General features: G+C 39.5%; 120 protein-coding genes and 6 pseudogenes (2 of these 126 cut by a window edge). 87 read left to right on the plus strand and 39 right to left on the minus strand.

Annotation, left to right across the window (positions count from 1 at the left end):
- Positions 1-1,695: the 5' portion of a site-specific DNA-methyltransferase gene (locus QAP06_RS00805; protein WP_286465861.1), read on the minus strand. The gene continues 558 nt to the left of window position 1, outside the view; only the first 1,695 of its 2,253 coding nucleotides appear in the window; its start codon is at positions 1,693-1,695; the stop codon falls past the left edge of the window.
- 241 nt (positions 1,696-1,936) lie between these two features.
- Here QAP06_RS00805 and QAP06_RS00810 point away from each other — a divergent pair, with 241 nt between their 5' ends.
- The 30 genes and pseudogenes from QAP06_RS00810 to QAP06_RS00960 all read left to right on the plus strand — a co-directional run bounded on the left by QAP06_RS00810 (position 1,937) and on the right by QAP06_RS00960 (position 31,393).
- Positions 1,937-2,800, plus strand: coding sequence for a DNA-methyltransferase (locus tag QAP06_RS00810; RefSeq protein ID WP_286465863.1), 864 nt, complete (start codon positions 1,937-1,939; stop codon positions 2,798-2,800).
- The gene (locus QAP06_RS00815) at positions 2,787-3,569 is read left to right on the plus strand and encodes a DNA methyltransferase (RefSeq protein WP_286465864.1); all 783 of its coding nucleotides are present in this window, start codon (positions 2,787-2,789) and stop codon (positions 3,567-3,569) included. The genes QAP06_RS00810 and QAP06_RS00815 overlap by 14 nt, the downstream gene beginning before the upstream one ends.
- 15 nt (positions 3,570-3,584) lie before the next feature.
- Positions 3,585-4,859 (plus strand): restriction endonuclease subunit R, encoded by a 1,275-nt coding sequence (locus tag QAP06_RS00820; protein ID WP_286465869.1) that lies wholly within the window; start codon positions 3,585-3,587, stop codon positions 4,857-4,859.
- Between the two features lie 87 nt (positions 4,860-4,946).
- Positions 4,947-5,588: a copper response regulator transcription factor CrdR gene (crdR, locus tag QAP06_RS00825; protein ID WP_286465872.1), complete on the plus strand. Its 642-nt coding sequence runs from the start codon at positions 4,947-4,949 to the stop codon at positions 5,586-5,588.
- A complete protein-coding gene (crdS, locus tag QAP06_RS00830) occupies positions 5,554-6,756 on the plus strand; it encodes a copper-sensing histidine kinase CrdS (RefSeq protein ID WP_286467325.1) in 1,203 nt (400 codons plus the stop codon). Before crdR ends, crdS begins: the two co-directional genes overlap by 35 nt.
- A 2-nt stretch (positions 6,757-6,758) precedes the next feature.
- Positions 6,759-8,159: an NAD(P)H-hydrate dehydratase gene (locus QAP06_RS00835; RefSeq protein WP_286465873.1), complete on the plus strand. Its 1,401-nt coding sequence runs from the start codon at positions 6,759-6,761 to the stop codon at positions 8,157-8,159.
- Between the two features lie 10 nt (positions 8,160-8,169).
- On the plus strand, positions 8,170-9,630 hold the full coding sequence (locus QAP06_RS00840; protein ID WP_078249153.1) for a replicative DNA helicase: 1,461 nt from the start codon (positions 8,170-8,172) through the stop codon (positions 9,628-9,630).
- A complete protein-coding gene (locus QAP06_RS00845) occupies positions 9,627-10,940 on the plus strand; it encodes a ComEC/Rec2 family competence protein (RefSeq protein WP_286465876.1) in 1,314 nt (437 codons plus the stop codon). The genes QAP06_RS00840 and QAP06_RS00845 overlap by 4 nt, the downstream gene beginning before the upstream one ends.
- 70 nt (positions 10,941-11,010) lie before the next feature.
- Positions 11,011-11,853 (plus strand): menaquinone biosynthesis prenyltransferase MqnP, encoded by an 843-nt coding sequence (gene mqnP, locus QAP06_RS00850; RefSeq protein ID WP_286465878.1) that lies wholly within the window; start codon positions 11,011-11,013, stop codon positions 11,851-11,853.
- Positions 11,846-12,340 (plus strand): hypothetical protein, encoded by a 495-nt coding sequence (locus tag QAP06_RS00855; protein ID WP_162970133.1) that lies wholly within the window; start codon positions 11,846-11,848, stop codon positions 12,338-12,340. Before mqnP ends, QAP06_RS00855 begins: the two co-directional genes overlap by 8 nt.
- Before the next feature lie 12 nt (positions 12,341-12,352).
- Entirely contained in the window at positions 12,353-12,856 is a 504-nt protein-coding gene (locus tag QAP06_RS00860; RefSeq protein ID WP_000953117.1) for a DUF6115 domain-containing protein, read from the plus strand.
- Positions 12,853-13,656 (plus strand): phosphatidylserine decarboxylase, encoded by an 804-nt coding sequence (locus QAP06_RS00865; protein ID WP_140484663.1) that lies wholly within the window; start codon positions 12,853-12,855, stop codon positions 13,654-13,656. Before QAP06_RS00860 ends, QAP06_RS00865 begins: the two co-directional genes overlap by 4 nt.
- Entirely contained in the window at positions 13,646-14,656 is a 1,011-nt protein-coding gene (nadA, locus tag QAP06_RS00870; protein WP_286465883.1) for a quinolinate synthase NadA, read from the plus strand. The genes QAP06_RS00865 and nadA overlap by 11 nt, the downstream gene beginning before the upstream one ends.
- Positions 14,656-15,477 carry a carboxylating nicotinate-nucleotide diphosphorylase gene (nadC, locus tag QAP06_RS00875; protein ID WP_021304172.1) on the plus strand — a complete coding sequence of 274 codons (822 nt, stop codon included), beginning with the start codon at positions 14,656-14,658 and terminating at the stop codon, positions 15,475-15,477. The genes nadA and nadC overlap by 1 nt, the downstream gene beginning before the upstream one ends.
- A 24-nt stretch (positions 15,478-15,501) precedes the next feature.
- Positions 15,502-18,596: pseudogene (locus QAP06_RS00880) on the plus strand (type ISP restriction/modification enzyme).
- 70 nt (positions 18,597-18,666) lie between these two features.
- Positions 18,667-19,320 (plus strand): annotated as a pseudogene (locus tag QAP06_RS00890) (IS607 family transposase).
- A pseudogene (locus QAP06_RS00895) lies at positions 19,295-20,571 on the plus strand (RNA-guided endonuclease InsQ/TnpB family protein). The pseudogenes QAP06_RS00890 and QAP06_RS00895 overlap by 26 nt, the downstream one beginning before the upstream one ends.
- Positions 20,572-20,604: 33 nt before the next feature.
- Positions 20,605-20,994: pseudogene (locus tag QAP06_RS00900) on the plus strand (type ISP restriction/modification enzyme); the annotation flags it as partial.
- Positions 20,987-21,124: a DNA methyltransferase gene (locus tag QAP06_RS00905; RefSeq protein ID WP_286465891.1), complete on the plus strand. Its 138-nt coding sequence runs from the start codon at positions 20,987-20,989 to the stop codon at positions 21,122-21,124. The pseudogene QAP06_RS00900 and the gene QAP06_RS00905, both read left to right, overlap by 8 nt.
- Before the next feature lie 119 nt (positions 21,125-21,243).
- Entirely contained in the window at positions 21,244-22,323 is a 1,080-nt protein-coding gene (locus QAP06_RS00910) for a DNA-methyltransferase (RefSeq protein WP_286465893.1), read from the plus strand.
- Positions 22,323-23,194: pseudogene (locus tag QAP06_RS00915) on the plus strand (HpyAIV family type II restriction enzyme). The gene QAP06_RS00910 and the pseudogene QAP06_RS00915 overlap by 1 nt, the downstream one beginning before the upstream one ends.
- A pseudogene (locus tag QAP06_RS00920) lies at positions 23,184-23,309 on the plus strand (DNA methyltransferase); the annotation flags it as partial. The pseudogenes QAP06_RS00915 and QAP06_RS00920, both read left to right, overlap by 11 nt.
- A 110-nt stretch (positions 23,310-23,419) precedes the next feature.
- Positions 23,420-24,784, plus strand: coding sequence for a S41 family peptidase (locus QAP06_RS00925; RefSeq protein WP_286465896.1), 1,365 nt, complete (start codon positions 23,420-23,422; stop codon positions 24,782-24,784).
- Between the two features lie 62 nt (positions 24,785-24,846).
- Positions 24,847-25,962 (plus strand): SH3 domain-containing protein, encoded by a 1,116-nt coding sequence (locus QAP06_RS00930; protein WP_286465898.1) that lies wholly within the window; start codon positions 24,847-24,849, stop codon positions 25,960-25,962.
- On the plus strand, positions 25,949-26,671 hold the full coding sequence (locus QAP06_RS00935; protein ID WP_286465900.1) for a 1-acyl-sn-glycerol-3-phosphate acyltransferase: 723 nt from the start codon (positions 25,949-25,951) through the stop codon (positions 26,669-26,671). Before QAP06_RS00930 ends, QAP06_RS00935 begins: the two co-directional genes overlap by 14 nt.
- Positions 26,668-27,369, plus strand: coding sequence for a uracil-DNA glycosylase (gene ung, locus QAP06_RS00940; protein ID WP_286465902.1), 702 nt, complete (start codon positions 26,668-26,670; stop codon positions 27,367-27,369). The genes QAP06_RS00935 and ung overlap by 4 nt, the downstream gene beginning before the upstream one ends.
- An 88-nt stretch (positions 27,370-27,457) precedes the next feature.
- Complete coding sequence (gene gap / locus QAP06_RS00945; RefSeq protein WP_286465905.1) at positions 27,458-28,450, plus strand: type I glyceraldehyde-3-phosphate dehydrogenase; 993 nt, start codon at positions 27,458-27,460, stop codon at positions 28,448-28,450.
- A 15-nt stretch (positions 28,451-28,465) separates the two neighbouring features.
- A complete protein-coding gene (locus QAP06_RS00950) occupies positions 28,466-29,674 on the plus strand; it encodes a phosphoglycerate kinase (protein ID WP_286465907.1) in 1,209 nt (402 codons plus the stop codon).
- A gap of 15 nt (positions 29,675-29,689) precedes the next feature.
- On the plus strand, positions 29,690-30,646 hold the full coding sequence (gene corA, locus QAP06_RS00955) for a magnesium/cobalt transporter CorA (RefSeq protein ID WP_286465909.1): 957 nt from the start codon (positions 29,690-29,692) through the stop codon (positions 30,644-30,646).
- Between the two features lie 6 nt (positions 30,647-30,652).
- Positions 30,653-31,393, plus strand: a complete 741-nt coding sequence (locus QAP06_RS00960) for a TerC family protein (protein ID WP_286465911.1) — start codon at positions 30,653-30,655, stop codon at positions 31,391-31,393.
- A 28-nt stretch (positions 31,394-31,421) separates the two neighbouring features.
- Here the strand turns inward: QAP06_RS00960 and QAP06_RS00965 are convergent, their stop codons facing one another.
- From QAP06_RS00965 to exbB, 4 genes are all read right to left on the minus strand, one after another.
- Positions 31,422-33,323, minus strand: coding sequence for an outer membrane protein (locus QAP06_RS00965; RefSeq protein ID WP_286465913.1), 1,902 nt, complete (start codon positions 33,321-33,323; stop codon positions 31,422-31,424).
- A gap of 191 nt (positions 33,324-33,514) precedes the next feature.
- On the minus strand, positions 33,515-34,372 hold the full coding sequence (locus QAP06_RS00970) for an energy transducer TonB family protein (protein ID WP_286465916.1): 858 nt from the start codon (positions 34,370-34,372) through the stop codon (positions 33,515-33,517).
- Complete coding sequence (gene exbD / locus QAP06_RS00975; protein WP_286465918.1) at positions 34,338-34,727, minus strand: TonB system transport protein ExbD; 390 nt, start codon at positions 34,725-34,727, stop codon at positions 34,338-34,340. Before exbD ends, QAP06_RS00970 begins: the two co-directional genes overlap by 35 nt.
- On the minus strand, positions 34,724-35,161 hold the full coding sequence (gene exbB, locus QAP06_RS00980; RefSeq protein ID WP_194149346.1) for a TonB-system energizer ExbB: 438 nt from the start codon (positions 35,159-35,161) through the stop codon (positions 34,724-34,726). Before exbB ends, exbD begins: the two co-directional genes overlap by 4 nt.
- A gap of 335 nt (positions 35,162-35,496) precedes the next feature.
- On the opposite strand from exbB, the gene nikR reads away from it, so the two are divergent.
- Positions 35,497-35,943, plus strand: a complete 447-nt coding sequence (gene nikR / locus QAP06_RS00985; protein WP_126443529.1) for a nickel-responsive transcriptional regulator NikR — start codon at positions 35,497-35,499, stop codon at positions 35,941-35,943.
- Complete coding sequence (nadD, locus tag QAP06_RS00990; RefSeq protein WP_286467334.1) at positions 35,936-36,451, plus strand: nicotinate (nicotinamide) nucleotide adenylyltransferase; 516 nt, start codon at positions 35,936-35,938, stop codon at positions 36,449-36,451. The genes nikR and nadD overlap by 8 nt, the downstream gene beginning before the upstream one ends.
- On the opposite strand, the gene QAP06_RS00995 is transcribed toward nadD, so the two are convergent.
- Entirely contained in the window at positions 36,448-37,209 is a 762-nt protein-coding gene (locus QAP06_RS00995) for a J domain-containing protein (protein WP_286465924.1), read from the minus strand. The two genes, nadD and QAP06_RS00995, sit on opposite strands and share 4 nt — an antisense overlap.
- Positions 37,196-37,327, minus strand: coding sequence for a hypothetical protein (locus tag QAP06_RS01000; protein ID WP_000124451.1), 132 nt, complete (start codon positions 37,325-37,327; stop codon positions 37,196-37,198). The genes QAP06_RS00995 and QAP06_RS01000 overlap by 14 nt, the downstream gene beginning before the upstream one ends.
- 24 nt (positions 37,328-37,351) lie before the next feature.
- Here QAP06_RS01000 and mnmA point away from each other — a divergent pair, with 24 nt between their 5' ends.
- Positions 37,352-38,380 carry a tRNA 2-thiouridine(34) synthase MnmA gene (gene mnmA, locus QAP06_RS01005; RefSeq protein WP_286465926.1) on the plus strand — a complete coding sequence of 343 codons (1,029 nt, stop codon included), beginning with the start codon at positions 37,352-37,354 and terminating at the stop codon, positions 38,378-38,380.
- A 43-nt stretch (positions 38,381-38,423) separates the two neighbouring features.
- Here the strand turns inward: mnmA and QAP06_RS01010 are convergent, their stop codons facing one another.
- On the minus strand, positions 38,424-39,500 hold the full coding sequence (locus QAP06_RS01010) for a hypothetical protein (RefSeq protein ID WP_286465927.1): 1,077 nt from the start codon (positions 39,498-39,500) through the stop codon (positions 38,424-38,426).
- Between the two features lie 178 nt (positions 39,501-39,678).
- Here QAP06_RS01010 and dnaJ point away from each other — a divergent pair, with 178 nt between their 5' ends.
- The 3 genes from dnaJ to QAP06_RS01025 are packed head-to-tail and all read left to right on the plus strand — an operon-like array spanning position 39,679 to position 41,835.
- Positions 39,679-40,788 (plus strand): molecular chaperone DnaJ, encoded by a 1,110-nt coding sequence (gene dnaJ, locus QAP06_RS01015; protein ID WP_286465929.1) that lies wholly within the window; start codon positions 39,679-39,681, stop codon positions 40,786-40,788.
- Positions 40,789-40,798: 10 nt separating this feature from the next.
- On the plus strand, positions 40,799-41,485 hold the full coding sequence (azlC, locus tag QAP06_RS01020; protein ID WP_286465930.1) for an azaleucine resistance protein AzlC: 687 nt from the start codon (positions 40,799-40,801) through the stop codon (positions 41,483-41,485).
- Positions 41,479-41,835: a branched-chain amino acid transporter permease gene (locus tag QAP06_RS01025; RefSeq protein WP_286465931.1), complete on the plus strand. Its 357-nt coding sequence runs from the start codon at positions 41,479-41,481 to the stop codon at positions 41,833-41,835. The genes azlC and QAP06_RS01025 overlap by 7 nt, the downstream gene beginning before the upstream one ends.
- On the opposite strand, the gene QAP06_RS01030 is transcribed toward QAP06_RS01025, so the two are convergent.
- From QAP06_RS01030 to crdA, 4 genes are read right to left on the minus strand one after another with little or no spacing between them, the layout of a single operon-like run.
- Positions 41,816-44,923 (minus strand): efflux RND transporter permease subunit, encoded by a 3,108-nt coding sequence (locus QAP06_RS01030; RefSeq protein WP_286465933.1) that lies wholly within the window; start codon positions 44,921-44,923, stop codon positions 41,816-41,818. The two genes, QAP06_RS01025 and QAP06_RS01030, sit on opposite strands and share 20 nt — an antisense overlap.
- Positions 44,924-45,931 (minus strand): efflux RND transporter periplasmic adaptor subunit, encoded by a 1,008-nt coding sequence (locus tag QAP06_RS01035; protein WP_286465934.1) that lies wholly within the window; start codon positions 45,929-45,931, stop codon positions 44,924-44,926.
- On the minus strand, positions 45,928-47,166 hold the full coding sequence (gene crdB / locus QAP06_RS01040; protein ID WP_286465936.1) for a copper resistance outer membrane protein CrdB: 1,239 nt from the start codon (positions 47,164-47,166) through the stop codon (positions 45,928-45,930). Before crdB ends, QAP06_RS01035 begins: the two co-directional genes overlap by 4 nt.
- Positions 47,167-47,170: 4 nt before the next feature.
- On the minus strand, positions 47,171-47,548 hold the full coding sequence (gene crdA, locus QAP06_RS01045; RefSeq protein WP_286465938.1) for a copper resistance determinant CrdA: 378 nt from the start codon (positions 47,546-47,548) through the stop codon (positions 47,171-47,173).
- A 175-nt stretch (positions 47,549-47,723) separates the two neighbouring features.
- On the opposite strand from crdA, the gene fumC reads away from it, so the two are divergent.
- Together fumC and QAP06_RS01055 are read left to right on the plus strand one after the other, a co-directional pair.
- Positions 47,724-49,115: a class II fumarate hydratase gene (fumC, locus tag QAP06_RS01050; RefSeq protein ID WP_286465940.1), complete on the plus strand. Its 1,392-nt coding sequence runs from the start codon at positions 47,724-47,726 to the stop codon at positions 49,113-49,115.
- A gap of 60 nt (positions 49,116-49,175) precedes the next feature.
- On the plus strand, positions 49,176-49,778 hold the full coding sequence (locus QAP06_RS01055) for a ribonuclease HII (protein WP_286465942.1): 603 nt from the start codon (positions 49,176-49,178) through the stop codon (positions 49,776-49,778).
- On the opposite strand, the gene QAP06_RS01060 is transcribed toward QAP06_RS01055, so the two are convergent.
- Together QAP06_RS01060 and QAP06_RS01065 are read right to left on the minus strand one after the other, a co-directional pair.
- On the minus strand, positions 49,764-50,342 hold the full coding sequence (locus tag QAP06_RS01060) for a hypothetical protein (protein WP_286465944.1): 579 nt from the start codon (positions 50,340-50,342) through the stop codon (positions 49,764-49,766). The two genes, QAP06_RS01055 and QAP06_RS01060, sit on opposite strands and share 15 nt — an antisense overlap.
- A gap of 294 nt (positions 50,343-50,636) precedes the next feature.
- Positions 50,637-51,725: an ATP-binding protein gene (locus QAP06_RS01065; protein ID WP_286465945.1), complete on the minus strand. Its 1,089-nt coding sequence runs from the start codon at positions 51,723-51,725 to the stop codon at positions 50,637-50,639.
- A 210-nt stretch (positions 51,726-51,935) separates the two neighbouring features.
- Here QAP06_RS01065 and rpsJ point away from each other — a divergent pair, with 210 nt between their 5' ends.
- The 29 genes from rpsJ to rplQ all read left to right on the plus strand — a co-directional run bounded on the left by rpsJ (position 51,936) and on the right by rplQ (position 65,774).
- Complete coding sequence (rpsJ, locus tag QAP06_RS01070; protein WP_000411561.1) at positions 51,936-52,250, plus strand: 30S ribosomal protein S10; 315 nt, start codon at positions 51,936-51,938, stop codon at positions 52,248-52,250.
- A gap of 36 nt (positions 52,251-52,286) precedes the next feature.
- A complete protein-coding gene (rplC, locus tag QAP06_RS01075) occupies positions 52,287-52,862 on the plus strand; it encodes a 50S ribosomal protein L3 (RefSeq protein WP_000395313.1) in 576 nt (191 codons plus the stop codon).
- Between the two features lie 34 nt (positions 52,863-52,896).
- On the plus strand, positions 52,897-53,544 hold the full coding sequence (gene rplD, locus QAP06_RS01080) for a 50S ribosomal protein L4 (RefSeq protein ID WP_286465947.1): 648 nt from the start codon (positions 52,897-52,899) through the stop codon (positions 53,542-53,544).
- A 3-nt stretch (positions 53,545-53,547) separates the two neighbouring features.
- Positions 53,548-53,829, plus strand: a complete 282-nt coding sequence (locus tag QAP06_RS01085; protein WP_000763613.1) for a 50S ribosomal protein L23 — start codon at positions 53,548-53,550, stop codon at positions 53,827-53,829.
- Positions 53,830-53,844: 15 nt separating this feature from the next.
- Complete coding sequence (gene rplB, locus QAP06_RS01090; protein ID WP_020972912.1) at positions 53,845-54,675, plus strand: 50S ribosomal protein L2; 831 nt, start codon at positions 53,845-53,847, stop codon at positions 54,673-54,675.
- Between the two features lie 11 nt (positions 54,676-54,686).
- The gene (gene rpsS, locus QAP06_RS01095) at positions 54,687-54,968 is read left to right on the plus strand and encodes a 30S ribosomal protein S19 (protein WP_000091385.1); all 282 of its coding nucleotides are present in this window, start codon (positions 54,687-54,689) and stop codon (positions 54,966-54,968) included.
- A 9-nt stretch (positions 54,969-54,977) separates the two neighbouring features.
- A complete protein-coding gene (gene rplV / locus QAP06_RS01100; RefSeq protein ID WP_286465950.1) occupies positions 54,978-55,346 on the plus strand; it encodes a 50S ribosomal protein L22 in 369 nt (122 codons plus the stop codon).
- 3 nt (positions 55,347-55,349) lie between these two features.
- The gene (gene rpsC / locus QAP06_RS01105) at positions 55,350-56,054 is read left to right on the plus strand and encodes a 30S ribosomal protein S3 (RefSeq protein ID WP_000529972.1); all 705 of its coding nucleotides are present in this window, start codon (positions 55,350-55,352) and stop codon (positions 56,052-56,054) included.
- Between the two features lie 2 nt (positions 56,055-56,056).
- Entirely contained in the window at positions 56,057-56,482 is a 426-nt protein-coding gene (gene rplP, locus QAP06_RS01110; protein ID WP_286465951.1) for a 50S ribosomal protein L16, read from the plus strand.
- Positions 56,469-56,669, plus strand: coding sequence for a 50S ribosomal protein L29 (gene rpmC / locus QAP06_RS01115; protein WP_000877884.1), 201 nt, complete (start codon positions 56,469-56,471; stop codon positions 56,667-56,669). The genes rplP and rpmC overlap by 14 nt, the downstream gene beginning before the upstream one ends.
- A 13-nt stretch (positions 56,670-56,682) precedes the next feature.
- A complete protein-coding gene (gene rpsQ / locus QAP06_RS01120) occupies positions 56,683-56,943 on the plus strand; it encodes a 30S ribosomal protein S17 (protein WP_001092746.1) in 261 nt (86 codons plus the stop codon).
- 2 nt (positions 56,944-56,945) lie between these two features.
- Positions 56,946-57,314: a 50S ribosomal protein L14 gene (gene rplN / locus QAP06_RS01125; protein ID WP_000616110.1), complete on the plus strand. Its 369-nt coding sequence runs from the start codon at positions 56,946-56,948 to the stop codon at positions 57,312-57,314.
- Entirely contained in the window at positions 57,314-57,535 is a 222-nt protein-coding gene (gene rplX, locus QAP06_RS01130) for a 50S ribosomal protein L24 (protein ID WP_000834238.1), read from the plus strand. Before rplN ends, rplX begins: the two co-directional genes overlap by 1 nt.
- Positions 57,536-57,547: 12 nt before the next feature.
- Positions 57,548-58,093: a 50S ribosomal protein L5 gene (gene rplE / locus QAP06_RS01135; protein WP_000467365.1), complete on the plus strand. Its 546-nt coding sequence runs from the start codon at positions 57,548-57,550 to the stop codon at positions 58,091-58,093.
- Between the two features lie 9 nt (positions 58,094-58,102).
- Entirely contained in the window at positions 58,103-58,288 is a 186-nt protein-coding gene (locus QAP06_RS01140; protein ID WP_001085694.1) for a type Z 30S ribosomal protein S14, read from the plus strand.
- Between the two features lie 9 nt (positions 58,289-58,297).
- Entirely contained in the window at positions 58,298-58,693 is a 396-nt protein-coding gene (gene rpsH, locus QAP06_RS01145) for a 30S ribosomal protein S8 (RefSeq protein WP_000245805.1), read from the plus strand.
- Positions 58,694-58,703: 10 nt separating this feature from the next.
- Complete coding sequence (gene rplF, locus QAP06_RS01150; protein ID WP_000086601.1) at positions 58,704-59,240, plus strand: 50S ribosomal protein L6; 537 nt, start codon at positions 58,704-58,706, stop codon at positions 59,238-59,240.
- A 13-nt stretch (positions 59,241-59,253) separates the two neighbouring features.
- Positions 59,254-59,610 (plus strand): 50S ribosomal protein L18, encoded by a 357-nt coding sequence (gene rplR, locus QAP06_RS01155; RefSeq protein WP_096521311.1) that lies wholly within the window; start codon positions 59,254-59,256, stop codon positions 59,608-59,610.
- Positions 59,611-59,624: 14 nt separating this feature from the next.
- The gene (rpsE, locus tag QAP06_RS01160) at positions 59,625-60,068 is read left to right on the plus strand and encodes a 30S ribosomal protein S5 (RefSeq protein WP_001860543.1); all 444 of its coding nucleotides are present in this window, start codon (positions 59,625-59,627) and stop codon (positions 60,066-60,068) included.
- 17 nt (positions 60,069-60,085) lie between these two features.
- Positions 60,086-60,487, plus strand: a complete 402-nt coding sequence (rplO, locus tag QAP06_RS01165; protein WP_001869179.1) for a 50S ribosomal protein L15 — start codon at positions 60,086-60,088, stop codon at positions 60,485-60,487.
- Positions 60,488-60,524: 37 nt separating this feature from the next.
- Positions 60,525-61,787 (plus strand): preprotein translocase subunit SecY, encoded by a 1,263-nt coding sequence (gene secY / locus QAP06_RS01170; protein ID WP_001030184.1) that lies wholly within the window; start codon positions 60,525-60,527, stop codon positions 61,785-61,787.
- A complete protein-coding gene (map, locus tag QAP06_RS01175; protein WP_033587082.1) occupies positions 61,787-62,548 on the plus strand; it encodes a type I methionyl aminopeptidase in 762 nt (253 codons plus the stop codon). The genes secY and map overlap by 1 nt, the downstream gene beginning before the upstream one ends.
- A complete protein-coding gene (gene infA / locus QAP06_RS01180; protein WP_000090248.1) occupies positions 62,548-62,766 on the plus strand; it encodes a translation initiation factor IF-1 in 219 nt (72 codons plus the stop codon). Before map ends, infA begins: the two co-directional genes overlap by 1 nt.
- A 78-nt stretch (positions 62,767-62,844) precedes the next feature.
- On the plus strand, positions 62,845-62,958 hold the full coding sequence (gene rpmJ, locus QAP06_RS01185) for a 50S ribosomal protein L36 (protein ID WP_000868340.1): 114 nt from the start codon (positions 62,845-62,847) through the stop codon (positions 62,956-62,958).
- Positions 62,959-62,961: 3 nt separating this feature from the next.
- On the plus strand, positions 62,962-63,324 hold the full coding sequence (gene rpsM / locus QAP06_RS01190; protein ID WP_000090809.1) for a 30S ribosomal protein S13: 363 nt from the start codon (positions 62,962-62,964) through the stop codon (positions 63,322-63,324).
- A gap of 22 nt (positions 63,325-63,346) precedes the next feature.
- Positions 63,347-63,742 carry a 30S ribosomal protein S11 gene (gene rpsK / locus QAP06_RS01195; protein WP_001129277.1) on the plus strand — a complete coding sequence of 132 codons (396 nt, stop codon included), beginning with the start codon at positions 63,347-63,349 and terminating at the stop codon, positions 63,740-63,742.
- Positions 63,743-63,751: 9 nt separating this feature from the next.
- Positions 63,752-64,378, plus strand: a complete 627-nt coding sequence (rpsD, locus tag QAP06_RS01200) for a 30S ribosomal protein S4 (RefSeq protein ID WP_000135243.1) — start codon at positions 63,752-63,754, stop codon at positions 64,376-64,378.
- Positions 64,379-64,389: 11 nt separating this feature from the next.
- Positions 64,390-65,424 carry a DNA-directed RNA polymerase subunit alpha gene (locus tag QAP06_RS01205; RefSeq protein ID WP_000864533.1) on the plus strand — a complete coding sequence of 345 codons (1,035 nt, stop codon included), beginning with the start codon at positions 64,390-64,392 and terminating at the stop codon, positions 65,422-65,424.
- Entirely contained in the window at positions 65,424-65,774 is a 351-nt protein-coding gene (rplQ, locus tag QAP06_RS01210) for a 50S ribosomal protein L17 (RefSeq protein ID WP_001216124.1), read from the plus strand. Before QAP06_RS01205 ends, rplQ begins: the two co-directional genes overlap by 1 nt.
- A 506-nt stretch (positions 65,775-66,280) precedes the next feature.
- Here rplQ and QAP06_RS01215 read toward each other — a convergent pair.
- The 4 genes from QAP06_RS01215 to QAP06_RS01230 form a co-directional block, all read right to left on the minus strand.
- Complete coding sequence (locus tag QAP06_RS01215; protein WP_286465953.1) at positions 66,281-66,895, minus strand: thiamine diphosphokinase; 615 nt, start codon at positions 66,893-66,895, stop codon at positions 66,281-66,283.
- Positions 66,883-67,545, minus strand: a complete 663-nt coding sequence (gene pnuC, locus QAP06_RS01220; protein WP_286465955.1) for a nicotinamide riboside transporter PnuC — start codon at positions 67,543-67,545, stop codon at positions 66,883-66,885. The genes QAP06_RS01215 and pnuC overlap by 13 nt, the downstream gene beginning before the upstream one ends.
- A gap of 121 nt (positions 67,546-67,666) precedes the next feature.
- Positions 67,667-68,323, minus strand: a complete 657-nt coding sequence (gene tenA / locus QAP06_RS01225; RefSeq protein ID WP_286465957.1) for a thiaminase II — start codon at positions 68,321-68,323, stop codon at positions 67,667-67,669.
- A 589-nt stretch (positions 68,324-68,912) separates the two neighbouring features.
- On the minus strand, positions 68,913-69,461 hold the full coding sequence (locus QAP06_RS01230) for a YceI family protein (protein WP_286465958.1): 549 nt from the start codon (positions 69,459-69,461) through the stop codon (positions 68,913-68,915).
- A gap of 125 nt (positions 69,462-69,586) precedes the next feature.
- Here QAP06_RS01230 and QAP06_RS01235 point away from each other — a divergent pair, with 125 nt between their 5' ends.
- The 8 genes from QAP06_RS01235 (at position 69,587) to trpA (ending at position 78,084) form a co-directional block, all read left to right on the plus strand.
- A complete protein-coding gene (locus QAP06_RS01235) occupies positions 69,587-70,324 on the plus strand; it encodes a 5'-nucleotidase, lipoprotein e(P4) family (RefSeq protein ID WP_286465960.1) in 738 nt (245 codons plus the stop codon).
- A 67-nt stretch (positions 70,325-70,391) separates the two neighbouring features.
- Entirely contained in the window at positions 70,392-71,450 is a 1,059-nt protein-coding gene (locus tag QAP06_RS01240; protein WP_286465961.1) for a glycosyltransferase family 9 protein, read from the plus strand.
- Between the two features lie 227 nt (positions 71,451-71,677).
- Positions 71,678-73,180: an anthranilate synthase component I gene (gene trpE / locus QAP06_RS01245; RefSeq protein ID WP_286467342.1), complete on the plus strand. Its 1,503-nt coding sequence runs from the start codon at positions 71,678-71,680 to the stop codon at positions 73,178-73,180.
- Positions 73,177-73,761, plus strand: coding sequence for an aminodeoxychorismate/anthranilate synthase component II (locus QAP06_RS01250; protein ID WP_286465963.1), 585 nt, complete (start codon positions 73,177-73,179; stop codon positions 73,759-73,761). Before trpE ends, QAP06_RS01250 begins: the two co-directional genes overlap by 4 nt.
- On the plus strand, positions 73,758-74,765 hold the full coding sequence (gene trpD, locus QAP06_RS01255; protein WP_286465965.1) for an anthranilate phosphoribosyltransferase: 1,008 nt from the start codon (positions 73,758-73,760) through the stop codon (positions 74,763-74,765). Before QAP06_RS01250 ends, trpD begins: the two co-directional genes overlap by 4 nt.
- Positions 74,758-76,116 carry a bifunctional indole-3-glycerol-phosphate synthase TrpC/phosphoribosylanthranilate isomerase TrpF gene (gene trpCF, locus QAP06_RS01260; protein WP_286465967.1) on the plus strand — a complete coding sequence of 453 codons (1,359 nt, stop codon included), beginning with the start codon at positions 74,758-74,760 and terminating at the stop codon, positions 76,114-76,116. The genes trpD and trpCF overlap by 8 nt, the downstream gene beginning before the upstream one ends.
- 1 nt (position 76,117) lies before the next feature.
- The gene (gene trpB, locus QAP06_RS01265; protein ID WP_286465968.1) at positions 76,118-77,299 is read left to right on the plus strand and encodes a tryptophan synthase subunit beta; all 1,182 of its coding nucleotides are present in this window, start codon (positions 76,118-76,120) and stop codon (positions 77,297-77,299) included.
- Entirely contained in the window at positions 77,296-78,084 is a 789-nt protein-coding gene (gene trpA / locus QAP06_RS01270) for a tryptophan synthase subunit alpha (RefSeq protein WP_286465970.1), read from the plus strand. The genes trpB and trpA overlap by 4 nt, the downstream gene beginning before the upstream one ends.
- A gap of 157 nt (positions 78,085-78,241) precedes the next feature.
- On the opposite strand, the gene QAP06_RS01275 is transcribed toward trpA, so the two are convergent.
- From QAP06_RS01275 to secG, 21 genes are all read right to left on the minus strand, one after another.
- Positions 78,242-79,618 (minus strand): phosphomannomutase/phosphoglucomutase, encoded by a 1,377-nt coding sequence (locus tag QAP06_RS01275; RefSeq protein WP_286465972.1) that lies wholly within the window; start codon positions 79,616-79,618, stop codon positions 78,242-78,244.
- A 1-nt stretch (position 79,619) separates the two neighbouring features.
- Positions 79,620-82,031, minus strand: coding sequence for a DUF7494 domain-containing protein (locus QAP06_RS01280; protein WP_286465973.1), 2,412 nt, complete (start codon positions 82,029-82,031; stop codon positions 79,620-79,622).
- A complete protein-coding gene (gene nuoN / locus QAP06_RS01285) occupies positions 82,021-83,493 on the minus strand; it encodes an NADH-quinone oxidoreductase subunit NuoN (RefSeq protein ID WP_286465975.1) in 1,473 nt (490 codons plus the stop codon). Before nuoN ends, QAP06_RS01280 begins: the two co-directional genes overlap by 11 nt.
- Positions 83,480-85,018, minus strand: coding sequence for an NADH-quinone oxidoreductase subunit M (locus tag QAP06_RS01290; RefSeq protein WP_286465977.1), 1,539 nt, complete (start codon positions 85,016-85,018; stop codon positions 83,480-83,482). Before QAP06_RS01290 ends, nuoN begins: the two co-directional genes overlap by 14 nt.
- Before the next feature lie 3 nt (positions 85,019-85,021).
- A complete protein-coding gene (gene nuoL / locus QAP06_RS01295; protein ID WP_286465979.1) occupies positions 85,022-86,860 on the minus strand; it encodes an NADH-quinone oxidoreductase subunit L in 1,839 nt (612 codons plus the stop codon).
- A gap of 2 nt (positions 86,861-86,862) precedes the next feature.
- Positions 86,863-87,165: an NADH-quinone oxidoreductase subunit NuoK gene (nuoK, locus tag QAP06_RS01300; RefSeq protein WP_286465980.1), complete on the minus strand. Its 303-nt coding sequence runs from the start codon at positions 87,163-87,165 to the stop codon at positions 86,863-86,865.
- Entirely contained in the window at positions 87,162-87,710 is a 549-nt protein-coding gene (locus QAP06_RS01305; RefSeq protein WP_108583320.1) for an NADH-quinone oxidoreductase subunit J, read from the minus strand. Before QAP06_RS01305 ends, nuoK begins: the two co-directional genes overlap by 4 nt.
- On the minus strand, positions 87,703-88,365 hold the full coding sequence (nuoI, locus tag QAP06_RS01310; RefSeq protein ID WP_286465983.1) for an NADH-quinone oxidoreductase subunit NuoI: 663 nt from the start codon (positions 88,363-88,365) through the stop codon (positions 87,703-87,705). The genes QAP06_RS01305 and nuoI overlap by 8 nt, the downstream gene beginning before the upstream one ends.
- A gap of 10 nt (positions 88,366-88,375) precedes the next feature.
- Positions 88,376-89,365 carry an NADH-quinone oxidoreductase subunit NuoH gene (gene nuoH / locus QAP06_RS01315; protein ID WP_001277289.1) on the minus strand — a complete coding sequence of 330 codons (990 nt, stop codon included), beginning with the start codon at positions 89,363-89,365 and terminating at the stop codon, positions 88,376-88,378.
- Positions 89,362-91,851 (minus strand): NADH-quinone oxidoreductase subunit G, encoded by a 2,490-nt coding sequence (locus tag QAP06_RS01320; RefSeq protein WP_286465986.1) that lies wholly within the window; start codon positions 91,849-91,851, stop codon positions 89,362-89,364. Before QAP06_RS01320 ends, nuoH begins: the two co-directional genes overlap by 4 nt.
- A complete protein-coding gene (locus tag QAP06_RS01325) occupies positions 91,848-92,834 on the minus strand; it encodes a hypothetical protein (RefSeq protein ID WP_286467351.1) in 987 nt (328 codons plus the stop codon). The genes QAP06_RS01320 and QAP06_RS01325 overlap by 4 nt, the downstream gene beginning before the upstream one ends.
- Positions 92,835-92,836: 2 nt before the next feature.
- Positions 92,837-93,067, minus strand: coding sequence for an NADH-ubiquinone oxidoreductase subunit E family protein (locus tag QAP06_RS01330; protein ID WP_202169295.1), 231 nt, complete (start codon positions 93,065-93,067; stop codon positions 92,837-92,839).
- Positions 93,064-94,293 carry an NADH dehydrogenase (quinone) subunit D gene (nuoD, locus tag QAP06_RS01335; RefSeq protein WP_286465989.1) on the minus strand — a complete coding sequence of 410 codons (1,230 nt, stop codon included), beginning with the start codon at positions 94,291-94,293 and terminating at the stop codon, positions 93,064-93,066. Before nuoD ends, QAP06_RS01330 begins: the two co-directional genes overlap by 4 nt.
- 1 nt (position 94,294) lies before the next feature.
- Positions 94,295-95,092 carry an NADH-quinone oxidoreductase subunit C gene (locus QAP06_RS01340; protein WP_286465990.1) on the minus strand — a complete coding sequence of 266 codons (798 nt, stop codon included), beginning with the start codon at positions 95,090-95,092 and terminating at the stop codon, positions 94,295-94,297.
- Positions 95,092-95,571, minus strand: a complete 480-nt coding sequence (locus QAP06_RS01345) for a NuoB/complex I 20 kDa subunit family protein (RefSeq protein ID WP_001183508.1) — start codon at positions 95,569-95,571, stop codon at positions 95,092-95,094. The genes QAP06_RS01340 and QAP06_RS01345 overlap by 1 nt, the downstream gene beginning before the upstream one ends.
- Complete coding sequence (locus QAP06_RS01350) at positions 95,571-95,972, minus strand: NAD(P)H-quinone oxidoreductase subunit 3 (protein WP_001183537.1); 402 nt, start codon at positions 95,970-95,972, stop codon at positions 95,571-95,573. The genes QAP06_RS01345 and QAP06_RS01350 overlap by 1 nt, the downstream gene beginning before the upstream one ends.
- A gap of 107 nt (positions 95,973-96,079) precedes the next feature.
- Positions 96,080-96,769 carry an SIR2 family NAD-dependent protein deacylase gene (locus QAP06_RS01355; RefSeq protein ID WP_286465991.1) on the minus strand — a complete coding sequence of 230 codons (690 nt, stop codon included), beginning with the start codon at positions 96,767-96,769 and terminating at the stop codon, positions 96,080-96,082.
- The gene (locus QAP06_RS01360; protein ID WP_286465992.1) at positions 96,766-97,230 is read right to left on the minus strand and encodes an RDD family protein; all 465 of its coding nucleotides are present in this window, start codon (positions 97,228-97,230) and stop codon (positions 96,766-96,768) included. The genes QAP06_RS01355 and QAP06_RS01360 overlap by 4 nt, the downstream gene beginning before the upstream one ends.
- Positions 97,220-97,825: an orotate phosphoribosyltransferase gene (pyrE, locus tag QAP06_RS01365; protein ID WP_286465994.1), complete on the minus strand. Its 606-nt coding sequence runs from the start codon at positions 97,823-97,825 to the stop codon at positions 97,220-97,222. The genes QAP06_RS01360 and pyrE overlap by 11 nt, the downstream gene beginning before the upstream one ends.
- A 3-nt stretch (positions 97,826-97,828) precedes the next feature.
- The gene (gene frr, locus QAP06_RS01370; RefSeq protein ID WP_000938374.1) at positions 97,829-98,386 is read right to left on the minus strand and encodes a ribosome recycling factor; all 558 of its coding nucleotides are present in this window, start codon (positions 98,384-98,386) and stop codon (positions 97,829-97,831) included.
- Positions 98,386-98,988, minus strand: coding sequence for a preprotein translocase subunit SecG (gene secG, locus QAP06_RS01375; RefSeq protein WP_286465995.1), 603 nt, complete (start codon positions 98,986-98,988; stop codon positions 98,386-98,388). Before secG ends, frr begins: the two co-directional genes overlap by 1 nt.
- A gap of 123 nt (positions 98,989-99,111) precedes the next feature.
- Here secG and QAP06_RS01380 point away from each other — a divergent pair, with 123 nt between their 5' ends.
- The 12 genes from QAP06_RS01380 to babA form a co-directional block, all read left to right on the plus strand.
- A complete protein-coding gene (locus QAP06_RS01380) occupies positions 99,112-99,834 on the plus strand; it encodes a methyltransferase domain-containing protein (protein ID WP_286465997.1) in 723 nt (240 codons plus the stop codon).
- A gap of 71 nt (positions 99,835-99,905) precedes the next feature.
- Positions 99,906-100,886 carry a tryptophan--tRNA ligase gene (trpS, locus tag QAP06_RS01385; RefSeq protein ID WP_286465999.1) on the plus strand — a complete coding sequence of 327 codons (981 nt, stop codon included), beginning with the start codon at positions 99,906-99,908 and terminating at the stop codon, positions 100,884-100,886.
- Complete coding sequence (locus QAP06_RS01390; protein ID WP_286466000.1) at positions 100,887-102,668, plus strand: extracellular solute-binding protein; 1,782 nt, start codon at positions 100,887-100,889, stop codon at positions 102,666-102,668.
- A complete protein-coding gene (locus QAP06_RS01395) occupies positions 102,665-103,711 on the plus strand; it encodes a microcin C ABC transporter permease YejB (RefSeq protein WP_120881461.1) in 1,047 nt (348 codons plus the stop codon). The genes QAP06_RS01390 and QAP06_RS01395 overlap by 4 nt, the downstream gene beginning before the upstream one ends.
- A gap of 8 nt (positions 103,712-103,719) precedes the next feature.
- Positions 103,720-104,310, plus strand: coding sequence for an SH3 domain-containing protein (locus QAP06_RS01400; protein ID WP_286466003.1), 591 nt, complete (start codon positions 103,720-103,722; stop codon positions 104,308-104,310).
- 7 nt (positions 104,311-104,317) lie between these two features.
- Positions 104,318-105,109, plus strand: coding sequence for a shikimate dehydrogenase (locus QAP06_RS01405; RefSeq protein WP_286466004.1), 792 nt, complete (start codon positions 104,318-104,320; stop codon positions 105,107-105,109).
- Positions 105,109-107,043: an RNB domain-containing ribonuclease gene (locus tag QAP06_RS01410; protein ID WP_286466006.1), complete on the plus strand. Its 1,935-nt coding sequence runs from the start codon at positions 105,109-105,111 to the stop codon at positions 107,041-107,043. Before QAP06_RS01405 ends, QAP06_RS01410 begins: the two co-directional genes overlap by 1 nt.
- On the plus strand, positions 107,033-108,055 hold the full coding sequence (gene holA, locus QAP06_RS01415; RefSeq protein ID WP_286466008.1) for a DNA polymerase III subunit delta: 1,023 nt from the start codon (positions 107,033-107,035) through the stop codon (positions 108,053-108,055). Before QAP06_RS01410 ends, holA begins: the two co-directional genes overlap by 11 nt.
- A gap of 151 nt (positions 108,056-108,206) precedes the next feature.
- A complete protein-coding gene (gene rpsF / locus QAP06_RS01420) occupies positions 108,207-108,647 on the plus strand; it encodes a 30S ribosomal protein S6 (protein ID WP_286466010.1) in 441 nt (146 codons plus the stop codon).
- A 9-nt stretch (positions 108,648-108,656) separates the two neighbouring features.
- Positions 108,657-109,202, plus strand: a complete 546-nt coding sequence (locus QAP06_RS01425; RefSeq protein WP_180467378.1) for a single-stranded DNA-binding protein — start codon at positions 108,657-108,659, stop codon at positions 109,200-109,202.
- Positions 109,203-109,224: 22 nt separating this feature from the next.
- Positions 109,225-109,482: a 30S ribosomal protein S18 gene (rpsR, locus tag QAP06_RS01430; protein ID WP_000440196.1), complete on the plus strand. Its 258-nt coding sequence runs from the start codon at positions 109,225-109,227 to the stop codon at positions 109,480-109,482.
- 553 nt (positions 109,483-110,035) lie between these two features.
- A protein-coding gene (babA, locus tag QAP06_RS01435; protein ID WP_286464922.1) for a Hop family adhesin BabA crosses the window boundary here: on the plus strand, positions 110,036-111,960 show its 5' portion. Its footprint extends 310 nt past the window's final position; only the first 1,925 of its 2,235 coding nucleotides appear in the window; its start codon is at positions 110,036-110,038; its stop codon lies off the right edge, out of view.

A 111,960-nucleotide genomic window follows, 5' to 3' on the forward strand; every position in this document is an offset into this window, starting at 1 on the left:
TTCTGTTGAAGTAGAGCCAATGATAGGTATATTCCATAAAGTATCCACATAGCGTTCATGAGATAATTCATAAATAACCTTACCATTTTCATCTCTTGCTCTCATATTTTTACCATCTCGCCCTTCTCGCTTGCTTAAAAGAACTGGCTCACTTCTTGGCTCTTTTTGTCTGTAAAATATATATTCTTCATTTTTAGAATAATTTAAAATTGTTTCGGTGTTTTTAGCAAAACTATTGCCACTATTTGCCATTTTATTAGAGTAATACCAAATTATCTCATTTCTAAAATTTTCTTTATCAAAAATATCGTTGAGTAACATACGCCCCAAATAATTAGCATTGTTATCCAAATGCAGATAAAAGCTCCCTTGAGGGCTTAAAAAATCATAAGCGAGTTCCAAACGATTGTGCATAAGGCTTAGCCATGTGCTGTCTTGAAATTTATCTATGTAAGCAAAATCACTGCCGGTATTGAAAGGCGGATCAATGTAAATACAATCTATTGCTTCTTTATAGCGGTTTTTGAGGGAGTTTAGGGCCTGGTAGTTTTCGCTTTTAATGAGCGTGCCGTTGATTTCATTCTCACTGAATTGGCTTTTAATCTCTTCTTCTAAATCTTTAAAATAAATCGTGTCTAGGGGCAAAAACTCGTTTTCTAAAAGATTGTCCGTGGTTTTTAAATTCAAGTCTTGCCATTCTTTAACTTGTTTAGGGTAGTTTTTGTGGTTTGTGATTTTATCCAAATCGTAGTTTTTGGCTTTTAATTTGTCTAGGCTCACAATGAAATGCGAGTTTAACACAAAGCGCGGTTTGTTCCAAATCTTACAAAGTTCGTTTTCAAATTCGCTCACTAATAAAATGACTTTTAAAGCCACTTCCTTAATGGTGTTGATTTCATTGAGGCGTTTAGCGTCAAATTCAGTCATTTCTTTAAAAAGGTATTCAAACAAATACAAATCCAATTGCTCTTTTAAAAACCCTAGCGCGTTTTTATGGATAAAATAATCCATACTGCCTTGCTTTTTGAATTTTGCGAACGCTTTTTTTAATATTTCTTCATCAAGTTTGATGCCTTGATTGAAACAATCTTTTAGGATTTCACTCATTTTTGTTTGAGTTCCCTTGCTGCTGAGCGTAACGCTAAAATTTAGGGTGTTGGTTTTTGTGTCTGTATCTTTTAAATTAAAGACTAAATCTATTTTTTCATTATTCTTTTTACTTTCTAAGGAAGAAGTGTCAAAATTAAAAATAATGTTTTCTAATTCAAAGCAAAAATCCTTATAAATCGTTTCGCTTTTCACGTAATAAAGATCTTTGGTTTTATAAAATAAGGCGGTGTCTTTTTTAAGGGAGCATTTTTCATAACCGCTTTTAGTATAAAGGCTGTCGTAAAGGGGCGTGTCGTTGAAATAAATCCCTCCATTAGCGCTCAAATAACGCTTGAAAAAGCTATAGAGTTTGTCAAACAATTCTTCTTTGAGATCGTTGTTGTTTTGGCATTTCAAAGCAATGAGTTTTTTTAATTCTTGTTTTTTATTTTGGTAATATTGGCTTTTAGCCTTCATGAGGTTGATCATGCCACTTTTCACCGCTCTAGGGCTAGGATCTAAAAGGCTTTCTTGCTCATCTTCAATCTTAACGCCTATAAAAAGGTTTTCTAAAACTTCATAAAATTGCGCTTCGTTCGTTTTCATTATAACGCTCCTTTAAAAAGAAGTATTATAACAAACCCCACTCATTAAGCGCTACAATACCCCCATGCAAAAAAGATTTTTTTACTAGAAGACGATTACCTTTTAAGCGAGAGCGTTAAGGAGTTTGACTGATTGAAAATGTAGATTACCCTGACTAACTCATTTTTTTAAAATACCCCTATTTCATTGTAAAATTATCTCTGCAAAACCCGTTGAAGTTTAATAAAAGGTAAAAATAAGATTGAATATCAATAAAGTGTTTTATCATAGTAGCACCAACATGAATGAAGTGCCAGATAATAGCGTGGATTTGATCATCACAAGCCCGCCTTATTTCAACATTAAAGATTACACGAAAAATGGCACACAAGATTTACAGCATTCAACCCAACATGTTGAAGATTTAGGGGCGTTAGAAAAATATGAAGATTATCTTTTAGGTCTTTTAAAAGTTTGGCTTGAGTGCTATAGAGTGCTAAAACCCAATGGTAAGCTATGCATTAATGTGCCTTTAATGCCCATGCTTAAAAAGGTTTTAAACACGCATTATAACCGCCATATCTTTGATTTGCATGCTGATATCCAACACTCCATTTTGCATGATTTAAATAATACGCTAGAAAACAGGCCTAAAATGTTCTTACTAGATGTCTATATTTGGAAACGCGCAAATCCTACTAAAAGATTGATGTTTGGGAGTTACCCTTATCCTAGAAATTTTTATGCACAAAATACTATAGAATTTATCGGCGTGTTTGTCAAAGATGGCAAGCCCAAACAACCCACAGAAGAGCAAAAAGAACAAAGCCAATTGACTCAAGAGGAATGGGTGGAATTTACTAAACAAATTTGGGAAATCCCAATCCCTAATAAAAACGATATTGCTTTTGGCAAGCATGCGGCTTTGATGCCGGCTGAATTAGCAAGGCGTTTGATTAGATTGTATAGTTGCGTGGGTGATGTGGTGCTAGATCCATTTAGCGGGAGCGGGACAACCTTAAGAGAAGCAAAACTTTTAAAAAGAAATTTTATAGGTTATGAACTCTATGAAAATTATAAGCCCTTGATTGAGCAAAAATTAGGAAACTTGTTTGATTTTGAATAAGATTTATATAGAAGATGTTTTCATGTTTTTAGACAAATTAGAAGATAAAAGCGTTGATTTAGCCATTATTGATCCCCCTTACAATCTTAAAATTGCTTCATGGGATAGTTTTAAAAATGATGAAGAGTTTTTAACATTTTCTTACGCTTGGATTGATAAAATGCTGCCCAAACTTAAAGACACAGGGAGTTTTTATATTTTTAATACCCCTTTTAATTGCGCTTTATTTTTAGCGTATTTGTGCCATAAAAAAGTGCATTTTTTAAATTTCATCACCTGGGTTAAAAAAGATGGGTTTGCCAACGCCAAAAAGCGTTATAACCACGCGCAAGAAAGCATTTTATTTTATAGCATGCACAAGAAAAACTACACCTTTAATGCCGATGAGGTTCGCACCGCTTATGAATCCACCGAACGCATCAAACATGCTCAAAGTAAGGGGATTTTAAAAAATAACAAACGCTGGTTCCCTAACCCTAAGGGCAAATTATGCCTTGATGTGTGGGAAATCGCTTCACAAAGGCATGTTGAAAAAGAGAAGGGTAAAATCCTTAAGCCAAAACACCCTAGCATTAAACCTAAAGCGCTCATTGAACGCATGATAAAGGCTAGCTCTCACAAAAACGATTTGATTTTAGATTTATTTAGTGGCAGTGGCATGACTAGCTTAGTAGCTAAAAATTTGGAGCGTAATTTTATAGGGTGTGAGAGCCATGCTGAATATGTGCATGAGAGTTTGGAAATGTTTAAGTATGATGAATGCAAATAAAAAAGGATATTTAACATGCCAAAATTAGAAAAAATTTTTCTAGAAATCACACAGCTTGACCCTAGCAAAGAGTGTTTGAAATTCTTAGCTAATCGCATAAAAGGCTCTGATTATAGGGGCTTACACTTATCCCAACACAATCGTTACGATCAAAATAAAATTAAAACCATTATTCAAGCTATTTTTAATGAAGTGGGAGGAGATTTTTTACAAATTCGCACCACCGATATGAGCAAACGCCCTAGCAATATCATAGGCGAAGAGGTTTATGCAAAAGTGGTTGATAATATCTGCAAGTCTGAAATGCCTCAAGATAATTCAGGAAAAAAGAATCAAGTAACCCAAGACAGCTTGAGAAAAAATCTTTTTGTAGATATGCACAGAATGGGGTTGATTGACCGCTACAATAAAAATAAAAAACCTACAAACCCCTACATTCAAAGCAATATTAAATATATCAGTTTAACTCCCTTAGCTATAGAATTTTTAAACGCGCAAAAAGATTTGTTAAGAAAAAATTTTTGTTACACGCAAAGCTTAGAAAATCTTTTGCAAGGTTTTGGAGCAGAATGCAGAGAGGTAATGATAGAGCTTGACAATCATTATTTAGACATTGAAGAAATGATGTTTTTTGTCACCTTTTTAAATATTGAAAATTTTACTAGAAGCGAAATTATAGAATATGTTAGAGGATATAGGAGTTTGAGCCGTATCCAAAAAGAAAAGTTAAAAGAGTTAGCGCAAGATTATTGCAACCCTAATCATTTTAATGGGAATAAGCTGGAAAAGAGAGATTATCATAATTGGAAAAATCAAGCCCAACAAATTTTTAGCTTGCTAGAACAAAGCGTGTTTTTTGAAACCAATAAAGAGAGGCTTATTTTAAAAACGCTCAATGAAGAAAACAAACAAAACGATAAAAAACTCAAACGCTCTATTAAAGAGAAAGCCCTTTATTTTGAAAAACATGGCGTTAAAAAAGAAAAGGGCTTTGAATTGCACCACATTGTGCCTTTATGCTTGGCTCGCTCTATAGAAGAATTTGATCTTTTGGATAAATGGGAAAATTTAATCTATATTGATGCTTTTAACCATGCGAAAATATCTCAAACGCAAAATAAACATATTTGTTTGTATTTTAAAAATTGCGATGTGGTTTTATCTAAAGGCTTAAAAGAAGAACAAGAAAGCCTTTATTTTACTTACATTAAAAACGTGTTATATAAACTTGATTTACAAAATGTCATGCTGAGATACAATAAAGATTTATTGCATTCTAAAAACGGCTGATAAAATAAAGCGGTGTCTTTTTTAAGAGAGCGTTTTTCATAACCGCTTTTAGTATAAAGGCTATAGAATTAGCGCTACAATACCCCCATGCAAAAAAAGATTTTTTTACTAGAAGACGATTACCTTTTAAGCGAGAGCGTTAAGGCGTTTTTGGAGCATTTGGGCTATGAAGTGTTTTGCGCTTTTAACGGGAAAGAAGCTTATGAAAGGCTCTCTGTTGAGCGCTTCAACCTCTTGCTTTTAGACGTGCAAGTGCCTGAAATGAATAGCTTGGAATTGTTCAAGCGCATCAAAAACGATTTTTTAATCTCTACGCCTGTGATTTTTATCACCGCCTTACAGGATAGCGCTACCTTAAAAAACGCTTTTAATTTAGGAGCGAGCGATTATTTGAAAAAGCCTTTTGATTTAGACGAATTAGAAGCACGCATTAAAAGGTTTTTCAATGATGATCCCATAGAAATCATGCCTAACATTTTTTATTACCAACACTCTTTGAATATTAAAGGGAAAAAGGAAATCCTAGCACCCAAAACCGCTCAGCTTTTAGAATACTTTTTAGAGCATAAAGGGCAAATCATTAGCTCCCAAGTGTTAGAAAATAATTTGTGGGAGCAAGCTATTGATGATTCCACCTTGCGCACTTACATTAAAGTGTTGCGCAAGCTTTTGGGTAAAAATTGCATAGAAACGCATAAGGGGGTGGGCTATCGCTTTAACCCACTATGAAAAAAAATCCCTCAAACTCTTTTTAGGGACTTATTTAGGCTCTTCGTTTGTGTTAATGCTAGTGATTAGCGTTTTAGCGTTTAACTATGAAAAAAACGAAAAAATCAAAATGATACGCATGGACATGGACAAAATGGCTTCTAAGATCGCTAGTGAAGTGGTTGCCTTGCACATGCAAACGCATGGGGATTACCACAACGCTTTAAACGCCCTCATTTCACGCTATAAAGACGCTTCCATAGCGCTTTTTGATAGCAAGAAGCGTGTTTTGTATTCTAATATCCCTGAAAGTGCGGATTTGATTAAAACTCATAAAGAAGCGGGCTTTTTTAGTTTTAGGGGAGAGTATTACCTGTTTAGCGATGAAACTTTCGCTCACTTAGGCGTGGCTAAAATGCTTTTTAAAAATTCTAAACCCCTTCATTTTTCTTCTTTGTATCGTAACATTGTTTTAGTGTTTGTCATAGCGTTTTTATGCGTGATAGGGGTTTCTGTGTTTTTAGGGCGTTTGTTTTTAAAGCCCATTAGGAATGAAATCACCCGTATCGATCATTTTTTAAAAAACACCACGCATGAATTAAACACCCCCATGAGCGCTTTAGTCTTGTCTTTAAAAACCCTAGAAGACAGCCAACAACACCGCCGCATTAAAATCGCTATCCAGCGCATGAGTTTTTTATACCGCTCGCTCTCGTATTTAGTGATGCAAGATATTGAGCGCGAAACCCCCATGCTTTTAGATTTAAAAGCCCTGATTACCAAAGAAAACATGCTTTTTAGCGAGATGATAGACTACCACAAGCTGGAATTTAAAAGCGATTTAGCGGGAGTGGAATTTAAGGCTAAAGAGCAGGATTTCATTTCGCTTTATAGCAATTTGCTCATGAACGCAATCAAATACAGCGTCATGCATGGGTATATCCACATAGAGCTAACGCATGCGTTTTTGAAAGTGAAAAATTTAGGGTATGAAATCCCTAAAGATAAGATCGCAGAATTAAGCATTCGTTATGCGCGTTTCAATTCTAGCGTGTTGGGTTATGGTATAGGGTTAGATTTAGTGAAAAAAGTGTGCGAAAAGTATAAAATGCGTCTAGAAATTCATAGCGAACCCTCTTCAAAAGGATCGTTTTATGAAAATTCGTTTTGCGTTCAATTTCAAGGATAAAGATGCTTTCAGTGTATGAAAAAGTGAATGCTCTAGACAAAAGGGCGATTGAAGAATTGTTTTTAAGCGAAGACATTTTAATGGAAAACGCCGCTATGGCTTTAGAAAGAGCGGTTTTACAAAACGCTTCTTTAGGCTCTAAAGTCATTATCCTTTGTGGGAGCGGGGATAATGGGGGCGATGGCTATGCGTTAGCTAGGCGTTTAGTGGGGCGTTTTAGAGTGCTAGTTTTTGAAATGAAACCAGCCAAAAGCCCCATGTGCCAATTGCAAAAAGAAAGGGCTAAAAAAGCAGGGGTAGTCATCAAAACATACGAAGAAAACGCCCTTAATCAAAATTTGGAATGCGATGCGTTAATAGATTGCGTGATAGGGAGTGATTTTAAAGGCGGATTAGAGCCGTTTTTAAACTTTGAAAGCCTTTCTCAAAAAGCACGCTTTAAAATCGCTTGCGATATTCCTAGCGGGATCGATTCTAAAGGCAGGGTGGATAAGAGAGCGTTTAAAGCGGATATGACTATCAGCATGGGCGCTATCAAATCATGCTTATTGAGCGATAGGGCTAAAGACTATGTAGGGGAATTGAAAGTGGGGCATTTGGGGGTTTTCAATCCAATTTATGAGATCCCAACAGAGACTTTTTTACTAGAAAAAAGCGATCTCAAACTGCCCTTAAGGGATAAAAAAAACGCTCATAAGGGCGATTACGGGCATGCGCACATTCTTTTAGGCAAGCATAGTGGGGCGGGGTTATTGAGCGCTTTAAGCGCGTTAAGTTTTGGATCTGGGGTGGTGAGCGTTCAAGCGTTAGAAGGCGAGATAACTTCCAATAACAAGCCTTTAGAATTGGTTTTTTGTGAAAATTTCCCTAAAAAGCTCAGTGCGTTCGCTCTTGGCATGGGGTTAGAAAATATTCCAAAGGATTTTAACAAGTGGCTTGAATTAGCCCCATGCGTTTTAGATGCGGGCGTTTTTTATCACAAAGAGGTGTTACAAGCCTTAGAAAAAGAAGTGATCTTAACCCCTCACCCTAAAGAGTTTTTATCGTTGTTAAAATCAGTGGGGATCAATATAAGCATGCTAGAATTATTAGACAATAAACTAGAAATCGCAAGGGATTTTTCTCAAAAATACCCCAAGGTGGTTTTGCTTTTAAAAGGGGCTAATACCCTAATCGCTCATCAAGGGCGGGTTTTTATCAACATTTTAGGGAGCGTGGCTTTAGCCAAAGCTGGGAGTGGCGATGTGTTAGCGGGGCTTATTTTAAGCTTGCTTTCTCAAAATTACACGCCTTTAGACGCTGCCATTAACGCAAGTTTAGCGCACGCTCTAGCGGGTTTAGAATTTAAGAATAATTACGCTTTAACGCCCTTAGATTTGATAGAAAAGATCAAACGATTATAAAAGGATAAAAATGGATCATTTAAAGCATTTGCAGCAATTGCAAAACATTGAAAGGATCGTGCTTTCAGGCATTGTATTGGCCAATCATAAGATTGAAGAGGTCCATAGCGTTTTAGAGCCTAGCGACTTTTACTACCCGCCTAACGGCTTGTTTTTTGAAATCGCTTTAAAACTGCATGAAGAAGATTGCCCCATTGATGAGAATTTTATCCGCCAAAAAATGCCTAAAGACAAGCAGATCAAAGAAGAAGATCTGGTCGCTATTTTTGCGGCAAGCCCCATAGATAATATTGAAGCCTATGTGGAAGAGATTAAAAACGCTTCCATTAAACGAAAACTTTTTGGCTTGGCTAACACCATTAGAGAGCAAGCCCTAGAAAGCGCGCAAAAATCCAGCGATATTTTAGGTGCTGTGGAGCGAGAAGTCTATGCGTTATTGAATGGTAGCACGATTGAGGGCTTTAGAAGCATTAAAGAAGTGCTTGAAAGCACGATGGATCTTATTACAGAAAACCAAAGAAAAGGGAGTTTGGAAGTTACTGGCATACCGACTGGCTTTGTCCAGTTGGATAATTATACGAGCGGTTTTAATAAGGGGAGTTTAGTCATTATAGGGGCAAGGCCGTCTATGGGTAAAACCAGTTTGATGATGAACATGGTCTTAGCTGCGCTCAATGACGATAGGGGGGTAGCGGTTTTTAGTTTGGAAATGTCTGCGGAGCAACTCGCTTTAAGGGCGTTATCGGATCTCACTTCTATCAACATGCATGATTTAGAGAGCGGGAGGCTTGATGATGATCAATGGGAAAATTTAGCCAAATGCTACGATCACCTTTCTTGCAAAAAACTCTTTTTCTACGATAAAAGTTATGTGAGGATAGAGCAAATCCGCTTGCAACTACGAAAGCTTAAATCCCAACACAAGGAGTTGGGTATCGCTTTTATTGACTATTTGCAGCTCATGTCAGGGAGTAAAGCCACTAAAGAGCGCCATGAGCAAATCGCTGAAATTTCAAGGGAGCTTAAAACTTTAGCCAGAGAGTTAGAAATCCCTATCATAGCGCTAGTGCAACTCAACCGCAGCCTGGAAAATCGAGACGATAAACGGCCCATTCTTTCGGACATTAAAGACAGCGGAGGGATTGAACAGGACGCTGATATTGTTTTATTTTTATATAGAGGCTATATCTATCAAATGAGGGCTGAAGACAACAAAATAGACAAACTCAAAAAAGAAGGCAAGATTGAAGAGGCGCAAGAGTTGCACCTAAAAGTTAATGAAGAAAGGCGTATCCACAAGCAAAATGGCAGTATTGAAGAAGCTGAAATCATCGTGGCTAAAAATAGGAATGGGGCTACAGGAACGGTTTATACGCGCTTTAATGCTCCTTTCACGCGCTATGAAGACATGCCTATAGATTCCCATTTAGAAGAGGGACAAGAAACTAAATTTGAAATACCCACAACTTGAAAGATAAAACTTTTCAGGGGGCGTTTGAACTTCTTTCAACCCCCAAAGAATACTTGTTGTGTGGGGTTATTTTAAGCCTTTTGTTATCACTCAATCTTTATTTAGAATACTTGAATTACCAAAAGCTTGATTTTTCAAAACCGACAAGCTTGAACGCTCAAATCTTGTTGCAATACCCTAAAACTAAAGATCAAAAAACCTATTTTGTTTTAAAGCTCCAATCAAAGGGCATGATCTTTTACACCACCATTAAAGAGCCTTTAAAAAACCTCCAATACCGCCACGCGCAATTTTTTGGCAGGATCAAACCTTGCTTTTTTTTAGAGTCTCTAAAATCATGCTTTTTTCAAACTTATTCTTTTTCTTTAACACGAAAACAAGATTTTAAATCGCATTGGCGCCATTTCATTGACAGCGCTCATTCAAACGCTTTAGCGGGTAATTTGTATCGAGCGTTATTTATAGGGGATAGCTTGAATAAAGATTTAAGAGACAGGGCTAACGCGCTAGGGATCAACCACTTATTAGCCATTAGCGGGTTCCATTTAGGGATTTTGAGCGTTAGCGTTTATTTTCTTTTCTCTCTTTTTTATATCCCCTTACAAAAACGCTATTTCCCTTATAGGAACGCTTTTTATGATATAGGGGTTCTGGTGTGGGTTTTTTTGCTAGGGTATTTATTGCTATTGGATTTTTTACCCTCTTTTTTCAGGGCGTTTCTAATGGGTTTATTAGGGTTTTTGGCATGCTTTTTTGGGGTAAGGCTTTTGAGTTTTAAGCTTTTGATTTTAGCGTGCTGTATCGCCATAGCGTTACTCCCTAAATTGCTTTTTAGCGTGGGGTTTTTGCTTTCTGTGTGTGGGGTGTGGTATATCTTTTTATTCTTAAAACACACTCAAGCCTTTTTTAAAACCTCTTCTTTTTTGGTGCGATCTTTTCAAGTCATAAGCTTAAGCGTGTTAGTGTTTTTGAACATGCTCATCATTGCGCATGCCTTTTTCCCTATGTTTTCGCCCTACCAACTCTTTAGCATTCCTTTAGGCTTGATTTTTGTCGTGTTTTTCCCTTTGAGTTTGTTTTTGCATGCTGTGGGTTTGGGGTCTTTGCTGGATGGTATTTTAAACATGCCTTTAACAATCCCTACGATTTCGGTTTTTTCGCCTTTATGGCTTTTGGGGGCGCATTTGTTTTTAACGATTCTAAGCGTGCGTTCTTTTAAAGTTTATTTAAGCATGAATGTTTTAAGCGCGGGCTTTTTCTTGTATTGTTGCTATCAATATATTATAATGCCTAGTTTAATTGTAGGTTAGAAAAGTCATTTTATTAGGGATCAAATAATTGCTTAAAAAAATCACGCATAAAATCAAAGCTTTAAGCGAATTGGTCGCTTTGGAGCATACGATATTTTCTAGCATGTTTTTACTCATGGCTATGGTCATAAGCTCCTATCAAAAAAATCAAACGCTCTTTGTTGGGTTAGAAACCTTAATCCTTTGTTTTTTAGCCTTATTAGGAGCAAGAAACTTCGCTATGGGGTTTAACCGCTTGGTGGATAGAGATATTGATAAGGATAACCCAAGGACGAAAAACCGCCCGAGCGTGGATGGTAGAATCAGCGTTAAAGGCATGGTGGTTTTTAGCGCTTTAAACGCTCTTTTATTCGTGGTGGTGAGCTATTTCATTAACCCTTTAGCTTTCAGGCTTTCGTTCCCTTTTTTAATCATTTTAGGGGGGTATTCGTTCTTCAAGCGCTTTTCTTCTTTGGCGCATTTTATCGTGGGTTTGGCTTTGGGTTTAGCCCCCATTGCTGGGAGTGTGGCGGTTTTAGGGGATATTCCTTTATGGAATGTCTTTTTGGCTTTAGGGGTGATGCTATGGGTGGCTGGGTTTGATTTACTCTATTCTTTACAGGATATGGAGTTTGATAAAGAAAGGGGCTTGTTTTCCATTCCTAGCCAATTAGGGGAAAAATGGTGCTTGAATCTTTCAAGGCTCTCACACCTTGTGGCGCTTGTGTGCTGGCTTTGTTTTGTGAAATGCTATCATGGGGGGTTCTTTGCGTATTTAGGATTAGGGGTTTCAGCCTTGATCTTACTCTATGAGCAGATCTTAGTGGCTAGAGATTATAAAAACATTCCTAAAGCCTTTTTTGTGAGTAATGGCTATTTGGGGGTGGTGTTTTTTATTTTTATTGTCCTTGATGTGGGGTTTAAGCATGCATGAGTTGGTTTTAAGATCCCAAGCTTTAGGGTTTGAAACGCGCTTAGTCCAATGCGATTTATCGTTCTCTTATGAAAGGTTCATCCCTAAAACCACACGCTCTTTAGCGGTATTAGAAGAATTTGATTGGTTGGGTTCTGGCTTTGATTTTTCACGCTTGAATGTTGAAAATGACACTCTGGAATTGCTCAAAGCGCTGTATTTTAAATTAGAAAAATTAGAGAGCCTGCTTTTAAAAGAAAATCTACTTGAATTAGAGCAAAAGGATCGCATCACCGCTTTAGGGCATGGGTTAATTTGTATCAAAAAATCAAGCCTAATAGTGCCTCAAACTTATTACGGGCGTTGTGTGTTAGAGGGGAAAATCCTAGCCTTTTTTGGCGTGGCAAGGGATAAAAATTTTTTAGAAATCACTCGCATGCACGCCTTAGACATTAAGCGTTATGATTCTTTCATTGTCCATAGCGAAAGAAAAGGCTTGAAATTATGAACGGGAGCAATCATGTTATCTTCTAATGATTTGTTTATGGTCGTTTTAGGGGCGATTTTATTGGTGTTGGTGTGCTTGGTGGGGTATTTGTATCTTAAAGAAAAAGAGTTTTACCATAAAATGAGGCGTTTAGAAAAAACATTAGATGAATCCTATCAAGAAAATTATATCTATTCTAAGCGCTTGAAAGAATTAGAGGGGCGTTTGGAAGGCCTTTCTTTAGAAAAAAGCGTTAAAGAGGATAGCTCATTGAGAACGACTCTTTCACACCTTTATAACCAGTTGCAAGAAATCCAAAAATCCATGGATAAAGAACGCGATTATTTAGAAGAAAAAATCATTATTTTAGAAAACAAATTCAAAGACATGGGGCATTATGCCGCTAACGATGAAATCAACGAAAAACAGGTTTTGAAAATGTATCAAGAAGGCTATAGCGTGGATTCTATTTCTAAAGAGTTTAAAGTGAGTAAGGGCGAGGTGGAATTTGTATTGAACATGGCAGGGTTAAAATGATAGCTTTAAGCAACGCTTTTTCAAGACTTTTTGGCTCTGTCGCTGGTTATGAATTCCCTTCTTTTATCCAAAAAGGCATCAACGCCCTTTATGTTAAGATCTTTAAAATTGATTTGAGCGAGTTTGAGCCTTTAGAAAATTATAAGAGTTTGAACGCTCTTTTCACGCGCTCTTTAAAAAAAGAACGCCCCTTTGACAAAGCCCCTAACGCATGCATTGCGCCTTGCGATGCTTTGATCACTGAATGCGCTTTTTTAGACAACGATAGCGCTTTACAAATTAAAGGCATGCCCTATAAAGCGCATGAATTAGTGGGCGAAATCAACCCCTTAAGCCCTTCTTTTTTCTATGTGAATTTTTACCTTTCGCCCAAAGATTACCACCACTACCACGCCCCTTGCGATTTAGAAATTTTAGAGGCTCGTTGCTTTGCGGGGAAACTACTGCCAGTCAATAAGCCCTCATTACACAAAAACAAAAATCTGTTTGTGGGCAATGAAAGAGTGGCGCTTGTTGCAAAAGACATTCAAGGCAATAGGCTGTATTTTGTGGCGGTGGGAGCGTTAAATGTGGGTAAAATACGTTTTAATTTTGATAAGAATATCCAAACTAACGCTAAAGCCCATTTGACGCAAACCTACTCTTACAACCCTCCAATTAAGGTTAAAAAGGGGGATAATTTAGGGAATTTTGAAATGGGCTCTACGATCGTTTTATTCACTCAAAACACCGCTTTTAAAGATTTGAAAGAAAAAAGCGTGAAGTTTGGGGAAAGTATAGGGGAATTTCATGCCAACTGATAACGATTTAAAAACTTCTATTTTGGAATTGTTGCACGATTTAGACGCGCTTTTAGTGGCTCATTTTTATCAAAAAGATGAGATTGTAGAGTTAGCCCATTATACAGGCGATAGCCTGGAGTTAGCTAAAATCGCAAGCCAAAGCGATAAAAACCTCATCGTGTTTTGCGGGGTGCATTTTATGGGCGAGAGCGTGAAAGCCCTAGCCTTTAACAAACAAGTGATCATGCCCAAACTCTCATGCTGTTCTATGGCGAGAATGATTGATAGCCATTACTACGATAGAAGCGTTCATTTATTAAAAGAATACGGCGTTAAAGAGTTTTACCCTATCACTTATATCAATTCTAACGCTGAAGTGAAAGCCAAAGTCGCTAAAGATGGTGGCGTGGTTTGCACGAGTAGGAACGCTTCTAAAATCTTTAATCACGCTTTAAAACAAAATAAAAAAATCTTTTTTCTACCGGATAAATGCTTGGGGGAAAATCTAGCCCTAGAAAATGGCTTAAAAAGCGCGATTTTAGGCGCAAATAGCAAAGAAGAAATTAAAAACGCTGATGTGGTTTGTTATAACGGCTTTTGTTCGGTGCATCAGCTTTTCAAATTAGAAGACATTGAATTTTACCGCCAAAAATACCCGGATATTTTAATCGCTGTCCATCCAGAGTGCGAGCCTAGCGTGGTTTCTAACGCTGATTTTAGCGGATCAACGAGTCAAATCATAGAATTTGTAGAAAAGCTAAGCCCCCATCAAAAAGTCGCCATAGGCACTGAAAGCAATTTAGTCAACCGCCTGAAAGCCAAGCGCAACCATCAAAACACTTTCATTCTTTCTAGCACGCTCGCGCTTTGTCCTACCATGAATGAAACGACTTTAAAAGATTTGTTTGAAGTCTTAAAGGCTTATAAAAACCACAGGGCTTATAATACGATTGGATTAAAAGATGAGGTGGCGCGCTTAGCCAAACTCGCTTTAACTAAAATGATGGAGTTGTCCTGATGGAGATTAAAACTTTTCTAAAACGCGCTTTAAAAGAAGATTTAGGGCATGGGGATTTGTTTGAAAGGGTGTTAGAAAAAGATTTTAAAGCCACAGCCTTTGTTAGGGCTAAACAAGAGGGCGTGTTTTCAGGCGAAAAATACGCTTTAGAGTTGCTAGAAATGACCGGCATTGAATGCGTTAAAACCATTAAGGATAAAGAACGCTTCAAACCCAAAGACACTTTAATGGAGATTAGGGGGGATTTTAGCATGCTTTTAAAGGTTGAGCGCACCCTTTTAAACCTTTTGCAACACAGCAGCGGGATCGCTACTTTAACGAGCCGTTTTGTAGAAGCTTTAAATTCTCATAAAGTGCGTTTGTTGGACACACGAAAAACCAGACCCCTTTTAAGGATCTTTGAAAAATACTCCGTGCTTAATGGGGGAGCGAGCAACCACCGCTTAGGGCTAGATGACGCTTTAATGCTTAAAGACACGCATTTAAAGCATGTGAAAGATTTAAAAAGCTTTTTAACGCATGCCAGAAAAAACTTGCCTTTCACGGCTAAAATTGAAATTGAATGCGAAAGCTTTGAAGAGGCCAAAAACGCCATGAATGCGGGAGCGGATATTGTGATGTGCGATAACATGAGCGTTTTAGAGACTAAAGAGATTGCCGCTTATAGAGATGCGCATTATCCCTTTGTTTTGTTGGAAGCGAGCGGGAATATTTCACTAGAGAGCATCAACGCTTACGCTAAAAGCGGCGTGGATGCCATTAGCGTAGGGGCTTTAATCCATCAAGCCACTTTTATTGACATGCACATGAAAATGGCTTAAAGGCTTTAAAAAAGGGTTATTAGCATGCTAAAAGAATATCTAGAAAGCATTAAAGATCTTACGACTGAAAAGAATGAACTCACGCACCGCCATTCTTTATACAACTTGCTTAATCGGTTAAAAGACCATTTCAATAAAGAATTTAAGATTGAACATGAACCTAAAAAAGAGCAAGGAAGCCAGCCTGATTTTCGCGTTTCTTTTCAAGGGCTTAACATCGGCTATATAGAAAATAAAAGAGTAGGGGCCAATTTTATAAAGCTCTTAGAAAGTGAACAAATCCGTAAATATTTAGAATTAAACCCCAACCTCATGCTCACCGATTACCTTAATTTCATGTGGGTGGGGAAAGATGAAAACAACGCTCCTTTCATTAAAAAAGAAATCTCTGTCGCTAGCCTTGATGAACTCTCTAAACCCCTAAACCCCAAAACACAAACCGAGAGCGATCTGATTGAATTGTTCAAAAGCTTTTTCAATTACGAAGCAGCCCCTATTACTAACGCTAAAGATTTTGCAACGCATTTAAGCGCGCACACCAGGTATTTAAAAGACGCTTTAATCAAATACCAAGAAAAAACGCAAGTTTCTAGCATTTTTAACAATTTTAAAGAATATCTTTATGAAGAATTGAGCTTTGAAGACTTTAGCGATGCGCTCGCTCAAACGCTCACCTACAGCCTTTTTATAGCCAAGCTCAACCACCCTTTTGAAAAAATCAATTTGGATAATGTGAGGAGCTCCATCCCTGAAAATTTCGCTGTGATCAGAGAAATGGCGGATTTTTTAAAGAAGCTTGATGCAATCAAAGAAATCCAATGGCTTTTAAATGAAATTTTAAGCTTGATCAATCATGTTGATATGGACTCTATCATCAAAGATTTGAATGACGATAAAGACCCTTATTTGCACTTTTATGAAACCTTTTTAAGCGCTTATGACCCTAAATTGCGAGAGAAAAAGGGCGTGTATTACACCCCAGATTCTGTGGTGGAATTCATCATTAACGCTTTGGATAGCCTGCTTAAAACGCATTTCAAAGACGCTCCCTTAGGCTTAAAAAGCGCTTTAGATAACGAAAACATCAAGCTTTTAGATTTTGCCACCGGCACAGGCACTTTTTTATTGGAAGCGTTCAGGAAAGCCCTAGAAACGAGAAAGACAAGCGATGGGGGTATCTCCACTAAAGAGGACAAATACCAAAACCTCTTGAAGCAATTTTATGGGTTTGAATACTTGATCGCTCCTTATGCGATCGCTCATTTGAATCTCAGCCAAGCCTTTAAGGAGGAGTTTAAAAAGCCTCTCAAAGAAAACGATGCACTTCAAATCATTTTAACCAACACCCTCATACAGCCTAGTGAGATCGCCGCTTATCGTGGGTTGCAACCGATTTTTGAAAAAGAGCTTAAAAGCGCTCAAAAAATTAAAAAAGATGAAAATATCCTTATCATCACCGGTAATCCCCCTTATAGCGGAGCGAGCAGTAATGAGGGCTTGTTTGAATGGGAAGTGAAAGCCACTTACGGCATAGAGCCTAAATTCCAAACAATAGAAATTGAAAAAAATGTTAAACTTACCGATAAAATCCAAACGCTTTTAAAGAACATTCAAACCCAAAAAGAAAGCGGCGGCAAAGACGCCCTAAAGGAACTTAAAAACCTCCATTCCAAATACAAACTACAAGATGAGAAAAACCCTAAATGGCTCTTAGACGATTACGTGAAATTCATGCGTTTCGCTCAAAACAAGATCGAATCATTAGGGCATGGCCTTTTTGGCTTTATCTCTAACAACGCCTTTTTAGACAACCCCACTTTTAGGGGGTTAAGGCGCTCTCTTTTAGAATGCTACGATGAACTTTATATCTTAAATTTGCATGGAGATGCGAGGAAAAAGGAGAAAACCCCACAAGGCGCAAAAGACGAAAATGTTTTTAATATCATGCAAGGCGTGTCCATTAACCTCTTTGTCAAAAAGGCGCAAATCACCAAGCCAAAAATCCACTATTATGATGTTTATGGCCAAAGGGCTGGAAAATACGACTTTTTAGCCCAACATGATATAAGTAGCATTGAATGGCTTGAGTTTACCCCAAGAGAGCCTTTTTACTCGCTGTTGCCTTTAGAAACAAGCTTGTTAGATGAATACGAACAAGGGTTTAGCGTTCAGGATATGTTTCAAATTGGAAGCACCGGTATTTGTTCGCAACGAGACCATGTCGTTTTCCATAAAGACAAAGAAAGCTTATTAAAGCTTTTAAAGGATTTTTCAACCTTAGAACCCAGTGAATTACGCAGAATTTATAAAATCAAAAAAGATGGCAGAGATTGGCGTTTAGAATATGCTATTAGAGATGTTAGGGCAAATGCTGATAACTTAGAAAAATACATTGTTTTGTGCCAATACCGCCCCTTTGATTTTTACTACACTTATTATACCGGTAAATCAAAGTCTTTTATCGCTTATCCACGAGGCGAAGTTTTTAAGCACATGTTACCCCCCCCCCCCCCCCAACAAACCCTAAAACACCCAATCAAACGCGCAAAAATGCCGTGCTAAACACCCCACGACAGCTAAAAAACAACGATAAAAGTTGGACGCAATGCTTTATAAGCTCTCATGTTAATGATCAAGGGTTAAGCTCTGGGGGCAATGGAGCCGGGGTTAATTACCCCCTTTATCAGTTCAGAGATCCTAACTACACCGAAAATTTTACGCCAGAGTTTAGAGGCTTTATTGACAAGCATTATAACCACCCTTTTGAGCCGCTAGAGGTTTTAAGCTATATTTATGCGTTATTGTATTCCCCAAACTACCGCAAGCGTTACGAAGATTTTCTCAAAGCCGATTACCCTAAAATCCTTTTCACAAACAATAAAGATTTGTTTAGGGTTTTAAGCCTTTTAGGGATTGAATTAATCGGCTTGCATGTTTTAAATAAAGAAAGCCTAAATTACAGCTTTGAAAAACTAAAAGACGATACCATAGGTGAATCCTGTTATAAAGAAGCGCATGATCGTAACCCCATCATCAAAAAACCCTCCCATAACGAGTCAGAACAACGCCTTTATATCAACCATAGCGCTTATTTTAGGGGGGCTACAAACAGCAACTAAAATACTATAATAATCCATAAAACACTATAATTTTTGTATAGGTTATTAAGTTTTGTGTTATACTGCTCGCATGAATAAAAGAATGCTATCCATCGGTCAAGCGAGTAAGCTTTTAGTGTAACTATCCAAACCTTACGCAATTGGGATAAAAAAGATTTGTTAAAACCTGATGAACTCACTAAAGGCGGTGAAAGGCGTTATAAGTTAGAAAGTTTAAGGCGTATCAATAGAAGCGTAGTCTTTAATCAAGATGAATTAAAAACAATAGCTTATGCTAGAGTAAGCTCGCATGACCAACAAGATGATTTAATCAGACAAGTTCAAGTCTTAGAGCTTTATTGCGCTAAATGCGGCTTTAACTATGAAGTGATACAAGATTTAGGGAGTGGCATGAACTACTATAAAAAAGGCTTAACCAAGCTTTTAAATTTAATCTTAGACAATCAAGTCAAACGCCTTGTATTAACGCATAAAGACAGATTATTACGCTTTGGAGCCGAATTGGTATTCAGTATTTGTGAAGCTAAAGAAGTAGAAGTGATTATCATCAATAAGGGCGATGAGAATGTGAGGTTTGAAGAAGAATTAGCCAAAGATGTTTTAGAAATTATAACCGTCTTTAGCGCTAGATTGTATGGCTCTAGGTCTAAAAAAAAACAAGAAGCTCTTAAATGAAATGCAAGAAGTAATCACTAACAATGTCAGCTATCTCAATCACGCATAAAATAGCTTTAAAGCCTAACAACAAGCATATTACTTATTTTAAAAAAGCTTTTGGGTGCGCTAGGTTAGCTTATAATTGGGGATTAGCTAAGTGGAAAGAAAACTATCAACTAGGCATTAAAACTAACCATCTACAGCTTAAAAAAGAATTTAACGCTCTTAAAAAATCGCAATTTAATTTCGTTTATGAAGTAACTAAATACGCCACCCAACAGCCTTTTATCCACTTAAATCTAGCCTTTAATAAGTTTTTTAAGGATTTAAAAAAAGGTTTAGTGAGTTACCCTAAATTTAAAAAGAAAAGAGAGTTTCAAGGTTCTTTTTATATAGGGGGCGACCAAATTAAAATCATTCAAACAGCTAATACTGATTATTTAAAAATACCTAACTTACCCCCAATCAAACTCACTGAAAAACTAAGATTTCAAGGCAAAATCAATAACGCTACCATCACTCAAAAGGGCGATCATTTCTATGTTTCAATCTCTTGTGATATTGATGAGAGTGAATACAAGCGAACCCATAAACTCCAAGAAAGTCATAATGAGCTAGGGATTGATATAGGGATTAAATCCTTTGTGAGTTTGTCTAATGGCTTAAATATCTATGCCCTAAGCCCTTAGATAAGCTTACTAGAAAGCTTGTAAGAATTAGCAGACAACTGAGTAAAAAAATCCACCCAAAAACCAAAGGGGATAAAACCAAGAAATCTAATAATTACTTAAAGCATTCTAAAAAGCTTACCCACTTGCATGAAAAAATAGCTAACATCAGACTTGATTTTTTACACAAGCTCACAAGCTCTCTTATAAGACACTCAAAGTCGTTTTGTTTAGAGAGTTTGAAAGTCAAAAACATGTTTAAAAATCACAGGTTAGCTAAATCTTTAAGCGATGTTTCTATGTCCATGTTTAACACGCTATTAAAATATAAAGCTAAATACTCTAATAAAGAAATTTTAATAGCTGACACTTACTATCCAAGCTCTAAGACTTGTTCTAATTGTCAAAAAGTTAAACAAGATTTAAAGCTTAACGATAGGATTTATCAATGCCTAGAGTGTGGCTTTGAATTAGATAGAGATATAAACGCTGCTATCAATCTTTTAAAGCATTTAGTAGGTAGAGTTACTGCCGAATTTACGCCTATGGACTTGACGGCTCTGTTGAATGATTTGTCCAATAATCGTTTAGCAACTAGCAAGGTTGAACTAGGAATACAACAAAAATCCCAAATTGAGAGAATTTTATAGCTCTTTATAGGATTTTATAGGTTTGTAGTAACGGTGAGTAAAGAAATTTATGATTACAGGATAGGGGGGTATTGCGTTTTAGACAAATATTTAAAAAGCCACAAAAACGAGCCTTGCGACTTTGATCATGTAAGCAATATCATTAGAATCATCGCACGCACGATTAAAATCCAAAAAACGCTTGGATTTTTAACGAGCGATTTACCTCATTTAAAAGGGAATGACAGCCAAGCGTTAATGCAAGAAATCTTGCAAAATCCACCCCCCCCCCCCCCATTTAATACCAATACCGCCCTTATCTTATCGCGCCAAGCCAAAGCCAGCCTTGACTTTGATGCCGCATTCATCAGCAAAGAAGCGAGCGATCTCAACATCTATTACGGAGGCGGGGGAACAGCCTTCCTTTTATTCTGCCTTGTCTAATCTCGCTCTAATTTGCGATAGAGGCTCTAAAGTAAGCCCCATTTCTAATGTTTTTGTAACGAACATGCTTTGCGATTTGCATGTGAATGGATCGGGGAGTTATGCGTTTTTGTTGTATCGTTTAGAATAGGTGGAGACAGATAGTTTCTATCGCTTGATAAGAATAAATCTGGAGATTAAACATTAAGATAGCCTTAAAACGCTTGTGTTAAAATGGCTGGAGTAGCAGATATAAAAGGTTAGTTGATAATGGATTTTTTAAAAGAAAACTTAAACACTATCATAGAGGGGGATTGTTTAGAAAAATTGAAAGATTTTCCTGACAGAAGCGTTGATTTTATCTTTGCTGACCCCCCATATTTTATGCAAACAGAGGGGGAATTGAAGCGTTTTGAAGGCACAAAATTTCAAGGCGTTGAGGATCATTGGGATAAATTTGGCTCTTTTAAGGAATACGATGCCTTTTGTTGGGGTTGGTTAAAAGAATGCCAAAGGATTTTAAAAGATAATGGCAGTATTTGTGTGATAGGGAGTTTTCACAATATTTTTAGAATTGGTTTTCATTTACAAAATTTAGGGTTTTGGATACTCAATGACATTATTTGGCACAAGAGCAATCCGGTGCCTAATTTTGCTGGAAAAAGACTATGCAACGCCCATGAAACGCTTATTTGGTGCGCTAAACACAAAAACAGCAAAGTTACTTTTAATTATAAAACAATGAAATATCTTAATAATGACAAACAAGAAAAATCGGTTTGGCAAATCCCTATTTGTATTGGTAACGAAAGATTAAAAGACGCGCAAGGTAAAAAAGTGCATTCCACGCAAAAACCAGAAGCGCTTCTAAAAAAAATCATTTTAAGTGCGACTAAACCTAAAGATATTATTTTAGATCCCTTTTTTGGCACAGGCACAACAGGGGCTGTGGCTAAATCTATGAATAGGTATTTTATTGGCATTGAAAAAGATTCTTTTTATATCAAAGAAGCGGCAAAACGCCTGAATAACACTAGGGATAAAAGCGATTTTATCACTAATTTAGACTTAGAAACTAAACCCCCAAAAATCCCTATGAGTCTTTTAATTTCTAAACAATTATTAAAAATCGGGGATTTTTTATACTCACCTAACAAAGAAAAAATTTGTCAAGTTTTGGAAAACGGACAAGTGAGGGATAATGAAAATTATGAAACTTCTATTCATAAGATGAGCGCTAAATATTTGAATAAAACCAACCATAATGGCTGGAAATTTTTTTATGCGTATTATCAAAATCAATTTTTATTGCTAGATGAATTGCGTTATATCTGCCAAAAGGAGTTTTAATGGATTATCAAACCTTTAACGAGATTTTTAATCGTTTTGTCTTTGGAACATCTAAAGCAAAATTACTTGAAAATATTGCTGAAAATCCTGAACGCTATTTGGGGATTTTTAGACCCACTAAGCCTAAAACAAAACTATTACAAAATTTATTGACTTCCCATGAGATTAAGTTTGGCGATGCGTTTGAATACTTAATAGAACAATATTTAAAAGAGTATAACTTTTCACCTTTATCTAAAAAAATCCCTTATTACAATAAAGATAAAGAAAAAAGGGAATCTTTAGAATTAGATCAGTTTGCTAAAAAAGATAACACCTATTATTTTATAGAACAAAAAATGCGAGATGACCATGACAGCACCAAAAAGAGAGGGCAAATAGACAACTTTGAAAGAAAATTAGAGGCTTTAATCCATCATTATGGCGAAAACATTCAAGGCTATTTTTACTTTATAGATGAGAGTTTGAATAAAAATCAAAATTATTATAAAGAGGAATTGCAAAAATTATCTGTTGATTATGGCGTGCCTTTGAGTTTGTGTTATGGTAAGGAGTTGTTTGAAAATCTTAATATCTTGCAAGTTTGGGATGAGGTTTTAAACCATTTAGCATGGTGGCGTGAAACTTTACCTGATTTACCCAGTTTGAATTTTGATGAAAGTCCTTTAGAGGGCTTTAAAGAAATCAAAGATTTAGTGCCAAGCGTTTATAGAAAGCTTTTGGATAATGATGGAATTTTCAATCTTGTGTTAATTTTATTCCCAGAACAAAAAGTTTTAAAAATGTTAGTAGAGCATTTAGACAACAAAATAAAACAATCTATCAGCAATTAGCGTCAAAGTTAGAAGAAAAGTTATTGTCTTTGCGATAGAGGCTCTAAAGTAAGCCCCATTTCTAATGTTTTTGTAACGGGCATGCTTTGTGATTTGCATGTGAATGGATCGGGGAGTTATGCGTTTTTGTTGTATCGTTTAGGCTCAAAATGAGTGAATGAATGGGCATGTTATCTAAATTTTAGATAGAATAAACGCAAAAAATTGAATAAAACCTTAAGGGTGATTCTTTCTAATCTCAAAAATGGGTGGTGCTATTAACAATGACAAAACGACTTTTTAAAGGGTTGTTAGCGATTTCTCTTGCTGTGAGTTTGCATGGCGGTGAAGTTAAGGAAAAAAAGCCGGTCAAGCCGGTTAAAGAAGATCCGCAAGAATTGGCGGCTAAAAGGGTGGAAGCGTTCAGCCGTTTCTCTAATGTGGTTACAGAAATTGAAAAAAAATATGTGGATAAAATCACCATTTCTGAGATCATGACTAAAGCGATTGAAGGCTTGCTCTCTAATTTGGACGCGCATTCAGCGTATTTGAATGAAAAGAAATTTAAGGAATTTCAAGCTCAAACCGAGGGCGAATTTGGGGGGCTTGGGATCACGGTGGGCATGCGCGATGGCGTTTTAACCGTGATCGCTCCTTTAGAAGGCACTCCAGCTTACAAGGCTGGGGTTAAGTCAGGCGATAACATTTTAAAAATCAATAACGAAAGCACGCTGAGCATGAGCATTGATGATGCGATCAACCTCATGCGCGGCAAGCCAAAGACCCCTATTCAGATCACCATTGTGAGAAAAAACGAGCCAAAACCCTTGGTGTTTAACATCATTAGAGACATCATTAAACTCCCCTCTGTCTATGTGAAAAAGATTAAAGAAACCCCTTATCTGTATGTGAGAGTCAATTCTTTTGATAAAAATGTGACTAAATCGGTTTTAGACGGCTTGAAAGCTAACCCTAAGACTAAGGGGGTTGTGTTGGATTTAAGGGGTAATCCTGGAGGGCTGTTAAACCAAGCGGTGGGCTTGTCTAACCTCTTCATTAAAGAGGGGATTTTAGTCTCTCAAAAAGGCAAAAATAAAGAAGAAAATTTAGAATACAAGGCTAATGGCAGAGCCCCTTATACCAATTTGCCTATTGCGGTGTTAGTCAATGGCGGTTCAGCGAGCGCGAGCGAGATCGTAGCAGGGGCGCTGCAAGATCACAAACGAGCCGTGATTATTGGTGAAAAAACCTTTGGTAAGGGAAGCGTGCAAGTGTTACTCCCTGTCAATAAAGACGAAGCCATTAAAATCACAACCGCGCGCTACTATTTGCCGAGCGGGCGCACCATTCAAGCTAAGGGGATCACGCCTGATATTGTGATTTATCCGGGTAAAGCACCAGAAAATGAAAATAAATTCAGCTTGAAAGAAGCGGATCTAAAACACCATTTAGAGCAAGAGCTTAAAAAGATTGATGATAAAACCCCTAATTCCAAAGAAGCGGACAAAGACAAGAAAAGCGAAGAGGAAAAAGAGGTTACTCCTAAAATGATTAACGATGATATTCAATTAAAAACCGCTATTGACAGCTTGAAAACCTGGTCTATCGTAGATGAGAAAATGGATGAAAAAGCGCCCAAGAAGAAATAAAAACTCATGGGGTTTTTATTTGAAGAATGATAAAACCATGTTTTAATTTTCATGCGTTTTCAATGAAAACCATCACAATCGTTAGCTTGATTTTAAGCCTTTTGGTAAGCTTTTTGGTTGCTGAAAACGCTCATGATCCAGAAGAAATCAAGGCTAAAGTGGCTTATGTGAAAATCCCCCAATTAGAAGATTTGGAAAACAACCCCGTTTATATCGGTCAAACTATAGGCGTAACTTATGATTTATTGCTGTTTGACGCTGAGTTTTTGGAAGCTAAAATCAAAGACGAGCTGGATAAAACCCAAATTGAGCTTTTAAGCAAAATGCCTAAATGGAAAAAGGTGGAAAAAGAGCTTTTCAGAGCGACTTATTATTACAAGATTAAGGGCATAAAAGCGAGCATTCCGCCTTTAGAAGTGAGCGCGTTTTCCAATAAAGACAAATATATAGATTATTCCATAGCCCCAAAAGTTACTTTGCAGGTAACGGACTTATCCAAAAACCCTCGTTATGCGAATGTCATGGCTAAAGATTTACAAGTCTTGCAATACAAAACCAAAGATTATGACGATAAAAACAATATTTTGGTGGTGGAATTAGCGTTCAAAGAGGCTAATTGGGAAGATTTTTACATCAAAGAAGCGCTCAAACAAGGGTTTGATAACGCCTCTTTAAACCAAATCAAGGCTAAAGAAGGGAGCGTTTTTTATTATTGCGTGTTGCCTAAAACCATTCAAAACCTTTCTTTTGATTATTTTTCGCTTTCAAACAGGCAATTTAAAACCTTATCTTTTTCAACCATTCCCACTCAAGACACTACCGGTATTCAAAGCGATCTCATCCCTAAAAACAATTTTTTAGTCTTTTCTAATGTGGCGTTGCTCGCTTTGTGCGTGTTTTTCTTGGTGTTGTTTTTCATTTTTGGGCGCAAACTCATTTTTTTAGGGCTTGGGATTTTGTGCTTAGGGTTTGTTTTGTATAACCTTTTATTCACGCAAAAATCAGCCCTTTTGCTCGCTCATAAAAAAATCCGCATTCTGCCCACGCAAAATTCCACCATTTTAGGGCTTTCTAAAAATGAAATGCCGATTAAAATTTTAGGTTCGCATGATGATTATTATAAAATCCTAACGCCGCATGAACAAATAGGATGGGTCAAAAAAGATGAAGTCAAATAAAAAATCCAATCGTTTAAGAGCGGTTTATAGAGCTTTAGTGATCGCTATAGGCTTAGCCGTTATCATTGTTTTCAATTATTTTAACCGCAAAAACAATAACGCCCGCTCCAGCCGTAGGGCTTGTTCGTGCTTTTTTTCCCTTACCGGGGTTAATTTAGAAAAAATAGGCGCTTTTGATACGGACGCTAAACTCATTGTCTTAAACCACCAAAGCTTACTAGACATCATTTATTTAGAAGCCTACCACCCTAGCAATATTTGCTGGATTGCTAAAAAAGAGCTGGGCGAAATCCCCTTTTATGGGCATGCCCTAACGGATACGGGAATGATTTTAATTGACAGGGAGGATAAAAAGGGGATGGTGAGCCTTTTGAAAGCGTGTAAAGAAAGATTAGACCAAAACCGCCCTTTAGTGATTTTCCCTGAAGGCACTAGAGGCAAAGGAGGAGAAAAATTCCTCCCTTTCAAGCAAGGGGCTAAAATCATCGCCGAAAAATTCCAGCTCAAAATCCAGCCCATGGTGTTAATCAATTCCATTAAAATCTTTAATTCCAAGCCCCTAGAAGCCTATAAAGCCCGCACCCGTTTAGTCATGCTAGAAAGTTATACGCCTGATTTTAACTCGCCCACCTGGTATGAAGAATTACAAGAACGCATGCAAAAAGAGTATTTAAAACACTACCATGAATTAAACCCTAGCGAACAATGAAGCTTTTTGACTGCGCTCCTTTAAGTTTGGCTTGGCGGGAGTTTTTGCAAAGCGAATTTAAAAAGCCTTATTTCTTAGAAATAGAAAAACGCTACTTAGAGGCTCTAAAAAGCCCTAAAACCATTTTCCCTAAAAGCTCTAATCTGTTTTATGCACTCAATCTAACACCCCCTAGCGCGGTTAAAATCATTCTTTTAGGGCAAGATCCCTACCATTCCACCTACCTAGAAAATCAACAAGAATTGCCTGTGGCGATGGGCTTAAGCTTTAGCGTGGAAAAAACCGCCCCCATCCCCCCAAGCTTAAAAAATATTTTTAAAGAATTGCATGCGAATTTAGGCGTGCCTGTGCCTTGTTGTGGGGATTTGAGCGCGTGGGCTAAAAGGGGCATGCTGTTATTGAACGCCATTTTAAGCGTGGAAAAAAACCAAGCCGCTTCGCACAAATGCATCGGCTGGGAAGCTTTTAGCGATCAAATATTGATACGCCTTTTTGAAGCCAACGCCCCCTTGATCGTGGTGTTATTAGGGAAAGTCGCCCAAAAAAAGATCGTGCTAATCCCCAAGAACAAACACATCATCATCACCGCTCCTCACCCTAGCCCATTATCTAGGGGGTTTTTAGGGAGTGGGGTTTTTACAAGCGTTCAAAAAGCTTATAGAGAGGTTTATCATAAGGATTTTGATTTTAGTTTATGATTGATGCTTAATAAGACAGCACCCCTTAAGAATGCCTTTATTTAAGAGCATTTGTGATAAAATGGTGGTTTTTAAATAAAGGGAAAACATGCCAATTAAAATCGCTATCAATGGGACTGGGCGCATCGGTTTGTGTGCTATAAGAGCCACTAGTCAAAGAAAAGATATAGAAATCGTTGCTATCAATTCTACCGCTGAAACAGAAACTCTTTTGCATTTGATACGCCATGACAGCGTGCATGGGCATTTTGAAGCCAAATTAAACGCTGATAGAACCCTAAATATCGGGCATAGTAAAAATATTTTAGTGTTGAGCGAGCGAGACATTAACAAGCTTGATTTTTCTATCGCTAACGCAGAAATCATCATAGAATGCACCGGGAAATTCAATTCATTAGAAGCTTCAAGCGCTCATCTTAAAAACAGCGTGAAAAAAGTCATCATCTCCGCTCCTGCGCAAAACGCCCCCACCTTTGTCTATGGGGTGAATCACAAGAATTACCATAACGAAAGCGTGATTTCTAACGCTTCTTGCACGACTAACGCTAGCGCTCCTTTATTAAAAATCTTAGATGAAGCCTTTAAAGTAGAAAACGCGCTTTTAACCACCATTCACAGCTACACTAACGATCAAAACCTTTTAGACACCAAGCACAAAGACATCCGCCGCGCTAGAGCGGCTGGTTTAAATCTTATCCCCACAAGCACCGGCGTGAGCAAAGCCATTTCGCTAGTTTTACCGCATTTAGGCCCTAAGATCACAGGCCTTGCTATTAGAGTGCCTACCCCTAATGTGAGCTTAGTGGATCTGTCTTTAAGCTTTAAAAAATCCGTGAGTAAAGCGAGCGTTCAGCATGTGCTTAAAGATGCTTGTAAGCATGCCTTTAAAGGGGTTGTGGGTATTGATGAAGAAAGGCTTGTTTCAAGCGATTTTATTTCTTCGCCTTTTAGCGCGATTGTGATTGATGATCAAATCATGACAATAGGCGAAAAAAATGCTAAAGTATTGGCATGGTATGATAATGAAATGGGTTATAGTGAGCGCTTGATAGACATGGTGCAATATATAGCGCAAAATTAAAAGAAAGGATTTTTCATGTTAGCTAAAATGTCGTTTATGCAAAACGTTAAAAACATTCAAGAAGTGGAAGTGAGCCATAAAAGGGTGCTTATTAGAGTGGATTTTAATGTGCCTTTAGATGAAAATTTGAATATTACCGATGATACGCGCATTAGAGAGAGCTTGCCCACCATCCAATTTTGTATTGACAATAAGGCTAAAGATATTATTTTAGTGAGCCATTTGGGCCGCCCTAAAGGGGTTGAAGAAAAATTGAGCTTGAAACCTTTTTTAAAACGCCTTGAAAGACTTTTAAATCATGAAGTGGTTTTTTCTCAAAATATCGTGCAACTCAAGCAGGCTTTAAACGAAAACGTGCCCACAAGGATTTTTCTTTTAGAGAACATCCGTTTTTTAAAAGGCGAAGAAGAAAATGATGAAAATCTGGCTAAAGATTTAGCGAGTTTGTGCGATGTGTTTGTGAATGACGCTTTTGGCACGAGCCACAGAAAGCATGCCAGCACTTATGGCACGGCGCAATTCGCCCCTGTTAAAGTGAGCGGGTTTTTGCTCAAAAAAGAAATTGATTCGTTTTATCAGGCGTTTAACCACCCTTTACGCCCTCTATTGTTGATTGTGGGGGGGGCTAAGGTCAGCTCCAAACTCACTTTATTAAAAAATATTTTAGATCTCATTGACAAGCTCATTATTGCCGGGGCGATGAGCAACACCTTCTTAAAAGCTTTAGGCTATGATGTGCAAGATTCTTCTGTAGAAGACGCTCTAATCAATGACGCCCTAGAGTTATTGCAAAGTGCGAAAGAAAAAAAAGTCAAAGTCTATTTACCTATAGACGCTGTAACCACTGATGATATCCTTAACCCCAAACACATCAAAATTTCACCCGTCCAAGACATTGAGCCTAAACACAAGATCGCTGATATAGGGCCTGCGAGCTTGAAATTATTTTCTGAAATCATAGAGAGCGCGCCCACGATCATATGGAATGGCCCCTTAGGCGTGCATGAAAAACAAGAATTCGCCAGAGGCACAACCTTTTTAGCCCACAAAATCGCTGACACTTACGCTTTCTCGCTCATTGGTGGGGGCGATACCATTGATGCGATCAACCGTGCGGGCGAAAAGGATAACATGAGTTTTATTTCCACCGGTGGGGGAGCGAGTTTGGAATTATTAGAGGGCAAAATTTTACCTTGTTTTGAGGTTTTGGATAAACGCCATTAACTCTAAGGATCGCTTATGGTGAACGTGTTTTTCAAACAGCAAAAATTTGTCATTAAAAAACGCTTTAATGATTTTAATGGTTTTGATATAGAAGAAAATGAAGTTTTATGGTTTGAATTAATCAACCCTACGCCCAATGAATTGGCCACTCTAAGCCAAGAATACGCTATCCACTACAACACAGACCATTCCCAACGAGTCTCATCAGTTACCAAATATTGGGAAGACAGCTCTAGCGTTACGATCAACGCCTCTTTCACTAACCAGGATGAAAATGAGACTTTTCATACGGAAATGGCGACCTTTATTTTGTCTAATAACATTCTTTTCACGATTTATTACGGGACTTTAGAAATTTTTGATTCTATCCAAAAAAAGGTTTTGGCTAGCCCTAAAAAATTTGAAGACGGGTTTGATATTCTGACCAAAATCTTTGAAGTGTATTTTGAAAAAGGGGTGGAATGTTTGGAGTGGATCAACAAACAAACGAGCTTGTTGCGCAAAAACATCATTTTCAAAGAAACTTCTACGCATGATGATATTTTAGTGCGCTTGTCCAATTTGCAAGAATTTAATGTGGCTTTAAGGGATTCTTTTTTTGACAAACGGCGCATTATTACCGCTTTATTAAGGAGCAATAAAGTGGATAGCGATACTAAAAATAATTTAAATATCATTTTAACCGATTTTAGCTCTTTAGTGGAGTCTACAACGGTCAATCTCAACTCCCTAGACAACATTCAAAACCTGTTCGCTTCTCAAGTCAATGTGGAGCAAAATAAAATTATCAAGCTCTTCACGGTGGCGACCATGGCGATGATGCCCCCCACTTTGATTGGCACGATTTATGGCATGAATTTTAAATTCATGCCGGAGTTAGAATGGCAATACGGGTATCTTTTCGCGTTGATTGTCATGGCGATTTCTACGATTTTGCCTGTGCTTTATTTTAAAAAGAAAGGCTGGTTGTAGCCTTTCATGGAATTTTTATCCTCACTCTTAGACGCTCTTTCTACAACGCATGGCATAGTCTCCTTGGCTACGCTCACGCTTTTAGAAATCATTCTAGGGATTGACAATATCATTTTTATCACGGTGATGGTCTATAAACTCCCCAAACACCAGCAAAATAAAGCCATGATTTTAGGCTTGAGCCTGGCCATGATCACTCGCATAGGGCTTTTAGGGGGTTTGTTTTTTATCAGCCATTTGCAAAAGCCTTTATTCGCTTTAGCAGGCATGAGCTTTTCATGGCGTGATGTGGTGCTGTTTTTAGGGGGGGTGTTTTTAGCTTTTAAAGCGTTAGTGGAACTAAAAGAGCAGATCTATCCTAAAGAAAAACGCCAAGAAAAAGCGTTTGGCTTTTCCATCACCTTAATAGAGATCATGTTTTTAGATATTGTCTTTTCTTTAGACTCTGTGATCACGGCTATTGGGATCGCTAAACACTTAGAAGTCATGGCACTTGCTATTATTTTATCTGTAATAGTGATGATGTTTTTTTCCAAAATCGTTGGCGATTTTATTGAAAAACACTACCGTGTCAAAACTTTAGCCTTTGTTTTTTTGCTCGTTGTGGGCGTGTTTTTGTTTTTAGAGGGCTTGCATTTACACATCAATAAAAATTACTTGTATGCGGGCGTTGGTTTTGCCTTACTCATAGAATGCTTGAATATCTTCATAGAAAAGAAAAAGAAAAAAGTTAAAAAGCGTTTTTAAACAAGCCCCTTTTTTAAAAAGAGAGCTTTTAATAAGCAAACACGTAATTGAGATACACGCTATAAAGCCTTCGGTATTCTAGTTTGGTGTCTAGAAAAGAATAGTAATTCGTGTTAATGGTAGGGATTTTCACGCCCAATTCCATGCCATGTTGAGCCGCATGATGGCTATCTTTTTTCTTAGGTCTAGCGAGATTGGTTCTCAAGCCTAAATTGAATAAAAATTGGAAATTAGCCGTATTCACTTTAGCGCTATAGACATTGCTGATGGTTTTTAAATTCACAAATTGAGAATTAAGCCATGAAGTCCCTGCTAAGGCAATGCCTCCAAAAAGCCCAAAAGAAATCTTGTTGTTTTTACCTAAAAAGTTGGTGTTTTTATCGTTGATGAAATTAAACAATAAATCGCTACCCACCCCATAAGTCCAAACATCAGAAGCCGAGTTAAAGAAATTGGATTTGATGTAGGCGTGGTTGTAATCAAAGAAACCATAATACCTTAACCCCCATCTTTTCTTTTCTCCAAAAAATTGCTTATAACCCACTTGCACCCCAAGGCCATTCAAGGCGCCGTTATTCGTGGTTGAAGAAGCGATCATGCCCATATTCCTAAAAGGGTTGTTGCCAAGTTCTTGGATAAGGGTGTTAGCGAGGGTTTCAGCTTGATTGATTTGAGGCGTTTGGTTGTTAAAATCAGCGGCGCTTGTTTTTAATGAAGACAGAGTTTCTTCCACGCCAGCGCAACCTTTCCCCCAAGTGTTATTAGAAACGCTTTCACTTGAAGCATTCGCGTTGCATTCTTCTATATAATTTTTAAGAACTCCTGTAGAAATTCTATTAAAATCGCTCCCCACTTGATTGGCCAGTTTTAAAACCGCTGCTTGAGATTGAGCGTTTTTGAGCATGCTTTGAGCCAAAGCGATACTATTAGGGGAGTTAAGGTTGAAATCATGGGGTTGTGCGATGCTTTTTAGTGGGGCAGTATTAAGCTGTTGGGTTTCTTTTACGATGTTTTGAGCGTTACTGATCATGTCTGAAATAGCGCTAAATTCCGTGCCAAAAACGCTGCACGAATTTTGGTTAGCGCTTGTTTGCCATGAAGGGGTGTTTGCGTTATTAGTTCCACCATTACTACTAGAAGATTTCCCTTTCAATTGCGGGCAATTGTCTTGAAGGGTGTTGATGATGGTTTGCGCTTGGGTTAAAAGGTTTTGTGCATCGTTAATATAAGTATCAGTTATGCTAACTGTAGTGTCAGCAGCATTGTTATTGTTATTATTGACATTAATGTTTTGAGCGTTGGTTGCTGTTTTAATGGTTACTTCCACCGTTGTTGTTGTATTGTTTAAAGCAGGGAGACCTTTTTTCAAAGCGGCTTGGATAATTTGATACGCTTTATTGAGCGTTGCAAATTGTTCAATGGATAGAGAATTACCTTTGCCTGCTGCAAGTAACCCCACATGCCCACCGCAAGTGATTGAATCTGAATTTTGTCCTGGTTGGTTGTAAAAAGTTTCTGTGGTGTTGTGATTGGGTTTATCCGTATAGCCTCCGCATATGACTGCATAAGCTATGCTATTCCATAACCCCACCGTGGATTGGAGCGCTAAAAGCGTGGCTTGATAGGCAGGGGAATTGTCTGTCTTATCAATTAAATTTTGCGTGTTTGCGTTTAAATTACCAATCGCTTGATTGATCGCTTGCGCGCTGTTTGCGTTAATCGCTTCTGGATTGGAATGGCTGTGATTAGCCAAAAGCTTGTTTAAGTTTTCATAAGTGTCTGAAAGTTTTTGCACCTTGTCGGCGTTTTTCACTTTCTGAACCGCTTCACCGATTTGATAACCCACGCTTAAAAAAACGCCGTTGTCTTCAGCATGGAGCAATGATGACGCAAGAGTTAGAGAAAGCAAGAGGGATTTTTTGATTTTCATGTTTTACTCCTTTTGATAGATTTTTCTTTGATAAAAAGAAACTTCGTATTATAAGCAATAAATGGAATTTTATAGCTAATTTTAGCTTTAAATTTTAGAGATTTTGTTTTTTTTTTTTTTTGTAAATTGGGAAAAATGGGGGTTTGATCCAACTTTTGAGACTTAAAAACCGCCTTTAAAAGAAAGACTAATTAGTCTTCTTTCAAGCTATAAGCGATAGGGATTTTTAGATGCACGGTTTCTTCTGGTTTGGGGAATAAATACGCTGCGTTTTTAATGGCCTCTAAAGCCGCATGGTTTAAAATATCCGTTGTGTTGCTTTTGACCACTTTAATGTCCGTAACGCTCCCATCAGGATTGATCACAAAGCTCACTAACACTTCGCCCTCAATGCCCCTAATCTGCGCCATTTTAGGGTAGCGGTTTTTAGAAGAAATAGCGGTTTGGATCTTCATTAAAAATTCGTTGCTCACCCCTGGGTTATAAGCTTGAGCTTCAGAAGTGGCCCCCTCAGAAGTCTTATTAGACTCTTCTTGCTTGTCTTTTTCTTTGACTACATCCTTAGTCGTTACTTGTTTAGGAGCGCTTTTTTCTTTAGCTTCCTCTTTAGCTTCTTCTTTTTTGGGTTCTTCTTTAGGCTCTTCTTTTTTAACTTCTTCAACTTTAGGCTCGGGTTTTGGCTCAGGTTTTGGCTTAGGCTCGGGTTTGGGTTTGGGTGTAGGCTTAGGTTTTGGCTTGGGTTTGGGTTTAGGCTTAGGCTTTGAAACCTTTTTTTTGGGTTCTTCTTTTTTTGGCTCTTCTTTCTTGGGTTTTTCTTTAGGCTCTTCTTTGGGTTTAGCCGACTCAGCATTGGTCTTTGTATTGGAATTAGTGTTAATGCTGGCTAAACTCATAGTAACTTTAGTGGTGCCAGCTTGCGCTAAAGGCGCTGGAACATCTTCGCGCAGTAAAAAATAGCCAAACCCTATAGCATATAGGGCAAAAGAGATTAAAAAGCTGACACTCGTTGAGACTTTACTTAGCTTCTGTGGAGATGGAGAAATTTTCATGATTATGCTCTTTTAAAATATCCATAATGCTGATAAAAGTTTCAAAACGAGAGCTTTTGTCGCTTTTTAAGTCTATAAGGGTTTTAGGATCTGTTTGTTTGATTGCAGCGCTCAAAGCTTCTAAATTCGTCGGTTTGTCATCGACGAAAATATTGTCATGCTCATCTACAGAGATGACCACCACTTTCTGATCGTTTGGTTGGGATTTTTCTGCATTTTTAGCGTTAGGGAGACTAACTTTAATCTTACCTTGTGCGATAAAAGTAGAAATGCTTAACACAATCGCTAGCAAAACGAGCATAATATCAATAAAAGGGACAACATTCAGCCCATCGCCTCTTCTGATGCTTTTCATTTTTTCATGATCCTGAATTTTTCACTCAAAACATCGGATTTTCTCAACAAGCTATTATAAGCGATCAAAGTGGGAATCGCCACAGCAAGCCCTAGAGCGGTCGCTTTTAAAGCTAAAGACAAACCTACCATGATCGTTTTAGCGTCCATCCCGCCGCTCATGCCCATGTCATAGAAAATCACCATGATCCCTAAAACCGTCCCTAATAAGCCCACATAAGGCGCGTTAGAAAAAATCACATAGAGAATGGTTAGATTCTTGGTTAAATCCAAATTTAGGGCGTCTATATCATCATAAGCTTTCAAATTGACTTTGGAATAAAAAATAATCCTTTCAATCACAAACCACACAGCTAAAAAACTCGCCACGCCAAGCACCGCAAAAATGAATATATCCACATAATCTTTCAACATTGCCATTGAAAAACCGCCCATAAAAACTCCTTGTCTATGATAAAATAATTCCCTTAAGATTGAAGCAACACGCAATACAGCCACACTCTTAGAGCATACACTCTTTAAGAAGCATTCGTTCGCATAAATGCCCCAAAATGATAAAAGAATGTTGTATTGTTGATTATATTGTTTTAATAATAACAAGTCAATAATAATTAAGCTAGTAATTGTAATTAAATTCAAACGCTATAAATAGTGTCTTATGACCAATTATTTAAATCCAGTTTGTATTATAATTGTTCATTTTAAATTAATTCAATCATACTAGCATGAGCGGCTTTTAACGAACTCATGCCAAAAAAGGATTTTTCTCAATGGATACACACAATAAAGACGATTCAATCATCCGCTTTTCGGTTTCTTTACAACAAAATTTATTAGACGAATTGGATAACCGCATCATTAAAAACGGCTATTCTTCTCGCTCAGAATTGGTGCGCGACATGATCAGAGAAAAATTAGTAGAAGACAATTGGGCAGAAGATAACCCTAATGATGGGAGTAAAATCGCCGTGCTTGTGGTGATTTATGACCACCATCAAAGGGAATTAAACCAGCGCATGATAGACATTCAGCATGCCAGCGGGACGCATGTTTTATGCACCACGCACATTCACATGGATGCGCATAATTGTTTAGAGACGATTATCTTACAAGGCAATTCGCTTGAAATCCAACGCTTGCAATTAGAAATTGGGGGGCTTAGGGGGGTTAAATTCGCTAAATTGACTAAGGCGTCTAGCTTTGAACACAATGAATAGCGTGTTAGAATACAAAGAATTAGCGCTCTATGGAGGGAGTTTTGATCCCTTGCATAAGGCTCATTTAGCCATTATTGAGCAAACTTTAGAATTATTGCCATTTGCTAAGCTGATTGTCTTGCCCGCTTATCAAAACCCTTTCAAAAAGCCATGTTTTTTGGACGCGCAAACCCGTTTTAAGGAATTAGAAAGAGCTTTAAAGGGAATGCCTAGGGTGCTATTGAGCGATTTTGAAATCAAACAAGAAAGGGCTGTGCCTACGATAGAAAGCGCGCTTCATTTCCAAAAACTCTACCGCCCTCAAACGCTTCATTTGGTTATAGGAGCGGATTGTTTGAGGCATCTTTCTTCTTGGACTAACGCTACAGAGCTTTTAAAAAGGGTGGAATTAGTGGTTTTTGAAAGGATTGGCTATGAAGAGATCCAATTTAAGGGGCGTTATTTCCCTTTAAAAGGCATTGATGTGCCGATTTCTTCTAGCGCGATTAGGGCTGGTTTGGGGGTTTAAGCGTGTTTTTTAATGTGGCAATACGCCTCTTGAATGATAGCGAAGCGTTTGGCGTAAAGAGCCTTTTTTTCTTTCAGATCGCATAAATCAGGGTGGTAGGTTTTAGCCAATTCTAAATAGCGCTTTTTGACTTCGCTGAAATTTTCATGCTTGATAAACCCTAGCGTTTTATAGCATTCCTTTAATTTGCGCTCAGCCATAGTGGTGTAGCTGTCCTTGCCAAAGCCATTAGGATAGATGAAATCTAAGCATGCGTTATGGACGATTCTATTTTCATTGAGCGTTACAATGAGTTCCCAAAAACGCTCTGAATCGCCTCTTATATGCAATTCATCTTGGGTTTCTAAAAACACACAGCCGCTGAATTTTTGGCGTAAAAACCGCTTGGCGATAGGGTGTTTGGTGATAAAAAGCGCGTATTCTGCCCCAAAGGTTAAAACTTTCACTTCTATTTTTTCTAAAAGCGTGTTTTGATTGATAATTTTGATGCGTATGGGCAAGTGGCTTTTTTGTAAAACCTCTTCTAAAGAATGCGCGCTAATATCTTTCTCATGCACGCATTCAAGGGCATGATAGACCCAATTAAGCAAGTAGTTTTTCTTAAAGCATTCCGTGTCGTTTAAGATGAGCAACGATGAAGAGAGCATGTGGCACTGGCTGAAATGTTTTTTAGCGTAGTTTAAAACTTTTTTCAATAAGGGGTGGCTGTTGGGGAGCGCGATTTGCGTGAATTTGGCTAACAATTCAATTTTGGCCATTGCCCTTATTTTCTCCATGCGTTTTGATGCGATTTTTAAAAATCTTTAGGTATTTTAGCATGCCAATGGTTAAAAAAAGGTGGTTATGAATGGTTTTTTGCGCTAGACTACGAGCCATAACTCATTTAATGAAAGATTAAAAATGAAAATAGCGGTATTACTCAGTGGGGGGGTGGATAGCTCTTATAGCGCTTATAGCTTAAAAGAGCAAGGGCATGAATTAGTGGGGATTTATTTAAAACTCCATGCGAGTGAAAAAAAGCATGATTTATACATTAAAAACGCACAAAAAGCGTGCGAGTTTTTAGGCATTCCTTTAGAGGTGTTGGATTTTCAAAAGGATTTTAAAAGTGCGGTTTATGATGAATTTATCAGCGCTTATGAAGAAGGGCAAACCCCTAACCCATGCGCGTTGTGCAACCCTTTAATGAAATTTGGGCTAGCTTTAGATCACGCTTTAAAATTAGGGTGTGAAAAGATCGCTACCGGGCATTATGCGAGGGTCAAAGAAATTGACAAGGTAAGTTATATTCAAGAGGCTTTGGATAAAACTAAAGATCAGAGCTATTTTTTATACGCTTTAGAGCATGAAGTTATCGCTAAATTGGTGTTCCCTTTAGGGGATTTGTTAAAAAAGGATATTAAGCCTTTAGCCTTGAATGCGATGCCTTTTTTAGGCACTCTAGAGACTTATAAGGAATCTCAAGAAATCTGCTTTGTGGAAAAAAGCTACATTGACACTTTAAAAAAGCATGTTGAAGTGGAAAAAGAGGGCGTGGTGAAAAACCTGCAAGGCGAAATCATTGGCACGCATAAGGGCTATATGCAATACACGATTGGCAAACGCAAAGGCTTTAGTGTTAAAGGTGCGTTAGAGCCGCATTTTGTGGTGGGGATTGACGCTAAAAAGAACGAGTTAATTGTGGGCAAAAAAGAAGATCTCGCCACGCATTCGCTTAAGGCTAAAAACAAATCTTTGATGAAAGATTTTAAAAATGGCGAATATTCTATCAAGGCCCGTTACAGGAGCGTGCCTACTAAAGCGTTTGTGAGTTTGAGAGATGAGGCGATTGAAGTGGAGTTTGAAGAGCCTTTTTATGGCGTGGCTAAAGGGCAAGCCTTAGTCGTTTATAAAGATGACATCTTGCTTGGCGGGGGCGTGATTGTTTAGGGCTTTTTGCGCTTATAGCTTAATTGGTTGCTTTTTTAAAAACTCACTCTTGTTTAAAATTTTCAAAGCTAGGGAATCCATGCGGATCTAAGCGGATATTTTTAATAAGAGCCTTTTCATTGCTCAAATCACCGCTCAAATTGGAGGGCTTTTTAGTCTGTTGTTTGGCTAAAAGGGCTAAAACTTGGGCGTTTAACGCCATGGTTTCATTCAAAAACGCCATTTGCTTATTTAATTCGCTTAAAAATTCTATATTCAAGGTTTTTAAAGTATGCTCGTAATTGGCTAAGATTAAAGCATGCTTTTCTTTATTATCTTTAGCGTTTTTTAATTCTTTGTCTCGCTCTATAAGGGCGTTTTGGTAGCGTTGGTGCAATTCTTTAGCGCATGATTTGAGGTTTTCTTTATCGCATAAAAAATGCGTTTTTAAAGTTTCTAGGCGTTTTTCTAAGGGCAAAAAGGTTTTTAGGGCGTCTTCTTTGGCTTGGATTTGGCTTTGAAGCTTATTTTTAAATTTTTTCAAACGCATGGCTTTATAGGCTTGAAAATCATGGTTTATGAGGGCGTTGTATTCTAGGGTTTTATTATGGGATTGTTGGTTATGGGCTTGGTTTTCTAAAACTTGATCGCATAAGGCGTTTAAAGCGCTCATCAAATCCAATTGGGAGAGCAAATGGGCGAGTTTAGGCTCTTTGAGTAAGAAAAGGGCGTTGTTTTGCTCTTGGACTTCTAAAGCGTTTGAAGCCTCTTCTAAATTCTTAACGCCGCTCAAATAAGGGCAATGCTCTTGTAAAAAAAGCGTTTGGGATTCTTCTATTAAGCGTTCTTGTTCCATGCCCTTTTTTATGTGTTTTTCTAAAGCTTGTAATTTTTCTAATTCCAAAGCGCTTTGTTTCAATAATATATCAGTGTCCATAAGGCGGATTTGGCTGGCGTTAAAAAAACGCCTCTGGCTAGTTAGGGTGCTGTTAGCCTTTTTGATTTCTTTAAGTTGATCTTGGTTATTGGAAAGCACGTTTTGATAGATTCTTAAACTTTCATTGAGTTTGTAAAGCATGTCAGAAAGCTGTTCGTTGGAGCGCGAGAGCTTGGCGTTAGTTTGAGAATCAAAAGTCATCATTATCTGTGCGTTTGAAAAGGTTAGAAAAAATAAGAAGAAGCAAAAAAATCTCATAAGGTTATCTTTATTACTATAGTTTCATCGTGTTATTTTATCTAAGTTTTGACATGCACCAAAACACGCAAAATTATCGCTTTTAAGATAAAATAAGCGTTTTGATGCCATTTTTGGAGCGATCGTGGAATTGAGTTATTATGAAATTTTAGAAGTGGAAAAACACAGCAACCAAGAGACCATTAAAAAGTCTTACAGGAAGCTGGCTTTAAAATACCACCCGGACCGAAACGCCGGCGATAAAGAAGCCGAAGAAAAGTTCAAGCTCATCAATGAAGCCTATGGGGTGCTAAGCGATGAAAAGAAGCGGGCCTTATACGACAGGTATGGTAAAAAGGGCTTAAACCAAGCCGGTGCGAGTCAGAGCGATTTTTCTGATTTTTTTGAAGATTTAGGCTCGTTTTTTGAGGACGCTTTTGGGTTTGGCGCTAGGGGAGGTAAAAGGCAAAAAAGCTCTATCGCACCGGATTATTTGCAAACCATTGAATTGAGTTTTAAAGAAGCGGTTTTTGGCTGTAAAAAAACCATTAAAGCCCAATACCAGAGCGTCTGTGAAAGTTGCGATGGCACGGGCGCTAAAGATAAAGCCCTAGAGACTTGCAAGCAGTGTAATGGGCAAGGGCAAGTGTTTATGCGTCAAGGTTTTATGAGTTTTGCGCAAACTTGTGGGGCGTGTCAAGGCAAGGGCAAGATCATTAAAACCCCATGCCAAGCGTGTAAGGGCAAAACCTACATTCTTAAAGATGAAGAAATTGACGCGATAATCCCTGAGGGCATTGATGATCAAAACCGCATGGTGTTTAAAAATAAAGGCAATGAATACGAGAAGGGGAAAAGAGGGGATTTGTATTTAGAAGCGCGAGTCAAAGAAGATGAGCATTTCAAGCGCGAAGGCTGTGATTTGTTCATTGAAGCGCCGGTGTTTTTCACCACTATCGCTTTGGGGCATACGATTAAAGTGCCGTCTTTAAGAGGAGGCGAATTGGAATTAAAAATCCCTAGAAACGCCAAAGACAGGCAAACTTTTGCGTTTAGAAACGAGGGCGTGAAGCACCCTGAAAGCTCTTATAGGGGGAGTTTGATTGTGGTGTTGCAAGTGATTTATCCTAAAAGCTTGAATAAAGAGCAGCAAGGGTTATTGGAAAAATTGCATGCGAGTTTTGGCTATGAGGGCGAACCGCATAAAAGCGTTTTAGAAACCTGTATTTCTAAAATTAAAGATTGGTTTAAATAAAAGGTTGTTGATGCATGATTTTCTAAAAGCCTTCAAAGACGCTTTCCCTCATACCATTTCTATCTTTTTAGGGTATTTGCTTATGGGAATGACTTTTGGAATGCTTTTAGTCCAGCATGGCTATGATTATAAAGTCGCTTTGTTCATGTCGTTATTCATCTATGCTGGGGCGGTGCAATTTGTAGCGATCACGCTTTTAAGCGCGCAAGCGAGCTTGATGAATGTCGTTATTGTGAGCTTGCTAGTGAATGCGAGACAGACTTGTTATGCGCTTTCCATGCTAGATCGATTTAAAAACACCCAATGGCGTTTGCCCTATTTAGCGCATGCGCTCACGGATGAAACCTTTGCTTTATTGAATTTATACGCTCCTAAAGAGGGGGTTAGTGAAAAAGACTTTATTTTTAGCATTTCCTTACTCAACCACTCTTATTGGATTTTTGGCTCGTTGGTGGGTTCGTTGGTGGGTTCGCATTTTTCTTTTGACACTCAAGGCATGGAATTTGTGATGACAGCGATTTTTATCGTGCTGTTTATGGAGCAATACAAACGCACCACGAACCATAAAAACGCATGGCTTGGGATTATTATTGCGGTTGTTTGTTTAGCGCTCTTTGGGACTGAATACTTTTTGCTCATCGCTTTAGTTTTAATGGTGCTTGTTCTTATTTTGTTTAGAAAGCGGTTAGAATGTTGATGCATTCTATACTCATTATTTTAGTCATCATATTAACGACTTATTTCACGCGCATCTGGCCTTTTATGGTGTTTAATTCTAAAAACCCACCCAACGACTTTGTGCGTTATTTGGGTAGGGCTTTATCATGCTCAGTGATAGGCATGCTCGTGATCTATTGTTTTAAAGACATTCACATTTTAAAACCCCCTTATGGGATCAATGAAATCACCGCTTTTTTATCCGTTATCCTTTTGCACCGCATTTTTAAGGTGTTTGTTTTAAGCATCACGCTCCCTACCATTCTTTATATGGTTTTAGTCCAAAGCCATGCGTTAGAAAAGGTTTTTTTTAATATTCATGTTTCCTAACCCTAGCGTTTTTGATCACAAAATACGCCGTAGGGATAATAAAAAGCGTTAAAACAACGCTGCTTATCATGCCCCCTAGCATGGGCGCAGCGATGGATTTCATGATTTCACTTCCTGTGCCATGGCTATACATGATCGGAATGAGTGAAGCTAAAATGCTAAAAAAGGTCATAAGCTTGGGCCTTACCCTAAGCACCGCCCCATGCATGATAGCCTCTTTTAAAGCGGCGCTATTTTGCTCTTTTAAAGGGGTTTTGATGAATTTTTGAAACGCATCCTCTAAATAAATAATCATCACAATAGCCGTTTCGCTCGCTACCCCTAAAAGGGCTAAAAAGCCCACTAACGCCGCCACGCTCATGTTAAAACCCATGAGATTCATAAAAATCAACCCCCCCAAAAACGCAAAAGGCAGAGTGAAAAAGCATAATAAGGAATTAGTGAGATTCTTTAAAGCAAAGACAATTAAAATAAAAATGATAAACACGCTCACCGGCACGATGTATTGTAAGGTTTTAAACGCTTCTTCTAAATACTGGCTTTCGCCGCTGAATTCATAATAATACCCGTTAGGCAATTGGATTTTTTCTAGCGCTTTTATCGCTAGTTGTCTGTAAGCATCAGAGCTGATACCATTTTGCGGAACAATATAAATAAAATTCACATTCAAGCCCTTTTCGCTTTTTAGCACCGCTGGCGAGTTGTCGTAATAGATGCGGGCTAACTCCCTTAAGGGCATGTAATTGTAAGCGGTTTTGATGTAGAGGTTTTTTAATTTTTCAATGGTGTTTCTTTCGGTGTCTTCTAAGCGTAAAGAAATGGGATAACTTTCTACGCCCTTAATCATGGTAGTGAGCGTGGCTCCGCCTAGAGCGAATTTAATCGCATCTAACACAGCACTTTTATTGATGCCATAACGAGCCAGATTTTCATCGTTCAAATCCAGCGTAATGTAGTAGCCGTTATTGGATCGCTCAGCAAAAACGGACAAACTCTCTTTTAGGGTTTTGAGCTGTTGTTCCATAAGGATCGCTAATTCTTGTAATTTATCCGTGTCATTACCATAGAGCTTGATGCCTAGGGGCGTTCTAATCCCGGTTAAGAGCATGTCCGTTCTCCCACGAATGGGGTAAGTCCATGAATTGGTCAAGCCTTTTAATTGCAGGGTTTTTTCTAATTTATCCCTAACTTCTTTATAACTGAGCTTTTCTTTCCATTCGTTTTGTGGCTTTAATTCAATGTAGGTTTCTATCATTCCTAAACCAGCTGCATCGGTGCTGGTGTTAGCGCGCCCCACCTTACCAAAAACCTGTTTGACAAAATCCAATCGCTTGATAGCGCTATTACTTTTTTTCAAATATTCTAAAGCGGTGTCAATGCCCACGCCATTAAGCGTTACAGGCATATACATGATTACCCCTTCATTGATTTGAGGGATAAATTCCCAGTTGAGTTTTTTATACGCTAGATACAAGCCTCCTAGACCCACAACGCTCGCTATTAAAAAAGCGTATCTGAATTTAAGCACAACCTTCAAACTCACGCCATAAATTTTCATGAAAAAAGCGTTAATGGGGTTTTTAGACTCTTCTAAAATCCGCCCTTTAATGAGCCATACCATTAAAACAGGGACTATCGTAATAGAAAGCAGCGCTCCTACTAGCATGGCAAAGGTTTTGGTGTAAGCTAAAGGGGCAAAAAGCCTTTCTTCTTGACCGGTGAGCGCAAAAATTGGCAAGAAAGAAACCACGATGATCATTAAAGCAAAAAATATCGCGCCCCCCACATGCTTAACCCCTTGCATGATGGCATTAACCCTTTGGATATCATCTTTTGTATCAATGTGTTGCAAATGCTTGTGAGCGTTCTCCACCATCACAATAGCCGCATCCACCATCGCCCCTATAGCGATCGCAATGCCCCCTAAACTCATGATGCTCGCTTCAATATTGAAATAACGCATGAGCAAGAAGCTAATACACACGCTTAAAGGCAGAGTGATAATCACCACTAAAGCACTCCTGAAATGCAGTAAAAAAATCGCAATAATGACTAGCACAATGACGCTTTCTTCTATGAGCGTGTGGATCAAATTGTCAATGCCTTTTTCAATCAATTCGCTCCTGTCATACACGCTGGTGATTTTCACATCAGGGTTACTCGCTTGTAGGGTGGCGATTTTTTCTTTAATGGCTTTAAGCACCTTGTAAGTGTCAGCGTGATAGCGCACCATAACAATCCCCCCCACCACTTCCTTATCGCCATTGAGATTGGCAGCCCCTCGGCGTGGTTTTGGCGCTAGCCTAACACTGGCTATATCTTTAATCTTTAAAGGGATAGCCCCTTCTTTTTTAATGACAATTTCTTCTAAATCCTTCAAAGATTGGATATAACCATGCGATCTTATGATTTTTTCAAACCCGTTTTCTAAAATAACCCCCCCACCGGTATCGTTATTGGAATTTTTAATCGCGTTAGCGACTTGATCTAAACTCAAGTTATAACGGATCAAAGAATCGTTTTGAAGCGTTACTTCATAATCTTTTACAAAGCCCCCCACGCTTGCGACCTCACTCACCCCATCAACCCCCAAAAGCGCATAGCGGTAATAAAAATCTTGCAAGACTTTCAAATCGCTTAAATTCTTGCTATCGCTAGATAGAGCGTATTGATACGCCCATCCAATAGAAGTGGAATCGCTCCCTATTTCCACTTTAGCGTCCTTGGGGAGGTTACTCACTCGGTTTAATTGCTCTAAAACCCTGTCTCTAGCCCAATACAAATTGACGCCGTCTTTAAAAATGATGTAAATCAAGCCGCTTTCATAGCTAGAAATCCCCCTAACCGTGTCAATGTTAGCGATACTCATGAAAGTAGAAACTAACGGGTAAGTAACCTGTTCTTGCACGATTTTAGGGCTTTGATTGGGGTAAGTGATTTGCACGACCACTTGAGCGGGGCTTAAATCTGGCAAAGCGTCTAAACGAACGCTTTTTATCGCCCACAAAGAGGCTAAAAAAATGAGTAGAGTGACTAAAGTGGTAAGGAGTTTGTTTTTAACGCTTAAATCAATGATTTTTTCTATCATTCAATAATCCCCATTGTTTTGAGCGTCAGCGTCTAGCACGAATAAAGCGTTATTAGCGACTTCTTCGCCCGCTTTTAAACCTTCTAAAATTTCATAACTCCCATCGCTCAAGCGGACGGCTTTAATTTCTAACGGGCTTAAACCAAAATCATCTTTTTTGAACACGATAGCTTTCCCCCCCTTAATCAAAACCGCTTCTTTAGGCAGGATCTTCATTTTTTGTGGTTTCTGAAAGATTTCTACTTGAGCGAACATGTTAGGGTAATAAAGCTGTTTAACATTAGGCACATTGAAGCGCGCTTCTAGCATTTTATCTTGTGGGTTGATGATGGGGTTGATGTTTTCAAGCGTGATTTCTTGCGTGCCTTTAATCCCTTCTACGAACAAGATCGCTTTATGCGTGTTTTTTAAAAACTCTAAATCCTCTTGATTGACTTTAACAAGCGCCCACAATTGGCTTAAATCTATGATTTGAAACAACTCTTGCCCTTTTTTAATGAAGCTCCCCTCATTGAGATCCGGGCTTTTTTTAAAAATAACGCCACTGAAACGAGAGTAAATAGTCATTTCATTTTGGACTTTATGGCTGCTAATGATTTTTTCAATGCTAGAGTTTTCTAGCCCTAGTAGTTTTAATTTTTCTTTAATCGCTCCCACTTGCTGGTTGAATTTCAATGATGATAGCAATTCGCTTTGAACGCCCGCTAATTCAGGGGAATACACGCTCAATAACCTATCGCCCTTTTTAATGGGGGTATAGGTTTTATTCGCATAAAGCTTTTCCACATAGCCATCAAAACGCAGGGTTTGAGAAAAAATCAGCGCTTCATTAGGCTGCAAAAGCGCATAATAGCGCCGGCTTTGAGAAAATTCTTTTTCTATAACCTTAGTGGTGGAAATATTGAAACGAGTTTGGCTTTTAGCTTCTTTAGTTTCTTGAGTTTCTTGAGCGTTAGCGAATAAGGGGTTAAAAAATAGAATCAAGGCTAACCATAAAATCCGTTTCATTCTAATCCTTTAAGGTTTTGTAAAGACAAATAAGCGCTATTTAGAGCGCTTAAGGTTTCAAGCTGGGTGATTTGGGTAGTGATCTTGTCATTAAAAGCGTTGTAATAAGCGTTGTAATCGCCATTAGACTTCAAATCAAGCGCATAAATTTGCGCGATTTTTTCATTCTGTTTGATGATTTTATTGATCGATTCTAGGTTTTTTTGCAAGGTTTCTAATTTTTTAAGGAGTTTTAGGGCCAGGTGGCGCGTTTTGTTTTTGGTGTTTTCCACTTCGCTTTTAAACACCAAGCTTTCTTTTTTCTTTTGCTCCACTAATTTAGCCTGCTTGCCATAAAGGGGCAAAGGGATAGACAAAGCGACGCTAAACATGTCGTAGTTATAGTATTGTTTGGAGCGGAAATAATACACCCCGGTAACATTCACATCTTCTAAAAAGCTTTTTTTAGCCAAAGTGATGTCTTTTTGCGCTTTTTCTTCATCAAGCCTGGCGATCGCAATATCGTAATTAGTGGCGCTAATGTTATACAGCTCTTGCTCATGATTAAATTCAAAATTTTTAGGAGCAATGCTTAAAAGCTCGTTTTCTTTAAAAGTCAATTCACCCATGGAATAATGGCTGCTAGAGAGCGCTTCTTCTAAATTGTTTTTTTTGATTTCTAATTGCGATTTTAAAATTTCTAATTTAGCGATTGCTATTAAATTAGGCGAACTGGAATGGTTGGCTTGATAAAGGGTGTTTTCTAAATTTTTAATCGCTGTGTTTAAAAGCTCTATTTCTTGTTGGTTTTTATAGTTTTCAATGCCGCTTATCATTAAATTGATCACTAATTGCTGCTTGGTTTTTTTAAGCTCTAATATCTTTTTTTGTTTTTCTAGATTGATCATTTGAGATTGCGTGAGTTTTTTACCATTTAAATCCACTTTTTGAGACAAACCCAAACTCATGTTTTGCATCAAGGTGCTATCCAGCCTGAAAAAATCGCTCACATTAGCGTTGTTATAGCCTAAATACAAGATAGGGTTATCCCACTTGCTAACGACTTTTTCTTGAGAATTTAAAGCGTCAATTTGCTCTTGTAAGGCTTGTATTTTTTGATTTTTAGAAAGGTATTTAGCCACAAAAGATTGGATTTCTAAATCTTTAGCAAAACCCAAACTAAAAAGCAGTAAAAAAGCTCTTATAAGGCGTATCAAAACGCCCCCCTTATAAAACGCGCTTATAAAAGACAGCATGCTCTTATAAATCCAGGCTTGTTTTAGCGCGATAAACCTGGCCCTCTTTAGATTTAATATCCACCCTCACCTGCCATGTCCCGTTCATAGAAAGATTGGTTTTAGCTTCATAAATGCCGTTTTTTTCACTCACTTGCGCCATTTCTTTCATCATTGGCATGCCAGGCATTTCAGGCATCATAAACTGCACCCTAACGATAGCTTTTTCTAAAGCTTTACCTTTTAAAGTGGGGCTAAGCACGAAAGTGTTATCGCCTTTAATGGGGTTACCCACGGATTTGATTTTCACTTCCAAGTCATTGGCTTTTAGGGTTTGCTCCCATGCGTTTAAACTCATAACCCCCAACACGCTTATTAAAAATAAAGCGGCTAACTTTTTCATCGTTTTGACCTTTAAATTAAGATAACAAGAAAATTCTTGTTGCGAACGAATGATAACCCTCTTTTGTGTAAAAATTGTGGAAATGGTTTTTAAAAAAATTAGGGTTTTTAAGTAGAAGGTATAAGAGTTTATGCTATTTTTTTAAGGTTTTAAAATCAAATTTCAAAGGATTAGTATGCAATTTAGAATTGAACATGACACGATGGGCGAAATTCAAGTGGATGATAGCCAATACTGGGGGGCTCAAACGCAACGCAGTCTTGAAAACTTTAAAATCGGCACCGAAAAAATGCCTAAAGAACTCATTGGCGCGTTTGCTAAACTCAAAAGGAGTCTGGCGGTTGTCAACCACAAATTAGGGAAATTAAGCCCAGAAAAATCACAAGCCATTATCAAGGCGTGCGATTGCATTTTAAAAGGCGAGCTGTGCGGCGAATTCCCGTTAGCGATATGGCAAACAGGGAGCGGGACTCAAACGAATATGAATCTCAATGAAGTCATTGCCAATAAGGCTACAGAAATTTTAGGGGGTAATTTCAGGGAGAAAAAACTCATCCACCCTAACGATGATGTGAACATGTCTCAAAGCTCCAACGACACTTTCCCCACCGCAATGCACATTGTGAGCGTGCTAGAAATCACGCATAAGTTACTGCCCAGTTTAGAGAATCTGTTAAAAACCTTTAAAGACAAAAGCCAGCAATTTAAAGAGATTGTCAAAATCGGGCGCACGCATTTACAAGACGCTACGCCTTTAACTTTGGGGCAAGAATTTAGCGGGTATGCGAGCATGTTAGAGCATTCTAAACAACAAATTTTAGAGAGTTTGGAGCATTTAAGGGAATTAGCCATAGGTGGGACTGCCGTAGGCACAGGGCTAAACGCTCATAAAGAATTGAGTGAAAAAGTGGCTGAAGAATTGAGCCAGTTTAGCGGCGTGAAATTCATTTCTGCGCCCAATAAATTCCATGCGCTCACTAGCCATGACGCTATCGCTTATGCGCATGGGGCTTTTAAGGCTTTAGCGGCGAATCTAATGAAAATCGCTAACGATATTAGATGGCTTGCGAGCGGGCCGCGCTGTGGTTTGGGCGAGCTTAATATCCCTGAAAACGAGCCGGGCAGCTCCATTATGCCCGGTAAAGTCAATCCCACGCAATGCGAAGCGATGACAATGGTGGCCGTGCAAGTGATGGGGAATGATACCGCTATTGGCATTGCGGCCAGTCAGGGTAATTTTGAACTGAATGTGTTTAAACCGGTGATTATTTATAATTTCTTGCAAAGTTTAAGGCTGTTGAGCGATAGCATGGAAAGTTTTAACATCCATTGCGCGAGCGGTATTGAGCCTAATAGAGAAAAAATTGATTATTATTTGCACCATTCTTTAATGCTAGTAACCGCTCTAAACCCGCATGTAGGCTATGAAAACGCCGCTAAAATCGCTAAAAACGCCCACAAAAAAGGCATTTCTTTAAAAGAAAGCGCGCTGGAATTGAAACTCCTAAGCGCTGAAGATTTTGACAAATTCGTGGTGCCTGAAAAGATGATCGGGTCTAAGGCGTGAAAACCTTTAGCGGGCACATGAGATGAATCCTGAAAAAGCCACTCATTTGGTTGCGTATCAATGATTTTAGGCATTGATGAAGCGGGTAGGGGGTGTTTGGCCGGTTCGCTTTTTGTGGCGGGAGTGGTGTGCAGTGAAAAAACAGCCTTAGAATTTCTAAAAATGGGGCTTAAGGATAGCAAGAAGCTCAGCCCCAAAAAGCGCTTTTTCTTAGAAGACAAAATCAAATCGCATGGTGAGGTGGGGTTTTTTGTGGTTAAAAAAAGCGCGAATGAAATTGATAGCTTGGGCTTAGGGGCGTGTTTGAAGCTCGCTGTGCAAGAAATTTTAGAAAATGCTTGCTCTTTAGCCAATGGGATAAAAATAGACGGCAACACGGCGTTTGGCTTGAACAAACACTACCCCAATATACAAACCATCATCAAGGGCGATGAAAAGATCGCTCAAATCGCTATGGCGTCTGTTTTAGCGAAAGCCTTTAAGGACAAAGAAATGCGGCAATTGCACGCTTTGTTTAAGGGATACGGCTGGGATAAGAATTGCGGGTATGGGACTAAACAACATATAGAAGCGATTGTTAAGCTAGGGGCTACGCCTTTTCATCGGCATAGCTTCACGCTTAAAAACCGCATCTTAAACCCCAAACTCTTAGATGTGGAATAACGCCTTGTTCAAAAGGGTGCTGAGATTGGTAGCACTCGTTGGAGAAAGGTCGATGCGCTTGGCTTTAAAGTAAGCGATTAAGTCTTCAGGCTGAATGAAAGGGAATTGCACCATGACATACACACGATGGTTGGTGGTATCCACGAACCTTTTAGCCAAAATGGATTTAGACGTTAAAAAATCAACCAACCCGAATAAATGGCTGATAACATTATTTTTAATTTGAAGCACTTTACAAATGCGATTACGCATTTTTGTGATTAAAACGCTTTCTAAAGTGCTGTAAGCGTTCATTCTGGCCCTTAAAAGAGCGATTTCTTCAGCGTTTTTTTCAGAGGGCAATTTGTCATCATAGGGGATGTAATTGGCGTAAAAATCGTTCCTTTTACCAGAAATTGAAGCCGATCCGACATATTGATTGGGCGGGTTCTTTTCGTCAAAAAGATTGATTTTAAGCCAACTAGGATAGTTAATCGTGTCTTTCAAACTCTCAGCATGCGCTGTTTGAGCGAAGAGGCCTAGGGATAACAAGGCGCAGAAACTTAATTTTTTCAATGCATTCATTATAACTTCCTTTCTATAAAAGAATATTAAAAACGCCCTACGCTTTTAGGGTGGGTGGTATTTCTCAAAAAGGCGAAATACTAGGATAGCTTATAGTCAGTTAGCTTAAAAAAAAATAAAAATATGCAATAATAATCTAAAAATGTGAGTAATAATATTAAATACATAAATACATAAATACATAAATACATAAATACATAAATACATAAATACATAAATACATAAATACATAAATACATAAATACATAAATACATAAATACATAAATACATAAATACATAAATACAATTAATTATTATACCAAAATAGATTGAATATCCAAAGAAAAATCAATGAAATTAAGGTGTTTGTAGGGGGCATTAGCTGCCAAAATAGGGGCGTTGATAGAAACGACTGCAATGTTTAAAAACCCATGTTTATGGCACCATAAAAGCTGTTTTTCTAAAAAATGGGGCGTGGGGAAAGCGTGGGCGATGAGAGAGAGCTTGTTGGTGGCGTTTTCGCGCAAGATAAAAATCCCATTATCATGGGAGTAAAGCTCATGATTTGGGAATTGCTTGTAAAGCTCTAAAAAAACCATGTTTTCAAAAATATTTAAAAGCGAAGGGCTGGAAGTCAGGCTATAAGGCAAGGCAAAATCGCACAGATACAATTTGGTTTTATTGTTTTCAAAACTGGGGGCTAAAAAAATGATGCGTTGTTTTTCTAGCGCATGTAACAATTTATAAAGGGTGTCTTTAGAGATCTTAAGCTCTTTTTTGAGTTGCGTATAAAGATAAAAAGCGCTCACAAACTTAGATTGATGCGAGCAGATTTTAGCCATCAAGGGGGCGTAAGCTTGAAAGATTGATTTGATATTTTCTTGTTTTTTTAGGATTTTTTCTTTCTCGTTTTCTATAAAAAGCGAATCTAAAGCGTTGCCGTCTCTTAAAAAGCGGTTAAACAGGGTGTTTTTAGGGGTGTTGGGTTTGAAAAAGCTAATATATTCTTTAAAATCCAACCCTAACGCATAGCATAAGCTAAAATTGGGCGCTGTTATGGGGCTTAAATAATTAGGGATAAGAACGATTTTAGGAAGCTTTGGCAGGCTGAAATCTAGGCGGTCAATACGATCTAAAATGAGCAAATCCATTTTCTTTTCTAAATGCCATTTTAAAAGCCATGAGCTTAGAATGTTTTTATTCAAACGCATGTCGTTGTAATTGATATACACAGGGTTTTTAAAATCCTTCGCTAATTTGAGGGCGAAAGTGGTTTTACCGGATTTCATCGGCCCTAAAAGACAGATTTTATCGCTTGAAGGCGCCTTTAAAAGCGGGTTGTTTAAGGCCGGCTCTTTAGGGGTTTCAAAAGGCCCAAAAGGGTGCAAGCAAGAAAGGGGCATGAACTTCCTTTCAAATGAGATTGGATTAAGATAATCGTAGCGCCTTTTTTTATATTTCCTTATAAAAAGGAAGTAAAAATCTCTAAAAAGCCCTAAAAATAGCAAAAGTTATTGACTAAATAGCGCATTTTGAGTAGTATTTCAGTTTTTATTTTATTGTTTTATTCTGTTTTTTAGTAACGGATAAAACGAGTTCTTTTAGGAGAGTTTATGGAAAAAATCAGGTTGAAGCTCAAAGCTTATGACCATAGAGTGTTGGATCGCTCTGTTGTGGCTATCGTGGAAGCCGTAAAGCGTTCAGGTTCTGAAATTAGAGGGCCTATCCCTTTACCGACTAAGAATAAGCGTTACACCGTTTTACGCTCCCCGCATGTCAATAAGGATTCAAGAGAGCAGTTTGAGATTAGGGTTTATAGCCGATTGATTGATATTATTTCGGCCACCCCAGAAACCGTGGATAGCTTGATGAAGTTGGATTTAGCTCCTGAAGTGGATGTAGAAGTAACCTCTATGGAAACGAAGTAGTCCTAACGCATTGAGATAATAAAATAAGGGTTAGATATGGAATTTTTAGTTCAAAAGATAGGCATGAGCCGCACGATTGACGCTAACAGCACGCCTGTAACCTTGCTTAAAGTCTTGCAAGCGAAAGTGTGCCAGCTAGAAAATGGGAAAGCTTTAGTGGCCTATGCGATGCATAAAAAACACAATAAGGCGATTGAAGGCCAGCAAAAGAAATACCAGCTCAGTAAAGAGTTTAACCATTTCGCTACCTTAAAAGCTTCCCAACAAAAAGAGTTGGGCGATTTGGATTTGAGCGCTTTAGAAACGCTTAAAAGGGTTAAAGCGAGCTTTAAAACTAAGGGAAGAGGCTTTGCGGGGGTGATGAAGCGTTGGAATTTCCAAGGCGGGCCTGCAGCTCATGGGAGCCGTTTCCACCGCCGTCCTGGTTCTATTGGTAACAGAGAATGGCCAGGAAGAGTGCAAAAGGGCAGGAAAATGGCAGGGCATTATGGCAATGAGCTAGTTACTTGCCAAAACGAGGTGCTCTCTTTTGATAAAGAAAGTATGGTGTTAGTGCTAAAGGGTTCAGTGGCCGGCTTTTCTGGGGCTTATGGACGCATTAGAGCGGTATAAAACCATACATTGAATATAATATAAAGGGTTTGATATGAGTAAGGCCATCGTTTTAGACAGCCATTTGAAAGAAAAGGGTAGCGTGGAGTTACCTAAAAGATATGAGGGTATCAACAGCCATAATCTCTATCTTTATGTGAAACATTATTTATCTTCTGCGCGCGCTAATACCGCTAAAAGTAAAAACCGCACTGAAGTGAGCGGGGGCGGTAGGAAGCCTTGGGCGCAAAAAGGGGGCGGAAGAGCCAGAGCAGGGAGCATCACTTCGCCTGTGTTTGTGGGTGGGGGTGTCTCTCATGGGGCTACGAATAAGCGCAATTACAACCTTAAAATCAACAAAAAACAAAAACGCTTGGCTTTAGAATACGCTTTAGAAGAAAAAGCGCAAGCGAACAAGCTTTTTGTGGTGGAAAAAATCGCTATAAAAGGCGTGGTTGAAGACAATAAAAGGAAGCATTTGACTAAAGAAGCCAACCAAATGTTCCAGGCTTTGGAGCAACGAGACACTTTGTTTGTGTGCATGAACATGGACGAATACACCGAGTTAGCCTTTAGCAACCTTAAAAAATGCCTTATTGTTGATGTGAATGAGTTGAACGCTTATCTTTTAGCGGCGTTTAGCTCTGTCGTGATGGAAGAAGCGGCGTTTCAGCATGTGGTGCAAGATAAGACAGAGGAGTAAAAAATGGCAGACATCATGGATATAAAGTCAATTCTTTACACTGAAAAGTCATTAGGATTGCAAGAAAAAGGCGTTTTAGTGGTCCAAACGGCTCAAAATGTAACCAAAAACCAGCTCAAAGAAGTGTTTAAAACTTACTTTGGCTTTGAGCCTTTGAAAATCAATTCTTTGAAACAAGAGGGTAAGGTGAAACGCTTTAGAGGGAAGCTTGGACAAAGAAAGTCGTTTAAGAAATTTTATGTGAAAGTTCCAGAGGGCGCTAGCATTGCCGCCCTTGGCGCGTAGAAAGGAGAAAGCGTTATGGCGATTAAAACTTATAAGCCCTACACCCCAAGCAGACGCTTCATGTCGGTGTTGGACTCCAAAGACATTACCGCAAAAAGCAGTGTCAAAGGCTTACTCACTAAGCTTAAAGCAACAGCAGGGAGAAACAATAACGGGCGCATCACCAGCCGCCACAAAGAGAGAGGGGCTAAAAAACTCTACCGCATTATTGATTTCAAGCGCAACAAATACAATATTGAAGGGAAAGTGGCTGCGATTGAGTATGATCCTTACAGAAACGCACGCATCGCTCTTATAGTCTATCCTGATGGGGATAAACGCTATATTTTACAGCCAAGCGGTTTGAAAGTGGGCGATAGCGTTATCGCTGCTGAAGGCGGTTTGGATATTAAAGCGGGCTTTGCGATGAAGTTAAAAAATATCCCTATAGGAACGGTGGTGCATAATATTGAAATGCATCCAGGGGCTGGCGGGCAATTAGCCAGAAGCGCGGGGATGAGCGCTCAAATCATGGGTAGAGAAAACAAATACACTATTCTCAGGATGCCAAGCTCTGAAATGCGCTACATTTTAAGCGAATGCATGGCGAGTATTGGCGTGGTAGGGAATGAGGATTTTATCAATGTCTCTATCGGTAAGGCAGGGCGTAACCGCCACAGAGGCATCCGCCCACAAACTCGTGGGAGCGCGATGAACCCAGTGGATCACCCGCATGGTGGGGGTGAGGGTAAAACAGGGACAAGCGGTCATCCTGTATCGCCTTGGGGAACTCCAGCTAAGGGCTATAAAACGAGAAAGAAAAAAGCTAGCGACAAGCTCATCATTTCCAGAAAGAAACATAAATAAAGGGTTAAAGAATGTCTAGGTCAATTAAAAAGGGTCCTTTTATAGACGACCACTTGATGAAAAAAACGCTCAAGGCAAAAGAGGGTAAGGATAACCGCCCGATTAAAACATGGTCTAGAAGAAGCACCATTTTGCCTGAAATGATTGGTTTTACTTATAATGTGCATAACGGAAGGGTTTTTGTCCCTGTGTATATCACAGAAAACCATGTGGGTTATAAGTTAGGGGAATTCGCTCCTACAAGAACTTTTAAAGGGCACAAAGGCAGTGTCCAAAAAAAGATTGGCAAGTAAGGGGGTAGAATGAGTAAAGCGTTATTAAAATTTGTGCGGTTATCTCCTACCAAAGCCAGATTGATTGCAAGACAGATTCAAGGCATGAACGCTGAATTAGCGATCGCTAGTTTGGAGTTTACGCCCAATAAAGCGGCTAGAGTGCTTTCAAAAGTGGTGGCTTCTGCGGTCGCTAACGGCTCTTTAGACGCCAAGAGCGCTCTGATTGTTTCTTGCAGAGTGGATGTTGGCCCTGTGCTTAGGCGCTCCATTCCAAGGGCTAAAGGCAGAGCCACAGCCATTAGAAAGCCAACATCTCATGTATTCGTAGAAGTAGCAGAAAGGAAAGAAATGAAATCTTCTAAAAGCCATAAAAAAAATCAAGCAGAAGGTAAGTAGGGCATGGGACAAAAAGTTAATCCGGTAGGTTTAAGATTAGGTATTAATAGGAATTGGACTTCCAGATGGTTCCCTAGCGCTCGCACCGCTCCAAGCAATATTGATGAAGACAATAAGATTAGGAAATTCCTTAAAAAAGAGCTTTATTACGCTGGCGTGAGCGAGATTGTGATTGAAAGAGCGGCTAAAAAACTGCGCGTTACGGTCGTAGCGGCTCGCCCAGGGCTTATCATTGGTAAAAAAGGCGTGGATATTGAAAAAGTCAAAGAAGGCCTAAAAACGCTCATCAAAAAAGAAGTCTCCATTAATATTAAAGAAGTCAAACGCCCCCAAGCTGACGCCCAATTAGCCGCAGAAAATGTAGCCACCCAGCTAGAAAAAAGGGTCGCTTTCCGCCGCGCGATGAAAAAGGTCATGCAAGCGGCGTTAAAATCCGGCGCTAAAGGGATCAAGGTGCGCGTTTCTGGCCGTTTAGCAGGGGCTGAAATCGCTCGCACCGAATGGTATATGGAAGGGCGCGTGCCTTTACACACCTTAAGGGCTAAGATTGATTACGGCTTTGCTGAAGCGATGACGGTATATGGTATTATTGGCGTGAAAGTGTGGATTTTCAAAGGGGAAGTTTTGCAAAAAGGCATCCAATTTGAGAAAAAAGAAGAGGCTAAAGAAGAAAGAGAGCCTAGAAGAAGCAGAAGAGGGAGGCAATAATCATGTTAATGCCAAAAAGAACAAAATACAGAAAGCAAATGAAAGGGCGCAATCGTGGGAAAGCCCATCGTGGTAACTCCATTACGTTTGGGGATATTGCGATTAAAGCCATAGAGCATGGGAGGATTGATTCACGCCAGATTGAATCCGCAAGGGTGGCCATGACAAGGCACATTAAAAGAGCGGGTAAGGTGTGGATTAGAGTGTTTCCCGATAAGCCTTTGACCGCTAAACCTTTAGAAACCAGGATGGGTAAAGGTAAAGGCTCTGTGGAAAAATGGGTGATGAATATCAAACCGGGCAGAATCGTTTATGAAATGCTAGGCATTGAAGAAGGATTAGCGAGAGAAGCTTTAGCGTTAGCTCAGAGCAAACTTCCTTTTAAAACCAAAATTGTAACTTGTGAGAGCGAAAATGAAATATACTGAATTGAAAGATAAGAGTATCAAGGAATTAGAAGAGTTGTTGCATGCTAAGAAAGCGGAGCTTTTTGAGTTACGCGTTAAATTAAAGGCTATGCAATTGAGTAATCCTAACGAGATTAAGAAAGCCAGAAGAAATATCGCTCGCATTAACACGGCCATTAATGCGCATTATTCTTCTAGCGTTGAGTAAAAAAGGGTAAGCAATGAATACGAAAGAGCCGCATAAGAGGTTAGTGCAAGGCAAGGTCATCAGCAAGTTTGCTGAAAAAAGCGCTGTGATTCTTGTGGAAAGAAAAGTGGTGCATGAAAAATACCGCAAGATTGTTAAAAAGTTCAAAAAATACACCATTCATGATGAAAACAATCAGGTGAAAGTAGGGGATTTTGTGAGCGCGATTGAGTGCAGACCGCTTTCTAAAACCAAGTCTTTCACGCTTAAAGAAATTTTAGTAGTGGGAGTATAAGCATGATACAGAGTTTTACAAGATTGAACGTCGCTGACAATAGCGGCGCTAAAGAAATCATGTGCATTAAGGTGTTAGGAGGCAGCCACAAACGCTATGCGAGCGTGGGTAGCGTGATCGTGGCTTCCGTGAAAAAAGCTATCCCTAATGGCAAGGTGAAACGAGGCCAGGTGGTGAAAGCCGTTGTGGTGAGAACGAAAAAAGAAATCCAAAGGAAAAATGGTTCTTTGGTGCGTTTTGATGACAATGCAGCGGTGATTTTGGACGCTAAAAAAGATCCGGTTGGCACAAGGATTTTTGGGCCAGTGAGCCGAGAAGTGCGTTACGCTAATTTCATGAAAATTATTTCTCTAGCGCCGGAGGTTGTATAATGAAAAGCGAAATCAAAAAAAATGACATGGTGAAAGTCATTGCAGGAGACGATAAGGGTAAGGTCGCTAAGGTTTTAGCGGTGTTGCCTAAGACTTCTCAAGTGGTTGTTGAAGGGTGTAAAGTGGTGAAAAAAGCGATTAAACCTACTGATGATAACCCTAAAGGGGGCTTTATCCATAAAGAAAAGCCCATGCACATTTCCAATGTGAAGAAAGCCTAAGGAGTTGGATACATGTTTGGTTTGAAACAATTTTATCAAAATGAAGTGAGGGCAAAACTCGCTCAAGAATTAGACATCAAAAACCCCATGCTTTTGCCCAAGCTAGAAAAAATCGTTATCAGCGTGGGCGCTGGGGCTCATGCAAAAGACATGAAAATCATGCAAAATATCGCGCAAACGATTTCTTTGATTGCAGGGCAAAAGGCGGTTATCACTAAAGCGAAAAAATCCGTTGCAGGCTTTAAGATCAGAGAAGGCATGGCGGTAGGGGCGAAAGTTACCTTAAGGAATAAACGCATGTATAATTTCTTAGAAAAGCTGATTGTGATTTCGTTACCCAGAGTGAAAGACTTTAGAGGGATTTCACGGAATGGTTTTGATGGGCGCGGGAATTACACCTTTGGGATCAATGAGCAGTTGATTTTCCCGGAAGTGGTTTATGATGATATTATGGTCAGTCATGGCATGAACATCACTATGGTAACTTCTACAGACAACGATAAAGAAGCGTTCAAGCTGTTAGAATTGCTTGGATTGCCTTTTGCAAAAGTGAGATAAGGGGTTAATATGGCTAAAAAATCAATGATAGCAAAGGCTCAAAGGAAACCAAAATTTCAAGTAAGGGCTTATACCAGATGCCGCATTTGCGGGAGACCTCATTCGGTTTATAGGGATTTTGGACTTTGTAGGGTGTGCCTAAGAAAAATGGGCAGTGAGGGACTCATCCCAGGCTTGAGAAAAGCCAGTTGGTAAGGATAAGATATGGTAAATGATATAATTGCAGATTCATTAACTCGTTTGAGAAACGCTTCTATGCGCCGCTTGGAATTCACACAGCTTTATTACGCAAAGATCGTGGTTTCTATTTTAGAGATTTTTAAAGAAAAAGGTTTCATTAAAGATTTCAATGTCAAAGATAAAGACAAGAAACAATCGGTTTATGTGCAATTGGCTTATGATGAAAAAGGGCATTCAAAAATCAGCGAAGTGAAGCGCTTAAGCAAGCCCGGTCGTCGTGTGTATAAGCAAAAAAACGAGTTGAAGCGCTTTAAAAATGGCTATGGCGTGATTGTGGTAAGCACTTCTAAAGGGGTGATCACCAACGAAGAAGCTTACAGACAGAATGTCGGTGGCGAAGTGCTTTGCAGCATTTGGTAAAGGATTAGAAATGTCAAGAATTGGGAAAAGAATCATTGAAATTCCAAGCTCTGTGCAAGCGAGCGTGGAAGGGAGTAAGCTTCTTTTTAAAAACAGCAAAGAAAAGCATGAGTTAGAAACTCACAACCGCGTGAAAATCACGCTTGAAAACAACCAATTGAGCTTCCAGCCTGTGGGCGAAGACGCGCAGTCTAGGGCTTATTGGGGGACTTATGGGGCGTTAGCCAACAACATTGTAACAGGCTTAAGTGCCGGTTTCAGTAAGACTTTAGAAGTCAATGGCGTGGGCTATAAGGTGGCTTTGGGCAATAAAACTTTGGATTTGAGTTTGGGTTTTAGCCACCCGGTGAAATACCCCATTCCAGCGGGGATTGAAATGGTGGTGGAAAAAAACACGATCACGATCAAAGGGAGCGATAAGCAAAAAGTAGGGCAAGTCGCCGCTGAAATCAGGAGCTTCAGACCCCCAGAGCCATACAAGGGCAAGGGCGTGAAATACAGCAATGAAGTCATTATTAGAAAAGCTGGTAAAACAGCTAAAAAATAAATAAGGTGAAGTGATGAACGCAAAAGCATTGTATAAAAAGAAAGCCTTAAGAGATCGCCGAAAATTAAGGATTAAAAGCAAGCTCGTGGGCGATGCGTTAAGGCCTAGGGTGAGCGTTTTTCGTTCGAATCGCTATTTCTATGCACAAGCGATTGATGATGTTAAACAAAGCACCATAACGCATATTGACGGCAGGAAAATGGGCTTTAAAAACACGCAAGAAGACGCTAAAAAATTAGGCACTCTCTTTGCTGAAGAATTAAAAAAAGCAGGGATTGAGCGAGCGGTTTATGACAGGAATGGTTATCTCTATCATGGCGTGGTGGCAGCGTTTGCTGAAAGCTTGAGAGAGAATGGGATCGCTCTATGACAGAAAGGAAAGGTATGGAAGAGATTAACAGAGAAGAGTTTCAAGAAGTCGTTGTGAATATTGGTCGTGTAACCAAAGTGGTTAAGGGCGGTAGGCGGTTTCGTTTTAACGCTCTAGTGGTTGTGGGCAATAAAAATGGGCTTGTAGGCTTTGGCTTGGGCAAGGCTAAGGAAGTCCCTGATGCGATTAAAAAAGCGGTAGATGATGCGTTTAAAAACCTAATTCATGTAACCATTAAAGGCACGACTATCGCTCATGACATTGAGCATAAATACAACGCAAGCCGTATTTTACTCAAACCAGCCAGTGAGGGAACGGGAGTGATTGCTGGGGGTTCAACGCGCCCTATCGTGGAATTAGCAGGCATTAAGGATATTCTCACCAAATCTTTAGGCTCCAACAACCCCTATAATGTGGTGCGCGCGACTTTTGACGCTTTAGCAAAAATCAAGGCGTAGTTAAAAAGGATATGATGATGGGATTAGAAAATTTAAAACCGGCTAAAGGTAGCGTTAAAAAAATCAAACGAGTGGGTCGTGGTCAAGGAAGTGGTATGGGAAAGACGGCCACAAGAGGCGGTAAAGGCCAAACCGCAAGGACAGGCTATAAGGCTAAAAGAGGCTTTGAAGGGGGGCAACAACCCTTACAGCGCCGTTTGCCTAAAATAGGTTTTAGGACTAAAGATTCTCATATCTATTCTATCAATGTAGAAAAGAATGGAGCGATTAAGGATTTAGAAGAAATCACTTTTTCAAGCTTGCGCGCTTTACACCATTTCCCCCTATATATTGAAGGCGTGAAGTTGATTGGTAAAGACGCTAAAAACCTGGCTTCTAAAATTAAAGATGAGAGAATCAAAACAAGCGGGCAGAAGTAATGCCCTTATCAGCTTGATTGGAGAGGAATAAGTTATTATGAATAAAGCTATTGCCAGTAAGATACTCATCACTTTGGGTTTTTTATTTCTCTACAGAGTCTTAGCTTATATCCCCATTCCTGGCGTAGATTTAGCGGCGATCAAGGCTTTTTTTGACAGCAATTCCAACAACGCTTTGGGGTTGTTTAACATGTTTAGCGGGAATGCGGTTTCTCGCTTGAGCATCATCTCTTTGGGTATCATGCCCTATATCACTTCTTCAATTATCATGGAGCTTTTGAGCGCGACTTTCCCCAACCTGGCTAAAATGAAAAAAGAGCGAGACGGCATGCAAAAATACATGCAAATTGTGCGCTATTTGACCATTTTAATCACTCTAATCCAAGCGGTGAGCGTTTCAGTGGGGTTAAGGAGTATTAGCGGAGGAGCCAATGGAGCGATCATGATTGATATGCAAGTCTTTATGATCGTTTCAGCGTTTTCTATGCTTACAGGGACGATGCTACTCATGTGGATAGGGGAGCAGATCACGCAAAGGGGCGTGGGGAATGGGATCAGTCTCATTATTTTTGCTGGGATTGTTTCAGGGATTCCGTCAGCTATTTCAGGCACATTCAACTTGGTCAATACGGGCGTTATCAATATCTTAATGCTCATTGGTATTGTGCTGATTGTTTTAGCGACTATTTTTGCGATTATCTATGTGGAATTAGCCGAGCGCAGGATCCCTATTTCTTATGCGCGTAAAGTGGTGATGCAAAACCAAAACAAGCGCATCATGAATTACATTCCCATTAAGTTGAATTTAAGCGGGGTGATCCCCCCTATTTTCGCTTCAGCTTTGCTCGTGTTCCCTTCTACGATTTTACAGCAAGCCACAAGCAACAAAACCTTGCAAGCGATTGCGGATTTTTTAAGCCCGCAAGGGTATGCGTATAATATTTTGATGTTTTTGCTCATTATCTTTTTTGCTTACTTTTATTCTTCTATCGTGTTCAATTCTAAGGATATTGCGGATAATTTAAGGCGTAATGGCGGGTATGTTCCAGGACTTAGGCCTGGAGAGGGGACTTCATCGTTTTTAAATTCTGTAGCGAGTAAGCTCACTTTATGGGGTTCATTGTATTTAGCACTTATCTCTACCGTGCCTTGGATTTTGGTTAAGGCTATGGGCGTGCCTTTTTACTTTGGAGGCACGGCGGTGCTGATTGTGGTTCAGGTCGCTATTGACACCATGAAAAAGATTGAAGCGCAAATTTATATGAGCAAGTATAAAACTTTAAGCGCGGTAGGCTTTTAATGGCGATCTCTATTAAAAGCCCAAAAGAAATTAAAGCTCTAAGAAAAGCCGGGGAATTGACCGCTCAAGCGTTAGCCCTTTTAGAGCGAGAAGTAAGGCCTGGGGTTTCACTTTTAGAGTTGGATAAAATGGCTGAAGATTTTATCAAATCCTCTCATGCTAGGCCGGCTTTTAAGGGGCTGTATGGATTCCCCAACTCTGTGTGCATGTCTTTAAATGAAGTGGTTATTCATGGCATTCCTACGGATTATGTTTTGCAAGAAGGGGATATTATAGGCTTGGATTTGGGGGTGGAGGTGGATGGCTATTATGGCGATTCGGCCCTCACGCTTCCTATAGGCGCAATAAGTTTGCAAGATGAAAAATTGCTCGCTTGCTCCAAAGAGAGCTTAATGCATGCCATTAATTCAATTAGAGTGGGCATGCATTTTAAGGAGTTGAGTCAGATTTTAGAGGGCGCTATTGTAGAAAGGGGCTTTGTGCCTTTGAAGGGATTTTGCGGGCATGGCATTGGTAAAAAACCCCATGAAGAGCCAGAAATCCCCAACTACCTAGAAAAAGGCGTCAAACCTAATAGCGGCCCTAAAATCAAAGAGGGCATGGTATTTTGCTTAGAGCCTATGGTGTGTCAAAAACAAGGCGAGCCCAAAATACTAGCGGATAAGTGGAGCGTGGTTTCAGTGGATGGGCTTAACACAAGCCACCATGAGCATACTATCGCCATAGTTGGCAATAAAGCAGTGATTCTTACGGAGCGTTAATGGCAAGAGATGATGTTATAGAAGTGGATGGGAAAGTGATTGAGGCGTTGCCTAACGCCACTTTTAAGGTGGAATTAGACAATAAGCATGTGGTGTTGTGTCGTATTTCTGGAAAGATGCGCATGCACTATATTAGGATTGCTTTAGGCGATAGGGTCAAGCTAGAGCTTACGCCCTATAGCTTAGACAAGGGTCGGATAACTTTTAGATATAAATGAATTTAAGGGTTATTTCAATGAAAATATGTTAGTATAAAAGTTTTTAGTAGTGCCTAATTTTTTCAAAGGAGAAAAATCATGAAAGTCAGGCCATCAGTGAAAAAGATGTGCGATAAGTGCAAAATTATTAAAAGAAGGGGCGTTATTAGAGTGATCTGCACTACCCCTAAACACAAACAAAGACAAGGATAAAGCATGGCAAGGATTGCTGGTGTAGATTTACCAAAAAAGAAGAGAGTAGAGTATGCCCTTACCTATATTTATGGGATTGGGCTTAAGAGTTCCAGAGAGATTCTGGAAGCGGTAGGCATTTCTTTTGACAAGCGCGTGCATGAATTGAGCGAAGATGAAGTGTCTAGTATCGCTAAAAAAATCCAGCAAAGCTACCTAGTAGAGGGCGATTTGCGTAAAAAAGTTCAAATGGATATTAAATCTTTAATGGACTTAGGGAATTATCGTGGGATCAGACACCGTAAGGGTCTTCCTGTAAGAGGCCAAACCACTAAAAATAACGCTAGGACTCGTAAGGGTAAGAAAAAAACCGTGGGTAGCAAGTAGCGAATAAGGAGATGATGATTTAATGGCTAAGAGAAATGTAGCGGCTAAAAAGAAAGTAGTCAAAAAGAATATTGCTAGAGGGGTTGTTTATATTTCAGCGACCTTTAATAATACCAACATCACTATCACTGATGAAATGGGCAATGTGATTTGTTGGAGCACGGCGGGCGGGTTAGGGTTTAAAGGCTCTAAAAAATCCACCCCTTATGCGGCCCAACAAGCTGTAGAAAGCGCTCTAAGCAAGGCTAAAGAGCATGGCGTTAAAGAAGTGGGCATTAAGGTTCAAGGGCCAGGTAGTGGGCGTGAGACCGCTATTAAGAGCGTGGGTGCGACAGAGGGCGTTAAAGTGCTTTGGATTAAAGACATCACCCCGCTCCCTCATAATGGTTGCAGACCCCCTAAAAGAAGAAGAGTGTAAGGAGGCTTTATGGCAAGATATAGAGGCGCAGTAGAAAGACTAGAAAGGCGTTTTGGGGTTTCTTTAGCCTTAAAAGGTGAAAGGCGGTTGAGCGGGAAGAGCGCGCTAGATAAAAGGGCTTATGGGCCAGGCCAGCATGGGCAAAGACGCGCTAAGACTTCTGATTACGGGTTGCAATTGAAAGAAAAGCAAAAAGCTAAAATGATGTATGGCATTTCTGAAAAGCAATTCAGGAGTATTTTTGTGGAAGCCAATCGCTTGGACGGCAATACGGGTGAAAACCTTATCCGCTTGATTGAAAGAAGATTGGATAATGTCGTCTATCGCATGGGGTTTGCGACCACTAGAAGCTCTGCTAGGCAATTAGTAACGCATGGGCATGTGCTTGTGGATGGTAAGCGTTTGGATATTCCCTCTTATTTCGTGCGTTCAGGGCAAAAAATTGAGATCAAAGAAAAAACCAAGAGCAACCCTCAAGTGGTGCACGCGATGGAATTGACAGCTCAAACAGGGATTGTGCCATGGATTGATGTGGAAAAAGATAAAAAATACGGCATCTTCACCCGCTACCCTGAAAGAGAAGAAGTGGTTGTCCCTATTGAAGAAAGACTCATTGTAGAATTGTATTCTAAGTAAGGGGTTAGAGCATGAAAGTTATCAAAACAGCACCTTTGATCCCATCAGAAATTAAGGTGCTAGAGAAAGAGGGCAATCGGGTTAAGATTTCTCTGGCTCCATTTGAGTTTGGTTACGCTGTTACGCTCGCTCATCCTATTAGAAGGCTCTTGCTTTTAAGCTCTGTGGGGTATGCTCCTGTAGGTTTAAAGATTGAAGGCGTCCATCATGAGTTTGACTCATTAAGGGGGGTTACTGAAGATGTGTCGCTTTTTATCATGAATTTAAAGAATATCCGCTTTATAGCCAAGGCGTTAGTGGGGCAGGATAGCTCTTTAGAAAACCAATCGGTTGTGGTGGATTATTCTTTTAAAGGGCCTATGGAGCTTAGGGCTAGGGATTTGAATTCTGAGCATATAGAAATCGTCAATCCTGAAATGCCTCTAGCCACAATCAACGAAGACGCTCAATTGAATTTTTCGCTCATTATCTATAAAGGAATGGGGTATGTCCCAAGCGAAAACACAAGGGAATTGATGCCTGAGGGCTACATGCCGCTAGACGGCTCATTCACGCCGATTAAAAATGTCGTTTATGAGATTGAAAATGTTCTGGTTGAGGGCGATCCCAACTATGAAAAAATCATTTTTGATATTGAAACAGACGGGCAGATTGATCCTTATAAAGCGTTTTTATCAGCGGTGAAAGTGATGAGTAAGCAACTAGGCGTTTTTGGCGAAAGACCCATTGCTAACACGGAGTATTCAGGCGATTACGCTCAAAGAGATGACGCTAAAGATTTGAGCGCTAAAATTGAAAGCATGAATTTGAGCGCTAGGTGTTTTAATTGCTTGGATAAAATCGGCATCAAGTATGTGGGCGAACTCGTGTTGATGAGCGAAGAAGAGCTTAAGGGCGTGAAAAACATGGGTAAAAAATCTTATGATGAAATCGCTGAAAAATTGAATGATTTGGGCTATCCGGTAGGCACAGAATTAAGCCCTGAACAAAGAGAAAGTTTAAAAAAAAGATTAGAAAAATTAGAAGATAAAGGAGGTAACGACTGATGAGACACAAACACGGATACCGCAAGCTTGGGAGAACCAGCTCGCACAGAAAGGCGTTATTAAAGAATTTAGCGATCGCTTTGATTGAGCATAACAAAATTGAAACAGGGATTTATAAGGCTAAGGAGTTGCGCAGTTACATTGAGAAATTAACGACAGTGGCTCGTGTGGGCGATTTTAACGCGCACCGTCATGTTTTTGCATATTTGCAAAACAAAGAAGCCACCCACAAGCTTGTAACTGAAATCGCGCCCAAATACGCACAAAGGAATGGCGGATACACTAGGATCCAACGCACCACTTTTAGAAGAGGGGACGCTTCCACTCTAGCTACCATTGAATTTGTATGAAATTTGATGAACTGCTAGCCAAGATTTAGTCTTGGTTGGTAATTATCGCTTTGATTTTATCTTTTTAAAAGAAGTGCTTAAAAGCTTTGGTCTTGTTTTATTAATTATAAAATTTAAAAAATACTAAAAAGCGTTTTTTTGTGATCAAAATATAAAAGAGCTTAGTTGAGCGATAAGTTTCAAACTGCAAAAATAAAGTAATTAAAACCCCATTTTTTAAAAGATTAAAATAAACTCAAAACTCGCACTGGCTTTTATCCCACCCTTTAATTGAGCGGTATTTCTTGCATTTTTATTGAGATTTCCAATTGGTTTGATGATCTTAAAAAATCCAACTACTAAAGATTGAGCCATATGGATTGTGTTTTTAGACATGCTAGATATGGGTTGATTCAGCCGCTTTGTGATGGTTTTGTTAAAAAATGATGAACCCTCTATGCCTACTCTCTCAAATGCTCCTTAACTTGGTGCAATACACAGATAAAAATTCGCCTGATAAAACCCGCTCATAAGAATTTTTGATACACCAAAACCACCGATTTAGGTGTAGAGCTAAGGCTAAAAAAACTATCTGTAGATTCATTGAGCGAGCCAGAAAAGAGCGTTTTTAAACGCAAGTTTTTTAAGGGGTATTTGAGATTTTTGGAAGTGAATTGAGTTTCAAAATCCAAGCTAAAAAGCGAGATTTGTTCCCCTTTAAAACTGGGCAAAGTAAAAGGGGTTTCTAGCACCCTAAAAAGACCATAATCGCTTACGGCTTGGATTTTTTTGCAAAATTTAAAATACTCCAACAATAAAAAAGTGTTCGCTAAAGCGTGGTCTTCTCGCTTGCCATTCAACCCTAAAAAAATAAAATCATCATAGCCCCTATTCAAAGCATAAAAAAAGGCTTTGGATAAATCGTTGCTGTTTTGTTCGCTCACGCGTATAGGGTTATATAAGGCTTTCAAATGCGAATCAATGCTGTCCAAATCGCCTATAACAACGCTGGGTTTGAATTGAAGCGCATGTAATGAGGCAACAGCCCCATCGCATGCGATTAAAAAGGGAGCGTTTTGTAAAATGTCTAAGCATTTTTGAGATTTAGGAAACTCCCCATTCGCTAAAATCACTGCTTGCATGACTTGTTCCAGTGCTTAAAATAATACATGCCAATAAAAAGGTATAGAATCGTTGTGAAGAGTTGCACCAAGCTCTCTGTAGAAATTTGGAAAATACAAAACCACACGACAATAGACACGATATTCCCCAAAGTTACTAGCGCATAATTCTCTACATAACGCAAAACCTGCAAAATAAAAGCAATAATAAAGATGACGAAATTAAAACTCTCTGCCCATAAAAAATTCGTTTTAATCTCTTTAAAAAACAAAGCGCTCACATAAGTTAAAACCCCTACGCCTAAAACGAGCGCCAAACGCCAATTTTTGGAAAGTTTTTGGGCCTTAATAACGCCCTCATGCCGCTCTGTCTTTTTCCACGCAAATAGCCCATAAATCGTTACCGGCATATACAAAAAAAGGCATAAAATCACATCAGCGTTTAATTTCCACTGATAAGCGACATAAGCGTAACTCAAATTATAAACAAGACCGAACACAAAGCAAATCGTTTGCCTTTCTCCGGCAAAAAACGCATACAAGATCCCGCTAAGCCCTGCTAAAAGATTGACAAACGAGCCTTTGACAAGAATATTAGTAACGATCAAAAACACGCAAGAAAGAATGAGTGTGGCGTAAAATCGTTTAGATAGTTGGGCGATTATTAACATGCTATTTCCTTACGCAAGAATTACCTTGACAAGTTCTACGGGTTTGATCTCAGCCTTTTAAAAACTTGAGCGTTTTTAAAAAGCACCCCTTTGTTTTGATTGTAACATAAATCAATGAGAATTAGTTTTTTTGATACGCCATATCCCAAAACATGTATTCATATTTACTTGTAGTGATAAAAATGTCCTTTAACTTCTCAATTTCTTGTTTTGAAGAAGTGAGGGTGAGGGAATCAAGCAAATTAATATTCCACGACACACACGCTTGAAATTCTTTTGAGCTATAGCCCTTAATCCAATGCCCATAAAAGGCATGTTCTAAAGCGTTGGGGATTTGGCTTAAATTTTGCGCGATCACCAAATAACTCCAGCCACAAGCCAAAACAGCCACCGTAACTTCTTTAATAGAACCTTTAATCCCTTCAGCGAGCATGTAGCTTGTATAGGATTTATTAGCGAGGGTGGGGTGCGCGTTTTGCAATTCTGTTTGAGTGATTTGAAGTTCTCTAATGTAATGGTTATGGATACTCATCTCGTTATTCAAAATATCTTGTATAGCGTTAGAAAACTCCCTCATCACCGCTTCATCATAAGCTTTAACCACGCCCAAAGCAAACACCTTAGCGTATTCTAAAAGAAACAAATAATCCTGAATGATATAAAAACGGAATTTATCTCTTTCTAAAGTCCCACGCCCTATGCCTTGAACAAACGGATGGGAAATGCAATCCATCCAAATAGATTGCGCGTTTTGATACAGATATTGTGAAACTTGCATTTTTACACTCCTAAAATCAATTCAACGCATTTTAACACGAAAGCTTGTAATTATGGTATAAAAATTTGTTTTTAAAAAGGTTTGTGAGTAAAATCTTATTTTCAAAAATGGAACGCTGCATTAAAATATCTGTGATTTTGAATAGCGATCAATGATATTGCAAGGCTTGTATTGCCTTCATGTTGTTTAAGACTGGCTATCATTTGTGATCATAAAAAGTTAATTCCATCTCGCTCTGTAGGTTTTTATTTTTAGAAGTTTTTATTATGGGAACTTGCAGTATGGCACTTACAAGATAGGAGTCAATCTTAGATGCATGGTTTCAAACCTATTACAGAGCGAGATGGAATCAACCTTACCATTTATGATTGGTTTAACCTCTGTATGAAGTCATATCGGCTGAAACTCAAAAATAGTTTAGCATAAAAATAAAAAAGCGTCTAATATATTCAAAACAGGCGTTCAATTTTTAAGCGGTTGGTGTAAAAACGCAATTAAAGGCTTTGATGTTTTGAGATATTGGGCAGAATAAAGACTATTATTAGAAAAGAAAGCCACAAGAAACAAAAAATTGTTTCTTGCAAAAAGTTTATTGAGCGTAAGCTTCTAGTTTGATCTCAATCTTTACCTCATCTCCAACGACAGCATCGCTAAAGGTTTTACCGATACCAAAATCCTTGCGGTTGATTTTGCCTTCAGCTTGCAATATCATGAATTCTTTTTTATTCATGGGGTTTTGCAAAGGGGCTTGGATTTTGGCTTCCAATACGACAGGTTTGGTTACGCCATGAAGGGTCAAATCCCCATGGATTTTACCATCTTCGTATTTTGTCATTTTAAAGCTTCCTTTTGGGTATTTTAGCGCATCAAAAAACTCTGCTGTTTTAAGATGGTCGTCTCTTTTTTTGTTCCTGGTGTTAATGCTTTTAATATCAATTTTGCCTTCAAAAACATTGAGAGCTTTGGTATTAGGATCGGCATCAATTTTGCCATCAAAACTATCAAACACGCCTCTTGTTTCATTGAATTTGAAGTGTTTGACCTCAAACCACACGCTAGAGTTTGCCTTATCAATCGTATAAGGTTTTGCAAACGCCAGACTAACACCAAAAAGGGTGGATATTAACGCTTTTTTCATTGTTTCCTCACTCCATTTTGAATTAAAAACGCCAACACTATACAACAAATTGGTTAATGGTAAAATACTCCTAATCATCTGTTTTAAGGTATAATACAAAAAATCCCCATTAGGTAGGTGTTGTTATGATAAAAAAGACCCTTGCATCAGTTTTATTAGGATTGAGTTTGATGAGTGTTTTAAATGCCAAAGAATGCGTCTCGCCCCTAACAAGAAGCGTTAAGTATCATCAGCAAAGCGCTGAAATTAGAGCCTTGCAATTGCAAAGTTACAAAATGGCGAAAATGGTGCTAGACAATAACCTCAAGCTCGTTAAAGACAAAAAGCCAGCTGTCATTTTGGATTTAGATGAAACCGTTTTAAACACTTTTGATTATGCGGGTCATTTAGTCAAAAATTGCATCAAATACACCCCAGAAACTTGGGATAAATTTGAAAAAGAAGGCTCTCTCACGCTCATTCCTGGAGCGCTAGACTTTTTAGAATACGCTAATTCTAAGGGCGTTAAGATTTTTTACATTTCTAACCGCACGCAAAAAAATAAGGCCTTCACCTTAAAAACGCTCAAAAGTTTTAAACTCCCTCAAGTGAGTGAAGAATCCGTTTTATTAAAAGAAAAAGGCAAGCCTAAAGCCGTTAGGCGAGAGTTAGTCGCTAAGGATTATGAGATTGTTTTACAAGTGGGCGACACTTTGCATGATTTTGATGCGCTTTTTGCTAAAGACGCTAAAAACAGCCAAGAACAACGAGCTAAAGTCTTGCAAAACGCTCAAAAATTTGGCACGGAGTGGATCATTTTACCCAACTCTCTTTATGGCACATGGGAAGATGAGCCCATAAAAGCATGGCAGAATAAAAAATAAAATTTATCCATCGCATAAGGACGATTTTTGCTAACATGACAAAAAATTTGATCTCTTAGGCAGAGCTATGGATTTTGTAGGGTTTGAAGATTTAAAATGCAAAGATAAAGAAAACTCTCAAAAAGTTTTTGTGATCCGTAACGACAAGTTAGGCGATTTTATTTTAGCCATACCCGCTTTAATCGCTCTAAAGCAAGCTTTTTTAGAAAAAGGCAAAGAAGTGTATTTGGGCGTGGTTGTGCCTAGCTATACCACCCCAATAGCCTTAGAATTCCCTTTCATTGATGAAGTCATTATAGAAGACAACCATTTGAGTGCCACTCTCAAAAGTAAATCCATTGACGCTCTTATCTTTTTATTTTCTAATTTTAAAAACGCCAGACTCGCTTTTAGTTTGAGAAAATCCATTCCTTATATCCTAGCCCCAAAGACTAAAATCTATTCTTGGCTGTATCAAAAGAGCGTGCGTCAAAGCCGATCGCTGTGTTTAAAAACCGAATACGAATACAATTTGGATCTCATCCATGCGTTTTGTAAAGATCACCATCTCCCTAACGCTCCACTTAAAAAAATCGCATGGAAGCTTAAAGACAAACCCAAAGAGCGATCCCTTATCGCTTCAAAACTCAACGCTAATGCTGATTTATTATGGATTGGCGTGCATATACATAGCGGAGGCAGTTCGCCCGTATTGCCCGCCTCACACTTTATTGAGCTGATTGATTTTTTATACAAGAATTTGAATTGTGAGATCATTCTTGTTTGCGGGCCAGGCGAGAGAAAAGCCACAGAAGAACTCCTTAAAAAAGTCCCTTTCGCCCACCTCTATGATACGAGCCATAGTTTAGTGGATTTAGCCAAATTGTGCGCGAATTTAAGCGTCTATATTGGGAACGCTTCAGGCCCTTTGCATGTGAACGCTTTATTTGACAACCAATCTATCGGGTTTTATCCTAACGAACTTAGCGCCTCTATTGTCAGATGGCGGCCTTTCAATGAGCGTTTTTTAAGCATCACCCCGCCTAATGGCTCAAACGATATGGGTTTGATTGACATCAAAAAAGAGGGTGAAACCATCCTTGAATTTATCGCACCCAATCTTTCTTGCCACACACAAGAAAGATAACGGCATGCCACACAAATAACCTTAACAACGCTCAAAAGTTTAGTCTGATTAAAGCGGTTTTTCGCATTCCTAATTAAAATTTCTCATTCTCTCATAAATTGATCCTTGAAAAATCCAATTTGAGTTTAAGTTAGATTAGCCCTTATAAGCTCTATAAGGCTATTAATTTATTGCCCATTTATCTATTTCTTGTAAAATACAAGTTCATTTTTAGCGTGAAGAAATTGATGATCAGTCTGATAGAAAAAGCCCCTTACATTCCCTATCCCCTAGCTCTTTATGAAAAATTAGAGCAACAGCACACCTTGCTTTTTGAAAGCGCTGAGATTGAGAGCAAAGCGCACACCAAATCCCTTTTAATGGCTAAAGCCTGTTTGAAGCTCATTTGCAACCACAATATCGTAACTATCACTAGCCTGACGCCTAATGGCGGGGCGTTTTTGCACAAATTGAGCGCGTTTTTTAAAACGCCTATACAAGACAATGCCCTAATTTTAACCTACACCAAAAATAAAAAAACGCAAGATGAGTTTTTAAAGCTCTTTGAGCCTAGCCCTTTTGACGCTTTAAGGGGGATTTTTAAAAGCGTTAAAACAAAACCCAAACACCCCTTTACGCTTTTAAGCGCGGGCGTTTTTTCTTTTGAAATGCTCAATTTTTTTGAAGACTTGCCCCACTTAAAAGCAAAAGACAACACAGCGCATGACTTTATTTTTTATCTCGCGCAAAATTTGATCATCATAGACCATAAAGAAAAAAGCGCTGAAATTTTGGGGGCGTGTTTTGATGAGCGCTTTAAAACAGAGATAGCCCAGGAATTACAAGACTTAAAAGAGTTGGCTAAAAACATCAAAAGCGATTTTATCCCTAAAAAATCCAAGCAAAGCACAGAAGTTAGCGTTAGTTGTGATGATAGCGAGTTTGAAAAAAGGGTGCTATCCTTACAAGAAGAAATCAAAAAGGGCGAGATTTTTCAAGCGGTGTTGTCGCGTAGCTTTTATATGGAGTGCTTGGAGGGTTTGAGCGCGTATTACCATTTAAAACTAACTAATCCTAGCCCCTATATGTTCTATATCAAAGACAGCGATTTTGTTCTTTTTGGGGCAAGCCCTGAGAGCGCCTTAAAATACAACGCTTTAACCAATACGGCTGAAATTTATCCCATTGCTGGCACCCGTTTAAGGGGTAAGGACAAACAAGGGAATATTGATTACGATTTGGATAGTAAAATGGAATTTGATTTGCAACACGACTATAAAGAAAGGGCTGAACACATCATGCTAGTGGATTTAGCCAGAAACGACATGGCCAGAGTTTCAAAAAAACGCTATTGCGACAAGCTTTTAAAAGTGGATAAATATTCCAATGTCATGCATTTAGTTTCAAGGGTTGTGGGGGAATTGAAAAAAGGGTGCGATAGTTTGCATGCTTACAGGAGTTTTATGAACGCCGGCACGCTCAGCGGAGCGCCTAAAATCTCTGCGATCAGGCTCATTTACCAACTAGAAAAGCAAAGGAGAGGCTCTTATGGGGGGAGTGTGGGGTATTTAAACAGCGAGGGTTCTATGGATTCTTGCATCACTATCCGTTCATGTTTTGTTAAAAACAATAGGGCAGTGATCCAAGCAGGAGCTGGCATTGTGTTAGACAGCGTGCCTAAAAACGAAGCGGATGAAACAAGAGCCAAAGCGCAAGCCCTTATTGATGCGATCAGGAAAACAAGCTTATGAAAATCTTTTTTATAGATAATTTTGATTCTTTTTCTTATAACTTGGTGTATGAATTAGAGTGTTTGGGTTATGAAGTGGCTGTTTATCAAAACGATATTGATCCGAGTTATCTTATGGATTTAATGAATGAAGAATCAAAAACCCCTTTATTGTTCATCTCACCCGGGCCTGGTAGCCCTAATAGTTCAGGCAATCTTTTAAAAATCATTGAAATGGCTAAAAAGAAATTCCCTATTTTAGGGGTTTGTTTAGGCTTACAGGCTTTAGCACAAAGCTATGGGGCTAAAATCATAAGGAGTAAAGAAATCGTGCATGGCAAAGCGACCACTATCGCACTCAAAAAGCATGCCGTTTTTAAAGGCTTAGGGGAGAGCATGGTGGTGGGGCGTTACCATTCTTTAATGGCAAGCGGGTTGCCTAAAAATTTAGAAGTGATCGCCGAGCATGACAATATCCCTATGGCTATTGTCAATGAAGAAGATAAGATCCTAGCTTACCAATTCCACCCTGAAAGCATCATGACTTTACAAGGGAGGGCGTTGTTAGAGCAAAGCGTGGGGTTTTTAAGAGGGTTGTCATGAAAGATATTTTAAACACCCTTTATCATCAAAAAGACTTGAACGATGAAGAAGTCCAAAAGTTATTCACCCTCATTATCAACGAAAAAGTAAGCCCAGCACAACTTGGGGCCATTTTATGTGCTTTAAAAATCAAGGGCGAGAGCTTTAAGGAGATTAGCGTTGCTGCAACCACGCTTTTAGAGCATGCCTCTAAGCCTTTTAATAGCGGCGTGGATTTAATAGACAATTGCGGCACAGGAGGCGATGGGTTAAAAACGATTAATATTAGCACGATTGCTGCACTCATTGCCAGCTCTATGGGGTTATTTATGGCTAAACATGGATCAAGGAGCGTGTCCAGCCATAGCGGGAGCGCGGATTTGTTGGAAAATTTAGGCGTGAATATTGAAATGAATCCCACGCAATTAGAGAATTGTTTCAAACAAACGCGTTTTGGGTTTTTATTCGCGCCTTTATACCATCAAAGTTTTAAAAAATCCGCCCCCTTAAGAAAAGAGCTTTTCACTAAAACGATTTTTAATTGCTTAGGGCCTTTAATCAACCCCTTAAGGCCAAAAATCCAGCTTTTAGGCGTGTATGACAAATCCTTGTGTAAGACTATGGCGCTAGCACTAAAGGCTTTAGGCGTTAAAAGGGCGATGGTGGTTAATGGAGGGGGGACGGATGAAATCGTGTTGCATGACATTACGCATGCGTGTGAATTGAAAAATAACGAAATTTTAGAGTATGACTTGAGTGCTAAAGATTTTGATTTACCCCCCTATGATTTGAAAGAATTACAGATTGAAAACGCACAAGAAAGCGTTCAGGCATGTTTAGATATTTTAGAAAATAAAGGCAAGGATTCGCATACAATGGTGGTTGTGGCGAATGTGGCGAGTTTGTTGTATTTAAACCATAAAGCTAAAGATTTAAAAGAGGGCGTGAGCATGACTTTAGAGCATTTAAAAACCAAAGCACCTTATATGCATTTGCAAAAAATCATAAGGCTAAGCCATGCCTAGCGTGTTAGAAAACATCCTTAAAGACAAGCTCCTAGAAGTTTCTGCACTTAAAAAAAACCACGCTTTACCGACAAGCATAAACCCAAGCGATAGGGATTTTAAAAAAGCGTTACTGGAAAAAAAGACCAGCTTTATTTTAGAATGCAAAAAAGCATCGCCCTCTAAAGGTTTAATCAGAAAAGATTTTGATCTGCTAAAAATAGCCAAGACTTATGAAAAATTCGCCTCTTGTATTTCAGTTTTAGCCGATTCTAAATATTTTTTAGGCTCTTATGAAAACATTAAGATTGTTTCGCAGCATTCCACTAAGCCCATCTTGTGTAAAGATTTTATCATTGATGCTTTCCAGATCAAACTCGCTAGGGTTATGGGAGCTAATGCGGTGCTTTTAATGTTAAGCGCGTTAGATGATAAAAATTATTTAGAGCTTTTCAACCTCGCCAAATCCTTAAACATGAGCGTGTTAACTGAAGTTTCCAACAAGCAAGAAATTGAGCGCTTGCTCAAACTCCAATACGACATTATAGGCATCAATAACAGGGATTTACACACCCTAACAACCGATATTGATCACACGCTCAAATTACGCCCCCTTTTGCCTAAAGACGCGCTCATTATCAGCGAGTCCGGTATTTATTCGCACGCGCAAATCAAAGCCCTAGCCCCTTATGTGAATGGCTTTTTAGTGGGCAGCTCTTTAATGAAAGAAAAGGATTTGAAAAAAGCGTGCATTAAATTGATTTTAGGCGAAAATAAAGTGTGCGGGCTTACAAGAATTAAAGACGCTAAAGCCGTTTATAAAAACCATTTTATTTATGGGGGTTTGATTTTTGAAAAATCTTCGCCAAGATACATCAAGCCTAAAGAAGCCCTAAAGATCACAAAAGCGGTTAAAAAATTGGATTTTGTGGGCGTGTTTGTGAAAGATAAGATTAAAAAAATTCAAAAAATCGCTAAAAAGCTTGATTTAAAAGCGGTGCAGCTTTATGGCTATTCGCAACAAGAAATCGCTCAATTAAAAAAATCGCTCCCTAAAACTTGCGCGATTTGGCAAGTAGTGAGTGTGATGAGCGCTAACGATTTGGTGCCTAAAATTAAAGAAGCCTCTCTAATCTTATACGACACTAAGGGGGATAAAATGGGAGGCAATGGCGTGAGTTTTGATTGGGGTATTTTAGAAAATGTCAAAACGCCTTTCATGTTAGCTGGCGGGCTTAATTTGGATAATATTCAAAAAGCCTTGAAAGTTAAAGCGTTGGGTTTGGATTTCAATTCAGGTTTAGAAACAAGCCCTGGGATTAAAAATAAGGATAAAATCAAGCGATTAGCCCGAATTTTAAGAGAGTATTAAAATGAATAAAAAAGCGTATTTTGGGGAGTTTGGAGGGAGTTTTGTTTCAGAATTGTTAGTGCCTGCATTAAGAGAATTAGAACAGGCGTTTGATGCATGTTTGAAAGATGAGAAATTCCAAAAAGAATATTTTCATCTTTTAAAAGATTTTGTGGGCCGTCCTAGCCCCTTAACCTTGTGTCAAAATATCGTTTCTAACCATAAAGTTAAGCTTTATCTAAAACGAGAAGATTTAATCCATGGCGGGGCGCATAAGACTAATCAGGCTTTAGGGCAAGCCCTTTTAGCGAAAAAAATGGGTAAAAAAAGGATTATTGCTGAAACAGGCGCCGGTCAGCATGGCGTGGCGACGGCTATCGCTTGCGCGTTGTTGGGTTTAAAATGCGTGATTTTTATGGGGGCTAAAGACATCAAACGCCAAGAAATGAATGTTTTTAGAATGCGCTTATTAGGCGCTGAAGTCAGAGAGGTTAATTCAGGGAGCGCAACGCTTAAAGACGCTGTGAATGAGGCCTTAAGGGATTGGGTGAGCAGTTACAAGGACACGCATTATTTGCTAGGAACAGCCGCCGGGCCACACCCTTACCCTACGATGGTTAAAACCTTTCAAAAAATGATAGGCGATGAGGTTAAAAGCCAAATTTTAGAAAAAGAAAACCGCTTGCCTGATTATGTTATCGCATGCGTTGGAGGGGGGTCTAACGCTATAGGGGTATTTAGTGCGTTTTTAAACGACAAAGAGGTTAAACTCATAGGTGTAGAGCCAGCGGGTTTAGGGCTAGAAACCAATAAGCATGGGGCGACTTTGAATAAGGGGCGTGTGGGGATTTTGCATGGGAATAAAACCTATCTTTTACAAGATGATGAAGGCCAGATTATAGAAAGCCATAGCATTAGCGCCGGGCTTGATTACCCAGGAGTGGGGCCAGAACACAGCTATTTAAAAGAAAGCGCTCGTGCGATTTATGAAAGTGCAAGCGATCTTGAAGCGCTAGAAGCCTTTAGTTTGTTGTGCCAAAAAGAAGGCATTATCCCAGCGCTAGAAAGCTCACACGCTTTAGCGTATGCCTTAAAACTCGCTCAAAAATGCGAAGAAGAAAGTATCATCATAGTGAATTTGAGCGGTCGGGGGGATAAGGATTTAAGCACCGTTTATAACGCTTTAAAAGGGGGTTTAAAATGAGGTATCAAAACATGTTTGAAACCTTAAAAAAACAAGAAAAAATGGCGTTTATCCCGTTTGTAACCTTGGGCGATCCTAATTATGAATGGAGTTTTGAAATCATTAAAACCTTAATCGCTAGCGGGGTGAGCGCTTTAGAATTGGGGTTTGCTTTTTCTGATCCGGTAGCGGACGGCGTTACCATACAAGCGAGCCATTTAAGAGCGTTAAAACACGCTACTATGGCTAAAAATTTCCAGCTTTTAAAAAAGATTAGAGACTACAGCCATGATATTCCCATAGGGCTTTTAGCGTATGCGAATCTCATTTTTTCTTATGGCGTGGATAATTTTTACGCCCAAATCAAAGAATGTGGCGTGGATAGCGTTTTAATAGCGGATATGCCCCTAATAGAAAAAGAATTAGTCATCAAATCCGCTCAAAAACACCACATTAAACAAATCTTTATCGCTAGCCCTAATGCGAGTGATAAAGATTTAGAACAAGCCGCTACGCATTCGCAAGGCTATATCTACACTCTGGCTAGGAGTGGGGTTACAGGGGCGAGCCGTATTTTAGAAAATGATGCGAGCGCTATTATTAAAACCCTAAAAACTTTTAGCCCTACTCCAGCCTTATTAGGCTTTGGCATTTCTAAAAAAGAACACACCATAAACGCTAAAAACATGGGCGCTGATGGCGTGATTTGCGGCTCAGCGTTAGTCAAAATCATAGAAGAAAATTTGAATGATGAAAACGCCATGCTGGAAAAAATTAAAGGGTTTATAGGAGAAATGATTTTTTAAGGATTTAGGCTTTGTTGCGTTAAAAATTAAAGATCATAGAATTTAAATCATTTCATTATAATAAGCTTAGGCTTAGCTTAAATAGCGTTCAATTTTTGGATAACTAGGGGGTTTACTCACAAATCTTTTTAGAAAAACATGGCTTGTTAGCTTTAATCTATTTCTCTAACAAATTGAGCAACGCCCTTTTATACTCTAACGCCGTTGTTTCATCCTTGCCTTCAAAGCGGCTGACTAAATAGGGGGTGGTGTTGCTTGCGCGAATAAGCCCAAAACCATGTTCAAAAACCACTCTCACGCCATCAATGCTGATGATTTCTTTGATTTTAGGGAAATGGCTTGGCGGGTTTTTAAGCGCTTTTTGCAGGTTATGAATGATTTCAAATTTTTCTTCTTCGCTCACGGCGATTTTTTCTTCAGGCGTGGTGTAGGAATAAGGGAGGTTTTTAATGGTGTTTTCCAAATCGCTTGGACTTTGTTCAAGCAATAATTCTAAAGCCCTTAAGCATGCATAAAGAGCGTCATCATAGCCAAAATAGCGCTCTTTAAAAAAGATATGCCCGCTCATTTCAGCCGCAAAATGCGCGTTGGTTTCTTTGAGCTTGATTTTTAAATTGCTATGCCCGGTTTTATACATGAGCGTCTTACCAAAAGTATTGATCGTGTTATACATCACTTGAGAGCATTTGACTTCGCCGATCACAAAAGGGGTGATGCCTTGAGCATGCAAGCGTTTAGCGAATAAAATCGCTAATTCATCGCCCGCATAAACATGATGAGAGCTTAGCATCGCAATCCTATCCGCATCGCCATCAAAAGCAAAGCCTATAGAAATAGCGTTTTCTTGCATGTGTTTTTCTAAATCTTTTAAGTTTTTCGCTTCGCTAGGGTCTGGGTGGTGGTTAGGGAAATTCCCATCAGGATCGCTATAAAGACTGCTAAAATCAATGTTTAAAGCCTTTAAAATAGGCTCTAAGCCTAACGCTCCCACGCCATTACCAAAATCTAGGGCGATTTTGTATTTAAGGTTTTTTAAATGCTTAAAATCCTTGATCAAATAGCGGTGGTAGGCTTCTAGGGCATTGGCTTTCTCTGGTGTTTCTTTTAGGGGTTTTATTTCATGCTTGGCGTTTAAAAGCGTGTCTTTTAAAGCTTGAATGTCCTTGCCATAAAACGGGTTTTGGTTGAGCGTGATCTTAAAGCCGTTGTATTCTTTGGGGTTGTGGGAGCCAGTGATCATGATGGAATTGGGGCATTTGATGTTATCTATTTCATTAAAGGCCGCAAAATACGCTACCGGTGTGGGGATTAGCCCTAAATCATACACTTTCAAGCCGCTTGATTGTAACCCCGCGCTCAAAGCTTCAAAAAGCGATCGCCCATGCACCCTTGCGTCATGCCCTACAAACACGCTTTTATCGTATTCTCGCATGATTTTTCCTAACTCCACGCCGATACTAAAGGCACTTTTTTCATCTAAAGTGGTGGGGTAAATGCCTCTAATATCGTATTCTCTAAAAATGCTAATGTCCATGTCATGACTCCTTGTTTTTGAATAAATTTAAACCCTGTTCGCATAAATTTTGCCATGCGTTTGTTTGATCTTTTTGTTTTAACTGAACGCATTTTTCTAAACTGGCTCTGGATTTTGCTTTTTGATTGGTTAGATCCAGTAAGCTGGATTGCAAGTATAAGGCTTTTTGGTGATCTTCTAAGGAAAGCCTGCGGTTTAAAAGCTTGTCTAGCGTTTCTAGCGCTTTTAAATAGTCTTTGGTGGTTCTGTAAGCGTCAATAAGGGCAAATTCACTAAAGGGCGTGTAAGAATAGTCCTTGTAAGCGTCTTGGAGTTTGAGCAAGCTTGTGGCATAAATTTTGACGCTTTTAGGGTCTTTTTCATTCTCTAGCAATTTAAAATAAACCAACGCCATGCGTTTATCGTCTTTGAAATGCTTTTCTAAAAACGCATACAAATTGAGAGCCAATCCTTTTTCATTGCTTTGCATGTAATCTGAAAATAAAACAAAAGCAATGTCATAAAATTCTTTTTTATTTAAGTTTTGAGCGAGAGTTAAGGCGTCTTTAGAAGCCAGAGTGGAATTTTTAAAATCCCCTAAGCGGTAGTAATTACGCCCCAAACGATAAAGCCATATTAATTTCTCGCTAGGGGTTTTAGCTGTTTTTAAAGCGTTTAGGGCAATAATTTGCGCTTTTTCTTTGAGCGATGCGAAATACAAGCAATCAAAGGCTTGGATTTCTTCTTTGGGGGTAAATTCAAAGGCGGTAATTTGGGATAAGTATTTTAAGGCTTCTTCGCAACGATTGTTTTCTAATGGGGTTTTAGCAAGGATATTGAGCGTTTTTTGGATCAAAGGAGAATCTTTGGGCAAATTTTTTTGCATGCCTAACACTTCAGCATAACGCTTATTTTCAAACAAGAGTTGGGCTTTCAATTCTAAAGCCTTTAGGGCTTCATTAGAATTAGGGAAATTTTGAATGATTTTATCGTAATGGGCGATTTTTTCTTGCGTGTTCCCCTCCATGGAAAAAAGGGCTTTTTCATCGCGCGCTCTAACGACAGAAGCTTTATCCAATTCCGCATGATCTTGCAAATATTGCAGGTTGTAAAGGTGGGCGTTCTTAAAGTCCTTGATCCTTGCATACAACGCCCCTAAATCATAGAGCGCTTGCTCTTTAGCTTTCACATCATCATCTTGATTAAGGAGCAAGTGAGCGATCTCAATCGCGCTTTCATTCATTTGGTTTTTTTTCAATAATTTGAGCAAGTCTAGGGCTGATTCGCTGTGTTGAGAAATATAATCAGGGTTGGATTGGACCACCTTATCAATGAGGTATTTAGCGTTATTAAAGTTTTGATAGTTTATCTCTGCTTCAGCCCAATTAAGGGCGATTTCACTCGCGCTCTCTTTGTCTTTAGCGTTAGAAAAAGCTTCTTTAAAAAGCATGCTAGCGTTGCTCAAATTAGAAGCGTTAGCCGCTTCAATGGCTAAACGCATTTGGGCTAAAGGAGCGTAGCGGGAGTCTTTGTATTCTAAAAGAATGCGTTTGTAATAGCGCATGGCCTGTTTGTAATTGTTGTTTTCGTCTAAAGCTTTGGCGACATAGTATAACACTTCAGGGATACTGGGATCAGTCGGGTAATTTTTAATCCACTTGGCACCAATGTCTATGAGTAAGGATTTTTTAATGCCTAATTGGCCTAATGCGATAATTTCTAATAAATACAAATCTTTTTTAAACATCGTTTGAGGGTAGTTTTTAAACGCACGGCTAATCGTTCGCAAAGCGTCAAAATAGGCTTGCGAATTGATTTGCTTTTTAGCCTCTAAATAAGCGTTTAAATCATAGCCCTTTGTGGTGAGTAGGGGTTTATTATTCACATCTAGCTCTTGAATGATAGGGGTTTGAGCGTCTTTAATGACAATGGGGAAATTCAAGCCTTTTTGAATATTGTCTTTTTTATTCAAAAAAGGGATATTTTGATCATAGCCTATGATTTGCCACGTTTTGGCTTTAGGATCGTTTTCTACAAAAAGGGGGATCGCTTTTTTATAATCCCTGTCAAAAGAAAAAAGGGTGAGTCTTCGCATCACTTTGGGTTTGATATGTAAAATGAATTGTTGTTGGCGCATAGAATAGGTGATATTAAAAAAAGCGTTTTCTAAAGGGGTAAAGCCCTCCTTAGGGATAGAGTCTATCACGCATTCTATGGGGCGTTTAGCGCGTATAATGGATAAAGACGCTTCAATCCCACTTGGTGGTTTTTCATTAGCATAAAAACAAGAAAACGCCTTGTTGTGTCGTAAGGTTAAAACAGAAAAATCTTCCCCCCCTTCCTTGCCTTGCGTGAGTGTGAGGCTTAAGGCGTTGAGAGAATGGGAGAGCAAACTCGCGCCCATTAAAAGAAAGATTTTTGACTTAAGCCACAAACTCTAAAAGCCCTCGCATCATAAAAACAGAGAACAAGCACGCTAACGCCATGGCAATAATGACCGCATAAATGGGCATGGTAGCGTTTTGGGTGTAAATATCGTTTTGAGCGTAGCTTTGTAAGGGCTTATTGAAAAACATCGCCACGAGCCAACGGAAATAATAAAACGCAGCCACTGCGCTATTAACTAACATCACCACCGCTAAAAGAATGTGATTGCTCTCTAAAGCGCTTTCAACAGCTAAAAATTTCCCCCAAAACACGCTAAAAGGCGGGATCCCTGCAAGCCCAAAAACAAAAATAGCGCCTAAGATCGCCACTAAAGGGTGGGTTTTGATAAGGCCGTTGAATTTAGAATAGGGGTGATCGTAGCGTTCATCCCATGTTTTTTCCCGGCTTTTTAAGAGCCACAAAAGGCCAAAAGCCCCAATGTAAGTGAAGGCGAACATGAACCAATAAACAAACATCGCTTGTTGGCTGTCTTGAGTGTGGATAAACACGCACGCTAAAGCGAACCCAGAATGCGAAATGGAACTATAAGCGAGCATTCTTTTGACATCTTCTTGCCATAAAGCAATGAAATTAGGGATGGTGATAGTCATAAGAATGAGGGCGTAAAAAATGTCTTCTACCCAAGCGGTGCGGGTGTCTATAAACGCCCCAAAAAGGCGAGTCGCTACCACAAAGCCAGCGATTTTAGGCACAATGGAAATATAGCTCGCAAAAACCGGGCTATTGCCCTCATACACATCGGGCATCCAGGTATGGAAAGGCACTAAAGAAACCTTAAAGCCAATCGCTCCAATCAAAAAGATAGCGCCCATCGCAAAGAGCATGGGGTTTGTGATACCTTCAGTGTGTAAGTATAGGGTAATGACTTCAAGATTCAAGCTCCCTGTGAGCAAGTAAAAAGCCATAGCCCCCATAGCAAAAAACGCGCTCGCCATCGCCCCCATAGTGAAATATTTGATCCCTGCTTCTAAGCCGTAGCGTTTATCGCTCAACGCCATTAACACACAAAGGGGTAAGGACGCTGTTTCTAACCCAATAAGGATTAATAATAAATGGTTGCTTGAAACCATGAATTGAAAGCCAGCGGCAATAAACAAGTATAGGGAATAAAATTCAGCGGTCTGAAATTCGTTGAAGCGCTCTTTTGAAAGGGCTAAGAAAATGAGCAAGAAGGCTGAAATCAAGACAATGCTTTGAGAGATGAGCGAGAGAGTATCCAAGCTCAAAAACCCAAAAAAGGCGTTTTCTTGATCTTCTAATCCTAAAACCACCAAAAAATCCAAAACCAAAAAGAGCATGCATAAAAACACATTCAAATTGCGTGAAAACCTGGAAGTGAAAGCGTTGATTAAGAGCGTGAAAATCCCCCCACACACCAACACCAGCATGGGTAAAATGCTCTCAAAATTAAAGCTGTCAAAAGAGATGTGGAGACTATCTATTAACATAAGAGACCTCTTTTATCTTAGTATCCAATGAACCTAAAAAAGGGAGCGAGCGGATTTCTATCACCTTTAAAAGCTGTTTAGAGCCTTGCTCAATCGGTTTTAAAAGCACTTTAGGATAAATCCCTAAAATCAAAATCAAAGCTAAAATCACGCTTAAAACCCCTACCTCACGAGCGTTCAAATCTTCAAACACGCTTATTTGATCGTTCCCGGCTTTCAAATTGCCAAAGAAGACATCTTTATATGAAGTGAGCATGTAAATCGCTGACAGAATGATGCTTGTTCCGGCAATGATAGCCAAAAGAGGGTAAGTGGCAAAAAACCCTAATAAGCTTAAAAACTCTCCCACAAAGCCAATGCTTAAAGGCATGCCCACATTCGCCATTAAAATGATCATAAAAAAGGCTGCAAAAACAGGAGCGCTTTTAGCGATTGATCCAAAGCGAGCGATTTCTAAACTGCTGGCACGCTCTTCTAAGATACCAGCGAGTAAAAATAATCCCATGACAATAACCCCATGCGCAAACATCATAAACACCGCCCCAGAAATCCCCTCAACATTGAAAGAAAAAACCCCAAGCACCACGACTCCCATGTGCGAGAACGAGCTATAAGCGATGAGGGTTTTTAAATCTTTTTGAGCGTAAGCTAGAAAACCTCCATAAATGATCATGCATAGTGCTATAATAGCTATTGGGGTTAAATAAATTTCTGAAAGATCAGGAAAAAGTGGGAGCAAGAAGCGTAATAAAGCGTAAGTCCCCATTTTAGAAAGCAAGGCTGAAAGCATGACAGAGCCTAAAGTAGGAGCGTTAGAATACGCATAAGGCAACCATGTGTGTAAGGGAAAGAGCGGGATTTTAACCGCAATCCCTATCAAGAAAGCCACAAAGAGCCAGGTTTTAACCCCACTAGAAAAGTTCAATTGATACCAATCTAAAATATCAAAACTCATCATGCCGTAATTGCTAGCGTAGTAATACCCAATGTATAAAATGCCTAAAAGCATGCATAATGACGCTAAAAAGGTGTAGAGGAAAAACTTCATGCCAGAATAGATCTTATTATTACGGCCAAAACGACCGATGAGGTATAAAACCGGCAGGAGCGAGATTTCCCAAAAAGCGTAGAAAAAGATCACATTAAGAGAAGAAAACACGCCCATCAAAATCCCCTCTAATAACAACAAACAAATCGCAAAGTCTTTACGACGCTCTTTGACATAAATCACGGACAATAACACCACGATAGCGTTTAAGAGCAACAAAAAGAGCGCGATGCCATCAACGCCCACATGGTAATTCACGCCAATTTGATAGACTAATTCTTTCATTTCTTCAAACTGCATGCCGGCTGTTTGAATATCAAATCCATGCCACAACAACAAGATTAATAACAATTCAATCAAAGCGATGACGATCGCATACGCCCTACTCGCTTGATCGCTCATAAAGAACGCTAATAGCGCGCTCAGCATGGGGAAAAAGATCACCACACTTAAAAGATGCGCATGTAAAAACTGCATTTCTTATCTCCCAAAAAAAGCTACAAACGCTAACAAGATTAAAACCCCAGCCACCATGAAGCGCAGCATGGAGGTTAAATTCCCGTCTTGACTGATTCTAAACACACGCCCTATAACAAAAACGCTTCTTCCTATAGTGTCCACTATCGCATCAATGATCCTTAATTCCACGACTTGGTGCAAGAATGAAGCGATAGCGCTAAAAACTTTTGCAATCCCTTGATAGAGTTGCGGGATATAGTATTGGTTGAGCAAGAGCTTGTATAAAAAGCCCCCCTCTTTTTTGGAAGTGATACCATTTTTATATTTAAATATGGCGTAGGCGATACTCAACAACACCACTATGGTGGTGATACTGATTAAAAGAGCGAGCGGGACGGGATATTCTCCAACGCTAGGGATCACTTGAGAGATGAAATGAAAAAACGGCTCTTCAAAAAACCCGGCAATGACCGCTAAAATCCCTAACGGCAGCATGCTTAAAAGCATGAAATTTTGAGTCTCATGGGGGTGGTTGATTTCGTGCTGTTTGGGCGCAAAAAACACAAGCATGATGAGCCTGAAGCTATAAAAAGCGGTAAAGATCGCCCCAATTAGAAGAACAAACCATAAAATGTGGTGGTGCATCCCAAAAGCCACTTCTAAAATTTTGTCTTTAGAAAAGTATCCTGCGAAAGGGTAAATCCCGCACAAAGCCACTGAACCTATAATCATAAAGATCGCTGTAACTCTCATGGGTTTGTATAAAGCGCCCATTTTGGTAATATCCAAATTGTCTTCCATCGCATGCATGACATTCCCTGAGCCTAAGAAAAGGAGGGATTTGAAAAACGCATGCGTGAAGAGGTGGAAAAGCGCGATTGCATAAGCCCCAAGACCGGCCGCTACAAACATATAGCCTAATTGAGAAAGCGTGGAATAAGCCACAATGCGTTTTAAATCCTTATTGACTAAAGCCATGCTCGCTCCAAAAAGAGCCACAAACGCCCCTAAACATGCGATAAAATAGCCCACTTCAAACACCGCGCTATACAAGGGATTGGCTCTGATGACCAGATACACCCCAGCGGTTACCATTGTCGCTGCATGGATGAGAGCGGACACAGGGGTAGGCCCCTCCATAGCGTTGGCTAACCATGTGTGCATGGGGAATTGAGCGCTCTTCCCCATAGCGCCAATGAAAAGAAACACGCTAATGTAAAAGAGCATGGAATAATCGGCGTTATTGAGCATGCTAAAGACTTCTTTATACTGGAGGGTGCCAAAATTCCAAAAGATCAAAATAATCCCCATGAGCATGCCTAAATCCGTGATCCGATTCATCACAAAGGCTTCAATAGAAGCGTTGTTCGCGCTTGTTTTATGATACCAAAAGCCAATGAGCAAGTAAGAGCATAGCCCCACCCCTTCCCAGCCAATGAAAAGCCCTAAGAAATTATCGCTCAACACCAACACCAGCATGGAAAACACAAAGCCGCTGAGGTAGGAAAAATAGCGGTTAAACCCTGTATCATGCTCCATATAGCCTATAGAATACACATGTACTAAGAAAGAAACTAAAGTGACCACGACAATCATGACCGCATTGATATTATCCAGCATGAGAGAAAAGCCGACTTTAAAATTCCCTACCACGATCCAGTCAAATAAATATTTTTCATAGCTTTGATGGTGCCATGCTTGAATGAAAAGAACCACAGCGCCAACGAAAGAAACCAGCACGCACAAAGAATTGAAAACGCCCACATGCAACGCTTTAGCTTTAGCCCCAAACAGCCCCGCATAAAGCGCACCGATTAAAGGCAAAAACAACACCACTGACAGCAAAGAAGAATACTGCATGCTCAACCTTTCATAGCGTTTAAAGAATCAATATCTAAGCTCTTGTATTTCTTAAACCACAAAATCACCAAGCCCAAACCAATAGCCACCTCACTAGCGGCAATAGCGATAATAAAGAGCGCGAACATCTGCCCGCCTAAATTATGCGTGTATTTAGAGATCGCTACAAAACCGATATTGATCGCGTTGAGCATGATTTCTGTAGAAAAAAAGAGTAACAGAATGTTTTTGCGTTTCAGCATGCCCGCTAAACCAATGCAAAAGAGCAACCCTGAAACAATCAAATAGTGGTTTAACCCTATCATAGAGATTCCTTTATAAATTGCGTGTGATTTTTCCCATGGATTTTTTGAATCCCTGTAGCGATGCCTCCAACCATAGCGACTAAAAGCATTAAAGCCGCCGCTTCAAAAGGGATGAGGTAATTGGTAAAAAGCACATAACCAATGGCTTTAATGTTGGGGATTTGCGCATCAATAGCGTTGGAATTGACTTGATTAGAAAGGTTTTCGCCAATACTAGGAGCGCTTAAAATTAAGGTGAGCAACAGCGCCACGCCAAATGAAAGCGTGCACAAGATTTTAGGGCTTTGCTTGCGTTCGATCACTTCTGCAGCGGAGTTGAAAAACATCATGCCAAACGCATACATCACAATGACCGCGCCCACATATACCGTGATTTGCACCACGCCCAAAAACTCAGCGTCTAGTAAAAAGAAAAAAGCGGAAATAAAAACCATGCTGCTAGCAAGAGCGGTAATGGCATAGAGGATATTCGTGGTGGTGATCACCACTAACGCCATGCTTAAAGTAAGGATCGCAAAGAAATAAAAGGCAATGGTTTCAAACATTTTCATCTCCCTTGTTGCTTTCTGGGTTTGTTGGAGTTTCTTCTTTTGTTTCTTCTTTTGAGGGCTCTTGGACATAATCTAAAGGGGTAGCTTGCATGCGTTCATTGTAATTAGGGCTTACCGCACCAAAGCCTAAAAACTCGGCATGAGAGCAGTTTTTAGCGTCTTGTTCGCTCGTTAGAAACTCGTTTTTAGAGCCGTATTGGGAGCGTTGGGTGCTAGCGTTTTCAAACCGATTCCCCATAACAATCGCTAATTCTGGGCAAACTTCCGCGCACAACCCGCAATAAATGCAACGCCCCAAATTGATCGTGTAAGAATCGATCTTTTTGCGGTTGTCTTCGCCCTTATGCGTGATGATCCTTATGCAATTGCTCGTGCAAATCTTTTCGCACAGCCCGCAACCAATACACCTTTCAGAGCCTGAGTCTAAAAGCCGTTGCAAATGATGCACCGCGCGATAGCGTGGGCTTAAAGGGAGTTGCTCCATAGGGTAATGGATGGTTACGCTTGGGCTAAAAAATTCCTTGATCGTAAGCCCTAGCCCTTTGAATAGATCCAAACCCAAGCTCGTTTTAAGGGTGTCTTTAAATTGCTCGGTCGCACTATGGACTTCGGCTCGTTTAGGAAGTTGCTTGTATTCTTGTTTGGCCATAAAACCTCCTTTAAATTAAAATGATAATGCCTGTTAGCACGATGTTCAATAACGCTAAAGGCAGCATGATTTTCCAGCACATATTCATCAGTTGGTCTGGGCGCACATGCGGATAAGTCGCTCTAACCCACATGGATAAAAAGACAAAAAAGCCCGCTTTAATCAAAATCGCTATGCCTCCAGGGATAAAGCCCCATGCGTTAAACCCGCCAAAAAACACAATAGAAATCACAAAAGAAAAAGCGAATAAATGCGCGTATTCCGCTAAAAAGAACATGCCCCATTTCAAGCCGCTGTATTCGGTGCAATACCCGGCTACAATCTCGGCTTCATGCTCCAACAAGTCAAAGGGGGTTCGATTCAATTCAGCGTAACTGGCGATCAAAAACAAAACAAACGCTAGAGGCTGCTTAAACACAAGCCAATCTAAAAACCCGCCGCTTTGGTAATGATTGATTTCCACTAAAGAGAGCGATCCTACCACCATTAAGGGGGCTAGAATGGTTAAAGTGCTGACCACTTCAAAGCTGAGCAGTTGGATCGTCGCTCTTGCTGAGCCAATTAAAGAGTATTTGTTATTAGAGGCAAGCCCGGCTAAAATAGGCGCATAAATCCCTGCTGCACCCACGGCTAAGAAAAACAAAAAGCCAATGTTAATGTCAGAAATAAGGGGCTTGATCTCATAGCCAAACAGAGTGAAATTAGGGAAAAAGGGGATAGGCGCCATGGACACAAACGCGCTCACCATCGCAATAATGGGCGCTAGCGTGAAAATGAACTTGTTTGCGCCTTGGGGGATAATGTCTTCTTTAGTGAAAAGCTTAATGCCATCTGCTGCGACTTGCAAAAGCCCAAAAGGCCCCACATAACAAGGCCCTAAACGGCGTTGGAAATAGGCTAACACTTTCCTTTCAATGTAAGTGGCAAAGCCTCCCAAAGCCGAAAAAACAGCGACTAAAATCAAAATTTTAATCAGGGTTTCAATGATATAAGCGCTCATGCTTGCTCCTTTAAATCCACGCTATCAAACACGCTCTCTCTAAAAAAGCCAGAATGGTTTTTCAAAAGAGAAGGCGAGATAACAAACACCTCTTGATCCAAGCTTTCATCAAGATACAAAACGCCTGTTAATTCCTCTTCTTCTTTAGATAAAGTGATGCTTTGCCCCACTTCTTTATTCAATTTTTTTAAGAAAGCTTTAGACACATAGACACCGGCTTTTAATTGCAAATTCTCGCTTTTATTGGTAGCGTTATTGAATTGCGTTTCTGGGTATTTTAAATACGCGTTGAAAGCGATTTTTTCTTTTAAAGGCTTGATAGGCTCGCATTCTATGGTTTCGCATTCTTTAGCGCTCTCTTCAAAACGGCTTGTTCCTAGCAGATAGCCTCTGTGGTTGATTCTGTCGTTGGTGAAATAGTTGGTTAGACGATCAAATTCTATGGCTTTAAAGCCCGCTTCTGTAGGGAGTTTATGGGTGCATTCTGTGAGGTTTTCTTCCACAAAGCCAAAGCCTTGCATAATATCGCTCAAATCATAGCCCTCAAACCTCAAAGCCGGTTTTAAGGGCAACACACGCCCTTCAATATTGGTGATTGTGCCTTCTAGCTGGTTGAGACTGGGTAAAATAAAATCCACTTTGCTGACAGCGTCTTTTCCAAAAACCCTATCATCGCTATTGATAGTGAAATCCCCTTGAGCGCGAATGCCTACAATTTTTTCATGCTCAAAAACTTCTTCGCTCAATTGACAAATAGAAGCGATGCCTAAAGCGTTCGCACTTGGGGGGATAAGAATGAGTTTAATAGCGCTTTTTTGGGCTAACAAGCGCAACATTTTAGCGATATTGTGGGCTTGTTTGTGGCTATAGATTTCTTCGCCAACCACTAGCAAGGTGTTATTTGATTTTTGCAAAAGAGCCAGAATTTTTTCATAAGTTTCTGAATTGATGCCCGCTTCTTCAAGCAACCAATAAGTGGTTTTGGTAGGGACTTCAATGCTTTCTTCTTTAACCTCTGTCTTGTTTTCTTCTTGATTTTCTTCTTTATTTTCTCCAATACTGCACCCTTGCTCGGCTTGTTCTAAAGCTTTTTTTCGCTCTTCTTCTAAGGCTTTAAGAGCCGCTTCATCTACAATGCTTTGCTTGGAATCTTCTAAGCTTTTTAGAGCCGCGCTTTCAATGTTAAGCATTTTTAAAAGCATGCCTAAAAGGATTTCTTCAGCCCCCACTTCATGGGTGATGCAAAAAGAGCTTCGGCACAAATTCGCTAGCGCGTTATCCTTGATAGGGTGCATAGCGATTAAAGAAGCTTTATTGAGTTTGAGAGCGTTATTGATGGCATAGCGCACCAAAGGGTTTTCCGTTTTGATAGAAGAGCCTATCGTAACGACTAAATGAGAAGTTTTAATCTCTTCAACACTGGGGCGTTTAACTTCGCCCAATACTTTTAAGAATTGCTGGAAATGATACGCTTCTTGATTGTAGATTTTAAAATCAAGCTCTTTCCTTAAACGCTCTATTAAAAACGCCTCTTCATTCGTAATATCCCCACCTATTCGCACCGCTTCGCATTCTTTGAGGGCGTTTTGCGCTTCTTTAAGATTAACGCTGCCTTTAGGGCTAGAGCTCACATCAAAAGCGAAACGGCCTGCCCCACAAATAGGGTTATGGTAAAAGTCATTAAGCACCCTAAAAATTTTAGATTCTTCGCCTAGAGTATCAAAATGGCGCACATCATAAGAAATCAAACACCCGGCTGAGCAATGCGAACAAGTAGAATGGATCTTTTTTAGTTCCCATGCGTTAGCCGTGTAAGCGAAATCTTTATAGCTCAAAGCGCCCACAGGGCATACCGCAATGCATTCCCCGCAATCATAACAAGGCACGCTACCCACAAAAGAAATAATGCCTTTTTGCTTACGACTCCACACGCTAAAAGCGTCTTTGGACATGCTGTCTTTAAATTTATCCGGAGCATGCAAATCGGCTTTAGTGGCTTTAAGGTTGTTTTCGCCCACATTGTCCTTGCAAGTGGTTACGCACCTTTCGCACATGATGCACAAATTAGGATCATACAAGGCTTTTGCCCATGAATCTAGAGCTTTAAAATCATCAGCCACCGCATAAGGTTGGTGCTCCACGCCGGTTAAATGCGTCATGTCTTGCAATTCGCACTCCCCGCTTTTATCGCACACACCGCACTCTAGGGGGTGGTTGACATCATAAGTTTGCATGATGCTTTTTCTTTCATCCATGAGCGTTGGGGTGTTAGTGAGGATAACGGCGTTGTTTTTGGCTTTCGTGTTGCAGCTATAAACCCGTTTGCCATCCATTTCAACCATGCACATTTTGCATGCGACTGTGGGCGAGCAACCGCTTAAATAGCAAATAGTAGGGATGTAGATCCCAGTGCTCCTAGCAGCCTCTAAAACGCTTTGTCCCTCTCGGCATTCAATCGTTTTGCCATTGATATTCATTGTGATCATGAAATTCCTTGAGAGTGGGATAAAATAGGGATATAAGGGTAAGCGTCAAAAAACGCCCCTTCTAAAATCGCAATCAAACCCTTCAAATGGGGGCTTTCTTCTAACTCGCATTCTAGCGTTTTATTTGAGATTTGAAACTCCGCTTTAGAATGCTGGATTTTATTAGCGATCTTAAATTGCTTTGAAAAAGATAATTTGGGGGTTTCAAGGCTCTTGTAAGAAACATAGACAAACGAGCCGTTAGCCTCGCCCATTCGCTCTAAAAGCTCTAAATCTTTTGATTGGAGTTGTGATTCAAAAGGCAAAATGCCCTCTTTAAAGGCTGTTTCTAGCAACCATTCTTGATCTTTGGAGTCATAAAAAGCGGTCGTTGCGTTTGAATCATTGCAAGGGATATGCAAAATTTCTAGGTGGTTTTGCAACTCGCTTAAAAGGGTGTATAAAAAGGCGCTATCCGCATGCTTAGTGATTTCTCTGTTTAAAACAAGCACCCTTTTTTTCGCTTTAACCATAAGAGCGATAAGTTCTTGCAATTCTTCTTCGCTCATGTTCGCTTCAGAGCTTAAATACCCCACATCAACATCTTCTAAAATATGCCCTTTTAATCGGGAAGTTTTTTCTAAAATGCCCCTTAAAATCAAAGCCAAAATCGCCGCTTCGGTGTTGATTTCATACGACGCAAAAAGGCAATTTTCTTGCAAGTCTCTTGTGTCTTGTAAGGGTCTTAACAAGGCGTAGGGGAGTTTTAATGGGTTAATATTTTCTAAAATCAATCGTTCATTTTCATTCAAACAAGCGTTTGAAAACCCCCCAAACAAAACGCACAAATCGCTTTTCTCTAAAAGGCTTAAGCTGTCTTTTGTCATCTTGTAATGGATTTTAAACCCTTTTTTAAGAGATAATTTTTCTAAACAATAGGCTTCTTTCAAGCTAAGAGAAGAGCTTGCGATTAAGGGGGAATTTAAGGGGTTAAAGCCGCTCAAAATCAAGCCTTTTTTCTCACGACAATCGTCCAATCCGCTTGATTGAAACGCAAAGAATTGAGAAGCTCATGCCCTTTAGATTGGATAAATTCAGCGCTCTTAGGGATGTTAGAAAAATCCCCCACTTCAAACATGAAAATAGCGACTTCATTAGGTTGCATTTCTTTTTTAATCAATTCTTCTAAGCGTTCAAAAATACCCGCTTTTAAGGGGCGCAAATCAAAGCGTTTCATCTATCCACCTCGCCAAACACCGCATTGGTTGAGCCAATCACGGTTACCGCATCCGCTAAATATTGCCCCACTAAAATATCGCTTAAAGCCCCAATGTGATAAAAGCTAGGGGCTCTGATTTTTAATCTGTGAGGGTAAGGCTCGCCCTCTGAATGGATGAAAAACCCTAATTCCCCTTTAGGGCTTTCTGTGGGGGCATACACTTCCCCAACGGGCGGGTGCATGCCTTGAGCCACTAAAACAAAATGCTGCATCAAGGCGTAGTTTTGCGTCATTATATCTTCTTTAGGGGCAGAAATATAATGCGGGTTTTGAGCCATGATAGGCGTATCGGTTTTAGCATACATGGGAATGAGCTGTTCAACGATGCGAATGCTTTCATCAATTTCTAACATATACAAACAATACCGATCATAGCTATCGCCATAATTGCCCACCGGCACATCAAAATCAAGCTCTTTATAAAGCTCATAAGGCTCTTCTTTTCTAATGTCATAAGCGATCCCGCTCCCTCTTAACATGATACCGCTCATGCCCCAACTTTGCGCCATTTTTTGCGTTACAACGCCCACATTTTCCAAGCGCATCCGCCAAATGCGATTCTTATCCAATAAGCCTTGAATGAGTTTTTTGCATTCCCTCATTTCGCCTAAAAACTTTTTCAAGCCCTCTAGCCAATTAGGGGGTAAATCCAAAGGCACGCCCCCAATCCTTATAGCGTTATGCGTGAGCCTAGCCCCGCAATAATCCTCCATCAAATCCAAGCCGTATTCCCTCGTTTTAAACGCATACAAAAACACGCTCATCGCCCCCACATCTAAAGCATGCACGCTGATAAAAAAGATGTGTGAAATCATGCGGTTAAGCTCTAGTAAAATCGTGCGGATCACTTGGGCTCGGCGAGGGATTTCTAAATTGAGCAAGGTCTCTACCGCATAAGCGTAAGCGTAATTATTGCTGGTAGAAGAAGTGTAATCCAATCTGTCGGTAGTGGGCATGTATTCGTTATAGGTCATGTTTTCGCCTAATTTTTCACAGCCTCTATGCAAGTAGCCAATTTCAGGGGTAGCCTTAATGATTTTTTCGCCCTCTAATTCCAAAATCAAGCGCAATTGCCCATGGCTACTGGGGTGTTGAGGGCCAAAGTTTAAAATCATTTGGTTGTCGTCATGTTCAAAAATGATGTTTTCAAATTGAGGGTTGAGTTTCGTGAAATTTTGAGCCATTTTATAGCCTCTTTTTTAAGATAGTGGGGGCGATTTTGTGCAAATCTTTGACAAAAGGGATTTTCTTAAACGCATGCTTTTCTTCTATCTCTTTTAATTCTTCGCCCTTGCCCTGTTCATAGCCAATTTTGGCGAAATTGAAAGTGTCTTTTTCATCCACTCTCGCGCTGTCTCTCTGCTCTTTGCCCACCACTTCTCGGTATTCTTTGCCAAAAATTTTATCCACTTCATACCATTGGGCGAATTCATCGCCTTTGAGCGGGTAAGAACGCAACAAGGGGTGACCTACCCAATCATGCGGCATGATAAGGCGTTTCAAATAGGGGTGTTTGTCAAACACAATGCCAAGCAAATCATACGCTTCCCTTTCGCTCCAATTAGCCGATCGGTATAAAAAACTCAAAGAATCCACGCTCTCATTAGGCAATAGAACGCATTTCACGCGTACCCTACGGCGGTTTTTACAACTATCGCTAAAACCCAAAAATTGATAAAACAATTCAAAATGCCCTTTTTTAGCGCACAAATCTATCGCGCTCATTTCGCTCAGACACTCATAACCCAAATGCCTTAAAATCGTAGCGGCAGAAAAAATATCGTCTTTTTTGATCCAAAACACCGCCGTGTTCGTTTCTATATATTTGTCTAAAACCTCATGCTTGTAAGAAAGGTGGTTATAAATGATCTCATAAGCACTGCCCTCTAAATATTTTTTAGGGGTGGGTTCTATGATTTTATAGGGGTCATGCTGGCGCGATTGTTTTTGCACATCTTCATAGGGGGATTGTTTTCTTACCATCACACTAACCTTTTAGGAGCGTCTTGTTTGATCGCTTTAGAGCGTCTGATTTTATCTTGCAAAACCATAAGAGCGTATTGTAAAGTCTCTGGACGCGGCGCGCAACCGGGCAAGTAAATATCTACAGGAACGATCCTGTCTGCCCCTTGAACGGTCGCATAAGTGTTAAACATCCCGCCCGTGTTAGCACAACTCCCCATAGAAATCACCCATTTAGGTTCAGGCATTTGATCATAAAGCCTGCGCATAAATTCGGCATGTTTTTTAGTGAGCGTGCCAGCGATGATCATCACATCCGATTGCCTAGGGCTCGCTCTAAAAATCGTGCCAAACCGGTCAAAATCAAACCTTGAACCCCCTGTCGCCATCATCTCGATCGCGCAACACGCTAATCCATAGGTTAAAGGCCAAAGCGAATTAGAACGCCCCCAATTCAATAATTTATCCAAAGTGCTTAGAACAACCGGTGCTTGTTGCATTATTTCACCTCTAATTTCTGCCAGCTCAAAGCGTTTCGCTTTAAAGCGTAAATAAAACCAATGGTTAAAAAGAAGACAAAGCCTAGCATTTCAATGAGCCCAAACAAGCCTAATTTTTTAAAATCAATCGCCCAAGGAAACATGAAAACGATTTCTACATCAAATAAAATAAAAAGCATGGCCATGATATAGAAATGGTGCGACACCCTATTAGGCTGTTTGAGAGCCACAGGCCCGCATTCATAGGGAGCGAGCTTGAGTTTTTCGCCCTTTTTTTGAGCCATTTTACGGCTTAAAAACCTTTGAATCCTTAAGGTTAAGTTAAACACCCAAAAGGTGAATACTAGCAAAACAAAAACGCCAAAATAGGGGTGATTCAATGCTTCTGTGGCTTGTTGCATCAGGCTCTCAAACTCCTTTAATTATTACTTTTAGCAAACGATGGAAGCAATTAAACCATGTTTTTGCTAATCGTTAGCTGAAAAAATAAAAATTATTTTAACATTTCTTAAAAGGCCATTTCTATGAGTTTGGGCATTAAATCTTGCATGGCATGCACCGCGCTATCATTAATGCATTGGACATTCTGGGGCAAATGGGCGTTTTTAGCCTTAGGGTCAATGTAATAAATGAGAGCGTCTTTATGCGCATGCGTGTAGAGACTAGCGGCCGGATAGACTTGCAAAGAAGTGCCAATGATGATTAAAAGATGCGCTTGTTTGACTAAAGAAATCGCTTCTTTAAGCAAAGGCACCGCTTCGCCAAACCACACAATATCAGGGCGTAATTGCGATTTGTCTTTGGCCAAGTCGCCTAAATTCAAGTCCTTTTCCCACCTATAAACCAAATTAGGATCTTTTTGGCTGCGAACGCTCAATAATTCCCCATGCAAGTGCAAAATGCGAGAAGAACCTGCCCTTTCATGCAAATCATCTACATTTTGGGTGATGATATTAACTTGATAGTGTTTTTCCAATTCCGCTAAAGCCTCATGGGCTTTGTTAGGATAAACTTCAAAAAGCTGTCGGCGCCTTTGGTTGTAGAAATCCAACACCTTTTGCGGGTTCTTTTTCCAGCCATAAGGCGAGGCAACTTCCATGATGTCATGCCCTTCCCACAAGCCATCAGCGTCTCTAAAGGTTTTAATCCCGCTTTCTGCTGAAATGCCAGCCCCGCTTAGGATCACTAAATTTTTCATGTTTCCTCCTTGATGATTTCAATATGAGTGCCGCTGAGTTTGTCATGCAAAAAAAACTTAAAAATAAAAGGCGTAACAAACCCTATAAGTAACCCCATGCTCGACACCCACAAAATAAAGCGCCACAAAGCTAAAAAAAAGCCCACCTTTTTGCGGTTGTTTTTGACTAATTTAAACTGAGCGTAACGCATGCCAGGGCTTTGGGATTTAAAAGCGATAAAAAAGCTGTGCGTTAGGGCGTAAAAAAGCAGGCATAAAAAAATCGCGCTCTGGTTTTCCCTAAAATCCTTCGCGCTCCCTAAAACCACATAAGTCATTATATAAAGCATGGGGGTATAAATCATAAAAATATCGGTGATAAAGGCCTTTAAGCGCAAAGAGAGGTTCAGCCCTTTTAAAGGGCTTTCTAACGCTTGCTTTTTTTTGGGGGTTTTATTTTTTTTGGTTTTTTTAGTTGCCACGACTTCCCGGTTTTATAGCAACGCTAGTAGCGCATAAAGGGCAAGAGCTAGGCTTGTGCATGTCAAAAACAAAATCTTCTAAAGCAAACAAGGGTAAATGGCTAGGCAAACACGCACCCTCTTGGGCTTTCAAGTGAGAATGGGTGCGTTTGCAAATGCCCCGATTGGCTAGAGCGCCAAAAGCCACGATTTGAGTGCCCTTTTCTTCTAAAACTTTAGCACATTCCATGGCGGATTTCCCTGTAGTGATGATGTCCTCACACACTAAAATTTTTTCGTTTTTTTTGACTTCAAAACCACGCCTTAATGTCATGATATTATCCACCCTTTCAGTGAAGATAAAACGCACGCCCAAAGCCCTTGCAAGCTCATACCCAGCCAGGATCCCCCCAATCGCAGGCGAGCACACGCATTCAACATTCAAATGAGCTTCTTGGATTTGTTTGGCTAATTCTAGCGCTAATTGTTCGGCTAGTTTGGGATCTTCTAAAACTTTAGCGGATTGCAAATAATAATTAGAATGGAACCCGCTGCTGAGCAAGAAATGCCCCTCTAATAGCGCTTGAGCGTTTTGATAACATGCCTTAATATCCATGGTTTAGACCTTTAAAATCGCGTCTTCTTTGTTTTTCACGCTTTCATCAATTTTTTTAATGGCTTCATCGGTGATTTTTTGGATCTGCTCTTGGGCTTTCTTGCTTTCATCTTCGCTGATTTCTTTGTCTTTTTCTAATTTTTTCACTTGGTTGTTAGCGTCTTGGCGGATATTCCTCACAGCCACTTTAGCCTTTTCACCCATCGCTTTGGCGTCTTTTGCGATGAGTTTTCTTTGCTCACTTGTCATGGGCGGGAAAAAAAGCTTGATCGTTTCGCCGTCGTTATTAGGATTGACGCCAATATTGGCTTCTTGAATGGATCGTTCAATTTCTTTGAGCAGGTTTTTTTCCCATGGGCTGATTTGAAGGGTGGTCGCATCCAAGCTCATCACGGAGCCGACTTGGTTTAAAGCGGTGGGCGTGCCGTAATAATCCACTTTAATGTGATCTAAAATATTGACTGAAACTTTCGCACTCCTTAGAGTGGAAAAATCTCTGTTTAAAGCTTGAACGCTTTTTTGCATCAAATCTTTGGTTTCGTTATAAATGGCTTGTAACATTATTTTTCATCCTTTTTTTGGTTTGTATGGGCGTTGGTTTGTGTCGCATGCGTTTTAGGCTTTTGGTGGGTGGTTGGGGGCGTTTTTGTATCCTCTTTGGTTTTTTCAACGCCCTTTATATTATTCTCTTTATTCTCTTTATTGGCATCATTTTTTTCATTCTGTTTGGGGCTTTCAACAGAAGGCGTTTTGGCTAGCTCTTTAGGGAGTTCGTTAGGCGTTTGTTGTGGCATTAAAGGATTAGTTGGGGCTTGCTCTAAAGGATTGAGCGTTGGGTTTAATGTGGGATTAAGTGCAGGGTTAAGCGTGCCGGTGGCAGGGACTAGGGGCGAAAGTTCTTTGTTGGTTTTAGTCTCATCTAAAACGCTCTTGCCGTATTCTTTGTTGTAAAAATAGCCCAAAGCGATGGTGTTGATGATAAATAACAGCCCTAAAAACATGGTCAATTTCGCCATAAAGCTTGCGGGTCCTTTAGCGCCAAATAAAGAATCGTTGCTCCCGCTATAAGCCCCTAAGCCGATGCTAGAACTTTTTTGCAACAAAACCACCACCACAATCAATACCGCTAAAACAATTTGTAAGCCTAACAGAGCGCTTGTCATAAACACTGATTCCTTAAATCCCTAAAATTTAGAAAAAATTACGCTTGATCTTATCTAAAATTTGCTAAGAATACACTAAAATTTAGTTTTAATTTCAAGCGTGGCGCGTTAAAGGCGGTGGTGTTGGACTCTTTTCACTCATTTAATCAGCATGCATTCAATCGGCATGCCAAAACTTACCACCTCTTTGCTCATATCCAGCAACAAATCGCTATTCATCTTATTCAATTTTTAAAACAAAAACATTACGCTAAAGTTTTGGATCTAGGATCAGGGAGTGGGGCTGTTTTTAACGCTTTAGAGCGGCAAAATATTTTGATTGAAGACTTTATCGCTTTGGATAATTCTATGAACATGCTCAAATTACACCCCACGCATTCTATCAACATTCAAAAAATCTCTTTAGAGCATGCGGATTTTGAAGAACATGTTTTTTGCGCTTACGATCTGGTTGTGTCTTCTTCCTCTTTACAATGGGCAAGGGATTTAAAAAGCGTTTTAGAAAAAATCGCTCTTTTTAGTAAGGAGGCTGCTTTAGCTATCCATACGGATTTTAGTTTGCATGAAGTGCATGAGTTTTTAGGCACGCCTTCGCCTTTAAGGGATCTCAAAACGCTCAAATCCTTAATCAAAAACGCTTTTAAAAATTTTCAAATAGAATTGGAAAACAAGCGCTTCGCTCTTTATTTCAACCGCAAACAAGACGCTTTGAATTACCTTAAAAAATGCGGTCTTTTGGGGGGTTCAACGCTGAGCTTCAAGCAAAAAAAACATTTTTTCCACAACATGGCGTTTGAAAAATTGAGCTATGAAGTGTTACTTTTTTCGGGGATCAAGCGTTCTTAAAAACTAAGATAAATTAAAATATTAAAATTAGGTGGTTACAATAAACGCTAACCTAATGAGCGAGAAATAACATGCAAAAAAAACGAGTCTTTTCAGGCATCCAACCTACCGGGCAAATCCATTTGGGCAACTATTTAGGAGCGATCAAGCATTGGGTAGAGATGCAAGATGAATACGAAAACCTTTTTTGCGTCGTCAATTCGCATGCGATTACCCTACCCATAGATCCTATATTTTTAAAATCCCAAAGCTATGAATTGGTTAAATTGCTTTTAGCTTGCGGGATTAATCCTAAGCGATCGGGGTTATTCATTCAAAGTGAAGTGGATGAGCACCCGGCTTTAGCATGGCTATTGAATTGTCAGGTGTCTATGGGGGAAATGCAAAGAATGACGCAATTCAAAGACAAGTCTTTAAAAAACCCTAAAAGCGTGAATGTGGGGCTTTTCAATTACCCTATTTTAATGGCGTCAGATATTTTATTATACCAAAGCGATTTAGTGCCAGTGGGCGAAGATCAAAAACAGCATTTAGAGCTCACGCGAAACATCGCAGAAAAATTTAACAGGGATTTTGGGAACTGCTTTAAAGTGCCAGAGCCTTTGATCGCTAAAGTAGGGGCAAGGGTTATGGGGCTAGATGATCCAAAAGTGAAGATGAGTAAATCGCATCAAGGGGCTAACCATGCGATTTTTCTTTTAGATGAGCCAGACATTATTGTAAGAAAAATCAAAAGAGCGGCCACTGATTCTATAGGCGTTATTGCGTTTGATGAAAAAAGAGAGGGCATTTTTAACCTTTTAAACATCTACATGCTTTTAAGCAATGAAAGCCCAGAAAACATAGAAGAGCGTTTCAAAAATAAGGGCTATGGGGATTTTAAAAAGGAATTGGCTGAAGTGGTGATCCAGGCTTTAAAACCCATCCAAGAAAGATACAAAGAAATCAGCGATGATGAGGTGAAAGCCATTTTAAATCACGGCGTAGAAAAAGCCAGGCCTTTAGCGCAAGCGACTTACCAAAAGGCTAAAGAATTGATGGGGTTGGTTTAGATGAAAATTTTAAGTTTATGGTTAGGAGTGTTTTGTTTCCTTAAGGCTACGCCTTATTTATACTTGGGCGAAGAGCCTAAATATAAGGAGAATTTCACGCATTTTGAATACGCTAACCCTAACGCCAAAAAGGGCGGTGTTTTGAGGAATGACGCCATAGGGACTTTTGATAGCCTTAACCCTTTTGCGCTTAAAGGCACTAAAGCCGAAGGCTTGGATCTCATTTATGACACTTTAATGGTGCAAAGTTTGGACGAACCTTTTGCAGAATACCCCTTAATCGCTAAAGACGCAGAAGTGGCTAAAGACAACAGCTATGTGATTTTTACCTTAGACAAAAGAGCGAGATTCAGCAATAACGCTCCCATTTTAGCGAGCGATGTGAAGTTTAGCTTTGATACGATAATGGAATTAGGATCGCCCATTTATAGGCAGTATTACCAAGATGTTAAAAAGGCGGTTATCTTAGACAAACACCATGTTAAATTCATTTTCAAAACCACTGAAAATAAAGAGTTGCCTCTCATTTTAGGGCAGTTGCAGATCTTTTCCAAAAAAGCGTTTCAAAAGGATTATTTCACCAAAAACCCTTTACTCATTCCTGTTTCTAGCGGCCCTTATGTGATCGCTTCTTTTGATGTTGGCAAGAAAATCACCTACCAAAAAAACCCTAATTATTGGGCGAGGAATTTGCCTAGTAGAAAGGGGCAATTCAATTTTGATCAGGTCAAATTTGAGTATTATAGAGACGAAACCATTGCTTTACAGGCTTTTTTAAGCGGGGCGTATGATTGGCGCATTGAAAGCACGGCTAAGGTTTGGGCTAGGGGCTATGTGGGGAAAGCTATGGATAATAAAAAAATCACTAAATACCTAATAGCCCATAAATTGCCAAGCGGCATGCAAGGGTTTTTCTTCAACACGCGCCGGGAAATTTTTAAGGATAAAAGGGTGCGTGAAGCCTTATTTTATGCGTTTGATTTTGAATGGGCGAATAAAAATTTGTTTTTTTCGCAATACAAGCGAACCACCAGTTTTTTTAGCAATTCTATTTATGCGTCCCCTCCTCTTCCAAGCCCTGAAGAAAAAGTTCTGTTAGCCCCTTATGAAAAGAGTTTGGATGAAAGGGTTTTTAAAGAGCCTTATGTCGTGCCTAGAACCGATGGGGTTGATGTTTTGGGCTATAATTTGAGGGAAAATTTAAAATACGCCCAAAAGCTTTTAGAAAGCGCGGGCTTTTCTTACAAAAACATGCGTTTAGTGGATAAGAATAACAAGCCGTTTAGTTTCACTTTGCTTTTAAACAGCCCGGTCTTTGAAAGACTAGCTCTAGCCTTTGCTAAAAACTTAAGGGTGTTAGGGATTGAAATGAAAATCCAAAGAGTGGATTTAAGCCAGTATGTCAATCGGGTCAAAAGCTATGATTTTGACATGATTGTAGGGGTGATAGGCCAATCGTCTTTCCCGGGTAATGAGCAGCGTTTTTATTTTGGCTCTTTGAGTGCTAAAGAAAAAGGCACAAGGAATTATGCAGGAATCTCTAGTAAAGCGGTAGATGCTTTGATTGAAAAAATCATTAACGCTAAAGATTATAAGGAGCAACTAGCCGCCATTCAAGCGATGGATAGGGTGTTATTGTGGGGGTTTTATGTGATACCGCATTTTTATTTGCCTAATTACAGGATCGCAGCGTATAATTACATTGGCATGCCTGAAGTCAGCCCTAGCTATGGATTTTCGCCGTATTTGTGGTGGATAAAAAAAGAAAGGGGTCCTAAATGATTGCTTACATCCTTAAACGCTTGCTTTTGATTATCCCTACTTTATTGGCCATCATGACGATTAATTTCTTTCTGATCCAATCGGCTCCTGGAGGCCCCATAGAACAGATGATGGCTAAAATCAATAACACGCAGTCCAAAGAGATTCAAGGCGTTGTTAAAGAGCGTTCGTATAGGGCGTCTCAAGGGCTGGAGAGCGATTTGTTAGAAAATTTAAAAAAACTCTATGGTTTTGACAAGCCTATAGGGGAGCGCTACCTTCTCATGCTCAAAAAATATCTGCAATTTGATTTTGGGGAGAGTTTTTATCGCCAGATTAAAGTGATAGATTTGATTAAGGAAAAATTGCCCGTATCCATTTCGTTAGGGCTTTTTAGCACGCTTTTGATCTATCTTATTTCTATCCCTTTAGGGATTTTTAAAGCCAAACGCAATAACGAGCCTTTAGACGTGCTAAGCAGCGTGGTGATCATTGTCGCTAACGCTATCCCGGCCTTTTTGTTTGCGGTGGTGTTGATCGTGTTTTTTGCTGGAGGGAATTATTGGCACTGGTTCCCTTTAAAAGGGCTAGTGAGCGATAATTTTGAAAGTTTGAGCGCATTAGGCAAAATCAAGGATTATTTATGGCATATCACCTTGCCCGTTCTTTGCATTTCTTTAGGGGGTTTTGCAAGCCTTACGCTTTTAGTGAAAAACTCTTTTTTAGATGAAATGGGCAAGCTTTATGTACTGAGCGCTAAGGCTAAGGGCTGTTCAGTGGGGCGTATTTTTTATGCGCATGTGTTCCGCAATGCGATTTTATTAGTAGTAGCGGGTTTTCCGCAAGCTTTTTTGGGCATGTTTTTTAGCTCAAGCTTGTTGATAGAGATTGTTTTTAGCCTAGACGGGTTAGGGCTTTTAGGGTATGAAAGCATTGTGAGTAGGGATTATCCTGTTGTGTTTGGCTCGCTTTATATTTTCACGCTTTTAGGTTTAATAGCGAGTTTGATAAGCGATTTGCTCTGCGTGGTGATTGACCCTAGGATTGATTTTGAAAAGCGTTGAGAGTAGGAATGAAAACTGAGATGAAATCTTCTTTAAAACTTTTTATGCAACCTTTTTTGGTGGTTTTAGGGTTTATGTTGTTGTATGCTTTAGCGCATGCGGTGCTTGGTTTTTATGGGGAAAAAGACAGCGCTCCAATAAGCCCAAATGCAGAAAAAACCGAGATAGAGCGTCAAAACAGCACGCTTTCGCCCAAACAAGAAGAAGCCAACACAGCCACAACCGCCACAGAAGAAAACCCCACCAAAGACACAGCGCCACCTTTAGACACAGCTGCACAAGAAAAAGAAACTAAACAAGAGATTAAACAAGAGCAAGAAAAAGAAAACGAGCCTAAACAAGACAGCGTCTCGCCCGTTCAAAACAACCAAAAAACCCCTACAACCCCCTTAATGGGAAAAAAACCTTTAGAGTATAAAGTCGCAGTCAGTGGCGTGAATGTGCGTGCTTTTCCCAGCACAAAAGGTAAAATCATTGGCTCGCTCACAAAAGATAAAAGCGTGAAGGTTTTAGAAATCCAAAACGATTGGGCTGAAATTGAATTTTCTAATAAAACAAAGGGCTATGTGTTTTTAAAACTTTTAAAAAAGGCTGAATGAAAGAATAATGAAATTAAAATCTTTTGGGGTTTTTGGAAATCCCATTAAACATTCCAAATCGCCCTTAATCCATAACGCTTGTTTTTTGACTTTTCAAAAAGAATTAGGGTTTTTGGGGCATTACCACCCCATATTACTCCCTTTAGAAAGCCACATCAAAAACGAGTTTTTAACTTTAGGGCTTAGTGGGGCTAATGTAACCTTACCCTTTAAAGAAAGGGCGTTTCAGGTTTGCGATAAAATCAAGGGCATCGCGCTTGAATGCGGAGCGGTCAATACGCTTGTTTTAGAAAATGATGAGCTTGTGGGTTACAATACTGACGCTTTAGGTTTTTATCTTTCTTTAAAGCAAAAAAACTATCAAAACGCTTTGATTTTAGGCTCTGGGGGGAGCGCTAAGGCTTTAGCGTGCGAATTGAAAAAACAAGGCTTACAAGTGAGCGTGTTAAACCGCTCTGCTAGGGGATTGGATTTTTTCCAACGCCTGGGCTGTGATTGTTTTATGGAGCCTCCTAAAAGCGCTTTTGATTTGATTATTAACGCCACTTCAGCGAGTTTGCATAACGAATTGCCTTTGAATAAAGAGGTTTTGAAAGGGTATTTTAAAGAGGGCAAGCTCGCTTATGATTTAGCGTATGGGTTTTTAACGCCCTTTTTGTCTCTAGCCAAAGAGTTAAAAACCCCCTTTCAAGACGGAAAAGGCATGCTCATCTATCAAGCTGCTTTAAGTTTTGAAAAGTTCAGCGCTTCTCAAATCCCTTATCTAAAAGCGTTTGAAGTCATGCGAAGCGTTTTTTGATGCAAGGGTTTTTAAGAAGCCTGTTTTTTGGGGTTAAAAAGATCCCTAAACGATTCGCCCCCCTAATAGAAAAGGGCGTTTTAAAAGAAGCGCTTCAATCAAACAAGGATCGCTATTTTTTAAAAGAAGGCTTTGATATAGGTAGGATTGAATGGGTAAAAAATAAGGCGTTTTTCGTTTCTTTAGCGAAAAATTACCCTAAAGACCCTTTAATCAAAAACTTACCCCCATCTTTTAAAACAGACGCTTTGATTTTATGCCAAATAGAATGTTCTAAAAAACGCCCCATAGCCTTTTTTAAAGCCGCTCTTTTCAATGCAGATCACACGATGATAGCTTACCTGGCTAAAAAAAATCACCAGATTGTGGCTATCCCTTTTAAAGAGCCTTTTAAAAAACCTATTTCTTTAAGGCACAGCCAAAGATCCTTACTAGAATTGCCCAGGCATTGCGTGGTGAAGATCGATCCTAAAAAGCGTGAAATCAGCGAAATTTTAGGGGCTTTAGAAGACCCTTTAATAGATGAAAACCTTTCTTTAAGCCTTTTTGACAGGATTAAGGATTTTTCAAAAGATTGCTTGAATTTAGCCCAATATTACGCGCAACTCAAAGCGAGCGATTTTAAAGACAGGATCAATTATTCTCACATCCCTTTTATCACCATTGACCCCAAAGACGCTAAAGATTTTGACGATGCGATTTTTTATGATCAAGAAAAAAGGGTTTTGTTTGTGGCGGTTGCTGACGTGAGCGAATTTGTGCCGAAACATTCCAGTTTGGATAAGGAAGCTAGGGTTAGGGGCTTTAGCGTGTATTTCCCTAACAGCGTCTATCCCATGCTGCCTTTGAGTTTGTCTCAAGGGGCATGCTCATTAAAAGCGTTTGAAAAACGCCTGGCTTTGGTGTATGAAATCCCTTTAGACGATTTGAAAAACGCCCGATTATCTCAAGGCGTTATTGAAGTTAGGGCTAATTGCACTTATGAAGAAATCAATCATTTTTTAAGCGCTAATCAAAGCTCTTTAGATAAAGATTTGCAACAAAGCCTTTTAGGGTTTTTAGAAATGGCTTTAAAGTTAAAAAAGGAGTGTTTAAAAAAGGGGTTTAATTTCAATTCCTTTGAAAACAAGCTGTATTTGAATAAAGAAGGGCGTATAGAAAAAATTGAAACGCAACAAGAAAGCGATGCGCACACTCTCATAGAAGAAGCCATGCTCTTAGCCAACCAGTCTAGCGCGAGGTTATTAGATGAGCATTTTCACAATAAGGGGATATATCGCACCCATAAAGAGCCCAGTTTGGAGCAGCAAAAACGCCTCTACGGCAAGCTTTTTGATTATGAGATTGTTCGCCCTAAAAACATGGGCTTTTTTCCTTTTTTAGAGCATGCCTTAAAGATAGCCAAAGAAAAGAAGTTAGAAAGAGAAGTTTCGCGCTTGATCATTAAGTCTCAAAATTTAGCCCTTTATAGCCCCATGCAAGAAAGCCATTTTGGTTTGGGGTTTGCTAGCTATACGCATTTCACTTCGCCCATTAGACGATACAGCGATTTAGCCTTACACAGGCTTTTAAAAGAATTGTTGTTTCATCAAGCTAAAGGCTGCTCGTATTTGTTAGAAGAAACGCCTGAATTATGCGCTGAGTTGAACGCTTTGCAAAAAAAGGCCGCTTTGATTGAAAGGGATTTCATCAAGCGCAAATTCGCTCGCTTAGCTTTAGAATTTTTAGAAAAAGAGTTTTTGGGCGTTGTTTTGGAGGTTAAAGATTTGGTGGTGGTGGGGTTAAAAGAGTGGGTAGGGCTTAAAGTTTTAATCAAAACGAACAAGGTTTTTAAGCCGTTAGAAAAGGTGCGCGTTACAATCACGCATGCGGATTTGATTTTAGGGCAAGTTTGGGGCGAAATCACAGAAAGGATTAAAGAGCATGTATCGTAAAGATTTGGACCATTATTTAAAACAACGACTCCCTAAAGCGGTGTTTTTGTATGGGGAGTTTGATTTTTTCATCCATTATTATATTCAAACGATTAGTGTGCTTTTTAAGCTCAGTAACCTTGACACAGAAACTTCGCTTTTTTATGCGAGCGATTATGAAAAAAGCCAGATTGCGACCCTTTTAGAGCAGGATTCTTTATTTGGAGGGAGCAGTTTAGTCGTTTTAAAACTGGATTTTGCCCTGCATAAGAAATTTAAGGAAAATGATATTAATCTTTTTTTAAAAGCTTTAGAGCGGCCTAGCCATAACAGGCTTATCATAGGGCTTTATAATGCTAAAAGCGACACTACAAAATACAAATACACTAGCGATTTTATCGTTAAATTTTTCCAAAAAAGCCCCTTGAAAGATGAAGCCATTTGCGCGCGCTTTTTTATCCCTAAAGCGTGGGAGAGTTTGAAATTCTTACAAGAAAGGGCTAATGTTTTACATTTAGACATCAGCAGCCATCTTTTAAACGCTCTTTTTGAAATTAATAACGAAGATTTAGGCATTTCGTTTAACGATTTAGACAAGCTAGCGATTTTAAACGCGCCCATCACTTTAGAAGACATTCAAGAATTAAGCTCCAATGCGGGGGATATGGATTTGCAAAAGCTCATTTTAGGGCTTTTTTTGAAAAAAAGCGTCCTTGATATTTATGATTATTTGTTAAAAGAGGGCAAAAAGGATGCGGATATTTTAAGGGGGTTAGAGCGGTATTTTTACCAGCTTTTTTTATTTTTCGCCCACATTAAAACGACCGGTCTAATGGACGCTAAAGAGGTTTTAGGCTACGCTCCCCCTAAAGAAATCACCGAAAATTACGCTAAAAACGCCCTGCGTTTGAAAGAAGCCGGCTATAAGAGGGTTTTTGAAATTTTTAGGTTATGGCACATTCAAAGCATGCAAGGGCAAAAGGAATTGGGCTTTTTGTATTTGACCCCCATTCAAAAAATCATTAACCCTTGAAAAATACTGAAAGGTGTTTTAGTTTTGGGTTTTAATGATTCAATAAACTAAATTTAATCCAAAAACAAGCGAAAGCAAGGTATAATTGAAAGTTTTTTAGACCTTGCTCTTTTTTAGTAAAAAAAGGGCTATACAACCACAAGGAGAATGGATGAGGCATTATGAAACGATGTTTATTCTCAAACCTACTTTAGTAGAAGAAGAGATTAAATCCAAAATTGAGTTTTATAAAGAAGTGATCACTAAGCATCACGGCGTGATTGAAACGAGCCTGGATATGGGCATGCGTAATTTAGCCTATGAAATCAAAAAGCACAAAAGAGGCTATTATTATGTGGCGTATTTCAAAGCAGAGCCGTCAATGATTTTAGAGCTTGAACGATTGTATCGCATCAATGAAGACGTGTTGCGTTTCATTGTGATCAAATATGAAAGCAAGAAAGAAGTAGAAGCGTGGCATGCGTTAGTGGATAGGGCTAATAAAAAGCCATCACACGCCCCATCACACGCCAGAGAAAAACACGAAAAAACCGAACACACGCATTCCCACCACACAGAGGAAGCAGAAAGCGTAAGATCTCATAGCGAATAAGGGCTTATCATGTTTAATAAAGTGATTATGGTAGGGCGTTTGACTAGGAATGTGGAGTTGAAATATTTGCCTAGCGGTTCGGCTGCGGCTACAATAGGTTTAGCCACAAGCAGGCGCTTTAAAAAACAAGACGGCACGCTAGGCGAAGAGGTGTGCTTTATAGATGCGCGTTTGTTTGGGCGAACGGCTGAAATCGCTAACCAGTATTTGAGCAAGGGTTCAAGCGTTTTGATAGAAGGGCGTTTGACTTATGAGAGTTGGATGGATCAAACGGGCAAAAAAAATTCCCGCCACACTATCACAGCGGACTCGTTGCAATTTATGGATAAAAAGTCAGACAATCCCCAAGCAAACGCTATGCAAGATAGCGTAATGCATGAGAATTTCAACAACGCTTATCCTACTAATTATAACGCTCCTAGCCAAGATCCTTTTAACCAAGCCCAAAGTTATGTGCAAAACGCTCACGCTAAAGAGAATTTACAAGCACAGCCGTCCAAGTATCAAAACAGCGTGCCTGAAATCAATATTGATGAAGAAGAAATCCCCTTTTAAGGGTTAAAATTAAGGAGACATTATGGAAAGAAAACGCTATTCAAAACGCTATTGCAAATACACTGAAGCTAAAATCAGCTTTATTGACTATAAAGATTTAGACATGCTCAAGCACACGCTATCAGAGCGCTATAAAATCATGCCAAGGAGATTGACAGGCAATAGCAAAAAGTGGCAAGAGAGGGTGGAAGTAGCGATCAAAAGAGCCCGCCACATGGCTTTAATCCCCTACATTGTGGACAGGAAAAAAGTCGTGGATAGCCCTTTTAAACAGCACTAAATGTTTGATTAGGGCTAATAGGGGGCATGCCCTTATTTAATCTTATTTAATCTTATTTAATCTTATTTAATCTTATTTAATCTTATTTAATCTTATTTAATCTTATTTAATCTTATTTAATCTTATTTAATCTTATTTAATCTTATTTAATCTTATTTAATCTTATTTAATCTTATTTAATCTTGGCTTTTATGGAGCGCTAGCAATAAAAACGATAAAAAGCCTTTTTAAGACAAAAAGCTTGATTTTAGCAGTGATTTCTTAAGCGTTATTAGGGGGTTAGTGGGAATGTTATTCCAAAATCCCCCTTAAGTTTTACAGCCAAATCTAAAACGATCCCACCAAGTAACTAAACCACCTTTTATCGCTATCCCTATTAAAACAATTTTAACCCTCTTTTAATCTTAAAAAATGTTTCAAAACACCCCAAAAAACCTTTTTTTTTTTTTTTGGAACAACAAAACGCCCCATTAGTGCAAAAATTTTATCAATTCATGCTATGTTAACGGAATCTTGTGATAAGATTCCCAATTTAATTTAAAAAGGAGAAAACATGAAAAAACACATCCTTTCATTAGCTTTAGGCTCGCTTTTAGTTTCCACTTTGAGCGCTGAAGACGACGGCTTTTACATGAGCGCAGGCTATCAAATCGGTGAAGCCGCTCAAATGGTGAAAAACACCAAAGGCATCCAACAGCTTTCAGACAATTATGAAAACTTGAGCAAGCTTTTAACCCGATACAGCACCCTAAACACCCTCATCAAATTATCCTCTGACCCGAGTGCGATTAATGCGGCACGTGAAAATCTGGGCGCGAGCGCGAAGAATTTGATCGGCGAAAAAGCCTCCCCCGCCTATCAAGCCGTGCTTTTAGCGATCAACGCGGCGGTGGGGTTTTGGAATGTCTTAGGCTATGTTACGCAATGCGGAGGTAATGCCAATGGTCAAGAAAGCAGCTCTTCAACAACCATCTTCAACAACGAGCCAGGGTATCGATCCACTTCCATCACTTGTTCTCTGAATGGTCATACTCCTGGATACTATGGCCCTATGAGTATTGAGAATTTTAAAAAGCTTAACGAAGCCTATCAAATCCTCCAAACGGCTTTGAAACGAGGCTTGCCAACGCTCAATCAAAAAAACGGGAAGGTCGATGTAACCTATACCTACACATGTTCAGGGAATGGGAATGATAACTGCTCGCAACAAGCCACAGGTGTAAGCAATCAAAACGGCGGAACCAAGACTGAAACCCAAACCATAGACGGCAAGCAAGTGAATATCACGATCAGTTCGAAAGTCGTTGATAGCGGAGCAAGTGGTAACACATCAGGTGTCTCCTACACCGAAATCACCAACCAATTAAACGGAGTGCCTGATAACGCTCAAGCCTTGTTAGCGCAAGCGAGCACGCTCATCAACACCATCAACACCGCATGCCCGTATTTCCATGCTAATAATAGCAGTGAGGCTAATGCCCCAAAATTCACTACTACTACTGGGAAAATATGCGGTGCTTTTTCAGAAGAAATCAGCGCGATCCAAAAGATGATCACGGACGCGCAAGAGCTTGTCAATCAAACGAGTGTGATTAACAGCAATGAACAAACAAATCAACAAGTGGGAGGCAGTAATGGCAAGCCTTTCAACCCCTACACAGACGCTAGCTTCGCGCAAGGCATGCTCGCTAACGCGCAAGCGCAAGCCAAAATGCTCAATTTGAGCGAACAAGTGGGGCAAACCCTTAACCCTGACAGGCTTACCGGGAATTTTCAACATTTTGTTAAAGACTTTTTAGCCACATGCAATAACCCCTCAACAGCTGGCACTAGTGGCACACAAGGTTCACCTCCTGGCACAGTGACCACTCAAACTTTCGCTTCCGGTTGCGCCTATGTGGAACAAACCATAACGAATTTAAACAACTCCATCGCTCATTTTGGCACTCAAGAACAGCAGATACAGCAAGCCGAAAACATCGCTGACACTCTAGTGAATTTCAAATCCCGATACAGCGAATTGGGCAACACTTATAACAGCATCACCACCGCGCTCTCCAAAGTCCCTAACGCGCAAAGCTTGCAAAGCGTGGTGAGCCAAAAGAACAACCCCTATAGCCCGCAAGGCATAGAAACCAATTATTACTTGAATCAAAATTCTTATAACCAAATCCAAACCATCAACCAAGAACTAGGGCGTAACCCTTTCAGGAAAATGGGCATCGTCAGCTCTCAAACCAACAACGGTGCCATGAATGGGATCGGTATTCAAGTGGGTTACAAGCAATTCTTTGGGCAAAAAAGAAAATGGGGCGCTAGGTATTACGGCTTTTTTGATTACAACCATGCATTTATTAAATCCAGCTTCTTCAACTCGGCTTCTGATGTATGGACTTATGGCTTTGGAGCGGACGCTCTTTATAACTTCATCAACGATAAAGCCACTAATTTCTTAGGCAAGAACAACAAGCTTTCCGT

It is taken from the genome of Helicobacter pylori, from assembly GCF_030323545.1.
Lineage (GTDB): Bacteria > Campylobacterota > Campylobacteria > Campylobacterales > Helicobacteraceae > Helicobacter > Helicobacter pylori_CO.

Excerpts from the sequence above, each read along its gene's own strand:
- tenA (WP_286465957.1), bottom strand. The coding sequence starts at position 68,323 with ATGCAAGTTTCACAATATCTGTATCAAAACGCGCAATCTATTTGGATG.
- rpsC (WP_000529972.1), top strand. The coding sequence starts at position 55,350 with ATGGGACAAAAAGTTAATCCGGTAGGTTTAAGATTAGGTATTAATAGG.
- secG (WP_286465995.1), bottom strand. The coding sequence starts at position 98,988 with ATGACAAGCGCTCTGTTAGGCTTACAAATTGTTTTAGCGGTATTGATT.
- rplO (WP_001869179.1), top strand. The coding sequence starts at position 60,086 with ATGGGATTAGAAAATTTAAAACCGGCTAAAGGTAGCGTTAAAAAAATC.
- rpsH (WP_000245805.1), top strand. The coding sequence starts at position 58,298 with ATGGTAAATGATATAATTGCAGATTCATTAACTCGTTTGAGAAACGCT.
- exbD (WP_286465918.1), bottom strand. The coding sequence starts at position 34,727 with ATGAAAAGCATCAGAAGAGGCGATGGGCTGAATGTTGTCCCTTTTATT.
- rplB (WP_020972912.1), top strand. The coding sequence starts at position 53,845 with ATGGCGATTAAAACTTATAAGCCCTACACCCCAAGCAGACGCTTCATG.
- rpsR (WP_000440196.1), top strand. The coding sequence starts at position 109,225 with ATGGAAAGAAAACGCTATTCAAAACGCTATTGCAAATACACTGAAGCT.
- QAP06_RS00865 (WP_140484663.1), top strand. The coding sequence starts at position 12,853 with ATGATAGCTTTAAGCAACGCTTTTTCAAGACTTTTTGGCTCTGTCGCT.
- QAP06_RS01000 (WP_000124451.1), bottom strand. The coding sequence starts at position 37,327 with ATGGCTCGTAGTCTAGCGCAAAAAACCATTCATAACCACCTTTTTTTA.
- rplN (WP_000616110.1), top strand. The coding sequence starts at position 56,946 with ATGATACAGAGTTTTACAAGATTGAACGTCGCTGACAATAGCGGCGCT.
- crdR (WP_286465872.1), top strand. The coding sequence starts at position 4,947 with ATGCAAAAAAAGATTTTTTTACTAGAAGACGATTACCTTTTAAGCGAG.
- rplE (WP_000467365.1), top strand. The coding sequence starts at position 57,548 with ATGTTTGGTTTGAAACAATTTTATCAAAATGAAGTGAGGGCAAAACTC.
- QAP06_RS00855 (WP_162970133.1), top strand. The coding sequence starts at position 11,846 with ATGCATGAGTTGGTTTTAAGATCCCAAGCTTTAGGGTTTGAAACGCGC.
- rpsE (WP_001860543.1), top strand. The coding sequence starts at position 59,625 with ATGGAAGAGATTAACAGAGAAGAGTTTCAAGAAGTCGTTGTGAATATT.
- rpsJ (WP_000411561.1), top strand. The coding sequence starts at position 51,936 with ATGGAAAAAATCAGGTTGAAGCTCAAAGCTTATGACCATAGAGTGTTG.
- rpsF (WP_286466010.1), top strand. The coding sequence starts at position 108,207 with ATGAGGCATTATGAAACGATGTTTATTCTCAAACCTACTTTAGTAGAA.
- ung (WP_286465902.1), top strand. The coding sequence starts at position 26,668 with ATGAAGCTTTTTGACTGCGCTCCTTTAAGTTTGGCTTGGCGGGAGTTT.
- QAP06_RS01030 (WP_286465933.1), bottom strand. The coding sequence starts at position 44,923 with ATGATAGAAAAAATCATTGATTTAAGCGTTAAAAACAAACTCCTTACC.
- rpsS (WP_000091385.1), top strand. The coding sequence starts at position 54,687 with ATGTCTAGGTCAATTAAAAAGGGTCCTTTTATAGACGACCACTTGATG.
- QAP06_RS00970 (WP_286465916.1), bottom strand. The coding sequence starts at position 34,372 with ATGAAAATTTCTCCATCTCCACAGAAGCTAAGTAAAGTCTCAACGAGT.
- rplF (WP_000086601.1), top strand. The coding sequence starts at position 58,704 with ATGTCAAGAATTGGGAAAAGAATCATTGAAATTCCAAGCTCTGTGCAA.
- exbB (WP_194149346.1), bottom strand. The coding sequence starts at position 35,161 with ATGGGCGGTTTTTCAATGGCAATGTTGAAAGATTATGTGGATATATTC.
- nadA (WP_286465883.1), top strand. The coding sequence starts at position 13,646 with ATGCCAACTGATAACGATTTAAAAACTTCTATTTTGGAATTGTTGCAC.
- QAP06_RS01240 (WP_286465961.1), top strand. The coding sequence starts at position 70,392 with ATGGATTTTGTAGGGTTTGAAGATTTAAAATGCAAAGATAAAGAAAAC.
- nadD (WP_286467334.1), top strand. The coding sequence starts at position 35,936 with ATGAATAGCGTGTTAGAATACAAAGAATTAGCGCTCTATGGAGGGAGT.
- rplD (WP_286465947.1), top strand. The coding sequence starts at position 52,897 with ATGAGTAAGGCCATCGTTTTAGACAGCCATTTGAAAGAAAAGGGTAGC.
- rplQ (WP_001216124.1), top strand. The coding sequence starts at position 65,424 with ATGAGACACAAACACGGATACCGCAAGCTTGGGAGAACCAGCTCGCAC.
- QAP06_RS01395 (WP_120881461.1), top strand. The coding sequence starts at position 102,665 with ATGATTGCTTACATCCTTAAACGCTTGCTTTTGATTATCCCTACTTTA.
- QAP06_RS01405 (WP_286466004.1), top strand. The coding sequence starts at position 104,318 with ATGAAATTAAAATCTTTTGGGGTTTTTGGAAATCCCATTAAACATTCC.
- rplC (WP_000395313.1), top strand. The coding sequence starts at position 52,287 with ATGGAATTTTTAGTTCAAAAGATAGGCATGAGCCGCACGATTGACGCT.
- rpsQ (WP_001092746.1), top strand. The coding sequence starts at position 56,683 with ATGAATACGAAAGAGCCGCATAAGAGGTTAGTGCAAGGCAAGGTCATC.
- QAP06_RS01330 (WP_202169295.1), bottom strand. The coding sequence starts at position 93,067 with ATGAAACGCTTTGATTTGCGCCCCTTAAAAGCGGGTATTTTTGAACGC.
- QAP06_RS01290 (WP_286465977.1), bottom strand. The coding sequence starts at position 85,018 with ATGCAGTTTTTACATGCGCATCTTTTAAGTGTGGTGATCTTTTTCCCC.
- QAP06_RS00910 (WP_286465893.1), top strand. The coding sequence starts at position 21,244 with ATGGATTTTTTAAAAGAAAACTTAAACACTATCATAGAGGGGGATTGT.
- QAP06_RS01230 (WP_286465958.1), bottom strand. The coding sequence starts at position 69,461 with ATGAAAAAAGCGTTAATATCCACCCTTTTTGGTGTTAGTCTGGCGTTT.
- QAP06_RS01205 (WP_000864533.1), top strand. The coding sequence starts at position 64,390 with ATGAAAGTTATCAAAACAGCACCTTTGATCCCATCAGAAATTAAGGTG.
- nadC (WP_021304172.1), top strand. The coding sequence starts at position 14,656 with ATGGAGATTAAAACTTTTCTAAAACGCGCTTTAAAAGAAGATTTAGGG.
- holA (WP_286466008.1), top strand. The coding sequence starts at position 107,033 with ATGTATCGTAAAGATTTGGACCATTATTTAAAACAACGACTCCCTAAA.
- QAP06_RS01340 (WP_286465990.1), bottom strand. The coding sequence starts at position 95,092 with ATGGTAAGAAAACAATCCCCCTATGAAGATGTGCAAAAACAATCGCGC.
- QAP06_RS00995 (WP_286465924.1), bottom strand. The coding sequence starts at position 37,209 with ATGGCCAAAATTGAATTGTTAGCCAAATTCACGCAAATCGCGCTCCCC.
- QAP06_RS00820 (WP_286465869.1), top strand. The coding sequence starts at position 3,585 with ATGCCAAAATTAGAAAAAATTTTTCTAGAAATCACACAGCTTGACCCT.
- secY (WP_001030184.1), top strand. The coding sequence starts at position 60,525 with ATGAATAAAGCTATTGCCAGTAAGATACTCATCACTTTGGGTTTTTTA.
- QAP06_RS01425 (WP_180467378.1), top strand. The coding sequence starts at position 108,657 with ATGTTTAATAAAGTGATTATGGTAGGGCGTTTGACTAGGAATGTGGAG.
- QAP06_RS01400 (WP_286466003.1), top strand. The coding sequence starts at position 103,720 with ATGAAAACTGAGATGAAATCTTCTTTAAAACTTTTTATGCAACCTTTT.
- trpD (WP_286465965.1), top strand. The coding sequence starts at position 73,758 with ATGAAAGATATTTTAAACACCCTTTATCATCAAAAAGACTTGAACGAT.
- QAP06_RS00930 (WP_286465898.1), top strand. The coding sequence starts at position 24,847 with ATGAAAACCATCACAATCGTTAGCTTGATTTTAAGCCTTTTGGTAAGC.
- nuoH (WP_001277289.1), bottom strand. The coding sequence starts at position 89,365 with ATGAGCGCTTATATCATTGAAACCCTGATTAAAATTTTGATTTTAGTC.
- QAP06_RS01025 (WP_286465931.1), top strand. The coding sequence starts at position 41,479 with ATGTTGATGCATTCTATACTCATTATTTTAGTCATCATATTAACGACT.
- nuoN (WP_286465975.1), bottom strand. The coding sequence starts at position 83,493 with ATGTTAATAGATAGTCTCCACATCTCTTTTGACAGCTTTAATTTTGAG.
- QAP06_RS01250 (WP_286465963.1), top strand. The coding sequence starts at position 73,177 with ATGAAAATCTTTTTTATAGATAATTTTGATTCTTTTTCTTATAACTTG.
- QAP06_RS00860 (WP_000953117.1), top strand. The coding sequence starts at position 12,353 with ATGTTATCTTCTAATGATTTGTTTATGGTCGTTTTAGGGGCGATTTTA.
- crdA (WP_286465938.1), bottom strand. The coding sequence starts at position 47,548 with ATGAAAAAGTTAGCCGCTTTATTTTTAATAAGCGTGTTGGGGGTTATG.
- rpmJ (WP_000868340.1), top strand. The coding sequence starts at position 62,845 with ATGAAAGTCAGGCCATCAGTGAAAAAGATGTGCGATAAGTGCAAAATT.
- rplV (WP_286465950.1), top strand. The coding sequence starts at position 54,978 with ATGAGTAAAGCGTTATTAAAATTTGTGCGGTTATCTCCTACCAAAGCC.
- trpE (WP_286467342.1), top strand. The coding sequence starts at position 71,678 with ATGATCAGTCTGATAGAAAAAGCCCCTTACATTCCCTATCCCCTAGCT.
- QAP06_RS01410 (WP_286466006.1), top strand. The coding sequence starts at position 105,109 with ATGCAAGGGTTTTTAAGAAGCCTGTTTTTTGGGGTTAAAAAGATCCCT.
- QAP06_RS01085 (WP_000763613.1), top strand. The coding sequence starts at position 53,548 with ATGGCAGACATCATGGATATAAAGTCAATTCTTTACACTGAAAAGTCA.
- QAP06_RS00840 (WP_078249153.1), top strand. The coding sequence starts at position 8,170 with ATGGATCATTTAAAGCATTTGCAGCAATTGCAAAACATTGAAAGGATC.
- QAP06_RS00965 (WP_286465913.1), bottom strand. The coding sequence starts at position 33,323 with ATGAAAATCAAAAAATCCCTCTTGCTTTCTCTAACTCTTGCGTCATCA.
- QAP06_RS01320 (WP_286465986.1), bottom strand. The coding sequence starts at position 91,851 with ATGATCACAATGAATATCAATGGCAAAACGATTGAATGCCGAGAGGGA.
- nuoI (WP_286465983.1), bottom strand. The coding sequence starts at position 88,365 with ATGGCCAAACAAGAATACAAGCAACTTCCTAAACGAGCCGAAGTCCAT.
- trpS (WP_286465999.1), top strand. The coding sequence starts at position 99,906 with ATGCAAAAAAAACGAGTCTTTTCAGGCATCCAACCTACCGGGCAAATC.
- QAP06_RS00960 (WP_286465911.1), top strand. The coding sequence starts at position 30,653 with ATGGAATTTTTATCCTCACTCTTAGACGCTCTTTCTACAACGCATGGC.
- trpB (WP_286465968.1), top strand. The coding sequence starts at position 76,118 with ATGAATAAAAAAGCGTATTTTGGGGAGTTTGGAGGGAGTTTTGTTTCA.
- QAP06_RS01355 (WP_286465991.1), bottom strand. The coding sequence starts at position 96,769 with ATGAAAAATTTAGTGATCCTAAGCGGGGCTGGCATTTCAGCAGAAAGC.
- frr (WP_000938374.1), bottom strand. The coding sequence starts at position 98,386 with ATGTTACAAGCCATTTATAACGAAACCAAAGATTTGATGCAAAAAAGC.
- nuoK (WP_286465980.1), bottom strand. The coding sequence starts at position 87,165 with ATGATAGGGTTAAACCACTATTTGATTGTTTCAGGGTTGCTCTTTTGC.
- QAP06_RS01140 (WP_001085694.1), top strand. The coding sequence starts at position 58,103 with ATGGCTAAAAAATCAATGATAGCAAAGGCTCAAAGGAAACCAAAATTT.
- nuoL (WP_286465979.1), bottom strand. The coding sequence starts at position 86,860 with ATGCAGTATTCTTCTTTGCTGTCAGTGGTGTTGTTTTTGCCTTTAATC.
- nuoD (WP_286465989.1), bottom strand. The coding sequence starts at position 94,293 with ATGGCTCAAAATTTCACGAAACTCAACCCTCAATTTGAAAACATCATT.
- QAP06_RS01235 (WP_286465960.1), top strand. The coding sequence starts at position 69,587 with ATGATAAAAAAGACCCTTGCATCAGTTTTATTAGGATTGAGTTTGATG.
- crdB (WP_286465936.1), bottom strand. The coding sequence starts at position 47,166 with ATGCTGTCTTTTATAAGCGCGTTTTATAAGGGGGGCGTTTTGATACGC.
- QAP06_RS01305 (WP_108583320.1), bottom strand. The coding sequence starts at position 87,710 with ATGTTTGAAACCATTGCCTTTTATTTCTTTGCGATCCTTACTTTAAGC.
- QAP06_RS01035 (WP_286465934.1), bottom strand. The coding sequence starts at position 45,931 with ATGAAACGGATTTTATGGTTAGCCTTGATTCTATTTTTTAACCCCTTA.
- rpmC (WP_000877884.1), top strand. The coding sequence starts at position 56,469 with ATGAAATATACTGAATTGAAAGATAAGAGTATCAAGGAATTAGAAGAG.
- rpsK (WP_001129277.1), top strand. The coding sequence starts at position 63,347 with ATGGCTAAGAGAAATGTAGCGGCTAAAAAGAAAGTAGTCAAAAAGAAT.
- rplX (WP_000834238.1), top strand. The coding sequence starts at position 57,314 with ATGAAAAGCGAAATCAAAAAAAATGACATGGTGAAAGTCATTGCAGGA.
- QAP06_RS01065 (WP_286465945.1), bottom strand. The coding sequence starts at position 51,725 with ATGCCCCTTTCTTGCTTGCACCCTTTTGGGCCTTTTGAAACCCCTAAA.
- QAP06_RS00935 (WP_286465900.1), top strand. The coding sequence starts at position 25,949 with ATGAAGTCAAATAAAAAATCCAATCGTTTAAGAGCGGTTTATAGAGCT.
- rpsD (WP_000135243.1), top strand. The coding sequence starts at position 63,752 with ATGGCAAGATATAGAGGCGCAGTAGAAAGACTAGAAAGGCGTTTTGGG.
- rplR (WP_096521311.1), top strand. The coding sequence starts at position 59,254 with ATGAACGCAAAAGCATTGTATAAAAAGAAAGCCTTAAGAGATCGCCGA.
- infA (WP_000090248.1), top strand. The coding sequence starts at position 62,548 with ATGGCAAGAGATGATGTTATAGAAGTGGATGGGAAAGTGATTGAGGCG.
- corA (WP_286465909.1), top strand. The coding sequence starts at position 29,690 with ATGGTGAACGTGTTTTTCAAACAGCAAAAATTTGTCATTAAAAAACGC.
- QAP06_RS00950 (WP_286465907.1), top strand. The coding sequence starts at position 28,466 with ATGTTAGCTAAAATGTCGTTTATGCAAAACGTTAAAAACATTCAAGAA.
- pnuC (WP_286465955.1), bottom strand. The coding sequence starts at position 67,545 with ATGTTAATAATCGCCCAACTATCTAAACGATTTTACGCCACACTCATT.
- QAP06_RS00835 (WP_286465873.1), top strand. The coding sequence starts at position 6,759 with ATGCTTTCAGTGTATGAAAAAGTGAATGCTCTAGACAAAAGGGCGATT.
- QAP06_RS01390 (WP_286466000.1), top strand. The coding sequence starts at position 100,887 with ATGAAAATTTTAAGTTTATGGTTAGGAGTGTTTTGTTTCCTTAAGGCT.
- QAP06_RS01275 (WP_286465972.1), bottom strand. The coding sequence starts at position 79,618 with ATGGACATTAGCATTTTTAGAGAATACGATATTAGAGGCATTTACCCC.
- trpCF (WP_286465967.1), top strand. The coding sequence starts at position 74,758 with ATGCCTAGCGTGTTAGAAAACATCCTTAAAGACAAGCTCCTAGAAGTT.
- QAP06_RS01055 (WP_286465942.1), top strand. The coding sequence starts at position 49,176 with ATGATTTTAGGCATTGATGAAGCGGGTAGGGGGTGTTTGGCCGGTTCG.
- rplP (WP_286465951.1), top strand. The coding sequence starts at position 56,057 with ATGTTAATGCCAAAAAGAACAAAATACAGAAAGCAAATGAAAGGGCGC.
- nikR (WP_126443529.1), top strand. The coding sequence starts at position 35,497 with ATGGATACACACAATAAAGACGATTCAATCATCCGCTTTTCGGTTTCT.
- mnmA (WP_286465926.1), top strand. The coding sequence starts at position 37,352 with ATGAAAATAGCGGTATTACTCAGTGGGGGGGTGGATAGCTCTTATAGC.
- gap (WP_286465905.1), top strand. The coding sequence starts at position 27,458 with ATGCCAATTAAAATCGCTATCAATGGGACTGGGCGCATCGGTTTGTGT.
- rpsM (WP_000090809.1), top strand. The coding sequence starts at position 62,962 with ATGGCAAGGATTGCTGGTGTAGATTTACCAAAAAAGAAGAGAGTAGAG.
- map (WP_033587082.1), top strand. The coding sequence starts at position 61,787 with ATGGCGATCTCTATTAAAAGCCCAAAAGAAATTAAAGCTCTAAGAAAA.
- trpA (WP_286465970.1), top strand. The coding sequence starts at position 77,296 with ATGAGGTATCAAAACATGTTTGAAACCTTAAAAAAACAAGAAAAAATG.
- fumC (WP_286465940.1), top strand. The coding sequence starts at position 47,724 with ATGCAATTTAGAATTGAACATGACACGATGGGCGAAATTCAAGTGGAT.
- QAP06_RS01060 (WP_286465944.1), bottom strand. The coding sequence starts at position 50,342 with ATGAATGCATTGAAAAAATTAAGTTTCTGCGCCTTGTTATCCCTAGGC.
- QAP06_RS01345 (WP_001183508.1), bottom strand. The coding sequence starts at position 95,571 with ATGCAACAAGCACCGGTTGTTCTAAGCACTTTGGATAAATTATTGAAT.
- pyrE (WP_286465994.1), bottom strand. The coding sequence starts at position 97,825 with ATGGATATTAAGGCATGTTATCAAAACGCTCAAGCGCTATTAGAGGGG.
- azlC (WP_286465930.1), top strand. The coding sequence starts at position 40,799 with ATGCATGATTTTCTAAAAGCCTTCAAAGACGCTTTCCCTCATACCATT.
- QAP06_RS01010 (WP_286465927.1), bottom strand. The coding sequence starts at position 39,500 with ATGATGACTTTTGATTCTCAAACTAACGCCAAGCTCTCGCGCTCCAAC.
- QAP06_RS01215 (WP_286465953.1), bottom strand. The coding sequence starts at position 66,895 with ATGCAAGCAGTGATTTTAGCGAATGGGGAGTTTCCTAAATCTCAAAAA.
- QAP06_RS01350 (WP_001183537.1), bottom strand. The coding sequence starts at position 95,972 with ATGCAACAAGCCACAGAAGCATTGAATCACCCCTATTTTGGCGTTTTT.
- QAP06_RS00925 (WP_286465896.1), top strand. The coding sequence starts at position 23,420 with ATGACAAAACGACTTTTTAAAGGGTTGTTAGCGATTTCTCTTGCTGTG.